Consider the following 105,658-nt stretch of genomic DNA (forward strand, 5'->3'; position numbering starts at 1 on the left):
TACAAGGACTGGGGTCCAAAGGATGGCCCGGTCGTCGTGCTCAGCCACGGCTGGCCGCTGTCGTCGGACAGCTGGGAAGCGCAGGCCTTCCACCTCGCCGCCAATGGCTTCCGCGTCATCACCCATGACCGCCGCGGCCATGGGCGCTCGTCGCAGCCCTGGGACGGCAACGACATGGATCACTACGCCGACGACCTTGCCGATCTGATCAACGCGCTCGATCTGAAGGGCATCTTTCTTGCCGGCTTTTCCACCGGCGGCGGCGAGATCAGCCGCTATATCGGTCGGCACGGCACGGGCCGTGTCGCCAAGGCCGGTTTGATCTCGGCGGTGCCGCCGCTGATGGTCAAGACCGACAAGAACCCCGGCGGCCTGCCGAAGGCGGTGTTCGACGGGCTGCAGGCGGCAAGTCTGAAGGATCGCTCGAAGCTCTACCGCGATATCGCCTCGGGTCCGTTTTTCGGTTTCAACCGCCCGGGTGCGGTCGCCTCTCAGGGCATGATCGACAGCTTCTGGTTGCAGGGCATGATGGGCGGGCACAAGAACACCTATGACTCGATCGTCGCCTTCTCGCAGACAGACTTTAGCGAGGACCTGAAGAAGTTCGACGTGCCGACGCTGATCATCCATGGCGACGACGACCAGATCGTGCCGATCGATGCGGCCGCCAGAGCTTCGAAGACGCTGGTGCCGCATGCCGAGCTCAAGGTCTATGCCGGCGCGCCGCACGGCATCACCGACACACACAAGGACCAACTCAACGCCGACCTGCTCGCGTTTGCCAAGGCCTGATGTGTCTGAAGTCACGGGAAGAGGCGCCTGCAACGACGCCTCATTCTCGCTTTTCGTGATAGGTGTTTCGCTTGTCGAGATGGCTGTCGCGTCGCGCCGTTTCGTGCACTATCTCCCGACGATTCTGTTCCGGAGGCAGACATGAGCTCGAAACCCCGCATTCTCGTCACCCGTCGCTGGCCGGCGGCCGTGGAACAGGTGCTTGCAGAGCGGTTCGACGTCACCTTGAACGAAGGCGACGTGCCGATGACGGCCGAAGGGCTGGCCGATGCGCTGCGTACCTTTGATGCCGTTCTCCCAACCGTTTCCGATCGGCTTCCGGCCGAACTCTTCGCCGGCGGCGGCCTCCGGGCGAAGATCCTTGGAAATTATGGCGTCGGCTACAACCACATCGACGTCGCGGCCGCCAAGGCCGCCAATATCGTCGTGACCAACACACCGGGTGTTCTGACCGACTGCACCGCCGACATTGCCATGACGCTGCTGCTTGCAGTCGCGCGCCGGGCGGGCGAGGGGGAGCGCCAGGTTCGGGCCGGCGAATGGACCGGATGGCGCCCGACCCACATGATCGGCAGCAAGGTCACCGGCAAGACGCTTGGCATCATCGGCTTTGGCCGCATCGGCAAGGCGATGGCCAAACGCTGTCATTTCGGCTTCGACATGGATGCCGTCTTCTACAACCGCTCGCGCATCGACCCGGCGGAAGCGAGCCGCTACGGCGCCCGGCAATTGGACACGGTCGAGGATGTGCTGAGAGCTTCGGACTTCGTGTCGTTGCATTGCCCCGGTGGTGGCGAAAATCGGCATCTGGTCAATGCGGAACGCTTGGCGCTGATGAAACCGGGTGCGTACCTCATCAATACGGCGCGCGGCGATGTCATTGATGAAGCGGCCTTGGTTGCCGCTCTCGAAAACGGCGTCATTCGCGGTGCCGGCCTTGATGTCTTCGAGGCGGAGCCGAATGTGCCGGAGTGTCTGCGCAGGCTCGAAAATGTCGTGCTGCTCCCGCATCTCGGCAGTGCCACGGAGGAAACGCGGGTTGCCATGGGTATGAAGGTGGTCGCCAACGTCACCGCTTTCTTCGAGGGCCGCGAGCCTCCGGATCGCGTGGCGTAAGCGGCTGCCTATTTTCTGCGCGGCGCCTGCATGGAAATGCAGCATTCTGGCGATTTTCTTTGCAAAACAATAACTTGACTTGTCGTGCCGCGATGCGGACGATAGCGCGGAGGCAGGGCGATCGGCCCTATGGGTGTAGCACCAGGAATCGAAGGACACCGCTCGGCGGTCGAAACATGAACAAGGCAGCAAGCATCGCCCCGCAACGGGCCTGGGGTAAGGGCCGGCTGGTCGCCAAGACGGCGCTCGGCCAAAGCCGCATTGCCGAACTCTATCAGGAAGGCTGCGCAAAGATCCGGTTGCCGAAGACCTTCGACTCCTCCATGGAAGCGGTGCTGATCAATTCCTCCGGCGGCCTCACCGGCGGCGACCGCATGGTCTGGGAGGTTGCGGCAAGGGCCGGAACCGATGTGACGGTGACGACGCAGGCCTGCGAGAAGATCTATAAGGCGAGTGCCGATACGGTCGAGGTGGCCACGCGTATCGAGGTTGCCGCCGGCGCGCGCGTCGACTGGCTGCCGCAGGAGACGATCCTCTTCGACCGCGCCTCGTTGTCGCGTTCGCTGGAGGTGGAGCTTGCCGCGGACGCGACATTCCTGGCGGTGGAAGCGGTTCTGCTTGGTCGCAAGGCGATGGGCGAGGTGGTGCAAACCGGGCTCTTCCGCGATCGCTGGCGCATCCGCGCCGAAGGCAAGCTGCTGCATGCGGACAATCTGGCGCTTGCCGGAGAGATCGCCAGTCTCGGCCAGCGCCGGGCGGTGCTCGATGGCGCAGCCGCCTTTGCCACGCTCCTCTATGTCGGCCCCGATTGCGAGCCCTTGTTGCCGCGTCTTCGATCGCTCATTGACGGCGAGGCTGGCGTCGGCATCAGCCATTTTCAGGTTGATGGCCGCGACAAGCTGGTTGCCCGCTTCGTGGCGCCGGATGGGTTCGCGCTCAGAAAAATCCTCATCCCCGTTATTTCGCACTTGCGCAAGCAGAAGACAGTGCCGAAAGTCTGGGTTCTCTAGGTCATTTCATATTTTTATTGAAACAGTGAAATGATCTAACACGTTGAAACTTTGTAATTCCTGGCGGAAAATCGCTTCGCAGATTTCCTGGGAATTGCTTCACGAACAACCGGTGGCGACGCATGAATCTTACTCCGCGCGAAAAGGACAAATTGCTGATTTCCATGGCGGCCATGGTCGCGCGCCGGCGCCTGGAGCGCGGCGTGAAACTCAACCATCCCGAGGCGATCGCGCTGATCACCGATTTCGTCGTGGAAGGCGCTCGCGACGGGCGCTCGGTCGCCGAGCTGATGGAGGCGGGCGCCCAGGTGCTGACGCGCGATCAGGTGATGGAGGGCATCCCCGAGATGATCCACGACATCCAGGTCGAAGCGACATTCCCCGACGGTACCAAGCTCGTCACCGTTCACGAACCGATCCGCTAAACGAAGGAAACGCGGCCCTTTCCGGCCGTATCCCTCCAACCCTGATCTCAGGAGGCAAGCATGCTGGCTTTGCGCCCCAATTGCGAGTGCTGCGACAAGGATCTGCCGCCGGATAGCCGCGAGGCGATGATCTGTACTTTCGAATGCACCTTCTGCGTCGATTGTGTCGACGGAAAGCTCGGTGGCACCTGCCCGAATTGCGGCGGCGAATTCACCAGCCGGCCGGTGCGCCCGGCGGCCCTGCTTGAAAAATATCCGGCCTCCACCGAGCGGGTGCTGAAACCGCAGGGCTGCGCCGGTTCGAAGGCGGCTTGAGGAGAGAACCATGATCCCAGGAGAAATCATCGCGGCTGCCGGAGAGATCGAGCTCAATGCCGGCCTCGACACGACAACCATCGAGGTTGCCAATACCGGTGACCGCCCGATCCAGGTCGGCAGCCACTACCATTTCGCCGAAACCAATGCCGGGCTGAAGTTTGACCGGAAGGCCGCCTACGGCCAACGGCTCGACATTCCTGCTGGCACCGCCGTGCGGTTCGAACCGGGGCAGACGCGTCAGGTGACGCTGATCCCTCTTTCCGGCAAGCGCGAAGTCTATGGCTTCCGCCAGCAGGTGATGGGCAAGCTATGAAGCGCCTCGCTGTACTTGCCATCGCTCTCGTTCTGCCGTTTGCGCCGGCTTTGGCGCAGGAGGACAAGGTCGACTGCCAGAATGCGGTGACGCAGATGGACATGAACATCTGCGCCAACAAGGATTACGAGGCGGCCGACACGGAACTGAACAAGGTCTACAAGCTGGCACTGGCAGCGACAAAGCAGCAGGACAAGGAACTCGCCGAGATCGATGCGAACTACGTTGGCGCGGAAGAGGCCCTGAAGAAGGCGCAGCGCGCCTGGATCGGTTACCGTGACGGCCAATGCGAGCTTTCGGGCTTCGAAGCCCGCGGTGGCTCGATGGAGCCGATGCTCGTCTCCGGTTGCCTCACCGAATTGACCAGGGCCCGGACGAAGGAACTCCAGGCCATTGTCGAGCCTGACGGAAACTAGACCTTGAGCGGCGGCCGCATCATCATGATCGTGGGCAATGGCGAAGTGCCTGACGGAGCTGGCACGGTGATCGATGCCGCCGATATCGTCGTGCGTTTCAACGATTGCCGTTCCGTCGGCCCCGGTGGCCACAAGACCGATATCGTCGCCGTCTGCAACACCGGGCGCCCCGGTCTCTCCATGCTCGGCGGTGGCCGCTGGAAGACGAGTGCGGCGGTGCGCCAGGCCCGCGAAATCTGGTGCGTCCGATCCGGCGCGAAGTTCGCCGCGATGCGGGCCGGGCTTGCCGAAACAAATCCGGATCTCGACGATTTCTGTGACGACTACACCATCGGTTTCGAAAGTTTCAGCCGCTCGACCAACCGCGGTTTTCGCGTCGTTCCGGTGGCAGTGCATGACCAGCTGGATCACGATCTCGGCGGCTTCTCACCCGATCCCTACGTCGTCCCATCCAGCGGCCTGATCGTCATTGCCGATATCCTGTCCAATATCGCGATGGCCGGTGACGACGTCGTTGTTGCCGGCTTCGGCCATGTCGGGTGGCAATGGCATCCCTTTGCCGCCGAGCGCCGCTATGTCGACGCGCTGGCGGCGAGCGGTCGCCTTCGCCGCCTCCACCCACTTTCTTCTTCGTCCCAAGGAGCCTGAACCATGCCCTACAAGATGTCGCGCGCGGCCTATGCCAACATGTTCGGCCCGACGGTCGGTGACAAGGTGCGGCTTGCGGACACCGAGCTCTTCATCGAGGTGGAGAAGGACTTCACCACCTATGGCGAGGAGGTGAAGTTCGGGGGTGGCAAGGTCATTCGCGACGGCATGGGGCAGAGCCAGACAACGCGCGCCGAGGGCGCCGTCGATACGGTCATCACCAATGCGCTGATCGTCGACCACTGGGGCATCGTAAAGGCGGATATCGGCCTCAAGGACGGGCGGATTGCGGGGATCGGTAAGGCCGGCAATCCGGATACGCAGCCGGGTGTCACCATCGTCGTCGGCCCAGGAACGGAAGTGATTGCGGGCGAAGGCAAGATCGTCACCGCCGGCGGCATGGACAGCCACATCCACTTCATATGCCCGCAGCAGATCGAGGAAGCGCTGGTCAGCGGGCTCACCTGCATGCTCGGCGGCGGCGCCGGGCCGGGACATGGCACGCTTGCCACCACCTGCACCTCCGGCCCGTGGCATCTCGCCCGCATGATCGAAGCGGCCGACGGCTTCCCGATGAACATCGCTTTTGCCGGCAAGGGCAATGCGTCGCGCCCGGGCGCGCTGGTCGAGATGGTGCTGGCCGGTGCCACCTCGCTGAAGCTGCACGAGGATTGGGGCTCGACGCCGGCGGCGATCGATTGCTGCCTGGGCGTGGCCGACGAATACGACGTGCAGGTGATGATCCACACCGACACATTGAACGAGAGCGGTTTCGTCGAGGACACGATCGCGGCGATCAAGGGCCGCACGATCCATGCCTTCCACACCGAAGGCGCCGGGGGCGGCCACGCGCCTGACATCATCAAGATCTGCGGCCAGCCGAACGTCATTCCGTCCTCGACCAATCCGACGCGGCCCTACACCAAGAATACGCTCGCCGAACACCTGGACATGCTGATGGTCTGCCATCACCTGTCGCCGTCGATCCCCGAAGATATCGCCTTTGCCGAAAGCCGCATCCGCAAGGAAACGATTGCCGCCGAAGACATCCTGCACGACATCGGCGCCTTCTCGATCATCTCCTCCGACAGCCAGGCCATGGGCCGCGTCGGCGAGGTGGCGATCCGCACCTGGCAGACCGCCGACAAGATGAAGCGCCAGCGTGGGCCCTTGCCGCAGGAAACCGGCGACAACGACAATTTCCGGGTGAAGCGCTATATCGCCAAATACACGATCAACCCGGCGATTGCCCACGGGCTCAGCCACGAGATCGGTTCGCTGGAGGTCGGCAAGCGCGCCGATCTCGTCATCTGGAACCCGGCCTTCTTCGGCGTGAAGCCGGACTTCGTGTTGCTCGGCGGCTCGATCGCCATGGCGCCGATGGGTGATCCGAACGCGTCCATCCCGACGCCGCAGCCGGTACATTACCGGCCGATGTTTGCCGCCTACGGCAAGAACCGCACGAGTTCATCGGTCACCTTCGTGTCGCAGGCATCGCTCGATGCGGGTCTTGCCGCCAGGCTCGGCGTCGCCAAGCAGCTGGTGGCCGTCAGGAACACCCGCGGCGGTATCGGCAAGGCGTCGATGATCCACAACAGCCTGACGCCGCATATCGAGGTTGATCCGGAGACCTACGAGGTACGCGCCGACGGCGAGTTGCTGACCTGCGAGCCGGCGACGATCGTGCCGATGGCGCAGCGCTATTTCCTGTTTTGAGCAAGCAGAGACGGAGGATGAAGCGCGGCCTGAAATGGGCCTTCTTCGGCCTGCTGGCTGCGGTCCTGGCGGTCGTTCTCGGAACGCTGCTGCCGCGGCCGCTCTTGCCGGTTTCCGCCGCTGCGGCGGGAGCAGGGACGACGCGCATCCTGGTGCTCTTGGGCCCCATCCACACGGATATCGCCGTGCCCTTGACGGAGGAAACGAGGGCGCGATTCGGCTTCATCGAAGCGGCCGGCGTGTCGCTCAATCATCCGCAGGCACAATGGCTGATCTTCGGCTGGGGCGGGCGCTCCTTCTATCTGGAAACGCCGGCCTGGTCGGAGCTGAAGGCCATGCCGGTCTTCAAGGCGCTGACGCTCGACCGCTCGGTCATGCATGTGGATATCGCCGGCCGGATCGTCGAGCCGCAAGCCTCCGTTGCCAGCTTCGAACTGGACGCGGCCGGATATGAACGACTGCTTGGCTTCATTGCCGAGAGTTTCATACGCGACGCCGGGACTGTCGTTCCGGTCGACGGCTTCTCCTACAATGGCAATGACCGCTTCTTCGAAGCCTCGGGCAGGTTCAACGCGCTCTTCGGCTGCAACACATGGACAGCGCGGGCGCTGCGTGAGGCGGGCTTGAGAACCGGCCTATGGAACCCGGTTCCGCCGAGCCTCGGACTATCCTTGCGCATCCACAATTGAGGTGTCACGCAGCCATGCGATCATCGCATGGCTGCCATGCCCGCATGTGAATCGAGGCCTTTCGTGCTGCGCCGCAGCGCAATATCCGATAGGAAAGCGGCTGATCGTTCTCGGTTGTCAGAAATCCTCCCAAGACCTGCCGACCGAGAGCCGAACGAGAGCGGGATGCGGAAACGTGTTTGCGGTTTTCCGCCGGCATCCCGCTCTAACTTGATGGATGTGATCACGTTCATGGTTTTGGGTCGAGCCGGTCCAAATTCATCGTGATCCAAAGGAGATGACGATGCTTGGCAGAAAAGTACCCGCTGTAACGTTCCGCACCCGCGTTCGCGACGAGGCCGTTGGCGGCCCGAATCCGTTCCGCTGGGAGGACGTGTCCTCCGACAATTACTTCGCCAGCAAGCGCGTCGTGCTGTTCTCGCTGCCGGGCGCATTCACGCCGACCTGCTCGACCTACCAGTTGCCTGATTTCGAAAAGCTGACGGCCGACTTCCGCGCCGAAGGCATTGACGAAATCTACTGCATCTCGGTCAACGACGCCTTCGTCATGAATGCCTGGGGCAAGTCGCAGGGCCTCGAAAACGTCAAGCTGATCCCGGACGGTTCGGGCGAGTTCACCCGCAAGATGGGCATGCTCGTTGCCAAGGACAATCTCGGCTTCGGCATGCGCTCCTGGCGCTACGCCGCCGTCGTCAACAACGGCGTCGTGGAGCAGTGGTTCGAGGAAGAAGGCTACTCCGACAATTGCGACAGCGACCCCTACGGCGTTTCCTCGCCGCAGAACATTCTGGAGACGCTGAAGTCTCAGAAGCTTGCTGCCTGATGCGGCCAGAACGCTTCTTTTTCTGAATTGAAACAGCCCGAAGATCGGATCCGGTCTTCAGGCTTTTTGTTGTTCGGGAGCTGCATGCCAGATGGTTGAAAACCGGCTCTGCGACTGGCGCAGAAGCGAATTCTTGATACACTGGCGGGCACAAAAGATATCGAGGGTTCAATGGTTTACATTATCGCCTACCTGACCGCGCACAAGGGCAAGGGAGATGACGTCGTGTCGCTGGCAGCACCGCTGATCGAGGCCACGCGCCGCGAGGCCGGCTGCATCAGCTACGACCTCTACCGCAAGCCTGCCGATCCGGACGCGCTGGTGTTCGTCGAGACCTGGAAGGACAAGGCGGCTGTCGATGCGCATTTCGAAGAGCCGCATCTGAAAGCCTTCCAGGCAGCCATGGCCGATCTGCTCATCGAGGCGCGCATCGAGCTTGTGTCGCCGGAAAAGGTCGAGGTGCTCTGAAGATGCCGTACCGCTCCACCCAGGTGCTTTCGCCGGGCCCAGCCGGCACGACTCCGCTTCACAGCGTGACGCTTGCGCACGACGCCCGTCATCTTCGCCGCAAGTTGCTGCACCTCGAAAACGACGATGTGGTGATGCTCGACCTCAAGGAAGCGGTGATGCTCGCCGATGGCGACCTTCTGGTGCTCGAAGGCGGCGGCTATATCCGGATCGTTGCCGCACCAGAAATGCTCTTCGAAATCTGTCCGCGTGATCCGCTGCATCTCATCGAACTCGCCTGGCATCTCGGCAATCGCCATCTGCCTGCGCAGATCGAGCCGAACCGCATTCTGATTACCCGCGATCCGGTCATCCGCCAGATGCTCGAAGGCTTGGGCGCGCAGGTGAGCGAGGTTTCGGAACCCTTCCAGCCGCTGCGCGGCGCCTACCACGCCGGCGGTCACAACCATGGCCACAGCCATCACCATCATGGCTGAGCGGCTCGATACGCAAGCTCTGCTTCGCCTGGTGACTTGGATGTCTCCGGCCTTCCCGGTCGGTGCCTTCTCCTATTCCAGCGGGCTTGAACAGGCGGTTCATGATCGCCTCATCACCGATGCGGAGGAGCTTCGCTCCTGGTTGGAGACAGTCCTTTGCCACGGCTCCGGCTGGAACGATGCGCTGCTTTTTGCCGAGAGCTATCGTGCCGTGAATGACAGCGGCCGGTTGGCTGCGGTCGCAGACCTTGCCGAAGCTCTGGCGGGAAGCCGCGAGCGGCATACGGAAACCATGCTGCAGGGCCAGGCGTTTCTGGCGGCCGCACAGTCGTGGCCGCACCCGGTTCTTGATGTGCTCCCGGAAACCGTCGCCTATCCGGTGGCGGTCGGTGCCGTTGCCGGCGCCCATGAGACCGGTCTTGAGCCGGCACTTGCCGCCTTCCTCAACGCCGCCGTTTCGAACGCCGTTTCGGTGGCGATCCGCTGCGGCGTCATCGGCCAGCGGGATGGCGTCGGCGTGATCGCGGCGCTCGAACCGATCATCGCGGCGACGGCAGGCAAAGCGGCCAACGCCTCGCTCGACGATCTGGGCTCGGCCACGATCATGGCGGATATTTCGGCTTTGAAACACGAAACCCTGCATTCTCGGCTCTTCCGATCCTAGGAAGAGAGCCCTTGAAAGGACATCCAGATGGCATCGAAGAACGGTCCCCTTCGCATCGGCATCGGCGGGCCGGTGGGCTCGGGCAAAACGGCGCTGACCGACAAGCTCTGCAAGGCGATGCGGGAGAAGTATTCCGTCGCCGTCGTCACCAACGACATCTATACCAAGGAAGATGCCGAAGCATTGGTGCGCATGCAGGCCCTGCCGTCCGATCGCATCGTCGGGGTGGAGACCGGCGGCTGCCCGCATACGGCGATCCGCGAGGACGCCACGATCAATCTGCAGGCAATCGCCGACCTTAACCGGCGTATCCCTGATCTCGACGTCGTCTTCATCGAATCCGGCGGCGACAATCTCGCGGCGACCTTTTCGCCCGACCTTGCCGATCTGACGATCTATGTCATTTCCGTCTGCCAGGGCGAGGAGATCCCGCGCAAGGGCGGGCCGGGCATCACCAAGTCCGATCTGCTTGTCATCAACAAGAAGGATCTTGCTCCCTATGTCGGGGCTGATCTCGACGTGATGCAGCGGGATGCGACGCGGATGCGGGCGGAAAAGCCCTTCGTGTTCACGGACATGAAACGCGGCGACGGCATCAACCGGATCGTCGATTTCCTGACGCTGCACGGCGGGCTGTGACGCTGCAGGCTTCTGACAGCCGAATCCTGGTCGGCGCGTCAGAAGCGTTCGAGCGCCTGCCGGTCGTGGATTTCGATCACGCGGCCCTTGACCGTGACGCCCGAGCGGCGAAGTGCCGAGAAAGCGCGCGAGAGTGCTTCCGGCGCCAGGCCAAGCTTGCCGGCCAGCACATTCTTCTGGAAGGGCAGGCGGAAGGAAAAGTTCGTGATGCCGTCCGGGCAGTTCCCGAGAATATAGCTCGCGACCCGCTGCGGGGCCGTCAGCAGCCGGTCTTCCGCCAGGCAATCTTCCGCCATTTGCGCGTGCCGGCACAGGAGCTGCATCAACGCGTCGGCGACTTCAGGCGTTTGCTCGGCGAGTTTGCGCAGCTTGCGGCTGTCGATGCGGGCGAGCATCGTCGTTTCGATCGTCTGGGCGTTGGCTGTGGCGCGGTTGCCGAGGAACATGGCGCTTTCACCGAAAAGCTCACCTCGCGGAAAAACGGCGATATCCGCCTCGCGTCCGTCCTTGCCCAGCCGGTAGAGACGCACCAGGCCGGAAAGAACGAAAAAGACGTGATCGAGCGGCTCGCCCTGGCCAAAGAGGATGTCGTGCTCCTCGTGGGTTGAAACGACCACATCCTCCAGAATTGCGTTCGTTGCCGCCATCGGCAGCTTCCCGAAGAAGCAAGAACCGAGCAGCACCGCCCTATCGTTCGAGTTCAATCGCAACGTCTTCATCACACCCGTCCTGAGTAAGATCTAAGTGCAAGGTAATAAAGCTTGGCGGAAGGTGGTTTGACCTCGATCAAATAAGAATGACAAAAAGCCCGCGCTTGCAGGGCGCGGGCTCGTTCCTGGATTGTGACGGTTCCGGGCGAAGCCCGCTTCGGACCCGGCCTATTCGGCGGCGAGCGCCGGATGGTTGATGACCTTGCCGCCGGGTCGCCCCTTGGTCTGGTCCGATTCCAGCGCCTTCAGCCGGTCTTCCAGCCCTTCGATCGTCTTGCTCTGCTCATGCACCAGACCCGTCAGGGCTTCGCGGTCGAGCGGAAGGTTCTCTTCGTCCTTCTGGCCGACGAACCGCCCGAAGAGGCGGGCGAGCAGTCGCGAGAGGTCGTCCATGATCAGGAAGAACGACGGCACGATCACCAGGCTCAGCACCGTCGAAACGATGATGCCACCGATCACGGCGGTCGCCATCGGCGCGCGGAACGAGCCGCCTTCGCCGACGCCAAGCGCGGAGGGCAGCATGCCCGCCGACATGGCGATCGAGGTCATGATGATCGGACGGGCGCGTTTGCGGCCGGCCTCGATCATGGCCATCTGGCGGTCCATGCCGTGGTGCATCATCTCGATGCCGAAATCGACGAGCAGGATCGCGTTCTTGGTGACGATGCCCATCAGCATCAGAATGCCGATCAGCACCGGCATGGACAGCGCGTTCTGCGTCAGGATCAGCGCCGCAGCAACGCCGCCGATCGCGAGTGGCAGCGAGAACAGGATGGTGAACGGCTGGATCACGTCCTTGAACAGCAGGATCAGCACCACCAGCACCAGCATCAGCCCAAGCAGCATGGCGTTGCCGAAGCTCTGCTGCATCTCCGCCTGAACCTCAGCGTCACCGCTTTCGAGGAACTCGACGGACTTCGGCAAACCGGCCTGGCCGGCGATCTGCTTGAAGCGGTCCGAGGCGGTATTCAGTGCGACGCCGACCGGCAGGTCCGCCCCAAGCGTCACGACGCGGTTGCGGTCGTATCGTTTGATCGAGCTCGGACCTTCCGAATAGTTGATGTCGGCAACACTCGAGAGCGGCACCGTCGTGCCTGAAGCGGTGGTGATCTTCAGGTTGCGGATCGCGGCGATATCGGTGCGGAAATCGCGGTTGATCTGAACGCGGATCGGGATCAGGCGGCCGTCGAGCGCGATCTTGGTCAAAGCCGCATCGATATCGCCGATGGTGGCCACACGGATCACCTCGGAAATCTGCGCCGTGGTGATGCCGAGGCGCGACATCTGCTCGTCACGCGGACGGATCTGCAGTTCCGGGCGCGGAAGCGCCCCGTCTGGGCTGACATTGGCCAGCAGCGGGTCGCTCCGCAGCTTGCCTTCCAACGTCGCCACCGCCTGGTCGAGATCGGCCTCGTTGTTGGAGAGCAGGTTGAAGGAGAGATCGCGCTCACCGCGGTCGTTGAGCTTGATGACCCGGACGTCCGGTATGTCACGGACTCGGGCGAAGATTTCCTTCTCGATCTGCGACTGCGGGATGATGCGACCAGCGGGGGCCATCTTCGGTAGGTAGGGGCCGATCAGTGGAGTGCGGCCGATGACGTCGTTGACGATCTTGTTTACGAGCGAATGGTCGAGCTTTTTCAAAAGCACCGTCACGGTCGCGCGGCGCAATTCCAGGTCGCCCTTCGGCGAAGCGCCGCCAAGGACGAATATGTTATCGACCCCTTCGATATTCTTGACCCGGTTGTAGATCTCCGTGGTCGTGCGGTCGGTGTCCTCGAGCATGGCGTCCGGCGGCAGCTCGATCGACAGGCTGACGCGCGAGGCGTCTTCCGGCGGCAGGAAACTGCCGGGCACATAGAGGATCAGCGCGAAGACCGACCCAACGGAGAAGGCGATCGCGGCAAGCAGCGTCAGGTAGCGCGTGTACCAGTAGTGTGTCGTGGCGCGCACGAGACGCGTGTAGTTGCGCATCATGAAGCCGTCTTCGTCGTGGTGACCGCTGCCTGCGTCCGAGGGACGCATCAGGTAGGCCGCCATGACCGGCGTGATCAGGCGGGCGACGAGCAGCGAGAAGAACACCGCAACGGCAACCGTCAGACCGAACTGGATGAAGTACTGGCCCGGAATGCCCGGCATGAAGGACACAGGCACGAAGACCGCGATGATCGTGAAGGTCGTCGCGATAACCGCCAGACCGATCTCATCCGCCGCCTCGATCGCGGCGCGATAGGGCGATTTGCCCATGTGGATGTGCCGCTCGATGTTCTCGATCTCGACGATCGCGTCGTCGACGAGGATACCGGTTGCGAGCGTCATCGCGAGGAAGCTGACGAGGTTCAGCGAGAAGCCGAGCAGGTCCATGATCCAGAAGGTCGGGATCGCCGAGAGCGGCAGCGCCACGGCCGAGATCAGCGTGGCGCGCCAATTGCGCAGGAAGAGCATGACGACGATGACGGCGAGCAGTGCGCCCTCCATCAGCGTGTGCAGCGCTGCCTCGTAGTTGCCGTAGGTGAAGTAGACGGAATCGTCGACCATCTCGATGGTGACATCGGGATTGGCAGCACGGATCTTTTCGAGCGATTTGGCGACGGTCTCCGCGACGCTCACTTCGCTGGCGCCCTTGGCGCGGAAGACCGCAAAGGTCACGCCGGGATTGCCATTGAAGCGCGAGAAGGAGCGTGGCTCCTCATAGGTGTCAGTGACCGTGCCGAGGTCGGAAAGGCGAACGAAGCGACCGCTCGGCACCGAGATCATCGTGTTGGCGAGCTGGTCGACGTTGCGGGTGTCGCCGAGGGTGCGGATGGCCTGCTCGCTGCCGCCGACCTGGCCGCGGCCGGAGCCGAGGTCCATGTTCATGCGGCGGAGCTGGCCGTTGACGTCGGCGGCGGTAATGCCGAGCGAATTCAGCTTGTCTTCGTTGAGCTCGACGCGAACCTCGCGGTCGGCGCCACCATAGCGGTCGACACGGCCGATGCCCTTCTTGCCCTGGATCTCGCGCTTGATGACGTCATCCACGAACCAGGAGAGCTCTTCCAGCGACATGCCGGGGGCGGAGACGGAGAAGGTCTGGATCGCCTGGCCCTCGACGTCGACCTTGGAGACGATCGGCTCCTCGATCGAGGTGGGGAGATCGCTGCGGATGCGGTCGATCGCGTCCTTGACGTCCTGCACCGCCTGGGTCGTCGGCACTTCCATGCGGAAGATGACGGCGGTCGTCGACGTGCCGTCATTGATCGTCGACTGGATATGGTCGACGCCGGTGACGCTCGCGACCGCGTCCTCGATTTCCTTGGTGACCTGCGTTTCAAGCTCGGCCGGCGATGCGCCGCTCTGCGTCACGTTGATCGAGACGATCGGCACATCGATGTTGGGGAAACGGGTGATCGGCAGCGATACGAAGGACTGATAGCCGAGCACCATCAGAACGACGAAGGCAAGGATCGGTGCGATCGGATTGCGTATGGACCAGGCTGAGAAGTTCATGGTCACGGTTCCTGTCAGTTGGTCGCTGGTTCAGCGGACTTGACGGGGTTGATGCGGTCGCCGTCGCGGACATAGGCTCCGGCCCTCGCCACCACTTCCTCGCCAGCCTTCAAGCCTTCGAGGACTTCGATGAACTTGCCGTCGGAAATCCCTGTCTTGACTGGCAGGATGCGGATGACGCCGTTTTCGACCTTGCGGACGATCGTGCGGCCGTTCTCATTGGTAACGGCCGTTTGCGGCAGGACCACTGTCTGCTTCTGTTGGGCGGTGATCAGCGCGCTTGCATACATGCCGGCGCGCGCCTTCTCGGTATCGACCAGGCTGATGAAGACGGTTCCGAGGCGGCTGACGGGATCGACGGTCGGGGCGATGAGGCGGATGGTGCCCTCGACCTTGGTGTTGCCGCCGGCGAGCGTCACGATTGCCGGCTGGCCTACAGCGAGCTTGATGATGTCGGCTTCGGCGACGTCGGCCTTCATCTCGATCGCGCCATCGCGGATCATGGCGAAGAGCGGTTCGCTATTGCCGGTGGCGATCGCGCCGACCTTGGCGTTCTTGGCGGAGATCACGCCGGCGACGGGCGCCTTGACCTCGGTACGGGCGAGGCGAAGGTCGATGTCGTCGATCTGCGCTTCGGCCACCTTGATGTCGGCATTGGCGACGGCGGCGGCCTGCTCCGCGGAAAGGACGCGTGCCTGCGTCGCAATCGCGAGCGCCCGCACCCGGTCGGCCTCAGCCGTCGAAACCGTGCCGTTCTTCGAAAGTCCCGCTGCGCGATCGCTGACGCGTTTGGCCTCGTCTGCGTTCGCCCTGGTTTCGCTGAGCTGTGCGTTCAGTTGAGCAAGCCCGGCCTCCGCCTTGGCAAGCGACGCTTCGAGTTCGCTCTTTTGCAGGCGAAGCGCGTCGTCGTTCAGGACCACGAGCACGCTGCCGGCTTCGACCTTGTCGCCGACATCGACATTGAGCGTCCGGATGGAAAGGCCGTCGACCATGGGGGCGACATAGACCTGCTCGACCGCCTGGATGGTGCCGGTCGCAACGACGCGGTCGCTGATCGACTGGTCGACCGCTGTGGTGACGACGATGGAGGGGAGGTTTTGCGTCGGCTTCGGTTGCGTCGCTTCCTCCGCCCAGGCGGACGAAAGCGAACCAAAGGTCATCGCAGCGCACACGCTGAGAACGGGCAGTACTTTTAGAGCCATCGGCTTCACAGTCCCGGCAATGGAAACAACATAGAGCGGATCACCGCTCGATGCAGGATCCACGGGCAATCAGGCGATTTTATCACGCCGACATCTCGCCCCGGCGGATTGCGCGGGGACAGGAGACTGCGCTTTCCTCATTTCGCGCTCCGCGTGCACGGTATCAGACCGTAGACGCGGGCGGAACTGGGACCGGTTACCGCAGGCAAAACATCGGGAAAAGGGTGCCCCCCACCATGCCTGCCTCCAACAAACATCGGGGCCTATGTAATCTCGGCCTTCGACGCTTACAAGTGCGCATGAAGCGATGGTGCCTCAATATTCGACCTGTTCTGCGGTTATGGTTGCGATCTTGACACGATCTTGACAATGGCAAGCAAGGGTAGCGCCGTTGCTTCCAGGGTTACCACCCCCACGCCCGGTACCCGGCAGCAATTTGGCGGATGCGAACGGCCGCCGAGAAAACGGAAGAGGGCCGCACGATCGTGCGACCCTCTTCTGACGATTTGGCGATGTCTACTTCAGTGCGGCATCGGTGATCTCGTGCGTCCAGGCGCCTTCCGGCTCCTTGGAGATCACGGGATCGGAGCCGCCCGCGAGCAGCGATTGCACCGTGCGCTTGTAGTCGGCCTCATCCAGCGCGCCGTTCGAGCCGGCCGTGAGCTTGGCCACTTCGCCCATCATGCGCTTCTGGTGTTTTTCCGTCTGGGCGCCGGTGGAGTCGTTTTCGAGCACGATGCCTGCGGCTTCATCCGGGTTCTCTTCCGCGAATTTCCAGCCTTTCATCGAGGCGCGCACGAACTTGACCATCTTTTCCTTGAAGGCGGCGTCCTTGAGCTTGTCTTCAAGCACGTAGAGGCCGTCTTCGAGCGTCGCCACGCCCTGGTCCTCGTATTTGAAGGTAACGAGGTCGTCCGGCTTGATGCCGGCGTCGATGACCTGCCAGTATTCGTTATAGGTCATGGTCGAGATGCAGGCGGCCTGCTTCTGGATCAGCGGGTCGACGTTGAAGCCCTGTTTCAGGACCGTGACGCCATTCGGGCCGCCATCCGTCGGGATCTTCAGATGCGCCATCCAGGAGAGGAACGGATACTCGTTGCCGAAGAACCAGACGCCGAGGGTCTGGCCCTTGAACTTGTCGGGGCTGGTGACGCCGGTTTCCTTGAGGCAGGTCAGCATCATGCCCGATTTCTTGAAGGGCTGGGCGATGTTGACGAGCGCGACACCCTTTTCGCGGGTGGCAAGGGCAGAGGGCATCCAGTCGACGATCACATCGGCGCCGCCGCCGGCGATCACCTGTGCCGGTGCGATATCAGGACCGCCGGGCTTGATGTCGACGTCGAGACCTTCCTCCTCGTAATAGCCCTTGTCCTTGGCGACGTAGTAGCCGGCAAATTGCGCCTGGGTCACCCATTTCAGCTGCAGTGTCACCTTCTCGGCGGCCTCAGCCTGGAACGCTGCCAGCGAAAAGACGCCTGCGGCGAGAAGCGATGCAAGTCTTTTGTTCATGTCAGTTCCCTCTTGTTTTTGTTTCATTTTCTTTCAACTGCGCAATTCCGGACGGAAAACCGTTTCACACTTTTTCTGGAATTGCTCAGGCAGTATGCGTCAGGCGCGCCCTCCGCGGATGGAAGGATGCCAGAAGGTGACAGCGCGCTCGATGAGCGCGACCACCCCGTAGAAGGCGGAGCCTGCGACCGCCGCGACGGCGATCTCGGCCCAGACCATGTCGACATTCATGCGTCCCACTTCCGTGGAAATCCGGAACCCCATGCCGACGATGGGGGTTCCGAAGAACTCGGCGACGATGGCGCCGATCAGCGCCAGTGTCGAATTGATCTTCAGCGCGGTGAAGATGAACGGCCAGGCGGCCGGCAGGCGCAGCTTGACGAGCGTCTGCCACCAGGACGCCGCATAGGTGCGCATCAGGTCGCGCTCCATGTGGCTGGCGGCGGCAAGGCCGGCGACCGTGTTCACCAGCATCGGGAAGAAGGTCATGATGACGACGACCGCGACCTTCGACTGCCAGTCGAAGCCGAACCACATGACCATGATCGGCGCGACGCCGATGACGGGGAGGGCCGAGACGAAGTTGCCGAGCGGCAAGAGGCCCTTCTGCAGGAACGGCGAGCGGTCAATCAGGATCGCGACGGCAAAGCCGAGGCCGCAGCCGAGCGCGTAGCCAATCAGCACCGCCTTCAGGAAGGTCTGGCGGAAGTCGGCGCCAAGCGTCGGCAGCGAATTGATCAGCTTCTGCCAGATCATGGAGGGTGCCGGCAGCAGCACCGAGGGGACCGAGAAGCCACGCACAATGCCTTCCCAGAGGACCAGGATGGTGATGCCGAAGATCAGCGGCACGGCAAAGCGCGCAGCGGCCTTGGCAGCTTCATTTTGGAAGTTCTGGCGCACCAGCCACTCGTTGAAGGCCCAGGCGGCGAGCCAGAAGATGATCGCTGCTGCAAGGACTGGCAGGTTCATGGCTTGGCTCCCATGCGCTTCAGGACGGCGGTGTGGGCAAAGCCGACGATCATGACGAGGACAGCGGCGAGTGCTGCCGCCATGAAGAGGGCCGCCCAGATCTGCACCGTCTGGCCGTAATAGGAACCGGCGAGCAGGCGGGCGCCGAGGCCGGCGACAGCACCGGTCGGCAGCTCGCCAACGATCGCGCCGACCAGCGAGATGGCAACGGCAACCTTCAGCGAGGTGAAGAGATAGGGCATGGACGACGGCCAGCGCAGCTTCCAGAAGGTCTGTGCCGATGAGGCGTAATAAGTGTGCATCAGATCGAGCTGGATCGTTTCCGGACTACGTAGCCCCTTCACCATGCCGACGACGACGGGGAAGAAGGAAAGGTAAGTGGAAATCAGCGCCTTCGGCAGCAGGCCCGAGATGCCGATGGCGTTCAAGACGACGATGATCATCGGCGCGATGGCGAGGATCGGGATCGTCTGGCTGGCGATCACCCACGGCATCAGCGAACGATCCATGGCGCGGTTGTGCACGATGCCGACCGCGAGCAGGATGCCGAGTGCTGCACCGATGCCGAAGCCGAGCAGGGTCGCCGAAAGCGTGATCCAGGCGTGGTAGACGAGGCTGCGTTTCGACGTGATTGCCTTGTTGAATGTCGTGTCCCAGATCTCGGCGATCACCTGGTGCGGCGCCGGCAGCACCGGGCGTTCCTGCGCCATGGTGTTGCGCATGATCTCGGAGAAGGTGATTTCGGTGCCGGCACGCGCGGCCGTGTCGCGCTCGAAGGGCGCGTTCAGGAAGACGACTGCGACGTACCAGAGCGCGATCAGCAGCACGACGACGGTGCCGACCGGCAGCAACTTGTCCCTGAGGAAGCTTGGTTCCTGCATTGTCACGCCTTTCCGCTTGCGGGCAACAACATCAGACCCATGGCGACGATGCCGAGAAGGACACCGGCGGCCTGTGTGAGGCTCAACCGTTCACCAAAGACCGCAAAGGCGATGATGTTGACGAGCACGAGCTGTACGATCGCCGAAAGCGAAATTGCGAGGCCGAGGCCACCTTCGCGCATCAGCTTCACCATGATGATGTTGCCGATGACGTAGAGCCCAAGCGCGAGGACGAGCATACCGAGGTGATTATTCGAAACATAGGCGCGCGAGGCGGTCGCGCCGCCGAGAAAGATCGTCGTTGCCAAGAGCATCCAGAGGCCAAAGGCGAGGTTCATGCCTGCATCTCCTTGGCCTGCCAGCGATAGTGGATATCCGGCAGCTTCTCTTCGTTGTCGCCGTCCGTGCGCCGCACGACTTCGAAGCCCTGGTGCTGGTAGAAGCGCTGGGCGTCACGATTGTGTTCGAAGGTCCAGAGATTGAGTTCTTCCGGAGACAAGTCCTTGGCGGCCTGCACGAGCTGCGAGCCGATGCCGGTGCCGCGGTGAGGCGCGTCGATGTAGAGCGCCGTGACGTAGCGGTCGTCGGAAAGCGCAAGGAAGCCGGCGACGTCGTTCTTCCGCTCCGCCACGATCAACCTGCGTTCGGCAAACACCGTGTCGGCGTAGTAGCGCTCGACGTCGGCATGATCGTGCACGCGCGGCATCCACGGTGTTGCGTCGATCCAGCGGTTGAGGATGCCGGCGCAGGCGGCCATGTCGGTCCGTTCGGCCGGGCGGATCACGGCACTATTCGTCATAGCTGTGTCCCGCGCGCAGGCCCTCGCGAACGCGATGGGCAATCTCCAAGAATTCCGGCGTCTCGCGAATGCCGAGCGGGCGTTCGCGCGGCAGCGTCGATTCGATGACGTCGGTGACGCGGCCGGGACGCGGGCTCATCACCACGATCTTGGTTGAGAGGTAGACGGCCTCGGGGATCGAGTGGGTAACGAAACAGATCGTCTTGTTGGTGCGGGCCCAGAGCTTCAACAGCTGTTCGTTGAGGTGATCGCGGACGATCTCGTCGAGCGCGCCGAAGGGTTCGTCCATCAAAAGCAGATCGGCATCGAAGGCGAGTGCACGGGCGATCGAGGCGCGCTGCTGCATGCCGCCAGACAGCTGCCAGGGATATTTCTTGCCGAAGCCCGTGAGGTTGACGAGGTCGAGCGTGCGCTCGATGCGCGCCTTCTTCTCTTCCCTCGAATAGCCCATGATCTCCAGCGGCAGGGCGATGTTGTTCTCGATCGTGCGCCAGGGATAAAGCGCTGCCGCCTGGAACACGTAGCCATAGGCGCGCTGCTTGCGCGCTTCCTCGGGCGTCATACCGTTGACGCTGATCTTGCCGGAGCTCGCCTTTTCGAGATCGGCGATCACTCTGAGAAACGTCGTCTTGCCGCAGCCGGACGGGCCGATGAAGGAAACGAAGTCACCCTTGGCGACGTCCAGATTGACGCCGGTCAGCGCATGCACCGGTCCATCGGCGGTTTCGAAAGTCAGGCAGAGGTCCCGGGCCGAAACCACGGATGCGGTATTGGACGTCATCGGCGAATACTCATTCTGGCTGGTCTGTGTCAGACTGCTATCCGGACCGGCAACATGCAATCGCGGATTTGGGTGCGGAGCCGTTTGTTGCTGGTTTTTCAGGGAATTCTGGAGAACAGTCATGTCTCGATCATCCAATCCGGGCTGTCGCGTGGTTCGTCCTGAAGGCGTGCAGGCCGGCCAGCAGGGGCTCAACTATTTCGAGGGCATTGCGGCGGAGACCGTAGGTGCGACTGGCCTCAGCATGCATATCGTCACGATCCCGCCCGGCGCGCGCGCCAAGGCGCATCTGCACGAGAGCCACGAGACGGCGATCTATGTGCTTTCGGGCGAGGCCTGGACCTGGTTTGGCGAGAAGCTGGAGGAACACGTCGTCGCCCGGGCCGGTGACATGGTCTATATCCCCGCCGGCATGCCACACCTGCCGGAGAACCGTTCGAATGAGCCCTGTTCGGCCGTCATTGCGCGCACGGACCCGAAGCAATTGGAAAGCGTCATGCTTCTGCCCGAGCTCGACGCGCTCGTGCCTGCCTGACGCCACCCGCGCCGAAGTGCCCCGCCGATCTGGCAGGGCATGTCCGGTGGGACAGAGCGGCGCGAAGACGTGCAAGCCGCGAAACATGAGGCCTCAGACGCCGGTCGCCGGAATGCCGGTGCGCTGGACGGCGCGCGGTGCCGTGACTTCCTTCCAGGTAGAAAGAGCGGAGCTGACGGCCGGGAACGGATCGCGGCGGACGAATTCGCCGTGGCCTTCGCGGGTCCTGATCGTGCTTTCCTCGATCGCGACGACGCCGCGGGTCAGCGTGTAGCGTGGCAGGCCCTTCACCTCCTTGCCCTCGAAGACGTTGTAGTCGATCGCCGACTGCTGGTTCTTGACCGAGATGGTCTTGGTGCGCTTCGGGTCCCAGACGACCAGGTCGGCATCGGCGCCGACGAGGATCGCGCCCTTCTTCGGGTAGATGTTGAGGATCTTGGCGATGTTGGTCGAGGTGACCGCCACGAACTCGTTCATGGTGATGCGGCCGGTGTTGACGCCATGGGTCCAGAGCATCGGCATGCGGTCTTCGAGACCGCCGGTGCCGTTGGGGATCTTGGTGAAGTCGCCGAGGCCGGAGCGTTTCTGTTCGCTTGTAAAGGCGCAATGGTCGGTCGCGACCACCTGCAGCGAGCCCGAGGCGAGACCGGCCCAGAGTGAGTCCTGATGCAGCTTGTTGCGGAAGGGTGGCGACATCACGCGGCGGGCCGCATGGTCCCAGTCCTTGTTGAAATATTCGGTTTCATCCAGCGTCAGATGCTGGATCAGCGGCTCGCCGAAGACGCGCATGCCCTTGGCGCGGGCCCGGCGGATCGCCTCATGCGCCTGCTCGCAGGAGGTGTGCACGATATAGACCGGGCAGCCGGCCATGTCGGCGATCATGATCGCGCGGTTGGTTGCTTCGCCCTCGACTTCGGCCGGCCGCGAATAGGCGTGTGCCTCCGGACCGTTGTTGCCTTCGGCAAGCAGCTTCGCCTGGAGCTGGGCGACGACATCGCCGTTTTCCGCGTGCACGAGCGGCAGCGCGCCGAGGGCTGCGCAGCGCTGGAAGGACGAGAACATCTCGTCGTCGTCGACCATCAGCGCGCCCTTATAGGCCATGAAGTGCTTGAAGGTGTTGATGCCCTTGTCCTTAACGATGGTCTCCATCTCGTTGAAGACCTGCTCGCTCCACCAGGTGATCGCCATGTGGAAGGAATAGTCGCAGTTGGCGCGGGTAGACTTGTTGTCCCACATGGTGAGCGCTTCGAGCAGCGACTGGTTGGGGGAGGGCAGCGCGAAATCGACCACCATGGTCGTGCCGCCGGCAAGTGCCGCACGCGTGCCGCTTTCGAAATCGTCCGAGGAATAGGTGCCCATGAAGGGCATTTCGAGATGGGTGTGCGGGTCGATGCCGCCCGGCATGATGAAACAGCCGCTCGCATCCAGCGTCTCGTCACCGGAAAGATTGGGGCCGATCTCGACGATCCTGCCGCCCTCGATCTTGACGTCCGCCTTGTAGGTCAGGTCGGCCGTGACGATGGTTCCACCCTTGATGACAGTGCTCATGGTACTTGATCCTCGCGATTGCGCTTCCGGCGCCTACAGCGCCGCGCGTGTTTTAATACGCGCTAAGATCGCTGTAGCATTTTAGATTTGCTGCATAATTTCCCCTTAAATCGATCCCGATTTAAGGAATTATGCAGTAGGCGGCCGCCACGAAAAAGGGCGGAACTTTCGTCCCGCCCGCAAACTCATTCGACGATTTCAGCCGTTTCGACGACGGCGTGGAAGAGGACGTCGGCGCCGGCGCTGGCCCACTCCTTGGAGATATCCTCCGCCTCGTTGTGGCTGAGGCCACCGACGCAAGGGCACATGATCATCGTCGTCGGCGCCACCTTGGCGGCCCAGCAGGCGTCGTGGCCGGCGCCCGAGATGATGTTCATGTGGCTGTAGCCGAGCCGTTCGGCGGCATCGCGCACGGCGGTAACCAGTTTCGGGTCGAAGGTCACCGGTTCGAAGTGGCCTATCGCCTCGATGGAACAGCCGACGCCGAGCGGCTCGGTGATCTTTGGCGCTTCGGCCTCGATCCTGGCGCGCATGCGATCGAGCTTCTCCTTGTCGGGCGAGCGGATATCAACGGTGAAGACCACCTTGCCCGGCAGAACGTTGCGGGAATTGGGGGAGAAGACCACCTGGCCGACGCCACCGACGGCACCCGGCTGGTTCACCATGGCAACACTCTGGACCATTTCCATGATGCGGGCCATGGCGAGGCCGGCATTGACGCGCATGTTCATCGGCGTCGAGCCGGTATGGGCTTCGCGTCCCGTCAGCGTGAACTCCAGCCACCAGAGGCCCTGACAGTGGGTGACGACGCCGATGTCCTTCCCCTCGGCTTCGAGGATCGGGCCCTGCTCGATATGGTATTCGAAATAGGCATGCATCCTGCGGGCGCCGACCTCTTCGTCGCCGACCCAGCCGATGCGTTTCAATTCATCGCCGAAGGTCTTTCCTTCCGGATCCTTGCGGCCATAGGCGAAGTCCTGGCTGTGCACGCCGGCAAAGACGCCGGAGGCGAGCATGGCCGGCGCGAAGCGTGCGCCTTCCTCGTTCGTCCAGTTGGTAACGACGACCGGGTGCTTGGTCTTGATGCCGAGGTCGTTCATCGAGCGAATGACTTCGAGGCCGGAGAGCACGCCCAACACACCGTCGAACTTGCCGCCGGTCGGCTGGGTGTCGAGATGCGAACCGACATAGACGGGCAGAGCGTCCGGGTCGGTGCCGGCGCGTGTGAAGAACATGTTGCCCATACTATCGACGCCCATGGTGAGGCCGGCCGTCTCGCACCAGGACTCGAACAACCGGCGCCCTTCGGCGTCCGCGTCGGTCAATGTCTGGCGGTTATTGCCGCCAGCAACGCCAGGGCCGATCTTGGCCATTTCCATAAGTGAATCCCACAGGCGGTCGGCATTGACACGCATGTTCTCGCCAGGTGCAGCCACGGCGGTCTCCTCATCTTTTCAGGGCCTTGCCTCAATCGGCGCGCCCTTATGTTCCCTTGGTCAAATCCAGGCTTGGTTTTTTCTGGTGCCCTTCGATCAGCCGTTGCCTTTGGCGGTGAACTGGCTGATAATTTGACCGGTTGGTAAACATTACAACTTCCATTGCGGCACTCAAGCCGGAAAAGCAAAAAAACGAAGTTGTTGCCCAAGAAGATGGCGAGGCCGGAAATTGGGCAGATCGGTTCTTGCGCGGCGAGGCGCGCGGGGATCGCCAGGGGGACAGATGGTACTACCGAGAGCGGCCAGGACCCAGAGGCGGACACGCATCCAGGAAGAGAAAGAAGAGCGCATTCTGGAAGCGGCGCTTGAAGTCTTCTCCGCCAATGGTTTCCGCGGCGCGACCGTCGACCAGATCGCCGAAGTGGCGGGCATGTCGAAGCCCAATTTGCTTTATTATTTCCGCACGAAGGAAGCGATGCACCGGGCGCTGATCGACCGGGTGCTCGATACCTGGCTCGATCCCCTGCGCGAGTTCAATGCCGAGGGAAATCCGGTCGCCGAGATCCGCAGCTACATCCGGCGCAAGCTCGAAATGGCCCGCGACTATCCGCGCGAAAGCCGGCTCTTCGCCAACGAGGTGCTGCAGGGTGCTCCGCATATCGAGGACGAGCTCAAGGGGCCGTTGAAGGCGCTGGTCGACGAGAAGGCGGAGGTGATCCGCGCCTGGGCGAAAGCCGGCAAGATCGCCAAATGCGACCCCTACCACCTGATCTTTGCGATCTGGTCAACGACCCAGCATTATGCCGACTTCGACGTGCAGGTACGCGCCGTGCTTGGCCAGGGCAATGCCGGCGAGGGACGGTTCGAAGACGCAGCGCGCTTTTTGGAGCGGCTCTTTGTCGACGGGCTGCAGGTCAGCGAGCAGCCGGCGGCCTGAGCCGCCCGCACATCTTCAATCGGGCAGCAGCGCCATCAGGAGCAGGCCGCAGGCCGTGGTCAGCGCGCCGGCAAGAACCGGCAGGCTGGTCCAGCCGTGGCCGAGCAGCCCTTCGAGCAGAATGATGAAGCTCGGCGTCAAATAGCCATAGCCGAGCACCTTGGATGCCGGCAGCCGCATCGAAGCATATTGCAGCAGCAGGAAGGTGATGGCGGTGGTGACGACGGCGAGATAGAGGACGGCGACCCAGACGATCGCGGGAAGCGCTGTAAAGTCCGTGGTGATGAGACCGATGCCACCGGGCACCAGCAGCCAGGGCACGGTGAAGACCGCGACCCAGAAGCCGAAGGCGAAGGGGTTTTCCTGTCGGCCGAACTTGCGGATCAGCGGCACATAGATCGCGTGGCAGACGACGCCGACGAAGAAGATTAGCTCGCCCTGGCCGATATCGAAGGCAAGGATCGCCTGGATATTGGCGCGGAAGATCACCCAGACGGCGCCGAGGGCTGCGATGATGAGGCCCGCGAGCACGCCCGGGCGCGTGCGCTGGCCGAGCAGCAGATAGGCGAAACCGGCGCTGAGCAACGGCATCAGGGTGAAGACCGCGCCGGTGGAAACCGGGTTGGTGAATTCCAGCGCCTTGAACATCGTCAGCATGTAGACGGCGATCAGGCCGCCGAGGATCACGAAGCGCCACGATTGCTTGGGGAAGTGAAAAGGCACGCGCGCATAGCCGAAGGTCATCAGCCCCAGCACGATGACAGTCAGCAGATAGCGCCAGAGCGTCAGCGGTCCGGCGCCCATGTGCTGGGTTGCAAGACCACCGAAAGAGAAGGAACCGGCGATCAAAATGGCAAAGCTCATCATCGCCAGATGTGCCTTCAGCTTCTCGATGCCTTTGGCGTGAACCTGATGGGGCGTTTTCGGGGATACGTCCTGCTTCATTCACGATTCCGGGGAGTATGAGGGCGGGGAATACCAACCTAAGCGTTTGACGGCGTTGGTTGCAAGGCCGCGGAGATTCGCGCGGCATCCTCGACGATCCAGGTTTCGAGTGTCGCCTGCCGGCCGCGCAGGCCGATGTCCAGCCGCTCGTGTCCTTCGATCACGAGACCCGCCCGATTGACGAGTTCGGCGGAGACGGCGAGCTGCACGTCGTGCTCTTTGGCGAGGCCCTCCAAGCGGCTGGCGGTGTTGATCGTGTCGCCGACCGCCGTCAGCGACGTCGCCTGGCCATAGCCGATCTCACCGATTATGGCGGGGCCGGAGTGCAGCCCCATCGCGATGCGCAGCGGTTCGTCGAGTTCGCCGCGGAAGGTCTGGTTGAGCGTCTCGATGCCCTTGGAGATCCGCACGGCGGCGGCGAGCGACTGCCGGCAGGCCTCGGTGTAGGAGCTCTTGAGGCCGAAGATCGCGAGTGCGCCATCGCCGATGAACTTGTCGATGACGCCGCCGGAATCCTCGACCGCTTCGCCCACCATCTCGAAGTAGCGGTTGAGCAGGAACACTGTGTCGAAGGGCAGCTTGTGTTCGGCAATGCTGGTAAAGCCGCGCATATCGCAGAAGAGCACGGCGATGCGTCGCTCCCGGCCTTCGCCGCCCTCGCGTCCGATCTGTTTCTTGATACCGAGGCTGTCGCTGTCGAGGATCGGCACGACGGTCACGTTGTGCACAGGGCGGAACTGGCAGGCGAGACGGACATTGTCGGGCGCGCCGATACGGGTCAGCGTCGCAAGCTCGGCGTCCTCAGGGGCAGGCTGGTCTTCCAATCCCTGGATGACGCGGACGCGGCAGGTCGAGCAACGCCCGCGGCCGCCGCAGACCGAGACATGCGGGATACCGGCGGCGCGGCTTGCTTCCAGAACGCTGAAGCCGAGATTGACGGTCGCGGTCCGGCCATCTGGATAACGGACGCGAATGCGGCCACCCTTCGGCATGGCCCGCAGCAGGAAGGTGCCACCGATCAGCCCACCGAAACCGAGATAGAGACCGAGGCGGATGTCCTCGAGAAGCGTGAGATCGACCGCCGGCTTGGTGTAGGCCCTGTCGCCGTAGCCACCGTGTTCTTCATAGTTGCTCTCGATCGAGCGGGCGCCGCTGACGAAGCCGAGCAGCGCGAAGATCGGCACGAGGATTGCGACTGTGTAAAGCAGGATTTCATAGCGCGGGAACCAGGGGCGACCGCGCATCCAGAACCAGGCGCCGAGGCAACCATGGCCCCAGACGAGCAAGAGGGCGACCGATTGCCTGATGGCGTTGACCGAGTTCGACCAGAGAATCCGGAGCATGTCCGGGTAATCCGTATCGACGCCTGTGAAGAGCGGTTCGACGCGCGCGGCGGTAACATGGCCGATCAGCAGAAACGGCAGGCTGAGACCGAAGATGATCTTCAGCGCTTCGCGCGCCGGCATTCTGAGCGTCTGCCGGCGGTAGATGCTTTCGAGCGCCATGGCGAAATGCAGCAGCAGGGCGCCGTAGAGGAGCACCGTGCCGGGGACGCTGTGCCAGATGAGATTGAACGCCTTGCGGGCGGTTTCCATCGCTTCGATGGAAATGAGACCGAGCGAATGGTTGAAGAAATGGGCCAGCACGAACGAACCGAGTATCGCCCCGGATACGAGGTGCATTCGCTTGCGTCGGTTGGCCGAAATGATCGTCAAGCAAAAGTCCGGCTCTGCCGAAGCTTTGTCCGGCCGCAGTTTCAAAACCGTCGGAAGATGCGTCGCCGATCCCGGATCGAACGTCACGCACCCCCGGTGTGAGTTCTCCCTTATTATCCAGATCGCGCGGGCCGACAACTTACCATTTTTACACAATCTGTTTCGTTTTCGTGTCCTGTTCGTTATCGGCGGGGAGCGCTATTGAGCGGGGTTCGGTGCCGTCGTTCGAACGGGTTCGCCACATGCATGTCGAACTCCCCATGCTTTTGGCTTGTGATGGCGGCGCCGGAAACAGCGGCCACCGCTTGCTTCATTCCATCATGGCCGGCAGGCGTGCGGCAAGCGTATCGATGAGCAGCCGCAGCTTTGGCGGCATGTATTGGGTTTTCGGCCAGACGACATAGGCGCCATAGGAGAGCGCCGGCGCATCGGCGAGAATCCGGACCAGCGAGCCGGCGGCGATTCGGTTTCCCACGAGCCAGCACGGCAGCCAGGCGATACCGAAGCCGTCGGCTGCCGCGTCGGCGATTGAGGTCAGGTCATCGAGCCGCAGCCGCGCCGGCGGCGTGATCGCCTGGGGCTGGCCGGCCTTGACGGGAAAAGACCAGGCGAGCGGCTGTCCGCTGCGCCGGTAGAGGATCGCCTGATGCGACATCAGGTCATCGATCGTTCCAGGCGTGCCGTTTGCTTCAAGATAGGCCGGTGAAGCGCATACGATCATGCGCTGGTCGGCGATCTTGCGCGTCATCAGTTCGGGATCGCTCCTCAGCGGGCCGGAGCGGATGGCGAGATCGAAGCCGTCCTCGATGAGGTCGACGTTGCGGTCGCTGAAGTTGAGATCGAATTCCAGGTGCGGATGCAGCCGGAGCAGTTCCGACAGCAGCGGCATGATGCATTGGCGGCCGAAATGCACAGGCATCGACAGGCGCAGGCGGCCCCGGATCTCCTGTTTGCCCGATTCCAGCAGCGCCTCTCCGGCCCTGATTTCGCCGAGCGCCCTCAGGCAGTTTTCGTAGAAGAGCTGGCCTTCGTCGGTCAGGCTCTGGGTGCGGGTGGTGCGATGGAAGAGGCGAACGCCCAGCCTCTGTTCCAGCTTGGCGACCGTTTTTCCGACTGCCGAGCGCGACAGGTTGAGCCTTTCGGCCGCCGCAGAAAAGCCGCCGGCGTCGGCCGCTTCCACGAACACCGAAACTCCGTTCAGGTAGTTCATGTTTGTATCCTTAGTGGAACCAATATGGCGAAATCATATCGCAACTGGAGAGATAAATTCAACGCTATGGTTTCTTCATCAGCAAACCGATGAAAGGAAAGACCATGGCAAGACTGATGAAGGAATGGACGATCGATACATTCGGCGCCTCGAACCTGAAGGTCACCGAGCGGCGCGTTCCTGAGCCGGGTGCGGGCGAGGTGCTCGTTCGCACCACCGCCTTGTCGCTCAACTTTCGCGACAAGCTGGTGCTGGAAAACGGCATGGGCATGCCGCTCGCCTTCCCCTTTGTGCCGGGTTCCGACATGGCCGGCGTGGTGGAAGCGGTCGGCCGCGACGTCACGCGGTTTAAGCCGGGCGATCGTGTGATTTCCGTCTTCGATCCGACCTGGATTGACGGTCAGAAGCCGGGGACCGCCCGTCATCCGACGTCGTTTGCGCTTGGGGGCCTCAACCCGGGTGTTGCCTCCGAATATGTCGCCTTCCCAGAGGACTGGTTCGTGAAGGCACCTGAGAGCCTCGACGATGGCGAGGCGAGCACCTTGCCCTGCGCCGGGCTGACGGCCTGGTTCGCTCTGGTCGAGAGGGGACATCCGAAAGCCGGCGACCGCGTCGTCGTGCAGGGCACCGGCGGTGTTTCCCTGTTCGGGCTGCAGATCGCCAAGGCGCACGGGGCCGAAGTGATCGTGACATCAGCCAGTCAGGAAAAGCTCGAACGTGCGCGCGCGCTTGGAGCCGATCATGGCGTAAACCGGCTGTCGGAAGACTGGGCGGAGCGTGTTCTCGAGATTACCGGCGATGATGGCGCTGACCATATCCTCGAGCTCGCCGGTGGCGCCAATCTCGGCAAGTCGTTGCAAGCGGTGGCCGTGCAGGGGCGGATCTCTATCATCGGCGTGCTCGAAGGCGGCGAGATCTCGGCGCCGGCGCCGTTTGTCCTGTTGAAGTCGCCGGTCATCCAGGGCATCGGCGTCGGCCATCGCCGGGCGCTGGAAGATCTGGTCGGCGCCATCGATCGCACCGGGATCAGGCCGGTCATCGATGCCCGCTACCGCTTCGCAGAGTTGCCCGAGGCGCTGGCGCATCTCGATCGCGGGCCGTTCGGCAAGGTGGTCGTCGAGTTCCAGGGTTGAAAGACAAAGCCGCCGGATGGATGTCCGGCGGCTTTGCTTGATGCAATCGCGGGCGAACCCGCTTGGGCGCCCTTACTCCGCGGCCTGGCGGGCCATCGGGTTGTTCGGGTGGGTCGTCCAGTTGGCGTAGTTCGGGTCGACCGGCTTGCCGGTGCGCTGGTCGATCGTGCCGGCCGGCAGTTCTTCCATGGTGATGCAGTTCTCGACCGGACAGACGCTGACGCAGAGGTTGCAGCCGACGCACTCGTCTTCCATTACCTCGAAGTGGCGCACGCCATTGACGAACTGGGTGATCGCCTGGTGCGAGGTGTCCTCGCAGACGATGTGACAGCGGCCGCACTTGATGCAGGAATCCTGATCGATCTTGGCCTTGGCGATATAGTTGAGGTTCAGATACTGCCAGTCGGTGACATTCGGCACGGCGCGGCCGGTGATGTCGTCGAGGTCGCGGTGACCCTTGGCATCCATCCAGTCGGAAAGGCCGGAGATCATTTCCTGGACAATCTTGAAGCCGTAGGTCATCGCCGCGGTGCAGACCTGCACGTTGCCGGCGCCAAGCACCAGGAATTCGGCCGCGTCGCGCCAGGTGGTTATGCCACCGATGCCGGAGATCGGCAGGCCATAGGTTTCGGGATCGCGGGCGATTTCGGCGACCATGTTGAGTGCGATCGGCTTGACCGCCGGGCCGCAATAGCCGCCATGAGTGCCCTTGCCGCCGACCGTCGGGTTCGGGGCGAAGTTGTCGAGATCGACTGACACGATCGAGTTGATCGTGTTGATCAGCGACACGGCGTCGGTGCCGCCGGCCTTGGCGGCGCGGGCAGGCTTGCGGATGTCGGTGATATTCGGCGTCAGCTTGGTGATGACAGGCATGCGCGTGTACTGCTTGCACCAGCGCACGACCATCTCGATATATTCCGGCACCTGGCCGACCGCAGCACCCATGCCGCGCTCGGACATGCCGTGCGGACAGCCGAAGTTGAGCTCAATGCCGTCGGCGCCGGTTTCTTCCACCAGCGGCAGGATCGCCTTCCACGCCTCTTCCTCGCAGGGCACCATGATCGAGGCGATCAGGGCCCGGTCCGGCCAGTTCATCTTGACCTGCTTCATTTCGCGCAGGTTCACATAAAGGTCGCGGTCGGTGATGAGCTCGATATTGTTGAAGCCCAGCAGCCGGCGGTCGGCACCCCAGATCGCGCCGTAGCGCGGTCCGTTGACGTTGACGACCGGCGGTCCTTCTTCGCCGAGCGTTTTCCAGACGACGCCGCCCCAGCCCGCCTTGAAGGCGCGCTCGACGTTATAGGCCTTGTCCGTCGGCGGGGCGGATGCCAGCCAGAACGGGTTCGGGGATTTGATGCCGACGAAGTTATTGCGAAGATCAGCCATTGGTTTCTCCTCCCGATCCTTTAGGCAACTGCGCTCGCATGCGGCGCTGCCGCGGCGAGGGCCTGGTTGATCGATTCAGCCGCATCGCGGCCCATGGCGACGGCCGAGACGGTGAGGTCTTCGCCGCCGAGCACGCAGTCGCCACCGGCCCAGACGTTGTCGATCGAGGTTCGCCCTTCGGCATCGGTGACGATACGGCCGCCTTCAAGCTGCAGGGCGCCAAGGCCGCTTCCGAGGAAGCTCTGGCCGATTGCCTTGAAGATCTGATCGGCGGCAATGATACCCGTTTCGCCGGTCGCCGTCAGCTTTCCGTCTTCAAGCGTGGTGTATTCCAGCTCGATGCCTGCGACCTTGCCGTCCTTTTCGGCAATGCGCTTCGGCTGCAGCCAATGGCGGATGGTGACGCCCTTGGAGGTGGCGAGATCCTGCTCGAACTCGGAGGCGTTCATGTGCTCCTTGCCGCGGCGATAACAGATCGTTACCTCTTCGGCGCCGAGCAGCTTTGCCTGGACGGCGGCGTCGATCGCGGTCATGCCGCCGCCGAGGACGACGACACGGCGCCCGACGGGGATGTCGGCCTTCGTCTTCGACTGACGCAGCGCTGCGATGAAGTCGACGGCATCTTCGACGCCCTCGGCGTTCTCGCCTTCCATGCGCAGGGCATTGACGCCGACGAGGCCGAGACCGAGGAAGACGGCGTCATACTGCTCGGAAAGCTCGGCAAGGCTGAACTCCCGCCCGAGTGCCTGGCCGTTGCGAACCTCGATGCCGCCGATCGACAGCACGTAGTCGACTTCCTTTTGGGCGAAGTCGTCGACCGACTTGTAGGCGGCAATGCCGTATTCATTGAGGCCGCCCGACTTCGGACGGGCGTCGTAGATCACGACGTCGTGGCCCTTGACGGCGAGCCGATGGGCCGCCGCCAGTCCCGCCGGTCCGGCGCCGACGACGGCGACCTTACGGCCGGAGCTTTCTGCGCGGGTGTAGAACTGCTTGTTTTCCATCATCGCCACGTCGGTCGCATAGCGCTGCAGGCGGCCGATCTCGACCGGGCGCTCCTCGGCGGTGTTGCGAACGCAGGCCTGTTCGCAGAGCGTTTCGGTGGGACAGACGCGGGCGCACATGCCGCCCAGGATGTTCTGGTCGAAGATCGTCTTGGCCGATCCGATCGGGTTTCCAGTCGATATCTGCCGAATGAACAGCGGGATATCGATGGAGGTGGGACAGGCTGTCATGCACGGCGCGTCATGACAGAAATAACAGCGGTCGGAAGCGACGAGGGCCTCGTGCTTGTCGAGCGGCGGATGGAGGTCGGAGAAATTGCTCTCGTACTCCCCGAGCGGCAGGCGGCCGCCGAGGATCCCAGATTGTGTCGTTCCCATTATTGGCTCCCAATGTTTTCTCAGGATGATGGAACGGTAACACGCTTTATTTTTTTATCAAACGGTAAAAGTTTGCGGTCGAAATCACCGGAAAGCCTTGTGATCCCGGGCTTTTCTGCCGGCGCGCCAAGCCATTGTTCTTGGCCGATGTTTGACAGGACAGGACAAATAGTGGCAGCAAATTAGAGCGGGATGAGGAATGGTGTTTGCGGTTTTTCGGCCGCTCCCCGCTCTAACTTAAGAGAATCGATCACGATGTCTTTGGGGAGTTCGACCCAAAATCATCGTCATTCGGGGGAACGGAGAACAGGCATGGCGCGCAGGGGCGAGGCGAACAACAGGCTTGATGATGCCGCCCGGGCGGGCTGGCTATACTATGTCGCCGGCCGCACCCAGGACGAGATCGCGACCGTCATGGGGATTTCGCGCCAATCGGCGCAGCGGCTCGTTTCTCTCGCCATGTCCGAGCGGCTGATCAAGGTTCGGCTCGACCATCCGATCGCCGCATGTCTGGAGGCGGCGGCGGGCCTGCGCGACAGATACGGGCTGAAGCATGTGGAGGTCGTGCCGAGCGATCCGGGGTCGACCTCGACGACCGTCGGCATTGCCGAGGCGGGTGCTGCCGAAATCGAGCGCTGGCTGAAGTTGCCGGAGCCGCAGGTGTTGGCGATCGGTACCGGACGCACGCTGAAGGCGGCGGTCGACCAGCTGCCGCCGATGGAATGTCCGCAGCACCGCATCGTTTCGCTAACCGGCAATATCGGCCTCGACGGCTCGGCCGCCTATTACAATGTCATCTTCAGCATGGCCGATGCGGTCAAGGCGCGGCATTTTCCGATGCCGCTGCCCGTGCTCGCCGCCTCGCCGGAGGAGAGGGAAGTGCTGCACAGCCAGAGCCTGGTTCAGGTGGCCCTGAAGCTCGGCGCAGAAGCCAATGTCGCCTTCGTCGGCGTCGGCGAACTCGGCCCGGACGCGCCGCTTTGCCAGGACGGGTTCCTGGCGCAGGACGAGATGGCCGGTCTTACCAGAGCTGGCGCGGCCGGCGAAATCTGCGGCTGGATGTTCGACCATGAGGGCGTATTGCTCTCCGGCAGCTTCAACGAACGCGTCGCTTCGGTGCCGCTTCCCTCGCGGGACAAGGCGTCGGTGATCGGCCTTGCCAAGGGGCGGCGCAAGTACGAAGCGCTGTGGGCGGCCGTGAAGGGTGGAATCATCAACGGTCTTATCACCGATGAGGCGACGGCGCGCTATCTGCTCAACGCCTGATCGCAAAGAGCGCGTCCGTTAAAAGGCCGGCCCAGCGCCGGCCTTTCGCACTTGCGTAAAGAAAAAATCGGCAATCAAAACAATCTTCTAATGTTTCTGTGTGCGGCGCAGCAACGATTGCGCATTGACAATTTGTCATGAGAAGTGAGTAATTGCCCATGAGCGAGGCAAATGCTCAATTCTTCTGGGAGGAAGTCGATGAACTTGAGAACTTTCCTGCTGGGCACGTGCTCGGCAGTCGCGCTGTCGGGTCTGGCCCAAGCAGAAACCCTGACGATCGCGACCGTGAACAACGGCGACATGATCCGGATGCAGAAGCTGACGGAGGATTTCACGTCCAAGAATCCGGACATTCAACTCGAGTGGGTGACGCTCGAGGAAAACGTGCTGCGCCAGCGCGTGACGACCGACATCGCCACCAAGGGCGGCCAGTACGACATCATGACGATCGGCACCTATGAAGTGCCGATCTGGGCGAAGCAGGGCTGGCTGCTGCCGCTCGACAATCTCGGCGCCGACTACGACGTCGACGACCTCCTGCCGGCGATCCGCTCCGGCCTGACCATCGACGGCAAGCTCTATGCTGCGCCGTTCTACGGCGAAAGCTCGATGGTGATGTACCGCAAGGACCTGTTCGAGAAGGCGGGGCTCACCATGCCCGACGCGCCGACCTGGGACTTCATCGCCGACGCGGCGCGCAAGATCACCGACAAGAACAACGAACTCTACGGCATCTGCCTGCGCGGCAAGGCCGGCTGGGGCGAGAACATGGCCTTCCTGACGGCGACCGCGAACGCCTTCGGCGCCCGCTGGTTCGACGAGAACTGGAAGCCGCAGTTCGATCAGCCGGAATGGAAGAACGCACTCGACTTCTACGTCAAGCTGATGAACGACGCCGGACCGCCCGGCGCTTCCTCGAACGGCTTCAACGAAAACCTGTCGCTGTTCCAGACCGGCAAGTGCGGCATGTGGATCGATGCGACGGTTGCGGCCTCCTTCGTCACCAACCCGAAGGAATCGACCGTTGCCGACAAGGTCGGCTTCGCGCTCGCTCCGGACACCGGCCTCGGCAAGCGCGGCAACTGGCTCTGGGCCTGGAACCTCGCGATCCCCGCCGGCTCGCAGAAGGTCGCTTCGGCCGAGAAGTTCATCGCCTGGGCAACCGGCAAGGACTATCTGAAGCTCGTGGCTGACAAGGAAGGCTGGGCGAACGTACCTCCGGGCACGCGAACCTCGCTCTACGCCAACCCCGAGTACCAGAAGGCGGCGCCGTTCGCGAAGATGACGCTCGACTCGATCAACGCGGCCGATCCGAAGAACCCGGCCGTCAAGCCGGTGCCCTATGTCGGCGTGCAGTTCGTGGCGATCCCTGAATTCCAGGGTCTCGGCACGGCGGTCGGCCAGCAGTTCTCGGCGGCCCTTGCCGGTCAGATGAGCGTCGACGATGCGCTTGCCAGCGCCCAGAAGCTGACCGAACGCGAAATGACCAAGGCCGGTTACATCAAATAGCGCTCCCAAGGGCCCGGGGTGCCGGCCGCAAATGGCTGGCGCCCCGGTAATTCCCGGAGGCGGCCACTGGGCTCGTGCGGACAAACGCGCCGGCCCGGCCCGATCTCGAAACAGCATTGAATTCCTTCATTGGGGGGACGCCATGGCGACCTTGCACACCCGCTCCGCCGCGCGGCTGATGATCGCGCCTTCGGTGCTTCTGCTTCTGGCCTGGATGATCGTTCCGCTGGCCATGACCATCTACTTCTCGTTCCTGCGCTACAATCTGTTGATGCCGGGGATGGAGGAGTTCGCCGGCTTTTCGAACTACAGCTACTTCCTCACCGATCCCGCCTTCTTCCAGGCGATCTTCAACACGCTCGCGATCGTGCTCGGTGTGCTGTTCATCACCGTCGTCGGCGGCATCGCACTGGCGCTGTTGCTCGACCAGCCGATGTTCGGGCAGGGGATCGTGCGCATCCTGGTGATCGCGCCGTTCCTGATCATGCCGACGGTCGCCGCACTCGTCTGGAAGAACATGTTCATGAATCCGGTCAACGGGCTCTTCGCCTGGGTGGCCAAGCTCTTCGGGCTGCAGCCCTTCGACTTTCTCGCCAATGCACCGCTGATGTCGGTGATCCTGATCGTCGCCTGGCAATGGCTGCCCTTTGCGACGCTGATCCTTCTGACGGCCCTGCAGTCGCTCGATGAAGAGCAGAAGGAAGCCGCACAGATGGACGGCGCCGGCGCCTGGAGCCGCTTCATCTATCTGGTGCTGCCGCATCTCTCGCGCGCCATCACCGTGGTGATCCTGATCCAGACGATCTTCCTGCTCTCGGTCTTCGCCGAGATCCTGGTGACGACCAATGGCGGGCCGGGTACGCAGAGCACGAACCTCACCTTCCTCGTCTATGCGCAGGCCCTGCTGCAGTTCGACGTGGGCGGCGCATCCGCCGGCGGCATCATCGCCGTCATCCTCGCCAACATCGTCGCATTCTTCCTGATGCGCATGATCGGCAAGACGCTGGAGGCTTGAGAACCATGGCACGCAATGTCTCCACCCAAAGAAAGATCGTCGTTACCGTCGTCGCCTGGACGATCGGCATCCTGATCTTCTTCCCGATCCTCTGGACGTTCCTGACGAGCTTCAAGACCGAGGCCGAGGCGATCGCCTCGCCGCCGTCCCTGTTCTTCTTCGACTGGACGACGGAGAACTATCACGAGGTGCAGAGCCGATCGAATTACTTCCTGCACTTCATGAACTCGGTCGTCGTCTCCTTCGGCTCGACGCTGATCGGCCTGATAATCGCCATTCCGTCCGCCTGGGCGATGGCGTTCTCGCCGACCAAGCGCACCAAGGACGTCCTGATGTGGATGCTCTCCACCAAGATGATGCCGTCGGTCGGCGTGCTGGTGCCGATGTATCTGATGTTCCGCAACACCGGCCTGCTCGACACCCGTACCGGCCTCGTCATTGTGCTGACGCTGATCAACCTGCCGATCATCATCTGGATGCTCTACACCTACTTTAAGGAGATCCCCGGCGAAATCCTGGAGGCCGCCCGCATGGACGGCGCCTCGCTCTCCAAGGAGATCATCTATGTGCTGACGCCGATGGCGATCCCCGGCATCGCCTCGACGCTTCTGCTCAACATCATCCTCGCCTGGAACGAGGCGTTCTGGACGCTGAACCTCAGTGCCGCGAAAGCCGCGCCGCTGACTGCCTTCATCGCCTCCTATTCGAGCCCCGAAGGCCTGTTCTACGCCAAGCTCTCGGCCGCCTCGACCATGGCGATCGCCCCCATCCTCATACTCGGCTGGTTCTCGCAGAAACAGCTCGTACGCGGCCTCACCTTCGGCGCGGTCAAATAAGGGATACGACAATGGGAAGCATTACACTCAGCAAGGTTTCGAAGGTCTTCGGCGCCCATGCCGTCATCCCCTCGATCGACCTCGACATCAACAATGGCGAGTTCGTCGTCTTCGTCGGCCCGTCCGGTTGCGGAAAGTCGACGCTGCTCAGGCTGATCGCCGGCCTGGAAGATGTCAGCGACGGCGACATCGTCATCGATGGCAAGAACGCCACCGAACTGCCGCCGGCACAGCGCGGCCTGTCGATGGTGTTCCAGTCCTACGCGCTCTATCCGCACATGAGCGTGCGCTCGAACATCGCCTTTCCGCTGAAGATGGCGGGCGAGGACAAGGCCGTCATCGACAAGAAGGTGTCGGATGCGGCGCGCGTGCTGAACCTTACCGATTATCTCGACCGCAAGCCGCGGCAGCTTTCCGGCGGTCAGCGCCAGCGCGTCGCGATCGGCCGGGCGATCGTGCGCCAGCCGAAGGCCTTCCTGTTCGACGAGCCGCTGTCGAACCTCGATGCAGCGCTTCGCGTCAACATGCGGCTGGAGATCAGCCAGCTGCACCAGGACCTGAAGACGACGATGATTTACGTCACCCACGATCAGGTGGAGGCCATGACCATGGCCGACAAGATCGTGGTGCTCAATCGTGGGCGCATCGAGCAGGTCGGCTCGCCGCTCGACCTCTACCACAAGCCGGACAATCTGTTCGTCGCGGGCTTCATCGGTTCGCCGCGCATGAATATCGTCACTGGTCCTGCGGCTTCTGCCTATCAGGCGCATACGATGGGCATCCGCCCCGAGCATCTGGCGCTCTCCAAAGATAGTGGCAGCTGGCAGGGCACGGTCGGCGTCGCCGAACACCTCGGCTCCGACACCTTCCTGCACGTCAATGTCGACGACGGCATCGGCACGGTGACGGCGCGCGTCAGCGGCGACTTTGCCGTCACCCACGGCGATCGCGTGTTCCTGACGCCGGACCCACAGCGCGTCCACAGGTTCGACGACAAGGGGTTGGCAGTGCGATGAGAAGGCTCGAAGGTAAAAGCGCGCTGATCACCGGGTCTGCGCGGGGGATCGGCCGTGCCTTCGCGGAGGCTTATATCCGCGAAGGCGCCACGGTCGCGATCGCCGACATCAATATCGAACGGGCACGGCAGACGGCCTCCGAGATCGGTGCCGGCGCCTACGCAGTCGAGATGGACGTGACGCAGCAGGCATCGATCGATGCTGCGATCGCAGCGGTCGTCAGGCAAGCGGGCGGCCTCGATATCCTCGTCAACAATGCAGCACTCTTCGACCTTGCGCCGATCGTCGAAATCACCCGCGAAAGCTATGACCGGCTGTTTTCGATCAATGTTGCCGGCACGCTGTTCGCGCTGCAGGCGGCCGCAAAGCAGATGATCGCCCAGGGCAGGGGCGGCAAGATCATCAACATGGCGAGCCAGGCGGGCCGCCGCGGCGAAGCGTTGGTCGCGATCTATTGCGCCACCAAGGCGGCGGTCATCAGCCTTACCCAGTCGGCCGGCCTCAACCTCATCAAGCACGGCATCAACGTCAACGCGATCGCGCCCGGTGTGGTCGACGGCGAGCACTGGGACGGCGTCGACGCGCTGTTTGCCAAATACGAAAACCGCCCGCTCGGCGAAAAGAAGAAGCTGGTTGGCGCGGAGGTGCCCTATGGGCGCATGGGAACGGCCGAGGACCTGACCGGAATGGCGATCTTCCTCGCCTCAGCCGAGAGCGACTACGTCGTCTCGCAGACCTACAACGTCGACGGCGGCAACTGGATGAGCTGAGCCTGCGCAGCCGGTGAAGCCTCGAAAGGATACGGGATCATGACGACCAAACTCTCACTTGCCGCCCTCGACACGATCAAGGCCAAGGCCGGCGTGCCGAACTACGACCGGTCGCAATTGACGGCGGGGATCGTGCATTTTGGCGTCGGCAACTTCCATAGGGCGCACCAGGCCGTCTATCTCGACGATCTCTTCAATGCCGGCCACGACCGGGATTGGGCCATCATCGGTGCCGGCGTACTTGCCTCCGATGCAACGATGCGGGCGAAACTCGCGGCGCAGGATTTCCTGACGACGGTCGTCGAGCAGGACAACAACCGCACCGGCGCCCATATCACCGGCGCGATGATCGACTACCTGGAACCAGGCGACATCCCGGCGATCATCGCGAGGCTGACCGATCCGGCGATCCGCATCGTGTCGCTGACGATCACCGAAGGCGGTTATTTCATCGATCCGGCGTCGGGTGTATTCAACCCGACCCATCCGGCAATCGTCGCCGACGCGCAGAACCCGGCTGCTCCGAAGACCGTGTTCGGACTGATCGTCGCCGGCCTGAAAGCGCGCCGCGACAAGAACGTTCCGCCCTTCACCGTGATGTCCTGCGACAACATTCCCGGCAATGGCGAGGTCACGCATGCCGCTGTTTCCGGCCTTGCTCGGCTCGTCGATGCTGATTTCGCTGACTGGATCGATGCCAATGTCGCTTTCCCGAACGGCATGGTGGACCGGATCACGCCGGCAACCGGCACACGTGAAATCGGCATTGTCGCCGACGATTACGGCATAGAGGACGCCTGGCCGGTGTTCTGCGAGGAATTCAAGCAATGGGTGCTTGAAGACCATTTCCCGCTCGGCCGTCCGGCGCTGGAGAAGGTCGGCGTCCAGTTCGTGCCCGACGTCGCGCCGTACGAACACATGAAGATCCGCATCCTCAACGGCGGCCATGCGGCGATCGCCTATCCGGCGGCTCTGCTCGACATTCATTTCGTGCATGAGGCGATGGAAGAGCCGCTGATCCGTGCCTTTCTTGCCAAGCTTGAACATGACGAGATCATTCCGGTCATTCCGCCCGTGCCGAACACCGATCTCGGCGATTACTACAAGCTGATCGAGACGCGCTTTGCCAATCCGAAGATCGGTGACACGATCCCGCGTCTGGCGCAGGACGGTTCCAACCGCCAGCCGAAATTCATCCTGCCGTCGACGGCCGATCGCCTAGCGCGCGGCGAAGATGTCGTCGGTCTGTCGCTGGTTTCGGCACTGTGGTGCCGCTATTTCGCCGGCACGTCCGACAGCGGCAAGGCGATCGTCTTCAACGACCAGAGCGCCGACCGGCTGAACAAGGCGGCGCTTGCCGCCAAGAACGATCCGGTGGCCTTCCTGGAGCTCGGCGATATCTTCGGCGATGTCGCGCGCTCCGATCTCTTCCGCCGCCGTTTCAGCCATGCATTGAAAACCCTCTGGGAAAGGGGTACGCGCGCTACGCTCCAGCTTTATCTGGACGACAAGCTCACCGCATAATTCCCTGGATCACATCGAACCAGGGACGAGATTATGCGCCAATTCAAAGCGTTACAGCGACCTTGGCGCCTTATATCGCGCGTAGCTGTAAGGGGTAGGGTGCGATGGCGGACACAGCGTCCAGGCTGGTGATTTTCGATTGCGACGGCGTGCTTGTCGATAGCGAGCCGATCTCGCTGGAAGTGCTGGTGGACGTGCTCTCGGCCGCCGGCGTTCCGATGACCGCCGAGGAGGCGACGGAACGATTTCTCGGGCGCAGCCTGAAAAGCATGTCGGCGATCCTCCACGACGAATATGGCCTCGCCACCGACGATGCCTTCCTCGAGGGCATGCGCCTTCGTCTTTATCAGCGCTTCCGCACCGAATTGCAGCCGATTGCAGGAATTCGCGAAGCGGTCGAAGGGCTCGAGGGCGCGTGCTGCGTCGCCTCGTCCAGCCAGCCGGAACGCATCCGCCTGTCGCTGACCGTCACCGGGCTCATTGACCTCTTCGAGCCCAATATCTTCTCCGCCACCATGGTGAAACACGGCAAGCCGGCGCCTGATCTCTTCCTGCATGCGAGCCGCGTAATGGGTTTCGCGCCCAGGGATTGCATCGTCGTCGAGGACAGTCCGGCGGGTATCGAAGCGGCGAAGGCGGCGGGCATGCGGGTCTTCGCCTTTGCGGGCGGCAGCCATGCCCGATCCGACAGGCACCGCCAAAGTCTCGCGAATCTCGGTCCCGACGTGCTGTTTGACGACATGGGCGAATTGTTACAGTTTGTCCGCCGATAGCAGGGACAAGAGGGGCGGGACTTTCATTGATGCGTGAATTCGTCGTTGCGGTCGATGTCGGCACCGGCAGTGCGCGCGCCGGTATCTTTGACCGGAAGGGCACGCTGCTTGCGCGTGCCGACCTGCCGATTGCCATGAACCGGCCGGAAGAAAACCACGCCGAACATGATTCTGAGGATATCTGGCGCGCCGTCTGCGGCGCGGTCAAGGCGGCCAAGGACAAGGCCGGGATCGCCGCTGAAAGCGTTGCCGCGATCGGCTTCGACGCCACCTGCTCGTTGGTGGTGCGCGACAGCGAAGGCGAGCCGCTATCCGTCAACCGCAAGGGCGAGGCGCGCTGGGACACGATCGTCTGGCTCGACCATCGGGCGCTCGCCGAGGCAGATTTCTGTACGGCGACCGGCCATCCGGTGCTCGACTTCTCCGGCCGCGTCATGTCGCCGGAAATGGAAATGCCGAAGCTGATGTGGCTGAAGCGCAACCTGCCGCAACAATGGCAGAAGGCGGGTTTCTTCTTCGACCTGGCCGACTATCTTTCCTGGCGAGCGACGGGAAGCGCTGCTCGCTCGCGCTGCACGCTGACAGCGAAGTGGAATTATCTGGCGCATGAGAAGCGTGGCTGGCAGCCGGACTATCTCGAAAAGATCGGGCTTGAAGATCTCATCGAACGCGGCGGGCTGCCGGAAGAAACACTGCCGATCGGAAGCTCGGTCGGTCATTTGAGCGCTGCGGCGGCCGCAGAGCTTGGGCTCGACGAAGCCTGCCAGGTGGCGCCGGGCCTGATCGACGCCTATGCTGGTGCGCTCGGCGTCGTCGGCGGGTTCATCGGGAAGCCGGAGACGCTTGAAAAACAACTCGCGTTGATCGCCGGTACATCGAGCTGCATTGTTGCCTTTTCCAAGGATATGAAGCCGGGCTTCGGCATGTGGGGCCCCTATTACGAAGCGGTTCTTCCGGGCGCCTGGCTGATCGAGGGCGGGCAATCGGCGACAGGTGCGCTGCTCGACCATATCGTGCGGCTGCATGGCGGCGGCCTTGAACCAACAGCAGAGACCCACGGCCGGATCATCGCCCGGGTGCAGGAACTGCGCGCCGAGCAGGGCGCCGCTTTTGCCGATCGCCTGCATGTGCTTCCCGATTTCCACGGCAACCGCTCGCCGCTCGCCGACCCGCATGGGCTCGGGGTTATCAGCGGCCTGCCCCTCGATTCCTCCTTCGATGCGCTCTGCCGTCTCTATTGGCGCAGCTGCGTCGCGATCGCGCTCGGCATCCGTCACATCCTGGAGATGATGCGGGAGGTCGGCTACCAGCTCGACACCCTGCACGTCACCGGCGGCCACGTGCGCAACACGCTTCTGATGGAGCTCTACTGCGATGTGACCGGCTGCCGTGTGGTTGCGCCGCAGGCACCGGACGCGGTGCTGCTCGGTACGGCGATGGCGGCTGCGGTTGCCGGCGGCATGCACCGGGATCTCGCCGCCGCAGGGGCGGAAATGGCGTCTGAGGGGCACGAGCGCCTGCCGAATACAAGCGTTCGCGGCACCTATGACCGCGATTACCGCCGCTTCCTGGCGCTCTACCGCCATCGTGACGAACTCGACAAGATGCAGTGACGCGGTAGGCCGAGGCGGCAAGGGCGGGCGTTTGGAACCTTTTGCCGCCTCGCGCATTCTGTTTGCGACCGGACGGTGGCGCGCATAGCCCCCAATGCCGCGCCGGAGGCAGACCGCCGGCCTACAACTCACACTCCCCGAGTGAGTTGCACATACCAGCCAGTGCCTTCCCTCGGCACTGGCTGTCGTGTTTCCGGGGTAAGCCAAAGAGATGCTGCGGGAAATGTGAAACGGCGGGGTGAGGCCGGCTGACATGAAGTCGCGCCGGCGAGTGTGCCTCCGCGCGAATATCGGGAAGTGGCGCAAATATCAGGAACGGCTGATTTCGGGAAAACCGGCCATTCGCCGCTTCGACGAAACGGTAAAATGGACTACGGCGTCGCGGCCCTTTGTGACGCGCGACGCTGTAGCCCTTTGAATGACCTGCATGTTCTTGCCTTTGACCGGCTGCGATCAAAGGGAACATGCAGGTTGCACTCAGGCCGCCGCCTTGGTCGATTCGTTGAAGAACAACGCCTGACTGATCAGTGCCTTGACCATATCCGGGTTGAACGGCTTGGTGACCAGGAAGGTCGGTTCCGGCCGCTCGCCGGTCAGGAGCCGTTCCGGGAAAGCGGTGATGAAGATCACCGGAATGGCGCTCGTCTTCAGGATGTCGTTGACCGCGTCGATGCCTGAGCTGCCGTCGGCGAGCTGGATATCGGCAAGCACCATGCTTGGCCGCGTCCTCTTGTAGAGGGCGATCGCTTCGTCGCGCGTCCGGGCGATGCCGGTGACCCGATGGCCGAGGCTTTCGACCATCTGTTCGATATCGATGGCGATCAGCGGTTCGTCCTCGATGATCATGATATCGGTCGCGACCTGGCGCGAGATTTCCTGCGAGGCGCGGTCGAGCAGGCTGCCGACCTTATCGGTGGACACGTCGAGAACCTCGGCGGCCTCCTCGGGACGGAAACCCTCGACCGAGACCAGCAGGAAGGCCTGGCGGGCAAGGGGCGAAACGGTTGCAAGATTGATCGATGCACGCTGTTCCCAGGCAAAAGGCGAGATCGGTTCCGGCACAAGCACGGACGAGGAACCGAAAAGTGAGGTGAAGAGCCGGAACAGGCCAACGCGATCATTGCTCGCTTCCGGGAAAATCGACGTGTCGGCGATCAGCGCTTCGAGAACGGCAGCGACATAGGCGTCGCCTGATGTCTGCGAGCCGGTCAGCGCGCGCGAATAGCGGCGCAGATACGGCAGAAGCGGTGCTATCCGCGTGGACAATGTCATAGGGGAACTCCCTCGGGTATCTTTCTACGGTGACGTTGCGAGAACGCCGGACGTAAAAAAAGGTTCCGCGAGGGAACATTTCAATTTTCTGCTGCGTTATGGCGGCTATGGACACTCGAAGGCGACAGTTTGACAATGAAATATAAAACAGGGGCAGGGCGGACTACCGGCACGACCTTATGGACAGAAGACCCAAATGCGCAGATCGCAGCAAAGCTGAAAGCGCTTTATCAGTCCGTGCAGGAAGAGGCGATACCCGCGCGTTTTCTCGATCTTCTGGAAAAGCTCGACGCAGCCGAGCAGCAATCGGCGCTGCAGGGCAGGGAGTAAGTGCCAGAATGTCGTCCGAAAAAAATGATTTCAAGCGAGAGATGCTTGCCGCCTTGCCGAGCCTGCGTGCCTTCGCCATGTCGTTGATCGGTCGCCACGACCGTGCCGACGATCTGGTGCAGGACACGATCATGAAGGCCTGGGCGAAGCAGGACCATTTCGAGATGGGCACCAATATGAAGGCCTGGCTCTTCACGATCCTGCGCAACGAGCTCTACAGCCAGATGCGCAAGCGCGGGCGCGAGGTGCAGGACACCGACGGTCACTTCACCGAGTCGCTGGCCCATCATCCCGAGCAATACGGCTCGCTCGACCTGCAGGATTTCCGGCGCGCGCTCGAGATGCTGCCGCCGGACCAGCGCGAAGCGATCATCCTGGTCGGAGCTTCCGGCTTCTCCTACGAGGAGGCGGCGACGATCTGCGGCTGTGCCCTTGGCACGATCAAGAGCCGGGTCAACCGCGCGCGTCAGCGGCTGCAGGATATCCTGCAGGTGAAGGGTGAAAACGACTACGGGCCGGATGAAACCTCGGCTCCGATCACGTCGCGGGCCTTCATCTCCTGAGGGAAGAATTTCGGGCAGGACACCGTTGCAAAAGTGGCGGTGTCCTGCTTTCACTGGCGGCTTGAGCCCAAGGGGGACACGCCGTGACGGCTGGCATCGACTGACGAATGCGCAGTGATGACGATTTTGGGGCGAGACGCTCCAGAATCGAGCGGGATGCGGGTGGATCGCCAGGGCTTCCTCATCTCGTTCAGATTGAGAATTGAGACCGTATGCACGTGAGGACAGAGAAAACGGACCCGCCCGTGACGAAGCTGCTCGACGCGCCCGAGCGTCTTGGCGTTCTGCATGCGACCGTCCCCGACATGGCCATCCCGGATCGGGATTTCGACGGGATCGTCGAAATTGCTGCCGGGCTTTTCGACGCTCAGATCGCACTGGTGACACTGATCGACCGCGAATGGCAGTGGTTCAAGGCGGCTGTCGGCACCGATGAGACCGGTGCCCCATCCGAAGACGCGTTTTGCCCGCATGTGACCGCTGCGGCCGACTCCAGCCTCGTCGTGCTCGACGCTTCGACCGATCCGCGGTTCGCGCGTCACCGACAGGTCAAGGGGCCGCCATTTCTGCGCTTCTATGCCGGTGCGCCGATCGTGCTCGACGGGCAGGCAGTGGGCACGGTTTGTGTGTTCGACGACAAGCCGCGCGCTGAGGTGTCGCAACCGCTCATCCACCAATTATGCCGGCTTGCCGCGCTCGCAGCCTCGCTCTTCAAGGTCAAGGACGAAGCCCGTCGGCGCGCTCTAAAGGAGGCGGCGTTGTCGCGCGAGGAGCAGCGGCACGCGATGGCGCTCGAAGCGGCCAACATCGGCAGCTGGCTTTGGGATATCCGCTCAGGTGCGATCGCCGGCAACAGCGCATTGAAACGTATGTTCGGACTTTCGGCCGAGCGTTCGGTTGGCGTCCGGGACATCTTCGGCGCGATCCACGTCGACGACCGCGGCGCGACTTTCGCCAAGCTTCGCCAGGCGATGAAGGCTGACGATGAATATGACGGCATGTTCCGCATTGGCGATACCGGTCGCTGGCTGCTTGGCCGCGGCCGCGTGCACGACCGTGACGGCAAGGGCAATCCGCTTACGTTCATCGGCGTGACGATCGATGTCACCGACCAGCAGGCTTCGGCGCAGCGCACTCGGCTCCTGCTCAAGGAGCTCAATCATCGGGTCAAGAACACACTGGCCATGCTGCAATCGCTTGCGCGCCAGACGCTTCGCCAGACGAGCGACCCGGCCGAATTCATGACCGCGTTTGCCGGCCGCTTGCAGGCGATCTCCGAGGCGCATGGTCTGCTCTCTGATCACGAGTGGGGCACCATCCGGCTTGCCGACCTGATCGCCAAGCAACTGCTGCCGCATGTGAGCGCCTATGCGGACCAGATCGAACTGCACAAGGACGAAGTGTCGCTTGGTCCCGACCAGGCCGTCGGCCTCGGGCTGGTCCTGCACGAGCTTGCAACCAACGCCGTGAAATACGGATCGCTGTCGGTGCCGAAAGGCAAGGTGGTATTGACGGCGCGAAACGTCGTCGAAGACGGCGACACCGTTCTTCATCTCACCTGGACCGAGGTTGGTGGGCCGCCGGTGCGCGAGCCAAAGCGGCGCGGCTTCGGCTCCATCCTCATCGAGCGCAGCCTCGACAAGGTGCTGGGTAGTTCGGTGAAGGTGGAGTATCTCCCCGCCGGGGTCACGGCGCTGATCCGGTTGCCGCTCTAACGGGATCGCACCCGCCATTGAGACGACTGGCTTGCTGCGTGCATCAGTCGTCGTGTTTGCGTCCGCGTCGCTTGCCGGTGCCGAGAAGCGCGCCGATCGCAACAGCCGTCGCGACGGCGAGAAGCGGCTGTTTGCGCAGGATGCCGGCGGCCGCGAGCAGGGTCAGATTGGTCTGCATTTGCGTGCGACGGCGGCGTTCTTCCTGGCGCCGCCGGTCACGGTTCTGCAGAGACATGATGATGCCAACCAGCACCAGCGCGGTGACGACCAGAGCCCCGGCGATTGCCGCCGCGGCCGCGACCGGGGAATAGCGCGCGCTGAGATAAAGAAAGGCTGCGGCTAGCGCGAAGACATAGGCGGTGACGAGCAACAGCCCTATGACGCTCCATAGGGCTGCGTTGCGCTTCACACGAGAGGCGGCGGCGCTGATATCGGCGGCCAAGAGGCTGGCCAGGGCGGCCGTCAATGGTCCCATGCGTTACTCCCCGTCGTGATAGGGCCTCTTAGGCTAGGTCGGGATACGGGCGGAAAACCTATATGCTTTTTCTCATCGCGTTCGAAACCGCGAGCCGTTGCCCGCGGGTCCGGTTCGACCGACCGCAAGTCAGCGCCGAAGCAGCGCCGCCACCGCGAGCCCAATCAGGGCGGCGGCGCCGAGCGTGGCGATGGGATGCTCGCGAACGGCGTGGCGGACCTGTTTTTCTGTGCCGGCATAACGGTCGCGAAGTTCGGCCAGCAGGTCTTCGCCGCTTGCCAGCAATTCGCTGATGCCGGCTTCGGCCTGTTCACGGGCGTCCTGTGCCTTGCCACGTGCCTGCTTTGAGGCGGCCGCTCCACGATCGGCCAGCAATGCGACGAGCGTTGCCACATCACTGCGCAACTCGCCCAGTTGTTCTTCGATGGAGATATCGGCGAGCTTGCCGTTGCTTTTTGTCGATCGCGAGCTCGAGCCGGAGAAGAGGCTAGGCGCCATGATGGATACTCCCTTTCACGCATGCGCCGGCCGCGACGGTCGGCGCTGTCTGACGGTACCGGCGAGCACAACTAGAGGCCCTTGCCGGCGCTTCGGGAGAACAACGCACAAGTGCGGAAATTGTTTCGATAAATCTTGGTGCTGAGGCTTGAGAAATCCGGAAGCCCCAACAGGCATCTACCGGGTCCTCGGGCGTGGCGTCAGAGCGATGCTGTCTGCGGCAGGACGAACGGCACGTGCGGCGCCGGTGCGACACCCACCTGCATGCGGCAGCCGAAGACGGCTTCCATCGTCTCGTCGGTCAGAACCTCGCGCGGCGTGCCGCAGGCGCGGACCTTGCCGGCTTTCATCATCACCATTCGGTCGGCGAACATGGCCGTCAGGTTGAGGTCGTGCATCACTGCGACGACCCCGCCGCCGCGTTCGCAGAACTTGCGGGCGAGCTGCATGATCCCGAGCTGGTGGCGGATATCGAGGCTCGACACCGGTTCGTCGAGCAGCAGGTAGCGCGGCTCGCCGTCGATGACCGGATCGGTGATCTGGCAGAGGACGCGGGCAAGCTGCACGCGCTGCTGCTCGCCGCCCGACAGTTCCTGGTAGAAGCGTCCGGCAAAGCCGCCCAGGTCCACCGCTTCCAACGCCTCGGCCGTGACCCGGTCGTGCACGGCGGGATCCACATTGGCACCGGCGGCAAGACCCAATCTCACGACCTCGCGCACGGTGAAGGGGAAGGAGATGACCGTAGACTGGGGCAGCACGCCGCGCATCAGCGCGAGCTCCCATGGCTTCAGCCCCCGCAGGTCGCGGCCATTGATGCGGATCGTTCCGCTCGACGGCGAAAGCTCCCCGGAGATCGCCTTCAGCGTCGTGGTCTTGCCGGAGCCGTTCGGGCCGACGATGGCGGTCAGTGCGCCGGGCAGCGCCTCGAGCGAGACGCCGTGGATGACTGGTCGCCCGCCAAGGCGAACGGAGAGATTGGAAACGTTGATCATGGTTTCGCTCAGAGTCCCATGTTCGAACGGCCGCGCAGCAGGATCCAGAGGAAGAACGGCGCGCCGATAAAGGCGGTAACGATGCCGATCGGCAGTTCCGCCGGAGAGACGATGGTGCGGGCGATCATGTCGGCGAGGATCAACAGCGTGCCGCCGAGCAGCGCCGAGGTGGGCAGCAGGTAGCGATGATCGGGACCGATGACGAGCCGCAGCAGGTGCGGAACCACGATGCCGACGAAGCCGATGCCGCCGCTGACCGCAACGGATGCGCCGGTCGCCGCGGCGACACTGACGATCGCAATGTTCTTCAGCCGCTGGACAGGAATGCCCATATGGAAGGCGGCCGCTTCGCCGAGCGTGATGGCATTCAGCCCGCGCGCCAGGAAAGGGGTAACCGCGAGCGAAGCGAGGATGATCGGCGCTGCAGCCAGGATCTTAGTCCAGTTGGCGCCGGCGAGCGAACCGAGGCCCCAGAAGGTCAGGTCGCGCAATTGCTTGTCGTCGGCTCTGAAGACGAGAACGCCGGTGACCGCACCGGTCAGCGCGCCGAGCGCAATGCCGGCGAGCAGCAGCGTGGCAATCGACGTCTGGCCGCCGCGGGTGGCGATACGGTAGAGCAGCAGCGTCGTGACGAGGCCGCCGACGAAGGCTGCTACCGGCAACGCATAGAAGCCGAACAGCGCGAAGAGCGGCCCGAAGGCGGCGGTTCCGAGCACAATCAGCAGCACGGCGCCGAGGCTCGCGCCTGAGGACACGCCGACGAGGCCGGGATCGGCCAGCGGATTGCGGAAAAGGCCCTGCATGACGACGCCGGAAACCGCGAGCGAAGCGCCGACGAGCATGCCGAGCACGGCGCGCGGCAGGCGGATATCGAGAATGATGATGCGGTCGCGGATGCTCAGGGCCTGATCGGCCTCACCCATCAGCCAGCGCCAGACGTTGGCGAGCGATGCATCGGCGGCACCGGTCATGATCGAGCCGACGAAGGTCGCGACCGCAAGCGCGATGAGGGCGACGATGACGAGACGTGCCAGCCGGGACCGGTTGCCCGAGCGCCACTCGTTGCGGATATCGGCGGCAAAAGCGGTCAGGCGCATGCCGCGGGCCAATGCCTCACTGCGAGGCATTGGCCTTCTTCCCGTAGATTGCGGCATTCAGTTCGCGGACGGCGCTTGCGGTGCGCGGGCCGAAGCCGAGCAGGTGCAGGCCGTCCATGCGGATCAGCGCCTTGTTCTTGGCGGCAGGGGTAAGGCTGAGCGCCGGCAGGGCGAAGAGTTCGTCCGCCTCGGCGGAATGTTCGCCGCCGCGGTCCATCATCAGGACGACATCTGGCTTGGCCTCGATTATCGCCTCGTCGGTCAGGGCCTTGTAGCCGGGGAAGGTGCCGACCGCGTTGATTGCGCCCGAGAGCTCGATGATGCCGTTGGCCGCGGTTCCCTGTCCCGATGCCATGACCTTGCCGCCCTGCGTGCTCAGGATGAAGAGCACACGCTTGCGTTCGGCTTCCGGACGGGCGGCATTCTCGGAGACTGCCGCATCGAGATCGGCTTCGACGCTCTTTGCCAGGGTTTCGGCCTTTTCCTCGACACCGAGGAAGGTGCCGACCGCACGGATCTTGGCGGGGATGCCGGGCTTGTCAAAGGCCTCGGGCACGCTGGTAAAGGCGATGTTCGCTTCCTTTAGCACCGCCAACGCCTCCGGCGGACCGCTGCCTTCGACGGCGATGATTGCGCTCGGGTTGGCAGCGATGATGCCTTCCGGTGCGAGCTGGCGCATGTAGCCGACATCCGGCAGCGCCTTTGCCGCTTCCGGATAGGTGCTGGTGGAATCGCGACCGACGAGGCGACCTTCCTCGCCGAGCGCATGGATGATCTCGGTTATCGCTCCGCCGACCGATACGACGCGCGAGACGTCGGCCTTCTGCATGTCCTCGGCCATCGCCGGCCGGATGAAGGAGGGGGCACCGGGTGCCACCGCTGGCAACAGGAAGGGAGCCGAAAGGGCGAAGGCGGCAAGCGCCAGTTCCCAGCGGCGAAGGCGTCGGAAGTCGAGACCCTTGATCATCTGAGTTTCCTATCCTGTCCTCAGGCGGCGACAGTCGTGTCGAGACGCGGCAGGTCTTCGACGATGGAGCGCCATTCCGGCCGTTCCGCGAGACCCTCTTTCCGCTTGCCGAAGAACTGGATGATCATCTCGCCCTTGGCGTCGAGCGCCTCGATCGAAGTGACATGGCCGTCGGCCGTCGGCTTGCGCACGGCCCAGAGTTCGGCGATGTGGTCGGTGCGCAGGTGCAGATGGAAGGTCGGGTCCATGACGTTCAGCCACGGGCCCATCGGCGCGGTCTTGGCAATCGGACCGGAATGGATCTGGATCATGCCGCGGTTGCCGACGAAGCACATGATCGGCAGTTCGACTTCGGCGCTCTCGCGCATCATGGCTTCGATGCTGGAGGGGTCGAGCTGCCAGGCGAAATCCTCGCCGATGTTGCTGAGCGCCTGGCGACGGCCGATCTTCAGCTTGCGCAGCATGCCGTGGAACTGGTGCGTGTCCGTCATTTTCGTCCAGCGGTCGCGCAGTTCGACGACATCGACCACGGTTTCCGGCTTGTCGTCGGCTGCCGGCACACTCGCGTCGGCGGTGAAGTCCTGCGTCTGGTCGTCAAGGCGGAAGTCCGCGACGATCTTGTCATAGGCCGCAACATTCGATTCCGGGCGCAGATGCACCTTGTGCACGGCGTTGCCCCACTTGTCGAAGAACTGCAGGCTCTTTCGGGCTTCACCCTGGTCGTCTGTCTTCGTCACGGCGAAAGCGTGTGCCCAGGCGCTCGGGAAGACCCGGAGGTCGATCTGCTCGCCGAGCACGATGCTCGCCATCTCGCCCGTGGTGATCTTCTCGTAAACGCCGATCTTCTCGTGGACCGCGCTTTCGTTGCGGGTCAGCGCCATGACTTCGCCGAGTTCCTCGACGCGAGAGAGGAAGCGGTTGGCATCGGCATCGATGCGCACGGCGGTCAGCCCACATTCGGCAGCAACGAGAGCGGCTTCGGAAACACCGAGCTGGGCTGCGATATCACGCTCGCGCATCTTCGGGTTCTCGGCGCGGTAGGCGCGGATTTCGGAAGCAGTGGGGCGGAGGCTCTCGGTCATTTTCATCTGCCTATTTGTTCAGGATCAGTTTGCCTTGGCGGGTGATCTTCATGCGGTAGATCGCGCCGTCGTGGGAAATGAGGATCTCGTTTTCGCTGCCGAAAAGTTCGCGACTTTCGATAATCCGCTGCGCGCGCCCGGCCTGGATCGGCGGCTCGGATGGGCGTGCAAGGTCACTGTCGTTGGTCACTGCGTTTGGCCGTTTCGAGAGGGCAGGCCGCGCTGTTTTTCCAGCATTTCCTGCCGTGCAATTCGTTTACTATCTTGACTTCATTACTCATATTTATTTATGGACGCAATACCGGACTTATGCACTCAAGTTAGTTGTTGCCGGCTTGTGGACAAGGGCGTGCGGGTCTCGTTCGGTGGTTCGCTGCAACCTTTGGGGTGATGTCGATATGAAGTTTTCCAGCCTTCCAATTGTTTCCGTTGCGCTTGCGGCCTTCATTGCTGCGGGCAGTGTCAACGCTCAGGAGGCTGTGCCCGCCCTCGGGCTGACGATCGAGTTGAACGACGTCGCGCCGTCGCAGAAGGGCTGCAAGCTCACCTTTGTCGCCGGCAACGCGCTTGCGCAGTCGCTGAGCAAGGTTTCCTTCGAGTTCGTGATCTTCGACCAGAAGGGCCTCGTCGAGCGCATGGCCGTGCTCGACTTCCGCGATCTGCCCGCCGGCAAGACCAAGGTTCGCCAGTTTGATCTCCCCGGCACCAACTGCGATGCGGTGAAGAGCCTGTTGATCAATGATGCGCCGGCCTGCGTCGGCAACGGCGTGCAGCCCGGCGCCTGCATGAGCGGGATCAAGACCGGCTCGAAGTCGGCGGTGGAACTCAAGGGCTAAGTGAGGCCGCTCCTTCGGAGCGTGAAGTTTGCGCTGCCCGGTGCGGCGAAGGTAAGGCTGTAATGAAGCGTATCGTCATCTGGGCTGGGGCCGCCATCATCTCGCTTGCAACGCATGGCGTCGTGCTTGCTACCTTGTTTGGCCCAAGGCCGCCGGAAAAAGAGCATGCCCTCATGCTCGGCGGAGAGGCGACCGAGGTCGCGATCCTTGGCGATGCCTTTGAAGAGACACTACAATCCGGCGATCCCGCGGAGATCGTCGAGCCGACCGAGGACGTTCCGGATGAGGTCAAGCCGGAGGAGATATCGCCCCTTGAAGATCTCACGTCGACAACTCAGGAAATCGTTGCCGAACAGCCGCATGATCTGACCGCGACCGAGGCTGACGTGATTTTGCCGGCTGAAGAGATGCCGACCCTTCAGGTCGCCGAGGCCGTCGTGACGGCGAGTGTTGCGCCGGTCGAAACCGTGGTGCCTGAAGAAAAGCCCGAGATCGAAGAGCCCAAGAAGGAGAAGGTTGAAAAGCCGGAACCGAAGAAGGAGCCGGTCAAGAAGAAGAAAGTGACCCGCAAGAAGACGGGTGACAAGGGCGAGCAGGCGCAGAACCAGGTCAAGGGCAAGCAGGACGGCCAGGAAAGCGGCAGTGCCGCAGCCGCGACCGGCAATAGCCGCGCATCCGAGGTCGGCAATGCCAATATGGAAAATTATGACGGCAAGGTCCGCAGGAAGATCATGCGGAGATTCAAGGTGCCGTCTTCGGCAAGGCGCGAAGGCGTTTCCGGCACGGCGACCGTCCGCTTCACATTGACCGCCAACGGTGAGCTGACCCGGGTAAACGTCGCCGGCAGCTCAGGTTCTCCCGCCATCGACGACGCAGCCGTCGATGCCGTGCGCAATGCGGCGCCGTTCCCGGCCTTTCCTGCCGGGGGGCCGAGCTCCAAATCCTTCATCGTTCCGATGGTTGCCAGCGTCCGCTGAGGCGGGCGCCGTTCCGTATGCTCATTTGTGCGGGCCGGGATTTGGCGAAAGAAATATGATGATAAAACTCATGTTTATACTTTACTCGGATTATCAAGTTTAATAGGTTGCCCTCGTCACGCAGCCGAAGGGCGTGTGTCGAGATGATGTCCCGATGCGACCGGCTGCCCCTTGAAGGCCCTTGTCGCACGATCACGCGGAGAGGATTGCATGCGCGGCAAGCGTCACCAGAATGCGGCGAAAAATGGCAAGGGTCGTTCGGGTTCAGAACCGACCGAAGCCCGCCAGGAGGCCGGCAAGGCAACGCTCGAAGGGCGCAGTTTTCTCTATGTCGGCGGCCGCGATTGTCAGGTGGCGCACTTACGCGAAATCGCCAGCTCGTTTGGCGCTGAGCTGCTTCACCATGATGGCGGCCTGCGCGAAGCCGTTTCCCGCATCGACCGGGTGCTGCCGTCGGTCGACTGCGTCTTCTGCCCGATCGACTGCATCAGCCATGACGCGTGTCTTCGCGTGAAGACCGGCTGCAAGAAGTGGGGCAAGGCCTTCGTGCCGCTGCGCAACGGCTCGAAATCGAGCCTGGAGCGGGCACTTCAGGACCTCACCGCCAGCCGCGACGAGCGGTAACCCTCCCAAGACAAGACGAGAGTTTGCACAATGAACGAAGAACGTCCTGACCTGTGCATGATGATCGGTCTGCACAAGCTGGCGGCGCAGCATGGCGATGGCCTGGTGCCTGAACTCTACGAGATCCTGACGCGCCGCGCGCGCATGCTGGACGACGCCAACGTCGCCGAGTTTCCAACCTGGCAGACGCGCCCGCCGGTTCGCGACCCTCTCGGTCTTGCAGAGCCGAAGGAAGGAACTATTCTCGCCTTTCCGCGGGCTGCAAACGATGCCGCCCGCAAGAAGGAAAGCGCATAAGAGCAATTCCAGGAAAAGTGCGAAGCGGTTTTCCGTCCGGAGTTGCGCCTTTCAGTAAGAGAGCAATTCCAGGAAAAGTGCGAAGCGGTTTTCCGTCCGGAATTATGCAGTAGTTCAAGGTCGCTGTAGGAGACCAAGATGTACGTTGCCATGAACCGTTTCCGTATCGCCATCGGCCTTGAAGAGGCCTTCGAAGCCGTGTGGAAGGGGCGCGATTCCAGCCTTTCGGAAATGCCCGGCTTCGTTTCCTTCCACCTGCTGCGCGGCGACAGCGTGCCGGAGGAGGGCTATACGCTCTTCGTTTCGAATTCGGTCTGGAAGGACAGGGATTCGTTTTCAGCCTGGACGAAGTCTGAGAATTTTCGCGCGGCGCACAGGAATGCCGGCGAGAATAAGGCGATGTATCTCGGTCCGCCGAAGTTCGAAGGTTTTTCGGCCGTCGAAGGCGCCTGATCAGGCGGCCTCGCGCACGATCGGCCGCGTAAATTTTTGATTTTATATGCCATTCACCTCCCAAATGGGTCCATTCGGGAGGTGAATTTTTTTCTCAGGCTGTCTTTCGCGGCAGGAAGGCGCCGAGGGAAACGGCAAGCCAGCCCGCCATGATCGTCGTGCCGCCGAGCGGAGCGGACATCGGGAACAGGCCGTGACCCGAGATGTGGCGCATGGCGAGATCCGCCGAGAACAGCGCCGTTCCAACTGCAATCAGCAAGGCCGCAGCGGCCGCCGTGCGAAAGCTCGGCCAGGCTGCGTAGAGCGCGATCAAGGCCGGGGCATGCGCCAGGCACATCGCGGAAATGCCGGCGAGCAATCTTGGATCGTCGCCGTGCGAAGCGGCGGCCGCGCTGACAACGCCGGTCAGGCCCATCAAACCGGCAACAAAAAGCGTCGTTGCGCGAAATCCGCTGTGCGACATCACGGCTATTCCTTGTTCTGCATATGAAGGGCGAGGCGGGTGATCGGGTCGAGAATGATCTGCCTCAGCTTCGGATGGGCGATCGCTTCTTCAAGCGCTCGGGTAAAGCAGAGCAGCCATTCGTCACGCTCCTCGGGGCCGATCTCAGCGACGAAATGGCGGCGGCGCAGCATCGGATGGCCGCGCTTCTCGACATAAATAGGCGGTCCGCCAAGCCAGCCGGTCAGGTACTCGTAGAATTTCTCTTCACTGCCCGAAACGTCGGGCGGATGCACGGCGCGGCATCGTGCCGCTTCCGGCAGCGTGTCCATCAACTCGTAGAAGCGGCGGGTCAGCGCGCGAACTGTCGGGTCGCCGCCGATCGCTTCGTAGAGGGTCGTGGTTTCCGTTTCCGCCATGCTCGCGTCCTTCATTCCCTGCGGTCCTAGCGTGCGGCGACGGGGCGGACAACGATTTTCAGAGTACCGGTTTGCGGCGTTTCATCGCGGTCGATCAAGGTCCCTCTTGACAAACCGTCCAGACGGTATCTTTATGGGGCATGGCCGAAGCTCATCGCCGCAAGAAACAACCGGAACAGGTGCGCCAGCAATTGCTGGAGGTTGCTGCACGCCTTTCGCATGAGCAGGGGGTGGCAGGCATCACCCTCGATGCCGTGTCGCAGGCGGCAGGCGTCAGCAAGGGTGGGCTGCTGCACCACTTCCCGAACAAGCTCGCTCTGCTCGATGGGCTGTTCGACGACCTGGTGACGCGGTTCGATCGTGAGATCGAGGCGGCGATGGCGCACGATCCGGTGGCGAAGGGGCGGTTTACCCGTGCCTATATCGACGTCTGCTTCGCGCTTGATCCGACGACCGACGTGCCGGGCTGGCGCATGCTGACAATCGCGCTCATTGCCGAGCCGCATCTGAAGAGCCGCTGGCGCGACTGGGTCAGCCGGCGTTCGGCGGAGTTCGCAGAAACGGACGCCTCGACCGGCTGCGTGCTTGCCCGCTTTGCCTGCGACGGCGTCTGGCTGGCGGATCTGATGCAGAGCCACGATCTCGATGCCGAGGCGCGGGCCGGTCTGGCTGAAAATCTCAAGGCGCTTTCGGCGCAGTAACCCGGATGGAGTCCCCGATGAACCCCGCCATGCTCTATACCGTCCTGGTTGCGGCGATCGTCTTCGAAGTGCTCGGCACCTCGGCGATGCAGGCAGCGCAGCATTTCACCCGCCTGGGGCCGACGGTCCTGATGGTGGTCTGCTACGCGATCGCCTTTTTCTTCCTGTCCTATACGCTGCGCTTCATCCCTGTTGGCATCGCCTATGCGGTCTGGAGCGGGCTCGGCATCGTCTTGATTTCGCTCGTCGGTTACTTCGCCTTTGGGCAGAAACTCGACCTGGCGGCGATCCTGGGGCTGGGCCTCATCATATCCGGCGTGGTTGTGCTCAACCTGTTCTCCAAGTCCACCTTCCATTGAGGCGGTCGGCGGCCAGTCCTCAGGCGCCCTCTGGCGGGGGTGCGGTCGATTCCCGCAGGATCAGTTCCACCGGCCAGAGTTCGTGAACCTCTTCGGTCGGCCTGCCTGAGAGAAGCTGCAGCACGAGATCGGCCGAGCGTGCGCCGGCCGCGCGCATCGAAGAGCGCGTCGCCGAGAGCGACGGCACCATGTTTTCCGCCGTCAGGTAGGGGAACACGTCATCATGGGCGATGACCGAGACTTCGCGACCGATTTCCAGGCCTATGGACCGCGCCGCCCGATAGATGCCGAGGGCCGTCATCATCGAGCCTGCGACGAAGGCCGTCGGCCGCGGCGTTTGTTCCAGGAAGGAGCGTGCGAAGCGGAAGCCGAGTTCGTCGGTGAAGTTGCCGTGGGCAACGAGGCGCGGATCGAACGGGAGCCCGCGCGCCTGGAGCGCGTCGCGGTAGCCCTTGTCGCGGTGAAGCGAGAAGGTGCGTCCTTGCCTGCCGTTGATCATGGCGATGCGGCGATGGCCGAGATCGATGAGATGCGAGGTCGCGCGGCGGATGGCGCCCTCATTGTCGATATCGAGCCACGCATGCGGCACGTCGATATCGGATCGACCGTGGACGAGAAAGGGCATGCCGAGCTTGTGCAGGAGTGCGATGCGTTCGTCGTTCGGCTCGGGAGAATGCACGATCACGGCGTCGACGCGGCCGCTGACGGCGAGCCGGCTGTAAAGCTGGATTTCGCCCGTAGGGTTCTTGTCATCCATCGGGCTGACGAGGATGTCGATGTCCTCGGTGCCGAGCCGCTCGGCCAGGCCGCCCATGAATTCGGAGAAATGGAATTCGCCGGAGCGCCCCATGACGACGCCGATCGCACCGGCGCGACCGGTAGCGAGCCTCACGGCATTGATGTTCGGACGATAGCCAAGGCGAGTTGCCTCTTCGGCCACGCGCTTGCGCGTCTTTTCGCTGACCTCGGGATAGCCGCTCAGCGCTCGGCTGACGGTGGTCGGCGAAAGGCCCAGTTGTTGTGCGAACTCCCTCAGTTTCATTCGGTATGCGTTTCCTCAGCCTAGCCCGGTCCCAGAAGTATACACCTTCGTTGCCGGTAACAATCGGTTTGTCGCGTGCATGCAGCGCCTCGAACCACGATGGAATTTTACCAAACCGTTTTAAATTAATGCAGTTCCCCTTTGATTTTATGGGTTGTTGTTAGGTGCGGGTGAAATTTCTCCTCATCCGTTATAATATTGAAATTAAATAATTATTTTAAATGATTCACGGCCGAACGACTTTTTCTGATGTATGGATTGACAGTTTTTCCGTCTTCTGCCAACTTTTTTCAATCCAAACCGCTTTCGAATTTGCTGAGGAGCTTTCGTGCGGTGGAGGGGGAACAGGAGGAGTCGACCCAATGACAACCATGCTCAATGCCCTGAGTTTTTGTGCCGCAATCGTTGCAGCCGGAACGGCCAGCGCCGCCGAGCTCTCGCTCGCCGCCAACACGACCGGCAAGAACGTCAATTTCATCCGCGAGCAGCTCGCCATCTTCGAGAAGCAGACGGGGCACAAGGTGAGCCTGGTCACCATGCCGCCGTCGAGCAGCGAGCAGTTCAGCCAGTACCGTCTATGGCTCGCCGCCGGAAACAAGGATGTGGACGTCTACCAGACCGACGTCGTCTGGGCGCCGCAGCTTGCCGACCAGTTCGTCGACTTGACGGAGGCGGCGAAGGATGTCGCCGGACAGCACTTCCCGTCGATCATCGCCTCGCAGACGGTCAACGGCCGTCTCGTGGCCCTGCCTGCTTTCACCGATGCGCCGGCGCTCTTCTATCGCAAAGACCTCTTGGAAAAGTACGGCAAGGCGCCGCCGAAGACCTGGGATGAACTGGCGACGACCGCCAAGGAAATCCAGGAGAAGGAACGCGCCGGCGGCCAGGCTGACCTCTGGGGCTACGTCTTCCAGGGCAACGCCTATGAAGGGCTGACCTGCAATGCGCTCGAATGGATCAAATCGTCCGGCGGCGGCCAGATCGTCGAGCCTGATGGCACGATCTCGATCAACAACGAGAAGGCGGCCGCAGCGATCGACCGCATCAAGGGGTGGGTCGGCACGATTTCGCCGCAGGGCGTGCTCGCCTATCAGGAAGAGGAATCACGCGGCGTCTGGCAGACGGGCAATGCCGTCTTCATGCGCAATTGGCCCTATGCCTATGCGCTCGGCAATGGCGACGACAGCGCGGTGAAAGGCAAGTTTGCCGTGACGCCGCTGCCGACGGCGACCGATGGCGATCAGCCGTCCTCGACGCTCGGCGGCTGGAACGTCGCCGTCTCCAAATATTCCGACGACCAGGAAGCAGCGATCGCGCTTGCCAAATTCCTCTCCTCGGCAGAGGTGCAGAAGCGCAGGGCGATCGAGCTCTCCAATCTGCCGACGATTGCCGCACTCTACGACGACGCGGAGGTCGCCAAGGCCCAGCCGTTCATGCCGGCATGGAAGCCGATCTTCGAGAGCGCCGTGCCGCGCCCGTCGGCGGTCACCAAGGTCAAGTACAACGAGGTTTCGGCCAAGTTCTGGAATGCGGTCCATAACTCGCTCTCCGGCAACGGCACGGCTGCGGAAAACCTGGAACTGCTCGAAGTCGAGCTCACCGAGATGAAGGGCGATAGCTGGTAATCCTCCCGGGGGCGAGGGGAGCGCCTCCGGGCCTTCCCTCGCTCCACCGAGCAATCGCCGACGACGCCCAGCGCTCTGAACAAGTGCTTTGAAAGCAAGCAATTCTGGATGGGAAAACGCTTCACACTTTCCTGGAATTGCCTGGTGGCGTCGTTCCTCTCGGGCCAACCGCTCGGCCGCGCGCCGAATGGCAAGAGTGAGCCAAGACAATGACCGATCTTTCACTCGCAGATCCCCCTTCCGTCCTCGGACAACAGGCAGGGATCCGTTCCGACCTCAACGCCAGCCGCATTCGCTCCGCCTGGATCTTTCTCGCGCCGACCTTGCTGGTGCTCGCGCTCGTCGCCGGGTGGCCGCTCATACGCACCGTCTATTTCAGCTTCACCAACGCGTCGCTGACCAACCTCGAGGGTGCCGAGTTCGTCGGCTTCAAGAATTATCTGAGCTGGATCACGCTGAAGAGCGGGCGAACGGTCTATAACGGGCTGCTTGCCGATCCGGCCTGGTGGAATGCCGTCTGGAACACGCTGAAGTTTTCCGCCGTCTCCGTCACCATCGAGACGGTGCTCGGCCTGATCGTTGCTCTGGTGCTGAACGCCCATTTCCCGGGCCGCGGGCTGGTGCGCGCCGCGATCCTCATTCCCTGGGCAATCCCGACCATCGTTTCCGCCAAGATGTGGGCCTGGATGCTCAACGACCAGTTCGGCATTCTCAACGATCTTTTGCTCGGCCTCGGCCTGATCAGCCAGAAGATCGCCTGGACGGCCAATCCGGAGACCGCGATGGTCGCGGTGCTGATCGTCGACGTCTGGAAGACGACGCCGTTTATGGCGCTGCTCATCCTTGCCGGCCTGCAGATGGTGCCAACGGATATTTACGAGGCGGCCAAGATCGACGGCGTGCATCCGCTGAAGGTCTTCTGGCGGCTGACGCTGCCGTTGATCCGGCCAGCGCTGATGGTCGCCGTGATCTTCCGCATGCTTGATGCGCTGCGCATCTTCGATCTCATTTACGTGCTGACGCCCAACAACGCCCAGACCAAGACGATGTCGGTGTTGGCGCGCGAGAACCTGTTCGACTTCGACAAGTTCGCCTATGGCGCCACCGCCTCGACGATGCTGTTTCTGATCATTGCGGCGATCACCGTCGCCTACATGTGGTTCGGCCGCGTCAACCTCGAAGGAGGAGAGCGCTGATGGTTGCCACCTTTGCCAAGCGCACGGCGTTCTACGCCCTCGTCGCCGCCATCATCATCATGGCCGTCTTCCCGTTCTACTACGCGGTGCTGACAAGCTTCAAATCCGGAACGGCGCTGTTCCGGGTCGACTACTGGCCGACCGAGATCTCCTTCGACAACTACGCCGGCATCGTCACGAGCAGCGGCTTCCTGCGCAACCTCGCCAACTCGCTGATGGTCGCGACCATCGTAGTCTGCGTGTCGCTGCTGCTTGCGGTTACCGCCGCCTATGCGCTGGCGCGGGTGCGGTTTCGCGGGCGCGGACTTCTGCTCCTGACGATCCTGTCGGTGTCGATGTTTCCGCAGATTGCGGTGCTTGCCGGCCTGTTCGAGTTGATCCGCGCCGTCGGCATCTTCAACACCCCCCTGGCGCTAATCTTTTCCTACATGATCTTCACGCTGCCCTTCACCGTCTGGGTGCTGACCACCTTCATGCGCGATCTGCCGGTCGAGATCGAGGAGGCGGCGATCGTCGATGGTGCGACGCCCTGGGTGATCATCACGCGCGTGTTCATGCCGCTGATGTGGCCGGCACTGGTGACGACGGGGCTGCTCGCCTTCATCGCCGCTTGGAACGAGTTCCTGTTCGCGCTGACCTTCACGTCATCAGACAGCCAGCGCACCGTGCCGGTCGCGATCGCGCTGTTGTCCGGCAGCAGTGAGTACGAAGTCCCTTGGGGCAACATCATGGCCGCATCGATCATCGTCACCGTGCCACTGGTTATCCTCGTGCTGATCTTTCAGCGGCGGATCATATCCGGGCTCACGGCCGGCGGCGTCAAAGGATAAAGGGAAAAAACATGGCAGAGCTTCAATTGCGCAACATCCGCAAGTCCTTCGGTGCCTTCGAGGTGATCAAGGGCGTCAGCATGGATATCCGGGCCGGCGAGTTCATGGTCTTCGTCGGACCTTCCGGCTGCGGCAAGTCCACGCTGCTGCGCCTGATCGCCGGGCTTGAAGACATCTCTTCGGGCACGCTTTCCTTCGACGGACAGGTGGTCAATCAGTTGACGCCGTCCAAGCGCGGCATCGCGATGGTGTTTCAGTCCTATGCGCTTTACCCGCATATGACCGTCTTCGAGAACATGTCCTTCGGCATGCAACTCGCCGGCAAGGATAAGGAGCAGTGCAGGAAACGCGTCGAGGCGGCAGCGGAGATGCTGCAACTGACCCCCTATCTCCAGCGGCTGCCGCGGCAGCTCTCGGGTGGCCAGCGCCAGCGCGTCGCCATCGGTCGTGCGATCGTACGCGATCCCAAGGTCTTTCTCTTCGACGAGCCGCTCTCCAATCTCGATGCAGCGCTTAGGGTTGCGACCCGGATCGAGATCGCGAAACTGCATCGCAGCATGCACAACACGACGATGATCTATGTCACCCACGACCAGGTCGAGGCGATGACACTGGCTGATCGCATTTGCGTGCTACGAGATGGCCGGGTCGAACAGATTGGCACGCCGCTCGAACTCTACGAGAGCCCGAACTCGGTCTTCGTCGCCGGCTTCATCGGTTCGCCGAAGATGAACTTTCTCTCTGGTGCTCTTGCTGCTCCCTATGACGCCCACACGATCGGCATCAGGGCCGAGCATCTGGAGATCAGGTCGGGCGACGGCAGGTGGTCAGGGACGGTGGTGCACTCCGAGATGCTGGGATCCGACAGTTATATCTATCTCGACATCGGTGCCGCGGAACCGGTCATCGTCCGGGAAGGCGGCACCTCGCACCACCAGCCGGGAGACACAGTGCAGATCTCGCCGGCCGGCGACAACATTCACCGCTTCGATGCGGCGGGGCTGGCTTTGGGTCGTGCGCCCATGAGAGGGGCTGCCTGAAAGCTCAGGCGAACCTGGAGCTTCGGGGTCGCCAATTCCTGGCGACCCCATCAATCGCAGGACGACATGCCCGTGAGGGCAAACGCTAAGGAGAATGAACGTGCCTATCAGAACAGTTGTTTGGGGCGAGAATATCCACGAGCAGACCAACGAGGTGGTCCGCAGCATCTATCCGAACGGGATGCACAACACGATCGCGGCGGCGCTGAACACGGAAAGCGCGATCGAGGCGACGACGGCGACGCTGCAGGAGCCGGAGCATGGTTTGAGTGTCGAGCGCCTTGCCAATACCGATGTGCTTCTGTGGTGGGGTCACAAGGACCACGGCGCCGTCAGCGACGAAATCGTCGAGCGGGTCGCCAAGCGCGTCTGGGAAGGCATGGGTCTGATCGTGCTGCATTCCGGCCACTTCTCCAAGATCTTCAAGCGCCTGATGGGAACGCCCTGCGCACTGAAGTGGCGCGAGGCAGGCGAACGCGAGCGCGTCTGGGCGATCAACCCGCGCCATCCGATCGCCGAGGGGCTTGACGAGAACTTCGTACTTGAGAACGAGGAGATGTATGGCGAGCAGTTCTCGGTGCCCGAGCCGCTCGAAACCGTGTTCATCTCCTGGTTTGCCGGCGGCGAAGTGTTCCGTTCGGGGCTCACCTGGCGCCGTGGCGCCGGCAACATCTTCTATTTCCGCCCCGGTCATGAGACCTACCCGACCTATCACGACGCCAATGTCCAGAAGGTGCTGCGCAATTCGGTGAAGTGGGCCTACAACGCCGATAACCGCTACACGGCGATCCACGATGCGCCGAACGTGCCGGTCGAAAAGGCGCTGGAGCCGATCGTCGAGCGTGGCCCCCGGCTGCACCAGGCCGGCGAAGCAGGATACAGGTGAGCATCATGCGTCTTCTTGTAGTTGGAACCGGCGGCATGGCGAACAGCCATGCCCAGGCCTTTGCCAAAATCGAAGGCGTCGAGATGGTCGGCGCGGTCGATGTCGACCCCAAGCGTGCGCGTGCCTTTGCCGACAAGCACGGCATTGCCGAGACCTTCACCTCGCTCGACGAGGCGATCGCTTGGGGCAAGTTCGATGCGGCGACGAACGTGACGCCCGACAAGGCGCACCACCCGACGACGCTAGCATTGCTTGCCGCCGGCAAGCACGTGCTTTGCGAAAAGCCGCTTGCGGAAAACTACGCCAAGGCGGCGGAGATGGCGGACGCGGCCGAGCGTTCCGGCCTGGTGACGATGGTGAACCTCACCTATCGCAATGTCGCGCCGCTGCAGAAGGCACGGGCGATGGTGCTCGCAGGTGATGTCGGCCAGTTGCGGCATCTGGAGGCGTCCTATCTGCAGAGCTGGCTCGTCTCCAAGGCCTGGGGCGACTGGGCAACGGAATCGCAATGGCTGTGGCGACTTTCGACCAAGCACGGCTCGAACGGCGTGCTCGGCGATGTCGGCATCCACATTCTCGACTTCGCCGGCTACGGCGCCGGCACCGACGCGTCGCGGGTTTTCGCCCGTCTGAAGACCTTCGACAAGGCACCTGATAACCGCATCGGCGAGTATGATCTCGATGCCAATGACAGCTTCGTCATGACGGCGGAGTTCGGCAACGGCGCCATGGGCGTCGTCCATGCCAGCCGATGGGCGACCGGGCACTTGAACGAGCTCAGGCTCAGGCTGCACGGCGACAAGGGTGCGCTCGAAGTGGTGCACACGCCCGATGGCTCGACGCTCCGGGCCTGCCTCGGCACTGACGTTGAAACCGCGACTTGGCGCGATGTCGACGCGGGTACGGTTCTGACCAACTATGAGCGCTTCGTTGCGGCAGTCCGCGAGGGCAAGACCGAAGAGCCCGGGTTTCGTCACGCGGCGAACCTGCAGAAGGTGCTCGACCTCGCGATGGTGACGGAAGCCGAGCGGCGCGAGCTGCCCGTCTAACGAGAGTGACGGTCGGGGGAGCTGCTTTTGGCAGCTCCCCCGCTTTGCGGCGGTACCCAAGGGGTCACCGCTGAGCCGACGGTGTTTTCCATCGATTGACCCAGACGGCGCAACTGTGCGTCGTAGTTCTTGCGGGTGTTGGGATCGAAGATCATGATCGGCGTCGAGACCGCGAGACTTGCGGCACTGCCGACGGTCTGCGTTGCGCCGAGCGTGACGGCGCCCAGACGTTCGCCGAGCCCGACATCGGAATCGGTCACGGTCTGGCCGGCGATCAGCCGGTTGCCAAGCAGGCGCACGACTTCCGGGCTTTCGGCGAACTTGCCGTGGTTGAGCTTGTCGCCGCCCTTCAGCGCTGTCAGATCGATGACGCTGATACCTGCCTGTTCGAGTTGTGTGCGATAGGGCTCGGCGGTCGGATCGATCTGCCCAAGGCGGTCGACATTGCCGGAAATGCGCCTGGAGAGGGTCAGCGCCCGGTCGTCGCGCGACACGAACAGCGTGAATTTCGGGCGCTTGTCGCCCATGGCGCGGATCTGCTGGCCGAAGACGTCGACGTCGAGATCGGGCGATGCCAGGATGACGTCGGTGATCTTGGGCGCGATGCGTCCGTCGCGGATCGCCATCTGGCGCAGAGCTTCGACCGTCACCCATGAGCCCATCGAATGGGCCATGACGGTGATTTCGCCGACCTGAGGATTGCTCGACGCACGCCGAAGCAGTTCCTCCAGCGCGTCACGCGAATAGTTGGTGCTTTCCTTGTCGTAATTGTAGTCGAAGATGCTGGCCCGCGAGGGCCAGGTGAAGATGACGGGGGCGACGTCCGTGCCGCTATCGTGGACGATCTGGGCAAAGCGGTAGACCGCGTCCTCGTAGCGGTTGTTGAAACCGTGAACGAAGATCAGCACGCGCCGGCTCTTCGGCAGGTTACCCTTCAGCCAGCTTTGGACGTCGTTGCCCTCACGCAATGGCGTAACGCTGACCGTGGAGAAGTCGCGCTCCGGATTGGCCGGAAGCTTCTTCGGCCATTGCACCTGGCCGACTTGCCGGTTTTTCTCCGGCGGAATTGAAACGACGATTTCCGTCAGGGAAAGCTGGTCCGACCGTTCGCCGCTGAAAAGCACGCCCGGTTCCGCCGTGGGCGCGCGCGTTGTCGCGACCATCAGGTCGACCTGGGAGGCGCCACCCGTCGTGCCCGAAGGAACGAGCACGCCGACCGGCCGACCGGCACAGGCCGCAAGGGTTACGGCGAGGAGGAGCGTGGCGGCGATGCGGCTCCAATGCCCTTGCGAACCTGCGAGTGAAAACGGACGCAGCAACCAAACCCCCAGTACCGCATCATGCGGTGCGACATCCCTGCGAGCGGGACCGAGCCAATTCCTTGCATTAGAAACGCCAGATTTTCATCCCTTGATCGGCATTGCACACCTGTCGCCGCTGTGTTTGACGGCGAGATTGCGACAATCATGCAACATTTCGCTACAGGCAGCCCTGGGTAAAACCCCCTGATATTCATTGAAAAGGCTTTGGCCTTTCACTAGCATCGCCACAACCTTTCCCCGGACGCGGCCGTAGGTGCTCCGTTCGATCTCCCTGAAATGATGAAGGAATTCAGGAATGCAGGCGGTTTTCGATGGCCATAACGACGTGCTTCTGCGCCTGTGGCAGAACGCCCGAAAGGGGGCTGATCCGGTCCGCGAATTCGTCGACGGTATCGGCGAGGGCCACATCGACGCGCCGCGCGCCAAAGCGGGCGGCCTCATCGGCGGCATTTCGGCGATCTACGTGCCCTCGGGCGATCTGGTCCTGCAGCCGCCGGATGAAAACGGCCATTACGAAACGCCGCTCTCCGCGCCCCTCGAACACTTGCCGTCGCTGGCGATCGCCATCGAGCTCGCCGACATCGCCGTTCGCCTCGACCGGGCAGGGGCCTGGAAGCTTTGCCGCTCGACCGCCGAAATCCGCGGAGCGGTCGAGAAAGGTGTCTTCGCCTCGGTGCTCCACATGGAAGGCTGCGAGGCGATTGGTGCGGATCTGTCGGCGCTCGAAACCTTCTATGCCGCCGGCCTGCGCTCGCTTGGGCCGGTCTGGAGCCGCCACAACGTCTTCGGCCATGGCGTGCCGTTCTCCTATCCGAAGTCGCCGGACACAGCGCCGGGGCTGACGGATGCGGGTTTCGAACTCGTGCGTGCCTGCAACCGGCTGGGCATCCTGATCGACCTCGCCCACATCACAGAGCAGGGCTTCTGGGACGTCGCGAAAACCACGGACCAGCCGCTGGTTGCCAGCCATTCGAACGCGCATGCGCTGACGCCGGTTGCGCGCAACCTGACGGACAAGCAGCTGGACGCCATCCGCGAAAGCAAGGGGCTCGTCGGGCTCAACTATGCGACAACGATGCTGCGCGCCGACGGCCAGGAAAATGCCGCGACGCCGCTTTCCGACATGGTTCGCCATGTCGACTACATGGTCGAGCGCATGGGCATCGAATGCGTGGCGCTCGGATCGGATTTCGATGGCGCAACGATCCCCGTGGGGATCGCTGACGCAGCCGGTAACCATGCGCTCGTTACTGCGTTGAGAGGCGCCGGATATGGTGACGCCGAACTGGCAAAGATATGCCGGGAGAACTGGTGGAGAGTTCTGGGGCAGGCTTGGCACGAGGCCGCCTGAACCCATGAAGAAGGGCCCAAAAGGGCGCAAACGAGGGAACTGCAAAAAATGATGCACAAGCTCAATGGACGTCTTCGTCTTCTGACCGCTTCTGCGGCGCTTGCCATGGTGATGGCCGCGACCGCACCGGCCTTTGCCGAAACGCCGAAGGACACGCTGGTCGAAGCCTTTGCGATCGACGACGTCATCTCCATGGATCCGGGCGAAGCCTTCGAGCTGACCGCGGCCGAAATCACCGGCAACACCTACAGCATGCTGGTGCGCCTCGACATCAACGACACAACCAAGGTCGTCGGCGACCTCGCCGACAGCTGGACCGTGTCCGATGACGGCCTGACCTATACGTTCAAGCTGAAGTCCGGCCTTAAGTTCGCCTCCGGCAACCCGGTAACCGCCGAGGACGTCGCCTGGTCGTTCGAGCGCGCCGTCAAGCTCGACAAGAGCCCCGCCTTTATCCTCACCCAGTTTGGCCTCAACGGCGACAACGTGACGGAAAAGGCCAAGGCTACCGACGAGACGACCTTCGTCTTTACCGTCGACCAGCCCTATGCTCCGAGCTTTGTTCTGAATTGCCTGACGGCGACCGTGGGCGCAGTCCTCGACAAGAAACTCGTTCTCGAACACGTCAAAGCGGTCACGCCGAGCGACGACTTCAAGTACGACAACGACTTCGGCAACGAATGGCTGAAGACCGGCTACGCCGGCTCCGGTCCGTTCAAGCTGCGCGAGTGGCGCGCCAACGAGGTTATCGTGCTCGAGCGCAACGACAACTACTATGGCGAACAGGCCAAGCTCGCCCGCGTCATCTATCGCCACATGAAGGAAAGCTCGGGCCAGCGCCTGGCGCTCGAAGCGGGCGATATCGACGTCGCACGCAACCTCGAGCCGGGCGATTACGACGCCGTTTCGAAGAACGCCGACCTCGCCACGACGAATGCGCCGAAGGGCACGGTCTACTACATCAGCCTCAACCAGAAGAACGCCAACCTCGCCAAGCCTGAAGTGCGTGAAGCCTTCAAGTATCTGGTCGACTATGATGCGATCGGCTCGACGCTCATCAAGGGCATCGGCGAGATCCACCAGAGCTTCCTGCCGAAGGGCGTTCTGGGTGCCCTCGACGAGAACCCCTACAAGCTCGACGTCGCCAAGGCGAAGGAACTGCTGACGAAGGCCGGCCTTGCCGACGGCTTCACCGTCACCATGGACGTTCGCAACGGCCAGCCGGTCACCGGCATTGCCGAATCCTTCCAGCAGACGCTAGGCCAGGCCGGGGTGAAGCTCGAAATCATCCCGGGCGACGGGAAGCAGACGCTGACGAAGTATCGTGCTCGTAACCACGACATGTATATCGGTCAGTGGGGCATGGACTATTTCGATCCGAACTCCAACGCTGAAACCTTCACCAGCAACCCTGACAATTCCGACGAAGGCAAGAACAAGACGCTTGCCTGGCGCAATGCCTGGGACGTTCCGGAGCTGACGAAGAAGACCAAGGACGCTCTGCTCGAGCGCGACAGCGCCAAGCGTGCCGAGACCTACAAGGAACTGCAGAAGACCGTTCTGGGCGAAAGCCCGTTCGTCATCATCTTCCAGCAGACCGAAGTCGCCGGCTACCGCGGCAACGTCAAGGGCCTGAAGCTTGGTCCGAGCTTCGACACCAACTTCGTCGCCGGAATTTCGAAAGAATAAGCCGTCTCGAAGGAATAAACCGAAAGGATCGTTCCCTTGAGCATGAGCGCAACAGGGACAGTGGACGGGCGCAAACGCGCCCGTCCCGGCAAGATCGTGTCAGCCGTGCTGCGCTTTCTTGTCGTTGTCGTCACCACCTATCTCGGCCTTCTGGCCGTCACCTTCTTCATCGGCCGGGTGATCCCGATCGACCCGGTTCTGGCCGTTCTCGGCGACCGGGCGCCGACGCATGTCGTCGAAAGGACGCGCGAGGCGATGGGGCTGAACCTGCCCCTCTACCAACAATTCTTCATCTATGTCCGCCAGGCGCTGACCGGCGATTTCGGCGTTTCGGTGCTGACCACGAACCCCGTCATGACCGACATCCGCCGCGTCTTCCCGGCGACCATGGAGCTTGCGACGCTCGGCACCCTCATCGGCGCCATCTTCGGCGTGCCGCTCGGCGTTCTCGCCGCCGTCAAGCGGGGCAGCATCGCCGACCAGATCGTCCGCGTCATCGGCCTCGTCGGCTACTCGGTGCCGATCTTCTGGCTGGCGCTCCTGTCGCTGCTGGTCTTTTACGCGCGGCTGAAATGGGTCGCCTATCCCGGCCGCATCGACATCGTCTTCGAATATACGTTCACGCCGATCACCGGCTTCTACCTGTTCGACGCGCTCTGGCAGCGGCAGTGGGACGTGCTGTGGGACGTTTTCCGCCACATCATCCTGCCGGCGTCGCTGCTCGGTTACTTCTCGCTCGCCTATATCAGCCGCATGACGCGCAGCTTCATGCTCAATGAGCTGCAGCAGGAATATATCGTCGCCGCGCGCGCCAAGGGCCTTTCTGAGACCCGTATCATCTGGGGTCATGCGCTCAGAAACGCGGCGGTGCCGCTCGTGACCGTGATTGCGCTTTCCTATGCCGGCCTGCTCGAAGGCTCGGTGCTGACAGAAACCGTGTTCGCCTGGCCGGGCCTCGGCCTCTACATCACCAACTCGCTGCAGAATGCCGACATGAACGCCGTGCTTGGTGGCACCATCGTCATCGGTTCGGTCTTCATCGGCATCAATCTCCTGTCCGATCTTCTCTACCGGACGCTCGACCCGAGGACGCGCCAGCGATGAGCACCGTTACCGAAACACGTCCCCCGACACGCCCGATGACGCGGCGCGAATGGCTGCTGTCCGATCGCCCGCAGTCGCGCACCCAGGCCCGTCTCGGCCGCGCCTACATGACCTGGCAGCGCTTTGCCGCCAACAGGCTTGCCGTTCTAGGCCTCATCATCCTGCTGGCGCTGGTCTTCGTTGCGGCCTTCGCCGATGTCCTGGCGCCGCACTCGCCCTATATCGGCGATCTTGCCAACGCCCGGCTGCAGCCACCAGGAAGCCCCGGCTACCTGCTCGGCACCGACGATCTCGGTCGCGACATCCTTTCGCGGCTGATCCATGGTTCGCGGCTGACGCTTGCCGTCGTGCTGCTGGTCGCTGTTATCGCAGCGCCGATCGGCCTGATCGTCGGCGCGGTCGCCGGCTATGCCGGTGGCTGGGTCGATGCGGTGCTGATGCGCATCACCGATATCTTCCTTGCCTTCCCGAAGCTGGTGCTGGCGCTCGCCTTCGTCGCGGCGCTCGGACCGGGGATCGAAAACGCTGTCATCGCGATCGCGATCACCTCCTGGCCGCCCTATGCACGCATTGCCCGCGCCGAGACGCTGACGGTTCGCAACTCGGACTATATCTCGGCGGTGCAGCTCATGGGCGCGTCGCCGATCCGCATCGTCTTCCGGCACGTGATGCCGATGTGCATGTCGTCGCTGATCGTGCGCGTCACGCTCGACATGGCCGGCATCATTCTGACGGCCGCTGGCCTCGGCTTCCTCGGCCTCGGCGCCCAGCCGCCCTTGCCGGAATGGGGTGCGATGATCGCCTCGGGCCGCCGCTTCATCCTTGATCAGTGGTGGGTTGCAACGATGCCCGGCATTGCGATCCTGATCGTCAGCCTCGGCTTCAATCTGCTCGGCGACGGCCTGCGCGACGCGCTCGATCCCCGGGAGAGCGGCCAATGAGTACGCTGCTGACGGTAGAAGACCTCAAGGTCTCGTTCCCGACCCGTACCGGCCTCATCGAGGCGGTACGTGGCGTCTCCTTCACGCTCGGCCGCGAACGCCTCGGCATCGTCGGCGAAAGCGGCTCCGGCAAGTCGCAGACGGGCCGGGCGATCATGGGGTTGACGCCGGGCCATGCGCAGGTGACGGCCAAGCAACTGTCCTTCGACGGTATCGATTTGCTCTCGGCATCGCCAAAGGTCCGTCGGGACCTCCGGGGCAAGCGCATCGCGATGATCCTGCAGGACCCGAAATATTCGCTGAACCCGGTCATGAGCATCGGCCGGCAGATCGTCGAGACGCTCAGGCAGCATGAGAGTGTCAGCCGCGGCGAAGCCCGGGAGCGGGCGCTCGACATGCTCGCGGCCGTGCAGATCCGCGATCCGAAGCGTGTCTACGATCTCTACCCGCACGAGGTTTCGGGCGGTATGGGCCAGCGCGCGATGATCGCGATGATGCTGGTTGCCGGACCGGAACTGCTGATCGCCGACGAACCGACCTCGGCGCTTGACGTCACCGTGCAGCTCGAAGTGCTTGGTATCCTCGACAAGCTGGTTGCCGAGCGCGGCATGGGCCTGATTTTCGTCTCGCACGATCTCAGGCTCGTCTCGTCCTTCTGCGACCGGGTGATTGTCATGTATGCCGGCAGGATCGTGGAGGAACTGGCTGCGTCCGAACTCGCCAACGCCAAGCATCCCTATACGCAAGGTTTGCTGAACTGCATGCCGGCGATCGGATCCGATCGCCATCCCCTGCCGGTTCTCGACCGCAAGCCGGAGTGGGCTCAATGACATCAGCCGTTTCCGTTTCGAATCTCTCCGTCACCTATGACGAATTCAAGGCGCTGAACGACGTTAGCGTCGAGATTGCGCCGGGCGAATCCTTTGGTCTCGTCGGCGAGTCCGGATCGGGCAAGTCGACCTTGCTCCGGGCAATCGCCGGTCTTGCGCCTGTTACGGGCGGTACCATCCGCGTCCATGATCGGGTGCTCAAGGGTGCCAAGCGCGACAAGGCCTTCTATCGCGCCGTGCAGATGGTGTTCCAGGATCCCTACGGCTCGCTGCACCCGCGCCAGACGATCGACCGGCAACTGCTTGAGCCTTTGGCTATCCACGGCGTGGCGGACGGCGAACGCCGCATCCTCAAGGCGCTCGACGAAGTCGGTCTCGGGTCGGGGTTCCGCTTCCGCTATCCGCATCAGCTTTCTGGTGGGCAGCGCCAGCGTATCGCCATTGCCCGGGCGCTGATCCTCGAGCCCTCGACCCTGCTTCTCGACGAACCGACGTCGGCGCTCGACGCTTCGGTGCAGGCAGAGGTCCTGAACCTACTGGAGCAGGTCAGGCGCGACCGCAAGCTCACCTTCATCATGGTCAGCCATGACCTCGGCGTCGTCACCCATATGTGCGACCGGCTGGCGGTCATGCAGGGCGGGCGCGTCGTCGAGTACCTGTCTTCCGGCGATCTCGTCGCCGGGCGGATCGGCGAGGACTATACGCGCAGCCTGATGGTGGCGAGCAAGGGGTTCCAGCGCAAGGACGCTGCCGCGACCGCGTGACGGTACCAGCGCAAGCGGGACGAGCATCCCGCTTGCGTAACCCTTGTTGGGGGGAACCGCGCCCTACAGCGCCGCGCGTCTTATCAGACGCGCAAAGGTCGCTGTAGCACTTTGAAGTGCTGCATGTTTTTGTCCTTTAATCGGGTACGATTGAAGGAAACATGCAGTAGAGCCGGCGCGTTTACGCGCTTTGCCGCCAGATCGAGGTCGAGTCGGTGATCACCTTCCGGATGCGGCGCTGTTCGCGCCATTCCCGTCCGATGTCCTTGATGACCGGGCGGGCCTCAGGCGAGAAGATGTAGTTCCCGCACCGGGCGACGTAGGTTTCCATTGCCGGATTTACGCCGGAATAGAACTGCTTCTCGGGGTCACGAGAAAAATCCATCAGCCCGGCGCAATGGCGCGCAAAGCCGCCGCGAAGGATGGAGGGAGACGTTGTGAATTTCGGGAAGGTGCGAAACAGCGGGATCTTGATCCCGAGGAAACGCGCATACTCGTTTCGCCGGTGGAAGTGACCCTTGCGGCGGATATCCCAGTTCTGGTCCGCCGTATGGAATGACACCTGGGTGATCGCCGGATCGGCAAAGGGTGCCAGCAATTCCTCTCCCATGTCCCTCAGGGCAATCCAGTCGTCCTCCAGATGGAAAACCCAGTCGGCGCTGGTCGCCGACCAGAGTCTCGCGACGGCTGCGCAGAAGCCCGGGTTCTCCGGTTGGAAGACGATGCCGTCGGGGAAGTGGCTGCGGAAGATCTCGACGCAAGCGCTGTGATCCTCGGGCGATCCGAAGATCGGATCAAGGTTGAGATAGGCGCCGCGCAGCTCGAGCCTGAGAAAGATCTTATCCCGGAAGCTGGCCAGCGTCTGGGCAAGCAGATCCGGTCGCCGGGTGGCGACAAGGCATAGGTCAATAGTGGACATTGCACCTCCTTAGGGTGCTAATTTGCAACTGTTGGAACCCACGCCATCGCCGAATTTCAATCTGAACACGTCAAATTTGGGGCAGACCAACCCCAGGCGATATACATTATGGATTTTCGCTGCTTGGTGTGGGGTCCGGGCGGAAGCATGTCCACATTTTCTCCGCCCGGCGCCGGGAATCAGAAGATTTTCAGCTCCGGAATTGCAACGACGAACTGTCCGTCCCAGTCGCGGATTGCGGCATTGTCCGCAACGATTTCCGTGGTCAGGTTCCACGGCAGGATGACGAGATAATCGGGCTTCGCAACCTGCAGGTGGGCCGGTGCGTGCACCGGGATATGGGTGCCCGGCAACAGCTTGCCCTGCTTCAGATCGTTGCGGTCGACCGCGAAGGCAATGTCGCCCGGCTTTACGCCGCAGACATTGAGGAAAGTGTTTCCCTTGGCGGCGGCGCCATAGGCGGCCACCGTCTTGCCTTCGGCCTTGGCACGCGCCAGGAACTCTTGAAATCCTTTGCAGACGGCGGCGATCCGGTCGTCGAAGGCAGCGTAGGTTTCCATCCGCATCAGGCCGGCTGCGGCTTCCTTCTCGCGGACAGCTGCTAGCCTTTCGGTCGCTTCGCGCGCACCGGAGGCCAGTTGAGCAAAGACCCGCAGCGAACCGCCGTGGGTCGCGAGTTCCTCGACGTCGAAGACCTTCAGGCCGGCGTTTGCGAAGATCCGTTCGACGGCGGCCAGCGACAGGTAGGAATAGTGTTCGTGGTAGATCGTGTCGAACTGCACGCCTTCCATGAGACGCAACAGATGCGGAAACTCGAACGTCGCCACGCCATCGGGTTTCAGCAGGATGGCGAAGCCGCCGACGAAATCCGCGATATCGGGCACATGGGCCAGCACGTTGTTGGCGGCGGTCAGGTCGGCGCGGATGCCGCGATTGACGAGCGCCGTCGCGGTTTCGCGGCCGAAGAAGGCCACCTCGGTCGGAACGTTGCGGTCTTCGGCGATCCGTGCCGCATTGGCGGCGGGCTCGACGCCGAGCACGGGCACGCCCTTGGCGACGAAATATTGCAGCAGGTAGCCGTCATTCGAGGCGATCTCAACCACCTGTGACGCGTTGCCGAGTCCGAAGCGCTCGGTCATGGTCTCGGCGTAACGGCGGGCGTGCTCCAGCCAACTGGTCGAGAACGACGAGAGATAGGCGTAACCGTCGGTGAAGATCTCGTCGGCCGGCACGGTCTCCGTTGTCTGCACCAGCAGGCATTCGGAGCAGACCATGGCCTTCAGAGGAAACGAGCGTTCGCGCGCGATTGCTTCCTCTGTCGGCTCCAGGAACGAATTCGACCAGGGCGTCGATCCCAGGTCGGCGACGACGGTCGTGAGCGGCGTCGAACAGAAACGGCAGTTGTGGGGCATCGAAGTCGTTAGCCTCTCATGAAAGCGTCGATTTGGCCGAGCGTCAGGTCGCGGGCGGAGCCGCCGCGACGCCAGCCGTCATACCAGTGCGCGGTCCAGGCGATCGCCTGATCCTGCGAGAGCCGCGCGGTCCAGGACAAGGCCTTCAGCGCAAGGGCCGGATCGAGGCCGAGCGTCTGCATTTCGCGGGGCCGATCCTCAGACGAACTGTCGCGCCATCCTGTCTGCAGACCCATGGCGATCTGGATTGCGCCGGCGACATCGCGCACGGGGATCTGCCGTTCTGCGGGGGAGGGGCCGAAATTCAGTGCTGCAACATCGGTTTGGCCCTCGTGCAGCGCTTCGGCATAGACGAAGTAACCGTTGAGGCAATCGAGCACGTGCTGCCAGGGCCGGGTCGCCATGGGGCTGCGGATATCGAGCATCTCGCCCGATAGTGCAGCTCGGACGATATCGGGGACCAATCGGTCGACGGAGAAGTCGCCACCGCCCAGCACATTGCCGCCGCGGGCGGTCGCGACCCGGATGCCGCGCTCGCGCAGGAACGAATCCCGCCAGGTCGAAACGACCAGTTCGCAGGCAGCCTTCGAGCCGGAGTAGGGGTCATGGCCGCCGAGTGCGGCCTCTTCCGGAAAATGCCGGCCGCTTTCGTCGTTGCGGTAGACCTTGTCGGTGGTCACGACGACGATCGTTCTGAGCGCGGGCGCCGTGCGGGCCGCCTCCAGCAGGCGCACCGTGCCCATGACGTTGACATCGAAGGTCTCGGCCGGTGTCCGGTAGCTTTCGCGCACCAGCGGCTGGGCCGCCATATGCAGGATGATTTCCGGGTCGAACTGGCGGATGGCCGTCGCAAGCGTATCGCCGTCGCGGATATCGCTCAGATGTTCGCCTGCGGTTTCGCTTGGCCCGAGCAGGGCGTGCAGAGACGGCTCAGCGGCAGGCGGCAAGGCATAGCCGGCAACGCGGGCGCCCATCTGCGCCAGCCAGAGCCGCGCCCAGCTTCCCTTGAAGCCGGTGTGGCCCGTCAGAAGCACGCGTTTGCCGGCCCAGAAGGCGGGGTTGGCAAGCCGGCTCATGACCAGACTTTCCAGGGCGCCGAACCGTGTTGCCAGAGTTCTTCGAGCTGGTTCTTGTCGCGCAGCGTGTCCATCGGTCGCCAGAAACCGTCATGCGGGAAGGCCATCAACTGGCCGTCACTGGCCAGGCCTTCGAGCGGCGTGGTTTCGAACGAGGTGTGGTCGCCCTCGATGCGATCGAGCACGGACCGGTTGAGGACGAAGAAGCCGCCATTGATGCGGTTGTTGTCGCCGGCGGGCTTCTCGATGAAGCTCTGAACCCGCCCGTCGCTGACGGCAAGCGCGCCGTAACGCCCCGGCGGAATGACGCTGGTCACGGTCGCTTCGCGGCCGTGGCTGCGATGGAAATCGGTAAGCGCCTTGATGTTCACGTCGGCAACGCCATCGCCGTAAGTGAGGCAGAAGGTATCGCCCAGGTGATCGGCGACGCGCTTCAGGCGCCCGCCGGTCATTGAGTCCGTGCCGGTGTCGACGAGCGTCACGCGCCACGGCTCGGCCTTGTTGGAATGGAAGAGTGTCTCGCCGGTCGCCATGTCATAGGTGACGTCGGAAGAGTGCAGGATGTAGTTGGAGAAGTATTCCTTGATCATGTAGCCGCGGTAGCCGAGGCAGATCACGAAATCCGAAAAGCCGTAGTGGCTATAGATCTTCATGATGTGCCAGAGGATCGGCCGCCCGCCGATTTCGATCATCGGCTTGGGTCTCAGATGGCTCTCTTCCGAGATGCGCGTGCCGTAACCACCGGCGAGTATGACGACTTTCATGCAGCTACCTCACAGTGACGCGCGTACAGCGCGCGACGCATTCCTCCCGTTGAGATAACCCATGCTACCTTGCGCGTGGATCGCTCGTGCGATGTTGACAATCCAGGCGATCGAATTATCACAGCCGGAAACGCGACTTTCGGGGCGGACGCGCACGGTTCATTGCACGATTTGCCGGCTCAATCAATTGCCGGGAAGGATACGGAAATGGCGCGGGTGGGTATCGGGCTGCCAACGTATAACGGCGCGGATTTCATCGCTGACTGCCTCGCCTGCCTTCGGGACCAAACGTTCGAGGATTTTGAGGTCTTCATCTCGGACAACGGATCGACCGACGGCACCTCCGACATCTGCGCGGATTTCGTGAAGACCGACACGCGGTTTCGGCATGTATTCTACCGTGAGACGGTTTCGGCAACTGAGAACTTCCACAGAGCGCACGCTATGAGCAGCGCTCCTTATTTCTGCTGGCGTGCCGACGATGACCTTGCCGATCCGATCCACATTGCCGGTCTCGTCGCGGCGTTGGACAGGGAGCCGCATGCCTCGCTTGCCGTTTCGCCGGTGTTGAGGATAGTAGAGCTGCCGGAGCGGATCGAGCGACTTTACGGCCTGCCGTCTCAGCTATCGGGGGAGCGAGCGCTGCGCATTCGCGACATCCTTCTCGGCTGCCACCCGAGCTGGTTCTACGGCCTATGGCGCCGAGAGGCCACAGGCGTGGCCCTGCGGCGTCTTCCCGACTACGGGTTCGCGTGGGCTGCGGACCATCTCGCGCTGCTGCCTGCGATTTTCGACAATGCGGTCGCCCTGTCACAGGAAGGGCGTTTCATTCAGCGCATCAAGCGTCAGGCCGACTACCACCTGCCGCCGCTAGACCTGCTGGAAGCGCGCAGGCGCTACAAACGAATTGCACTTGAGATGATTGCAGAACGACAATGGTCGGCCGCCGAGCTGAAGGCGATGAAGCGCGCGCTTGAGCTGCACATGGACCTCCGGGTCGCCCCCTGGTTCAAGACGCACAAACGGGCGCTCAGGCAGAAATTCCGGTCTGCCTTATCGCTTCGCTGAGTTCGGCCATCAATGTGCTGCGCAGTCGCGCAGGACCTGCACGACCCGGCCGATCTCGTCAGACGTCATGTCGTGATAGCTCGGCAAATTGATCGCCCGGCCGGGAAGGTCATAGGCAACGGTGTTTGCCGACACACCTTCGAAGGGCGGCAGCGAGCTCAGCGGCCAGAAGAAGACGCGGGCGTCGATGTTTTCGGCGGCGAAAGCACCCTGAAGCTTCTCGCGCGTGACGTCGGTTTCCGGCGCGAAGACGACCGTCGGCATCCAGAAGCCGTTCTTCGTGTCTTCCGGTTCCGGATTCATGGAGATGGAGTTCACGCCCGCGAGCTGTTCCCTGTAGGCGTAGAAGATCTCGCGCTTGCGCTCGACCAGTTCGTTGACGCGTTCGATCTGCGCCAGGCCAACGGCCGCCTGAAGGTTCGACATCTTGTACTTGAACCCGACTTCGTCCGGCCAGAACTGTTTCTTTTGTCCGCGTGCCCGGCCGTGATTGGAAAGGGTCAGCACCTTTTCATAGAGCTTGCTGTCGCTGGTGACGAACATGCCGCCTTCGCCCGTCGTCATGGTCTTGGTGCCGTGGAAGGAAAATGCGCCGAAGGCGCCGAGCGAACCGGCCTTGCGCCCGCGCCATTCCGATCCGAGTGCTTCGGCTGCGTCTTCGACGATGGGGATGTTGTGCCGCGCACCGATTTCGAGCAGGCGGTCCATGTCGCAGAGATTGCCGTAGATATGCACGGCCATGATCGCCTTGGTCTTCGGCGTGATGGCCGCTTCGGCCTTGTCAGGGTCGATGCACCAGCTGTCGGCGAGCACATCGACGAAGACCGGTTTTGCTCCGAGGTGGACGATCGGGGCGGCGGATGCGGTCCAGTTCGTGTCAGCCAGGATGACTTCATCACCCGGCCCGACGCCGAGGGCGGCAAGGCCCATGTGCAGCGCGCCGGTGCAGCTCGATGTCGAGATCGCATGGGTGACATCGAGATGTGCCGCAAAGGCGGACTCGAAGCGATTGATGTAATCGTAGCAGCGCTCGCCCCAGCCGTTCGCCGCTGCATCGGTGGCATAGGCGACTTCGCGTTCGGTGATTGAGGGCTTGGTGTAGAGAATGCGAGGTTTCGTCATGTGGGTCGCCTGTGCTCAAGCCGATCGGTCGTTGGTTGCGTCTGCGGCAACGATCTTGTCAATCCGGCCGCCGATCTGCGCGCCGAGATAAAGGTTTTCGTAAAAGCGCTCCGGGAAGCCCGCCTGCCGCATGTGGTGGGCCGTCCTGTCGATGTCGTAGGCGACACGGTGGAGTTCGATGCCTGTCGGCGAGAGCGTCGCAAAGGCGGCGCGCGGGTCGCCGTCGCGCGGCTGCCCGACCGAGCCGGGATTGCAGAAGACCTTGCCGCCGATCTCCAGGCGCACCTGCACATGGGTGTGTCCGGCAAAAAGCCGTTCGCAGCCGTCGGGAAACTGCGCCTCCGAAACCTTGTAGAGATATTCGTCGATCGGATCCTGCCAGCTGCCGTGAACGAAATAGGTCGATCCATCGACGACGTAGGTTTGCGATCCGGCGAGCCAGGCGCGTTGATCGGCCGAAATGATGCCTCTCTGGTACTCGATGATGTCATTGACCATCTTCGATCGCGGGCAGCCTTCTCCGCTGACGATGTAATAATCGTGATTGCCCAGGATGTTTGCGATGCCGCGTGCTTTCAGCACGTCTACGCACTCGCCCGGCTGAGCGTAGTATCCGACGACGTCACCCAGCGACAGGATCGAGCTGCAGCCGAGTTCGTCGATGCGTGCGAGCACCGCCTCGAGTGCGGGAAGGTTGCCATGAATATCGGAAATGATGGCGATCATAGAACCACCAGGTCCTCGGAGTAGCGCCAGGCCCGGCCCGTCTTGATCTCCGGTGCTTCGGGTTTTCTCCCGTAAACGTAGTAGTCGAGCGCCATCGCCGCCTCGTTGTAGCCGAAGGCGGCACGCAGTGAGGTACTGCTCGAGAAGCGAGGATTGATTTCGAGCAGGTAGGGGATCGTGCCTTCCAGCCGGAACTGATAGTTCGTCGGTCCGAGCGGCTTGAAGTGTTGCGATAGCCTGCGCACGGCCTCGGTCAGGAGAGGCTCGTCGACGACTTCGGCATATTGGGTGTTGCCGGCGACGGACAGCTTGCGCTTGAAGACGATCGGCGGCAGCGTCGTGCCATCACCAAATCCGAACGCGCCGACCGTGTATTCCTGGTCGTTGCTGCCCACAAATTTCTGGATGAGGAAATCGTCCGCGCTCTTCAGGGTCCAATAATCGAAATCGGCCGCGTCCCGCAGGAGTGCTATTCCCCGGGAGCCGTTGCCGCGACGGGGCTTCAGCAGCAGCGGCAAGGGGCCGAGCTCGCGGGTGCAAGCTTCCAGGCTGCGGCTAAGCGTGCTCGGAATGGCCGGAAGGTCCGCTTGCAGCAGTGCCTCGCCCATGTCCCATTTGTCCTGCGCCAGCGCGATCAGCGGCGAGCTGTTCAAGACGACGCGCGTCTCGGTCGCCTCGAAGCGTGCACGGTTGTCATTGAAGAACAGGACATCGAGTTCCAGGCCGGGTAGCACCAGTGCGACGTTTTCTCGCCGAAGCAGTTCCAGCCAGAACTCCAGATATACGGGAGAGGTCTCATCGCATGATGGCTTGGCGACGAAGTCGTCGCAGAAGTGTCGACCGATGCCATTGGCATCACGATCGATGCCGATGATACGGATCGGTGCTTCCAATCGGCGGAGCGACGCGACGATACCCTGGCCGATGATTGCGCCTACCGCAGTCACCACGACCGTAATCGGCTGTTTCGATTGCTTTGTGTCGTCGTGCATTACTTGACGTCCATCGGGCCGAATGCTTCGGCGGTTCCGGCTGATTTGATCATGGCAATCCCGTCTCGCATCGTGATCAGAGGCGGCATGCCCAACTCGGCCAGTGTTTCCGCACCATCAGGAAAATTCACCTTCCGAAAGGGAGCCTTCTCCGCCGCGATCACGACATTGCCCCCGAGCCCGAAGGTTTCATAGGCGATTTCAGCGATCCTGTCGCAGGTCATCGCCTCCGTGTGAACCGCATTGCAAACACCGGATATGCCCGTTTCGGCCGCGCGGATCATCATATCTGCCGCGTCCTGCACGTGCAGGAAGTTGCGCACACCATGGGAAGCAGGCATGCGAAGGTCGAGCCCACGGGACGCGTAGGCGATGATACGCCCCATCCACGGCTGGTGGGCGCAGCAGCGGCCCTCCACGTCATAAAGCTGCGAGAAGCGAAGGCTGCAGAAGCGAAAGCCCAGTTTCTGCGAGCTCCATTCCAGCATTTGCTCTGCCAGTTGCTTGGTGAGTCCGTAGGATGTCAGGGGTGCCGCATCCAGCGTCGCGTCCGAGGAAAGCGATCCGGCGTATATGACCGCCCTGGTCTGCAGCCGTTTGGCGAGCTCGGCGACGTGAAGCGCGCTTGCGGCATTTGCCGCAAAGTTTTGCTGTATCCCCGATGGACCGTCGTCGGCGAAGCTCGCTGCACAATGGAACAGCACGTCCGCGGTCAGGCCATCCGGTGCCTTTGCCGAGCCGCCTTCGATGTCGAAGACGATGTCATCTGTCTTCGCCCGGCCGACACTGATGGTCTCGACGCCCATGTTCCGCAGGCGCGCGACAAGCTGGCCCCCCAACATCGAGCGCGTGCCGATGATGGCGGCGGTCTTCATGCCAATTCTGCTTCCATCAACAGGCCGACGCAAAGATCGGGGAACTCAATGCCGACCTTGAGCATGGCATGCAGATTGGCCTCGAAATCGGGCAGCGTCTGCAACACGGGCAATGGCAAAGGCTTCAGATAGATGCCTTCCTCGTGCACCACGCGGAAGCCATGATTTTCGAGTTCGGCGCGGAAAGTGTCCCGGCAATATTGGCGCTTGTGGCCGAGCGCCAGATCGTTGGCGTTCAGGCTGTAGATGTCGTCGATCTTGCCGAGTTCCACGCCCAGTCGTCTGTTCAACGACTTGGCATTCGGCACCGCGGCGAACAGACGGCCATTGGGTTTCAGGAAGCGCCGGAACCGGTCGAGGACGAGGCCCGGATCGTCGACATGCTCGAGAACAAAACCCATGATGATGACGTCGAAGCGCTCATCCGTTTCGAAGTCTTCGAAATAGGAGAAGACGATCTCGCCGGAAAAGTCCGGGCTGTTCTTCTTGAAAAGATCAATGACGAACTGCGAGCCTTCCACGATTACGTGGCGGTCGCAGACCTTGTTGAAAAGGTGAGGGGTGTAGCCGTGGCCAATTCCAAGATCGAGCAGCGATTGGCATTTGCCAAAGCGTTCGACCATGCGCTGCGGATACCAGTTGAGAATGAGATTGTTCTCGATCGATGTGACTGCGTTTGGAAGATATTCCGACGCCACGTTATCCAGGTTCTCGGATTTCACTTGGTAAACTCCCTCCAATCGACAGTTTCGGAATGCACGACACTTGCGCCCTTGGTACCGCAATTGGCGACGAGGTCCAATGCCGTCACATAAGGGGTGAACTCTCCGTGCATCTGCGGGTAGGGTGTACGTTCGTAGTTCATGTACTGAACCGATATTCCGTTGCGATTGAAGAGATCGTGATCGAGATAGTTCCGTGCGCCGTGGCCGGTGATGTAAACCGTCCCTTCGAGATGCGCAGTGATGTCGTATACTCTCTCGCTGCTCGCACCGCCAATGGTCAGCGTGTCCGACGAGACGAACTTCGGTCTGTCCAGATTGAAGTAGGCAGCAAGCGCGAGCATGGAATTGCGTGCAACATCCGCAATCGTCGATGCGTCCTTTGCGAACACATCGTCGACCAGTTCCAGCATATCCTTGGCGAAGGGGGCCTTCATATAGGCCTGCCGGAGGATATCGCGGTGGCGGGCCCGCCAGTCGTCTCGATTGTCGATCAGCACTTCATCGATCCGCTGCCCCATGCGAAGGTCTTTCAAGGGCACGGTCAGCCAGCGGACGCCGTTCTGGGTCTTGATCTGTACGCGGTTTGTGAAGCTGCCGCGCGAGAACTGCACATCGTCGTAGTGGACGAACACGTCCGCCAGTTTGATCTGCTCCAGCATCCCAACCCAAGGAAAGTACATGGATTGTGAGATGACAATATTCCGAGTCATCCGGTACTTGCCTAGTGTTCGTGTTTTCGCGATCGAGAGTTGGCGAGCGGCACGAAGGCCTGGTCGAGCCGCTCTTTTCGTGCCCCTACTTTTCGATGCAGCGCAGATAGCCGCGCGGCGAGCTTGAAAGGACGAGCTTGCCGTTCAAGGCCTCATCGGTCTCGAAGCGGGTCGATTCTTCCATGTACGCCTTGAGCGCCGCATAGGGCTCGTCACCGGCGCGCCAGATTTTCGAGCGTTTGGTGGGTGTTTGCGATGAATCGGCCCATCCAAGGACCGTATCTGCAACAACCATGTACTGACCTTCGGTGACCAGCGGGCCATAGGTGCGCAGTTCATCCAGCACGTGGTCGCGGCTGTGGTCGCTGTCGAGCACGACCATGACCGAGGCGCCCTCAGGAATTTCCGCCTTCACCTTTGCCAGCGTCTCGGCGGTCGTCGACGGACCTTCGATCAGCGTAATACGCGATGACATCGGATGCTTTTCGATCGAATCCCGATTGTGCGCACGGATGTCGATATCGACGCCGATGACCTTGCCCTTGCCGATCAGTTGCAGCATCGCGGCCATGAAGATCACCGAACCGCCGCGGGCGACGCCCGTTTCGATGATGACGTCCGGCTTGGTGTTCCAGATCACTTCCTGGGTCGCCATGACATCGGCCGGCATCTGGATGATCGGCACGCCCATGAACGACCAGAGATAGGCATAGTCGTATTTGTCGAGCGTCACCAATGTCTCGAGCGACTGGCGAAAGGCGTCCTCGTCCTTGCCGAGCGCGAGCGACATTTCCTTCTTGTGAGCCTCGAATGCGAGACGATCGTCTGCTGCTGCCATAACTGCTACCCTTTATTCGGATACGCCGCAGGTCACGATTCGCGATCTTGCAGCCTCGTCGATTCGTAACGCTTTCCTGTGAACGCTTTCATGTCGATAATTGCAAATACGGTCAAGGCCGGTTTCTTAAGGGGGGAATGCGGGGGCGCCTCGCTCACTCGTGGAAGTTTCAATGTCGCGTTTTGACCGTATTCCTACACCCCTGTCGGGTCTCATTGTTGTCGAACGCCAGCGCTTTGGCGACGATCGCGGCTTCTTTTCACGTTTCTTCTGCCGCGAGGAACTCGCCGATTTTGGCGCCGGCGGCTCTATTGCCCAGATCAATCATACGCTTACGCGGGTGGCAGGCACGGTTCGCGGCATGCATTTCCAGCGCGCGCCGCATGACGAGACGAAATTTGTCTCCTGTCTCGCGGGCAAAATCTTCGATGTCGCCGTCGATATGCGGCCGGACTCTCCGACCTATCTTCAGTGGCATGGCGAGGTGCTGAGCGCCGAGAACGGCCGGTCGATGATGATCCCCGGTGGTTTCGCGCATGGATTCCAGACGCTTTCCGCTGATTGTGAGCTGATTTATTTGCACGACAAACCCTATGCGCCCGATGCCGAGGGCGGGCTCAATGCCCTGGATCCGCGGCTCGCGATCGCCTGGCCGCTGCCGGTCGCCCAGATGTCGGCGCGTGACCAGGCCTTTGCTATGCTGAAGGACGAGCGCTGATCGTCGGTCCCGTCCGTCGTTGACTTCGTGGTGGATGGGAGGACAATAACCTTTCCGCGCCACCACGGAAGAAGGGGTGTCGACGATGACGATCGCCAGAAAACTACAAGACTATATCGATGGTGCGGGTGTCGCCTATGACACCGTCGCCCATCACCGCACAGCCACCACCAGCCAGACGGCGAGAGCGGCACATGTGCCCGGCAGCAGGCTTGCCAAGTCCGTGGTCGTCCACCACGAGATGGGGTACGTGCTTGCCGTTGTGCCGAGCACGCACCGGGTTGAGCTCTCCACCTTGCAGGACGTGATGGACCGGCGCCTCGGTCTCGCTTCGGAAGAGGAAGTCTGCAACCTCTTCGCCGATTGCGATATCGGCGCGGTGCCGCCGATAGGCTCGGCCTATGACGTGCCGGTGTTGCTCGACGAAAGTCTGGGCGACGTAAACGACGTCTACTTCGAGGGCGGCGACCACAGGACGCTGGTGCACATGAGCGGATCGAACTTCCGCAACCTGATGAAGGGTGCGCAGATCGCCCGCTTCAGCCACCCGGCCTGACGGCCGCTCAGAGAATTTGCCAAGCCGGCGGTTCGCCGGGGCAGCGTTCGCGCGCCGTTCTCCTGGGTCGGAGATGACCGCCAACCAGCGGTCGAGCATTGCCGAGTTCGAATGCAGCCTGTCGGGCTTGTCAAAGCGGGAGCTTGGCGTCACCATCATGTTCGACGGACACCTTATCTATACCGGGTTGGGGGGATCGATGGTGCGCATACGCTCTACGAATATGTCCAAGTCTCTGACACCGCTGCTGGTTGCGGCCAGCGCTCAGGCTTTCGGATCCGTTGCCCTCGCGGAGGGCAATCTGTTCGATCAGTTTCCGTTCGCTGTCGCCTGCGAATACAAGGGCACGCAGCATGCCTTTTACCTGTCGAAGCTAACGGCCGATGGCACGGCGACCTACTTGGCCTCGGACAACTTCGCCGGGACGATTACCCTGGGCGGAGGGGCGAAGGCCGTAGGCACAGAACAGGGCGGAAGCTGCCTCGGCAAGACGGTCGAAGAGCTGAGAGAATCGGGCCAGGCGCGGGACATCAGGGCCAACTAAAGCGCGTCGCGATCTTTCAGATTCGCTCCTTGCGCTTTAAGTTTCTGATATTTCGCGTGTCGTTATCGCAAAACCGCTGTGCACTTTTGCGCGACAGGCTTTAGGACCGCGCTCGTCAACGAGCCTGTTGCAGGTGACGTGATCGACAACCGCTGCCTTGGTTCCAAGATGCCGCGAGGGTATGTTCGCCCAAATGTCGTCATCCGATGTTGTAAAATTCGACAATAACCAATGTGCCATTGTTGCGACTACTGAGAAGAGCCAATCGATTATGGCGCTTCACAAGCGTCACTTGCCGGTGCTGCTCGCGGGGGCGGCCGATCCGGTGATAGATCCTATCCTCTAGACCTGCAGAGCAGGAAAAATCGCCTGATAGTTCTGCAACTGTCGGCGAAACGCTTCTTGCAAAACAGTCATTGAAAGAATCGGTGCCTGATAATTTTCCGTTGTGGCAAATGAAAAATCTGATTTACTGCGGCTCGCTGCTTGGCTTTTCGGGGGATATTGCCGATGGAATGCACCCGCAGGGATATTATGCTTGGTGGTTTGGCGCTGCTTAGCGCCGGCGCAGCCCAGAAACCGGCCTTCGCTGCCGCGACGTCCTATTTTTCCGACCCCGCGGTCGACAATGGCGTGACCTACCGAAGCACGAATTTCGCCAAGATCGACAGGAAATGGCAGCGTCAGGTCGTCAAGTATTTCAGCACCGAGCCGATCGGCACGGTCGTCGTGGATACCAGGCACCATTTTCTCTACCTAATCATGGAGAACAAGACAGCCATCCGCTATGGCGTCGGCGTCGGACGCGAGGGCTTCAAATGGTATGGCCGCGCTACGATCGATCGCAAATCGCTCTGGCCGCGCTGGACGCCGCCGCCGGAAATGCGCGAGCGTCACCCCGAACTGCCTGAGTTCGTCGAGGGAGGCTCGCCGAAGAACCCGCTTGGCCCGCGCGCCATGTACCTGCTTCGTGATGGCGTCGATACCGGCTATCGCTTCCACGGTACGCTGGAGCCGGGCAGCATCGGCAAGGATGCCTCCAGCGGCTGCATCCGCATGTTCAACGAGGACGCGATCGATCTTTATCAGCGCTGCCCCATCGGCACCGCCGTGCAAGTCCTGCCGCACATTGCCGACAAGGCCCCCGAGGTCAGCCAAGCAACCCCGGTCGCAACCCAGGTCGAATGAGGAATACCACCCCGATGCCCGCTATGCTCGGATATACGAGGCTGCTTTCTGCTGCGGCCATTCTGCTGACGCTGACCGCCTGCAACACCACCGAGATCGCCGCGGTCGAAGAACCGGCCGCGGTGCCGATGACCGGAAAAACCGACGATCCGGCGCCCGGCTTCGAGACTGTCTCGGCCGGCAGCGAAGAGGATTTCATCCTCAATGTCGGCCGCCGGACCTATTTCACCCAGGACTCGGCCACGCTCGATACCGTCGCCAAGGCAACCTTGGACAAGCAGGCGATCTGGCTCAACAGCAACCCGCGCTGGCTCGTCAAGCTGCAGGGCTTTTCCGACGACAGCGGATCCGCATCAAAGATGGCGACGTTGTCGCAGCAGCGCGCCGATGCGGCGATGGCCTATCTTGCCTCGAAGGGCGTGGACCCCAACCGCATGTGGGCCAAGGGGTATGGAAACGACCGCGAGGTGCGCGACTGCACGGAGCGCTCCTGCAAGGTGCAGAACCGCCGCGTCGTCTCCAATCTGCGCACGGAACGCGACGCGCTCTGATCGCGTGGTGCCTCGCGACTATTCGGAACCTTTATTTGGCAATAGACCTTCGCTTCTTTACGTGCGGGGATGTCGCGCTGAAACGCAGGCTTACCCGGCGAGCAGCGGGTCTCACAAAGGGCAACGCTTGGTGATACCGGCCCGCGTAAAAGCCAAGGACCGAAAACGTGGCGGTGAAGCTGAGAGACGGCAACTAGATGGCGCACCCGACAGGATTCGAACCTGTGACCTTTGGAATCGGAATCCAACACTCTATCCAGCTGAGCTACGGGTGCATCCGTTGGCGGCAGGGCCGCCGAAGCAGGCTGTGAGCGGTTCATAGCTTAGCTTTGGCGCCGCATCAATGGTGAAAAGGCGGAGTTCGCAGGGGAATTTGCGGTTGTTGCTGAAAATGCAACTGCTTGCCCTGTCTCTGCCGGTCGACAAACGTGCTCGGCGGCGGGCCGGTTAGGCCCGCCGCCGAGTGAGGGGTCACGCCACCTGCATGGCGCCGGGGCCGGGGATCGCTTTCGGCGGTACCTTGCCCATGATGATCATGCCGAGCACCTCGTCCTTGGTCACGTCTTCGGTGCGGGCCTGGCCGACGACCTGGCCGTTCTTCATCACCGAGACGCGGTCGGCGAGGTCGAAGACGTCGTGGATGTCGTGGCTGATCAGGAAGATGCCGATTCCTTCGCGCTTCAGTTGCTTGATGAGGTCACCGACCTGGGCGGTTTCCTGTGGCCCGAGCGCTGCCGTCGGCTCGTCCATGATCAGGATGCGGGCATCGAAGAGGATCGCGCGCGCGATCGCCACCGATTGCCGCTGGCCGCCGGAAAGCGCCTTCACCGGTTCCTTGAAGCGTTGGAAGTTGGGATTGAGACGCCCCATGACTTCGCGGGCCTTGGCCTCCATCGCCACGTCGTCGAGCGTGCCCCAGGGGGTGCGCAGCTCACGGCCGAGATAGAGATTGGCGGCGGCGTCGACATTGTCGGCGACGGCGAGCGTCTGGTAGATCGTCTCGATACCGTATTTCTTGGCGTCGCGCGGGTTGTTGATGTCCGCAGCCTCGCCATTGATCAGGATCTCGCCGGCATCGCGCTTGTAGGCGCCCGAGAGGATCTTGATCAGGGTCGACTTGCCGGCGCCGTTGTGGCCGAGCAGCGCCACGACCTCGCCGGGGTAGAGATCGACGGAGGCGTTGTCCACCGCGTGGATGCCGCCGAAGGAGATGGAAATGTTCTTCATTTCCACGAGCGGAGTGCGTTGGTCTTTCATGGATCGTACTCCTTACTTGGCGCGGGCGCGGTAGATGGTGTCGAGCCAGACGGCGACGACGAGAACCACGCCGACGACGATGCGCTGGAACGGACTGTCGATCCCCAGGAGCACCATGCCGGACTGTAGTGATTGCATGACGAGCGCGCCGATCATCGCGCCGGCAATCGTGCCGACGCCGCCGGCAAGCGAGGTGCCGCCGATGACCGCGGCGGCGATCGTGTAGAGCTCGTCGAGCTCGCCCTGCGCATTGGTCGCCGCATTGAGGCGGGCGGTTGAGATCGCCGCGGCAATGGCGCACAGAATGCCCATCAGTGTGAAGATCTTGACGGTGACCCAGCGCGTCTTGATGCCGGCAAGTTCGGCTGCTTCCGGGTTGCCGCCGAGCGCGAAGACGTAGCGGCCGAAGCGCAGCCGCGTGGCGATGAAGGTCATGACGATGCCGACGGCGATGGCGACGAGAACCGGAATGGCGATGCCATGCGAGATCTGCAGTCCGCCTTCCGGCCAGGCGATGCCGTTGGCGTCGGCATATTTGCGGGCGATGTTGGTCGGCCAGTAGTAGCTGTTGGCGACGGTGATTGCGCCCAGCACCAGGATACAACCGAGGATCGCCAGGAAGTACTCCGCCCAGACCGGGCGCAGCGGGAAGCGGAAGCGCTTGCGCTGCTTTCGCGAATTGAGGATGGCAGCGACGATGGCAATGCAGGCGAGGATGCCGACGATCCAGCTTGCCGTTGCGCCGATCGAGCCTTCGGTGCCGCCGCCCATCAGGCGGAAGGTGGTATTCATCGGCGCAACCGTCTGGCCGCTGGTCACGAACCAGGTGGCGCCGCGCCAGACGAGCAGGCCTCCGAGCGTGACGATGAAGGCGGGCACGTTGAGGAAGGCGACGATCGAGCCCTGGAGGGCGCCGATGGCGGCACCGACGGCGATGCCGCTCAAAAGCGTGATGATCCAGATGGCCGGATGTTCCAGGCCGAGATACTGCGGCAGGAATTTTACCTGCATGACGCCCATGACCATACCGCAGAAGCCCAGCACGGAGCCGACGGAAAGGTCGATGTTGCGGGTGACGATGATCAGCACCATGCCGGTCGCCATCACGGCGACGGAAGACGTCTGGACCGTCAGGTTCCACAGGTTGCGCGGCGTCAGGAACAGGCCGCCGGTCATGATCTGAAAGCCGATCCAGATGATGACGAGCGCGCCGACCATGCCGAGCAGCCGGGTGTCGATTTCGGTGGCGCGGAAGAAGCGCTTCACCGGGTTTTCGTCCGCTGTGCGGGCGCGGTTTGCTTGTGCGCCCTGCGTATTGCCTTGTGTGATGTCGGCCATGGACGTGCCTTCCCCCACTTTTTGTGTTGATGTCGTCGCGTCAGGTGGCACCAAGAGCCGGGATCGACGCGACAAGTCTGGTGCGACGGCAGAGATCGAGCGTTTTCGTTGAGCTGCGCTGGTTGTGCATCTGGCATTGTCCGCCCGGCACACACCTTGCGCAAGCGCCGCAACGGGTTGCGTTGCGGCGCTTGTCTGACGTCAGCGCTCAGTTCTGCTGATGCGGTTTATTTGCAAGCCGCGACGTCGCCCTTGACGCCCTGGCAGGCTTCTTCCTTGGAGATCCAGCCTGCGTCGATCACGATGTTCAGGTTGTCCTTGGTGATCGGCAGCGGTGCGAGGAAGACCGACTGCATGGCCACGCCCTTCGGCCCGCCGTTGAAGGTGGTGACGCCGGCGACTTCTTCCATCTTCTTGCCGCCGGCAAGTTCGACGGCGACTTCTGCTGCGCGCTTGCCGAGTTCACGGCTATCCTTCCAGACCGAGACGGTCTGCGTGCCCAAGGCAACGCGGTTCAGCGCCGCCTTGTCGGCGTCCTGGCCGGAGACCGGGACCGAGCCAGCGAGGCCTTGTGCATCGAGAGCCGCGATCGCGCCGCCGGCGGTGCCGTCGTTGGAGGCGACGACCGCATCGACCTTGTTGTCGTTGGCGGTCAGGAACTGCTCCATGTTCTTCTGGGCGTTCTCCGGCTTCCAGCCGTCCGTGTAGGCTTCGCCGACATTCTTGATCTTGCCGGCATCGACGGCTTCCTTCAGCACTTCCATCTGTCCGGAGAAGAGGAAGTCGGCGTTCGGGTCAGCCGAAGAACCCTTGATGAAGACGTAGTTGCCTTCCGGCTTCACCTTGAACACTTCGCGGGCCTGCATGCGGCCGACTTCCTTGTTGTCGAAGGTGATGTAGAAGGCGGCCGGGTTTTCGATCAGGCGGTCGTAGCCGACGACCGGGATGCCTTCGGCAGCGGCCTTTTCGATTGCCGGGCCGATGGCGTCGCTGTCCTGGGCAAGCACGATCAATGCATTGGCGCCCTGGGCGATCAGCGACTCGATGTCGGTCAGCTGCTTGGCGGCCGACGACTGTGCGTCAGCGGAGATGTACTTGTCGCCGGAGGCTTCGAGTGCTGCCTTGATGGCGGCTTCGTCGGTTTTCCAACGCTCTTCCTGGAAGTTGGACCAGGAAACGCCGACGACCAGGTCTTTTGCCTGGGCAACGGAATGCAGGGAAACGATGACGGCAACACCTGCCATCAGCTTTAAAACGGATTTCATTTCATCCTCCCGAGTGAGGGCCGGCCGAGCGTGCGAACCTCCCGCACCATCCTCCGCCAGCCTTGGAACGCTGTCGTAGATCGTGCCGCTACACCGTGCGGAATTATTTTCTCGACAGTCGAGAAAATGAATGTCATGGATTTTTGAGGCTGTCAACACGGCGTGAATGCGGTGGTTGCGGCATCAACAAGGTGCTTCGCGAGCGGTCGCGTCCGTTGTTTCTCGGCCGTCGAAAAAATCGGTGCCAGAAGGCTTTCGACAAAAAGCGTCCGGCGCCTTGTCTTGCCGCTCAACAGATGCTTTGGGAGGGGCATGTGTTCGAAGGATCCGCCACTGACAGGGACGTCTCATGCTGACCAAGTCCAGCACTGAGCTCGTGCGTCAGCAAAACAGCGCGCTGGTCCTTGCGGCGCTCAGGCGCGCCGGCAATCTCTCCCATACGGAAATTTCTGCTAATACGGGGCTTGCCTCGGCGACCGTTTCCGCGATCACGGCGGAGCTGGAAAAGGCGGGGGTGCTCGCCAAGGCCGAGCACCAGGTGCAGGGTGGGCGCGGGCGGCCGCGTGTCCTCTTCACGCCGCGGCGCGACTACGGCCATCTCGTGGTCGTCAGGATCTCCTCCGACATCGTGCAATATTCGCTGATCGATTACGGCGGCACGCTTCTCGACCGCTTCGACGAATCGCGAAACCACGACGAGCGCGGCACGATCCCTTTCGCTCGCGCATTCGTGGACGCGCTCGAACGTCTGCTGCAGCGCTCAAGGCTGGAGCGGGATCGCGTGCTCGCCGTTTCGATCAGCAGCAAGGGGCTGGTCGACAGCGACACGGCGCGGCTTTTGTGGTCGCCGGTCTTCGGTCGGGAAGAGCTGGATTTCGCTGCACTGCTTGCGCCGCAATGGCGCGCGAAAGTCATGCTCAGCAATGAGACTCTGCTGGTCGCGCAGGCGCTTGCAGCACAAGCCGAACGCAAACCGGAAGGCGGGTTCAGGGCGCTTGCGGCGATCTCTCTCGGCCACAGCATCGGCCTTGGCGTTGCCCGCAAGAGCCAGAGCGGCGAGATGGATGTCAGCGCGCCGAATTTCGGCCATATGCTGCACGCGCCGTCGGCGGGCCTCTGCCGTTGCGGCGCCTATGGCTGCATCGAGGCGGCAGCCGGTTTCTATGGGATTCTGCGTGCCGCCTTCGAGGTGCCGGCGGATACCATCCCCGCCAAGTTCGTTCCCGTCGCCGAGCTCGACAAGATTGCGGCCAGCGCGCGGCAGGGACATCGCATGGCCGGCTACGCGTTCCGCCAGGCGGGCATTGCGCTCGGCAACGGCATCTCGCGCATGCTGAGCCTTTACGAGCGCATGCCTGTCCACGTCACCGGGCCCGGCATCCGCTACTTCGATCTCATGCTGCCGGGGATCGAAGAAGGACTTGCCCAGTCCATGCAGGTCCGCCTTCAGGGCGCTCCCGAAATATCGGTCGCGCCCGACGAGCAACGCCTCGTCTTCGAGGGACATCTGGAGCGGGCGCTGGGCGCGATCGACGGCGATATTACCGCCACCGGCGTTTCCTGATGCGCGGTTGAAGTGCAACGCCTGACGCAACCTTTTTTGGGGTTGTATCGAAGGTGAGCACCTCCAGTAATACAATTTACAGTTATTTAGCGACTCCTTGTCAATGTGGCCGTGACGCGGGAGACACTCATGTTTTCAGTGATTGCATGCATACGCGATGACCATGACTGGCGCCTTATCGTGGCCGCCGCGATCGTCTGCCTGGCGGGTAGCGTCGCAACGATGTTGCTGTTGCTGCGCGCCCGGCGAAGCGAAGGTAGCCAGCGCAGCCTCTGGATCGCGGCCAGCGGTTTTGCCTGCGGTGTCGGTGTCTGGTCGACGCATTTCATCGCCATGCTGGCCTATGATGGTGGTGTGCCGGTTGCTTACGGCCTCTGGGGCACCGCTCTGTCGGTGGTCGTCGCCATAGCCGCGTCGTGGGTCGCCTTTGCAATCGGCCTCGGTGGTCGTTCGCGTCTCTCGATGTCCTGCGGCGGCTTCGTGCTTGGCGCCGGCGTCGCGGCGATGCATTTCACCGGCATGCAGGCGATCGAGATTCACGGGCACATAACCTACGATCCGCAAGCGACTGTTTCGGCGCTCGTCGTGGGAACGCTGCTGGCGGGTGCCGCGCTTCATGCTTTTCATGCCCTGCGCAGCATCCGGCGGCTGGTCGTCTCGTCCTTGCTGCTGGTACTGGCAATCTGCGCCATGCACTTCACGTCGATGAGCGGCGTGGCGCTCATGCCGGAGGCCAATGTGGCCGTCGCCGGAACCATTCATCCCGCCTGGCTTGCTGGCGGGGTCATCGCAGCCTCCACGACATTGATCGTGCTTGCCTTCGGCGCCCTCTTCGTCGATCGGCAGCTGACCGATCTCAGAGGGCTCGCCAACGCCTCGCTCGAAGGCATGGCGATCGTTTTCGATGGCGTCATCGTCGAAGCCAATGAGCGTTTCTCCGGCCTCACCGGTCGGACGTTTTCCGATCTGTCCGGGCGTCGCCCGTCGGAGATCTTCGTCTTCGGCGAAGAGGGGCTCGAGGGACACAGGCGTGGCGATGGTCCCGGCGAGATCGATCTTCTCAACGCCGATGGACGCACCATTCCCGTGGAATTCATGTGCCGGACGATCGAGTATCGTGGCCGCGAATGCGAAGTGATCTTCGTGCGCGACCTGAGGGCACGGAAGGAAGCCGAGCGCACGATCGAGCATCTGGCCCATCATGATGCGCTCACCGATTTGCCGAACCGCGCCTTCTTCGACCGCAGGCTGGCCCAGACGCTGGCGGCGGCCTCTGCGCGGGGCGAAGAGTTGGCAATCCTCTGCCTCGACCTCGACCGCTTCAAGGCAGTCAACGATATCTTCGGCCACGGCGAAGGCGACCGCATCCTGTGCAAGGTTGCCGATATCCTGCGCCAGGCTGCCGGAGAGCACGACACGGTCGCCCGGCTCGGCGGTGACGAGTTCGCAATCATCCACGTGGGCGGCAAGCGGCCGGCGGCGGCGCGCCAATTGACGGACCGCATCCTGGCGCTGTTTGCCGCGGAAATGGATACCAATCGCGATCCGACCGCCGTCGGCGTCAGCATTGGTGCTGCGCTCTATCCGGTCGACGGGCAGACGGCAGATCAGTTGCGCAACAATGCCGACACGGCACTCTACCGCGCCAAGCAGAGCGGCAAGGGCATCGCCTGCTTCTTCGACCGGGGAATGGATGAGGCGGTTCGCACCCGCCGGCAGATCGAGAACGACCTGCGCCATGCGGTGCTTCGTCGCCAGTTCTTTCTAGAATACCAGCCGCTGGTCGAAGTCCAGAGCGACAGGATCATCGGCTACGAGGCATTGCTGCGCTGGAACCATCCGCAGCGCGGGCTGATCGGCCCTGACGTGTTCATCCCGATCGCGGAGGAAAGCGGCTCGATCATCCAGATCGGCGAGTGGGTGCTGGAACAGGCCTGCACGGAGGCGGCAAAATGGAACGAGCCGCTGCCGATTTCCGTCAATATCTCGCCGGTCCAGTTCCTTCTGCCCAATCTCTTCGACCAGGTCGCGAGCATATTGCGTCGGACCGGCCTTGATCCCTGGCGGCTGGAGCTCGAAATCACCGAGGCGGCGCTGATGCACAATCGCGAGGATGTGCTGGCGGTGCTGGTTCGCCTGCGCGTCCTCGGCGTCCGGATCGTCATGGACGACTTCGGCACCGGACATTCTTCGCTGAGCAACCTGCAGACCTTCCCCTTCGACAAGCTGAAGATTGATTGCAGCTTCACCGCCGCCCTCGAAAGGGACCCTTCCGCACAGGCGATCGTCCGCGCCATCATCGCGCTCGGCCATAGCCTCAGGCTCGCGGTCGTGACCGAAGGCGTCGAAACCGAACGGCAGAGGCAGATCCTGGCGGAGGAGGGCTGCCTGCAGATCCAAGGTTACCTCTCCGGCCGACCGGGCGCTGCGCCCAGCACCGGCCAGGGAGCACCGCGATGGGAGAAGATGCCGGTGTGCGCCGAGGGCTGAGGCACCTGCGCGGGTGCCGGTTTGCCAGTGTGGTGACATGAAAAAAGCCGGGCGTGTGGCGCCCGGCCTTTCCATTTGATGTATTACCGGCCGTAGCCTTAGGCGACGCTGATCTGACGCTTCTCGACAACCGACTTCACGGCGGCGTCGGCGAGCGCCAGTGCGGCGAGGCCATCCTTGCCCGACGGGGTGATCTCGGCACCCTTTTCGATCGCGGCGATGAAGCTCTCGATCTCGTTGGCATAGGCTTCAGTGTAGCGGGTCATGAAGAAGTCGTGCAGCGGCGGGCGGGTGTAGCCTTCGCCATTGGCGATCTCGATCGAGACCGGACGCTGGTTTTCAGCCGAGACGACGCCCTTCGAGCCGTGCACCTCGATGCGCTGGTCGTAGCCATAGGTGGCGCGGCGGGAGTTGGAGATGATCGCCTGCTTGCCGGAAGCCGTCTGCAGGATGACCGAGACGCTGTCATAGTCGCCGGCTTCGCCGATCGCCTTGTCGACGAGAACGGCGGCGGTTGCCGTCACGGAGACCGGCTCCTCGCCGAGCAGGAAGCGGGCCATGTCGAAGTCATGGATCGTCATGTCGCGGAAGATACCGCCCGAACGCTTGATGTAATCGACCGGCGGGGCGCCCGGATCGCGCGAGGTGATGGTCACCATTTCCACGTCGCCGATCTTGCCGGCGTCGATCGCCTTTTTGACGGCCATGAAATGCGGGTCGAAGCGGCGGTTGAAGCCGACCATCAGCTTGGCCTTGGTCTCGTTGACAACCTTGAGGCAGGCCTTGACGCGCTCGGCATCCAGATCGACAGGCTTTTCGCAGAAGATCGCCTTGCCGGCGCGCGCGAAACGCTCGATCAGGTCGGCGTGGGTGTCGGTCGGGGTGCAGATGACGACGGCGTCGATGTCGTCAGCCTTTTCGATCGCCTCGATGGTGCGCACATCGCCGCCATATTGCTTGGCGATGGTTTCGGCGGCGGTAGGGAAGGCGTCGGCAACGGCGACGAGCACGGCATCCGGATTGCCGCTGACGGCTTTCGCGTGAACCTTGCCGATGCGTCCGGCGCCCAGAAGACCAAATCTGACTGTCATCTCAGTTTCTCTCGAATTCCGGCTCGCGACCGGGAAGGGGCGTGATGATCGGCGCTCATCGCGCAAAGGCGCCGCGGAACACTGATTCCGCGAATCGATCGGAGAATTGCCACGAAAAATCGCGTGTTGGAACGCTGCGCCGGCGCCTCTCCCTTGGTACCTCCGCACCCAGTCGGCCCGTCCATTCATTTGGAATGAAGTAGCCGAGGTGGATTATTTCGGAATTTTTATTCCATTTTAGTTGCGTCCGTCAAGGGGCGTGAGGACCGCTGGACTTGCTGTCTTCAATGAATATCCCGTAAATGGGGAGCACATGATAAGGCCACCAGAGGACAGAATGCTCAAGTTCATCGACCCGGACCACCCCTTTTACCGCCCGCTATGGGTCCGCCTGCTGATCGTGGCCTTCTGCGCCGTCTGGACGGTGGTCGAGTTCCTGGGCGAACAGGCGATGTGGGGCATGATCTTCCTGGCCATGACGGCCTATGCCTCGGCAGCGCTGCTGGTCTTCTATAAGCCGAGCGAGAAGAGCGTGGATAAAGCCGCGGACGAAGAGCAGGGCAAGAGCGACGGGGACGGCGCCGCGGGCTGACGATCACGCCGCCGGGTTGATTGCGCGTATCTGCTGCGAGGCTTCGTCGATCAGCATGTTGGCGAGTTTCATGCGCACGGTCGCATTGGCGCGGAAGGCGGCCGGCAGGCGGTCCGGATGGTTCAGGGCGGCGAAGGCACGCCGCTTTGCCGCGAGCGTCATTTGTGTTTCGCCGTCGGCAAGCGCCAGCTCCGCAGCAACCTCGGCAAGGCTGGTGCGATCGAGATAGTCGGGCATGACGGGCGGGGCAGGCGGCTCGACGAAAGCCGCATCGAGATAGGCGCGTTCGACCGCGCCAAAAGACGCCAGGCCAGCGCTTTCGACAGCGAACGCGCCGGCGAAGATCGGCGCGCGCGGCGTCGCCAGTCTGGCCTCGACCTCTTCATCGAACTCGCTTTCCTCTTCCGTTTTCAGCCGTTCGAGCACCGACTGAAACACCGACATTCCGAACATGACGCCTCCACTTGGAAGGAAACCATGACAGCCGGAGGTTATCCCGGGCTGATCACTTGATCATGCCCGGGCTGATGACATGATCATGCCGGGCTGATCACGCACGGCCCTGCTTCAGGATGAGATCGTAGAGCAGCTTGGCACTCGGCGGCAGTGCGCGTCCCTCGGCGGTGATCAGCCCATAGGGCTTGATGCGGATCGGGATCTCGGTCTTGAGGATGCGGATCTCACCGGCCGGTGTGCCGTTGCCAGCAATCAGGTTGGCGACGTCGAGGGCCACCGGCGCGATCGCATTGGTGTGGCGCACGATCGACAACGTCAGGATGATCGAAGAGGTGTTGATGACGGTCGCCGGCAATCTCACGCCGGCCGCCACGAAACTATCCTCGACGGCGCGCCTGAGCAGCGTGCCCGGCGGCTGGAACACCCAGTCATAGGAGGGCAGGTCCTCGGCGACGACCACGGGCTTGTCGAGCAGCGGATGGCCGTCGCGCACGATCAGGCAGACTTCTTCAAACCCGATCTCCACCATGTTGAAGAGCCGCGGCGGCTGGTCGTCGGGGATGCGCCCAATGATGAAATCGTGGCGCGCGGCAAGCAACTCCCTTGCCAGAACGTTGCTGTTTTCGATCTGGACGTTGATCTCGATGCCGGGATAGGCGGTGATCACCTGGCGAATGGCGGGGACGGCGAGATTGAGCGCCGGGCCGGTGACGGAACCCAGAGAGACCGAGCCGCCGCTGCCCGTCTTGAGCTCGTTGATCTCGCGCGAGGCTTCTCGAAGCTCCAGAAAGATCGTGCGCGCCCGCCGTGCCAGCGCTTCGCCGTAAGGCGTCAGTTCGACGCCACGGGCAATGCGTTCGCAGACCGGCGCCTTCAGCATCGTCTCGATTTCCGACAGCATACGCGAGGCTGCCGGCTGCGAAATCCCGAGGGCTTCCGCGGCGGCGCTGATGCGCCTGTGGTCGTCAATTGCAAGTATCAGCCGGAGGTGGCTGATCTTCAAGCCGGAGCGAAAGAGTGCTGAATCGAAGAGTTCGCCGGCCGTCCCGGTGGCGCTTGCCTTCTGGTCACGCATTTCCAACCCCTGTGGTTTTTTTGGTTTTCAAATATTTTCAAAAATCACACTGTTCGCACGTGCTATAACAATTTTGGTATGCGTTCAAAGTAATATTGTATTTGACAGTTATATGTTTTGATTCCAGTTTTTGCTCATGTGCCAGCGCATGTAGGAGCATGCGAGGCGGGGAGGCCTCTCCTTCACCTTGATCCGCGGCCGGAGACGAGATCCCGGTCCGCGGATTGCTGCGCATAGACGGAAAGGCTCTGCCTGCCGGCTTCAACTTTTTTGGGAGAGAACTGATGAAATTGATGACTTCGCTTCTCGCAGCCGCTGCGATTTCGATCGCGTCCTTCGCTGCGCCCGTATTTGCGCAGGACAAGGGCACGGTCGGCATTTCCATGCCGACGAAGACGTCGACCCGCTGGATTTCCGACGGCGAGACGATGGAGAAGCTGTTCAAGGAAGCCGGCTACACCCCGGACCTGCAGTTCGCTGACGACGACATCCCGAACCAGCTCGCCCAGATCGAGAACATGGTGACCAAGGGTGCCAAGGTTCTGGTCATCGGCGCCATCGACGGCACGACGCTCTCCGACATCCTGCAGAAGGCCCATGACGCCGGCGTCAAGGTTATCGCCTATGACCGTCTGATCCGTGACTCTGGCAATGTCGACTACTACGCCACCTTCGACAACTTCCAGGTTGGCGTGCAGCAGGCGACGTCGCTGGTGCAGGGCCTCAAGCTCGATGGCGCAACCGAGCCCAAGAACATCGAGCTCTTCGGTGGTTCGCCTGACGACAACAACGCCTTCTTCTTCTACGACGGCGCGATGTCGGTTCTGCAGCCGCTGATCGACAGCGGCAAGATCGTCGTCAAGTCCGGCCAGAAGGGCATGGACCAGGTCGGCACGCTGCGTTGGGACGGTGCTGTCGCCCAGGCCCGCATGGAAAACCTGCTGTCGTCGAACTACACCGACGCCAAGGTCGATGGCGTGCTTTCGCCCTATGACGGCCTCTCGATCGGTATCATCTCGGCGCTGAAGGGCGTCGGCTACGGCTCAGGCGACATGCCGATGCCGGTTGTCACCGGCCAGGACGCCGAGCTGCCGTCGGTCAAGTCGATCCTTGCCGGCGAACAGTATTCGTCGATCTTCAAGGACACGCGCGAACTCGCCAAGGTAACGGTCGGCATGGTCAACGCGATCATGGAAGGCAAGGAGCCTGAGGTGAACGACACCAAGACCTATGAAAATGGCGTCAAGGTCGTTCCGTCCTACCTGCTGAAGCCGGTTGCCGTCGACAAGTCCAACGTCAAGGACGTGCTCGTCAGCTCGGGCTACTACACCGAAGACCAGATCAACAACTGATCTTTTTCAACGGGAAGGGCCCGTGCAAGCGCGCGGGCCCTTTTATCCAGAAGACGGAGCCGGTACTCTCTCGCAGACTGCCGCTGGAATGACTGAACATGGACAATATCATTCTTGAAATGCGGGGCATCACCAAGACGTTCCCGGGCGTCAAGGCGCTGGACAATGTCAGCTTCAAGGTCCGCGAAGGCGAGATCCACGCGCTCGTCGGCGAAAACGGCGCTGGCAAGTCGACGCTGATGAAGGTGTTGAGCGGCGTCTATCCCGCCGGCACCTATGAAGGCGAGATCCACTACGGTGGCGAAGCGCGTCGCTTCTCGACGATCTCCGACAGCGAAGACCTTGGCATCATCATCATCCACCAGGAACTGGCGCTGGTGCCGCTGCTGTCGATCGCCGAGAACATCTTCCTCGGCAACGAGATCGCCAGCAACGGCGTGATCCACTGGCCGCAGACCTTTGCCCGCACCCAGGAGCTCCTGAAGAAGGTGGGCCTCAGCGAGAGCCCGGCAACGCTCATCACCGACATCGGCGTCGGCAAGCAGCAACTGGTCGAGATCGCCAAGGCGCTTTCGAAGAAGGTGCGGCTCTTGATCCTCGACGAGCCGACCGCCTCGCTCAACGAAACCGATTCCGATGCGCTTTTGAAGCTCCTGATGGAGTTTCGCACGCAGGGCATGACCTCGATCATCATCTCGCACAAGCTGAACGAGATCCGCAAAGTCGCCGACCAAATCACCATCCTGCGCGATGGCGGAACCGTCGAAACGCTCGACTGTCAGACCGAAGATGTCGGCGAGGACCGGATTATCAAAGGCATGGTCGGCCGCGCTATGGAAGACCGCTACCCGCCGCGCGAGCCCAAGATCGGCGAGACGCTGCTGGAGGTGAAAAACTGGAATGTCTTTCACCAGCACCACCGCGACCGGCAGTTCCTGCACGACATCAATTTCACCGTGCGCGCCGGCGAAGTGGTCGGCATTGCCGGGCTGATGGGGGCAGGGCGCACCGAGACGGCGATGAGCATCTTCGGCAAGTCCTGGGGCCACAAGATCACCGGCGACGTGACGATGCGCGGCAAGCCCGTCGATGTCAGCACGATTCCGCGGGCGATCGATGCGGGTCTCGCTTACGTCACCGAAGACCGCAAGCAGCTCGGCCTCGTGCTGATCAACAACATCAAGGAGAACACGACACTCTCCAACCTGAAGGCGGTTGCCGCGAACGGCGTCATCGACGACCGCAAGGAAGCGAAGGTCGCCTCCGACTATCGCTCGAAGCTGCGCATCCGTTCGCACTCGATCTATCAGGAAACGGTCAACCTCTCGGGCGGCAACCAGCAGAAGGTCGTGCTGTCCAAATGGCTGTTCACCAATCCGGAAGTTCTCATTCTCGACGAGCCGACACGCGGCATCGATATCGGCGCGAAGTATGAGATCTACACCATCATCAACCAGCTTGCCGCCGAGGGTAAAGGCATCCTGATGATCTCATCGGAAATGCCGGAGCTGCTTGGAACCTGCGATCGCATCTACGTCATGAACGAGGGCCGCATCGTCGCCGAGCTCTCGAAGGCGGAAGCGAGCCAGGAATCCATCATGCGTGCCATCATGCGTTCAGGGGAGAAACACTAATGGTCGCCGATACGAGCACCCAAAACAACAAGCCCTCGATCGGGGACTATCTCAAGAACAACATCCGCGAATACGGCCTGCTCGTCGCGCTCGTGGTGATCATGCTGTTCTTCCAGTTCGTGACCAACGGCGTGCTGTTCAAGCCGGTCAACATCACCAACCTGGTGCTGCAGAACTCGTTCATCGTCATCATGGCGCTCGGCATGCTCCTGATCATCGTCGCCGGCCATATCGACCTATCGGTCGGCTCGATCGTCGCCTTCATCGGCGCGATCTCGGCGATCATGCTGGTCAAGTGGGGGCTGCCGGCCTTTGTCGTCATTCCCGCCTGTCTCGTCGTCGGCGGCATCATGGGTGCGGCGCAGGGTTATTGGGTCGCCTATCAGAAGATCCCGTCGTTCATCGTCACGCTTGCCGGCATGCTGGTTTTCCGCGGGCTTACCTACGTGGTGCTTGGCGGTCGTCCGATCGGACCGTTCCCGAAGGAATTCCAGCTGCTGTCGACCGGTTTCGTCCCCGACTTTCTCTATTTCCTCAATCCGGCGCCGGAAATGATTCAGAACCTGGTCGCGCTCGTGGCTGTCGTGGCGCTCGTCGCCTATGCCATCTATGCCGGCATTCGCGACCGCCGGATCAACGAGCAGCACGGCACCGAGAACGAACCCTTCATCTTCTTCGCGATCCAGATGGCGGTTATTGCCGTCGTGGCGTTGTTCATCGGCTTCCAGCTCGCGACCTATCGCGGCCTGCCGAACGTGCTGATCGCCATGGCCGTTCTCATCGCGCTCTATACCTTCATCACCACGCGCTCGACCATCGGCCGCCGCATCTACGCCATGGGCGGCAACGTCAAGGCGACCAAGCTTTCGGGCATCAACACCGAGCGGCTGACCTTCTACACCTTCGTCAACATGGGCGTGCTTGCGGCACTCGCCGGCATGATCATCACCGCCCGCCTCAACTCGGCAACGCCGAAGGCCGGCGTCGGCTTCGAACTCGACGTGATTGCGGCCTGCTTCATCGGCGGCGCCTCGGCGTCCGGCGGCGTCGGCAAGATCATCGGCGCGGTGATCGGCGCCTTCATCATGGGCGTGATGAACAACGGCATGTCGATCATGGGCATTGGCATCGATTACCAGCAGCTGATCAAGGGCCTCGTGCTCCTCGCAGCCGTGTTCTTCGATGTCTACAACAAGAACAAGGGTTGAGCCGAAAGCCATAAGACCCGACGCGAACCAGTAACATTCACCGGCAGCCGCGGCTGCCAGGATCGGCGGATTGGCCCGCCGGAATTGGGTGGCGAAAGCCAGCCGCGGGGACGCTTTTGCCTTGAGAAGGCGAAGACCGCGACCCGAACGACGACAGGAAGGACAGGATCGTGCTGATTTCGCAGATCAGGAACGAAGACGGATCGATAACGGTTGCGGTGCGTTTGCCCGGTGAAACCGCGCGTGCGGTCAATGGTGCTGCAAGCGTCTACGCTCTGGCGATGGAAGCGGCCAATGCCGGGCGCAGCCTGAAGGAGACGATCGAGACCAAGGGGCTTGGCGCCGCCGTCGACCTCGACAAGGCCTATGCGGAGGGACGTTTCCTGCCGCCGATCACCCATCCGGATCCGGCGCATCTGCACCTGACCGGCACGGGCCTCACCCATCTTGGTTCGGCCGCAACCCGCGACGCCATGCACAAGAAGACGAGCGAGGCGGCCGAGGAAACCCTGACGGACTCGATGAAGATGTTCCGCATGGGGCTCGAAGGCGGCAAGCCGAAGGCCGGCGAGACCGGCGCGCAGCCGGAGTGGTTCTACAAGGGCAACGGCACCTCAGCCGTGGCGCCAGGTTCGGCACTCGTTTCGCCAGCCTTTGCTGGGGATGGCGGCGAGGAGCCGGAAATGGCCGGCATCTACGTGATCTCCGACACGGGCGTTCCGTTCCGTATTGGTTTCGCCGTCGCCAACGAGTTTTCCGACCACAAGACCGAGCGGGTCAACTATCTCTGGCTGGCGCACTCGAAGCTGCGCCAGGCGAGCTTCGGCCCGGAAATCCGCATCGGGGTCGCCCCCGAGGACATCCGCGGCATGTCTCGCATCCTGCGCGGCGGCAAAGTGCTTTGGGAAAAGCCGTTTCTTTCGGGCGAAGCCAACATGTCGCACAGCTTTGCCAATCTTGAGCACCATCATTTCAAGTACGGCCTGTTCCGCCAGCCGGGCGATATTCATGTTCACATGTTCGGTACGGCGACGCTGTCCTTCGGCGACGGCATCCGCACCGAAGAAGGCGACGTGTTCGAGATCGAGGCTGATGGTTTCGGCCTTCCGCTCCGCAACACGCTAGCGATCGCTGCGGAAGAACAGGTCGCCATTCGCCAGCTCTGACACATCTCCTAAGCGCACCGTTCGCGAGGGACGGTCATGCGCGTTTATGAAGGAGGCTCGAAACCTATGACATTGCACCAGAACCTGATTGCCGGCGAGTGGGTCGGCGGTGACGGGGTTGCCAACATCAACCCGTCCGACACCAATGACGTTGTGGGCGAATATGCCCGTGCGTCTGCCGACGATGCCCGCGCCGCGATCGCCGCTGCCAAGGCTGCGTTCCCGACCTGGTCGCGCTCCGGCATCCTCGAGCGCCACGCGATCCTGAGGAAGACCGCCGACGAGATCCTTGCCCGCAAGGACGAGCTCGGAAGGCTGTTGTCGCGCGAGGAAGGCAAGACGCTTGTCGAAGGCATCGGCGAGACCGTGCGTGCCGGCCAGATCTTCGACTTCTTCGCCGGCGAATGCCTGCGACTGGCGGGCGAAGTGCTGCCGTCGGCCCGACCCAATATCGGCGTCGAGATCACCCGCGAGCCGGTCGGCGTCGTCGGCATCATCACGCCCTGGAACTTCCCGATCGCCATTCCCGCCTGGAAGATCGCGCCGGCTCTTTGCTATGGCAACACCGTCGTCTTCAAGCCGGCCGAACTGGTGCCCGGCAGCTCCTGGGCCATCGTCGACATCCTCCACCGTGCCGGCCTGCCGAAGGGTGTCCTGAACCTCGTGATGGGCAAGGGCTCGGTCGTCGGCCAGGCGATGCTCGACAGCCCGGATGTGCACGCCATCACCTTCACCGGCTCGACCGGCACCGGCAAACGGGTGGCGCTCGCCTCGGTCGAGCACAATCGCAAGTACCAGCTGGAGATGGGCGGCAAGAACCCCTTCGTCGTGCTCGACGATGCCGATCTCACCGTTGCGGTCGAAGCGGCGGTCAACTCCGCCTTCTTCTCCACCGGCCAGCGCTGCACGGCGTCGTCGCGCATCATCGTCACCGAGGGCATTCACGACCGCTTCGTGGCCGCCATGGGCGAACGGATCAAGGGGCTGACGATCGACGACGCGCTGAAGGCCGGCACCCATATCGGCCCGGTGGTCGATGAGGGCCAGCTCAACCAGGACACCGACTATATCGCCATCGGCAAACAGGAGGGCGCGAAGCTCGCCTTTGGCGGCGAGCTGATGAAGCGCGACACGCCCGGCTTCTACCTGCAGCCAGCGCTGTTCACCGAGGCGACCAATCAGATGCGCATTTCGCGGGAAGAGATCTTCGGGCCGGTGG

The 105,658-nt window shown here is 62.4% G+C and carries 109 protein-coding genes and 1 tRNA gene; 64 read left to right on the forward strand and 46 right to left on the reverse strand.

The features are described 5' to 3' along the window. The 15 genes from BLU35_RS24530 to ureG all read left to right on the forward strand — a co-directional run. The coding region (locus tag BLU35_RS24530) for an alpha/beta fold hydrolase (protein ID WP_093234659.1) at positions 1 to 792 on the forward strand (792 nt) is incomplete at its 5' end. A gap of 141 nt (positions 793 to 933) precedes the next feature. Next, positions 934 to 1,908 carry a 2-hydroxyacid dehydrogenase gene (locus BLU35_RS24535; RefSeq protein WP_093234873.1) on the forward strand — a complete coding sequence of 325 codons (975 nt, stop codon included), beginning with the start codon at positions 934 to 936 and terminating at the stop codon, positions 1,906 to 1,908. Between the two features lie 176 nt (positions 1,909 to 2,084). Continuing rightward, entirely contained in the window at positions 2,085 to 2,918 is an 834-nt protein-coding gene (locus BLU35_RS24540) for an urease accessory protein UreD (RefSeq protein ID WP_093234874.1), read from the forward strand. Positions 2,919 to 3,040: 122 nt separating this feature from the next. Then, positions 3,041 to 3,343, forward strand: a complete 303-nt coding sequence (locus tag BLU35_RS24545) for an urease subunit gamma (RefSeq protein ID WP_057249031.1) — start codon at positions 3,041 to 3,043, stop codon at positions 3,341 to 3,343. Between the two features lie 60 nt (positions 3,344 to 3,403). Then, positions 3,404 to 3,658, forward strand: coding sequence for a DUF1272 domain-containing protein (locus tag BLU35_RS24550; protein ID WP_057249032.1), 255 nt, complete (start codon positions 3,404 to 3,406; stop codon positions 3,656 to 3,658). A 10-nt stretch (positions 3,659 to 3,668) separates the two neighbouring features. Then, complete coding sequence (locus BLU35_RS24555) at positions 3,669 to 3,974, forward strand: urease subunit beta (RefSeq protein ID WP_057249033.1); 306 nt, start codon at positions 3,669 to 3,671, stop codon at positions 3,972 to 3,974. After that, entirely contained in the window at positions 3,971 to 4,390 is a 420-nt protein-coding gene (locus tag BLU35_RS24560) for a lysozyme inhibitor LprI family protein (protein WP_058320760.1), read from the forward strand. The genes BLU35_RS24555 and BLU35_RS24560 overlap by 4 nt, the downstream gene beginning before the upstream one ends. Before the next feature lie 3 nt (positions 4,391 to 4,393). After that, positions 4,394 to 5,038, forward strand: a complete 645-nt coding sequence (locus BLU35_RS24565; RefSeq protein ID WP_093234875.1) for a Urease operon accessory protein — start codon at positions 4,394 to 4,396, stop codon at positions 5,036 to 5,038. A gap of 3 nt (positions 5,039 to 5,041) precedes the next feature. Continuing rightward, entirely contained in the window at positions 5,042 to 6,754 is a 1,713-nt protein-coding gene (gene ureC / locus BLU35_RS24570) for an urease subunit alpha (RefSeq protein WP_057249035.1), read from the forward strand. Between the two features lie 17 nt (positions 6,755 to 6,771). Next, a complete protein-coding gene (locus tag BLU35_RS24575; RefSeq protein ID WP_093234876.1) occupies positions 6,772 to 7,443 on the forward strand; it encodes a TIGR02117 family protein in 672 nt (223 codons plus the stop codon). A 283-nt stretch (positions 7,444 to 7,726) separates the two neighbouring features. Beyond that, the gene (locus BLU35_RS24585) at positions 7,727 to 8,266 is read left to right on the forward strand and encodes a peroxiredoxin (RefSeq protein ID WP_093234877.1); all 540 of its coding nucleotides are present in this window, start codon (positions 7,727 to 7,729) and stop codon (positions 8,264 to 8,266) included. A gap of 171 nt (positions 8,267 to 8,437) precedes the next feature. Further along, positions 8,438 to 8,734, forward strand: coding sequence for a putative quinol monooxygenase (locus BLU35_RS24590; RefSeq protein ID WP_082615759.1), 297 nt, complete (start codon positions 8,438 to 8,440; stop codon positions 8,732 to 8,734). A 2-nt stretch (positions 8,735 to 8,736) separates the two neighbouring features. Continuing rightward, positions 8,737 to 9,210, forward strand: coding sequence for an urease accessory protein UreE (gene ureE, locus BLU35_RS24595; RefSeq protein ID WP_058320763.1), 474 nt, complete (start codon positions 8,737 to 8,739; stop codon positions 9,208 to 9,210). Further along, positions 9,203 to 9,874, forward strand: coding sequence for an urease accessory protein UreF (locus BLU35_RS24600; protein WP_093234925.1), 672 nt, complete (start codon positions 9,203 to 9,205; stop codon positions 9,872 to 9,874). The genes ureE and BLU35_RS24600 overlap by 8 nt, the downstream gene beginning before the upstream one ends. 27 nt (positions 9,875 to 9,901) lie before the next feature. Further along, positions 9,902 to 10,513: an urease accessory protein UreG gene (gene ureG / locus BLU35_RS24605; protein ID WP_057249040.1), complete on the forward strand. Its 612-nt coding sequence runs from the start codon at positions 9,902 to 9,904 to the stop codon at positions 10,511 to 10,513. 38 nt (positions 10,514 to 10,551) lie between these two features. On the opposite strand, the gene BLU35_RS24610 is transcribed toward ureG, so the two are convergent. From BLU35_RS24610 to BLU35_RS24650, 9 genes are all read right to left on the reverse strand, one after another. Beyond that, positions 10,552 to 11,232, reverse strand: coding sequence for a Crp/Fnr family transcriptional regulator (locus tag BLU35_RS24610; protein WP_058320764.1), 681 nt, complete (start codon positions 11,230 to 11,232; stop codon positions 10,552 to 10,554). A 159-nt stretch (positions 11,233 to 11,391) separates the two neighbouring features. After that, the gene (locus BLU35_RS24615) at positions 11,392 to 14,709 is read right to left on the reverse strand and encodes an efflux RND transporter permease subunit (protein WP_093234878.1); all 3,318 of its coding nucleotides are present in this window, start codon (positions 14,707 to 14,709) and stop codon (positions 11,392 to 11,394) included. A gap of 14 nt (positions 14,710 to 14,723) precedes the next feature. After that, positions 14,724 to 15,911 (reverse strand): efflux RND transporter periplasmic adaptor subunit, encoded by a 1,188-nt coding sequence (locus tag BLU35_RS24620; RefSeq protein WP_093234926.1) that lies wholly within the window; start codon positions 15,909 to 15,911, stop codon positions 14,724 to 14,726. Between the two features lie 516 nt (positions 15,912 to 16,427). Beyond that, positions 16,428 to 17,420, reverse strand: coding sequence for an ABC transporter substrate-binding protein (locus BLU35_RS24625; protein WP_057249043.1), 993 nt, complete (start codon positions 17,418 to 17,420; stop codon positions 16,428 to 16,430). A gap of 99 nt (positions 17,421 to 17,519) precedes the next feature. Next, a complete protein-coding gene (locus BLU35_RS24630; RefSeq protein WP_093234879.1) occupies positions 17,520 to 18,389 on the reverse strand; it encodes an ABC transporter permease in 870 nt (289 codons plus the stop codon). After that, the gene (locus tag BLU35_RS24635; RefSeq protein WP_057249045.1) at positions 18,386 to 19,270 is read right to left on the reverse strand and encodes an ABC transporter permease; all 885 of its coding nucleotides are present in this window, start codon (positions 19,268 to 19,270) and stop codon (positions 18,386 to 18,388) included. Before BLU35_RS24635 ends, BLU35_RS24630 begins: the two co-directional genes overlap by 4 nt. Positions 19,271 to 19,272: 2 nt before the next feature. Continuing rightward, complete coding sequence (locus tag BLU35_RS24640) at positions 19,273 to 19,608, reverse strand: hypothetical protein (RefSeq protein ID WP_058326455.1); 336 nt, start codon at positions 19,606 to 19,608, stop codon at positions 19,273 to 19,275. Next, a complete protein-coding gene (locus tag BLU35_RS24645) occupies positions 19,605 to 20,069 on the reverse strand; it encodes a GNAT family N-acetyltransferase (RefSeq protein ID WP_093234880.1) in 465 nt (154 codons plus the stop codon). Before BLU35_RS24645 ends, BLU35_RS24640 begins: the two co-directional genes overlap by 4 nt. After that, positions 20,059 to 20,850, reverse strand: coding sequence for an ABC transporter ATP-binding protein (locus tag BLU35_RS24650; RefSeq protein WP_057249048.1), 792 nt, complete (start codon positions 20,848 to 20,850; stop codon positions 20,059 to 20,061). Before BLU35_RS24650 ends, BLU35_RS24645 begins: the two co-directional genes overlap by 11 nt. 121 nt (positions 20,851 to 20,971) lie before the next feature. Between BLU35_RS24650 and BLU35_RS24655 the strand changes: the two genes are divergently transcribed. After that, positions 20,972 to 21,385 carry a cupin domain-containing protein gene (locus BLU35_RS24655; protein WP_058326453.1) on the forward strand — a complete coding sequence of 138 codons (414 nt, stop codon included), beginning with the start codon at positions 20,972 to 20,974 and terminating at the stop codon, positions 21,383 to 21,385. A gap of 93 nt (positions 21,386 to 21,478) precedes the next feature. On the opposite strand, the gene hydA is transcribed toward BLU35_RS24655, so the two are convergent. Further along, positions 21,479 to 22,933 (reverse strand): dihydropyrimidinase, encoded by a 1,455-nt coding sequence (gene hydA / locus BLU35_RS24660; RefSeq protein WP_093234881.1) that lies wholly within the window; start codon positions 22,931 to 22,933, stop codon positions 21,479 to 21,481. Positions 22,934 to 23,118: 185 nt separating this feature from the next. After that, positions 23,119 to 24,369 (reverse strand): Zn-dependent hydrolase, encoded by a 1,251-nt coding sequence (locus BLU35_RS24665; RefSeq protein WP_093234882.1) that lies wholly within the window; start codon positions 24,367 to 24,369, stop codon positions 23,119 to 23,121. Between the two features lie 283 nt (positions 24,370 to 24,652). Here BLU35_RS24665 and rutR point away from each other — a divergent pair, with 283 nt between their 5' ends. Further along, positions 24,653 to 25,306, forward strand: a complete 654-nt coding sequence (gene rutR, locus BLU35_RS24670) for an HTH-type transcriptional regulator RutR (RefSeq protein WP_057249052.1) — start codon at positions 24,653 to 24,655, stop codon at positions 25,304 to 25,306. A 15-nt stretch (positions 25,307 to 25,321) separates the two neighbouring features. Here the strand turns inward: rutR and BLU35_RS24675 are convergent, their stop codons facing one another. Continuing rightward, positions 25,322 to 26,251 carry a DMT family transporter gene (locus tag BLU35_RS24675; RefSeq protein ID WP_093234883.1) on the reverse strand — a complete coding sequence of 310 codons (930 nt, stop codon included), beginning with the start codon at positions 26,249 to 26,251 and terminating at the stop codon, positions 25,322 to 25,324. Positions 26,252 to 26,289: 38 nt separating this feature from the next. After that, a complete protein-coding gene (locus BLU35_RS24680) occupies positions 26,290 to 27,966 on the reverse strand; it encodes an adenylate/guanylate cyclase domain-containing protein (protein ID WP_058320830.1) in 1,677 nt (558 codons plus the stop codon). On the opposite strand from BLU35_RS24680, the gene BLU35_RS35180 reads away from it, so the two are divergent. Then, a complete protein-coding gene (locus tag BLU35_RS35180; protein ID WP_143032984.1) occupies positions 27,956 to 28,171 on the forward strand; it encodes a hypothetical protein in 216 nt (71 codons plus the stop codon). The two genes, BLU35_RS24680 and BLU35_RS35180, sit on opposite strands and share 11 nt — an antisense overlap. Positions 28,172 to 28,276: 105 nt before the next feature. Here the strand turns inward: BLU35_RS35180 and BLU35_RS24685 are convergent, their stop codons facing one another. Continuing rightward, entirely contained in the window at positions 28,277 to 29,176 is a 900-nt protein-coding gene (locus tag BLU35_RS24685; protein WP_093234884.1) for a LysR family transcriptional regulator, read from the reverse strand. A 104-nt stretch (positions 29,177 to 29,280) separates the two neighbouring features. Between BLU35_RS24685 and BLU35_RS24690 the strand changes: the two genes are divergently transcribed. Then, positions 29,281 to 30,309 carry a zinc-dependent alcohol dehydrogenase family protein gene (locus BLU35_RS24690; RefSeq protein ID WP_093234885.1) on the forward strand — a complete coding sequence of 343 codons (1,029 nt, stop codon included), beginning with the start codon at positions 29,281 to 29,283 and terminating at the stop codon, positions 30,307 to 30,309. 72 nt (positions 30,310 to 30,381) lie between these two features. Here the strand turns inward: BLU35_RS24690 and preA are convergent, their stop codons facing one another. Both preA and BLU35_RS24700 read right to left on the reverse strand, forming a co-directional pair. Further along, a complete protein-coding gene (gene preA, locus BLU35_RS24695) occupies positions 30,382 to 31,695 on the reverse strand; it encodes an NAD-dependent dihydropyrimidine dehydrogenase subunit PreA (RefSeq protein WP_058320777.1) in 1,314 nt (437 codons plus the stop codon). A 20-nt stretch (positions 31,696 to 31,715) separates the two neighbouring features. Continuing rightward, positions 31,716 to 33,077 (reverse strand): NAD(P)-dependent oxidoreductase, encoded by a 1,362-nt coding sequence (locus tag BLU35_RS24700; RefSeq protein WP_093234886.1) that lies wholly within the window; start codon positions 33,075 to 33,077, stop codon positions 31,716 to 31,718. Between the two features lie 312 nt (positions 33,078 to 33,389). Here BLU35_RS24700 and BLU35_RS24705 point away from each other — a divergent pair, with 312 nt between their 5' ends. The 9 genes from BLU35_RS24705 to BLU35_RS24745 all read left to right on the forward strand — a co-directional run bounded on the left by BLU35_RS24705 (position 33,390) and on the right by BLU35_RS24745 (position 43,399). Further along, a complete protein-coding gene (locus BLU35_RS24705) occupies positions 33,390 to 34,343 on the forward strand; it encodes a sugar-binding transcriptional regulator (RefSeq protein WP_093234887.1) in 954 nt (317 codons plus the stop codon). 198 nt (positions 34,344 to 34,541) lie between these two features. Beyond that, the gene (locus BLU35_RS24710) at positions 34,542 to 35,852 is read left to right on the forward strand and encodes an ABC transporter substrate-binding protein (protein WP_057249059.1); all 1,311 of its coding nucleotides are present in this window, start codon (positions 34,542 to 34,544) and stop codon (positions 35,850 to 35,852) included. A gap of 142 nt (positions 35,853 to 35,994) precedes the next feature. Beyond that, entirely contained in the window at positions 35,995 to 36,867 is an 873-nt protein-coding gene (locus tag BLU35_RS24715; protein WP_057249060.1) for a carbohydrate ABC transporter permease, read from the forward strand. Positions 36,868 to 36,872: 5 nt separating this feature from the next. Beyond that, positions 36,873 to 37,703, forward strand: a complete 831-nt coding sequence (locus BLU35_RS24720) for a carbohydrate ABC transporter permease (RefSeq protein ID WP_057249061.1) — start codon at positions 36,873 to 36,875, stop codon at positions 37,701 to 37,703. Between the two features lie 11 nt (positions 37,704 to 37,714). Then, positions 37,715 to 38,719 (forward strand): ABC transporter ATP-binding protein, encoded by a 1,005-nt coding sequence (locus BLU35_RS24725; protein WP_057249062.1) that lies wholly within the window; start codon positions 37,715 to 37,717, stop codon positions 38,717 to 38,719. Next, complete coding sequence (locus BLU35_RS24730) at positions 38,716 to 39,489, forward strand: L-iditol 2-dehydrogenase (protein ID WP_057249063.1); 774 nt, start codon at positions 38,716 to 38,718, stop codon at positions 39,487 to 39,489. The genes BLU35_RS24725 and BLU35_RS24730 overlap by 4 nt, the downstream gene beginning before the upstream one ends. A gap of 39 nt (positions 39,490 to 39,528) precedes the next feature. After that, positions 39,529 to 41,013, forward strand: coding sequence for a mannitol dehydrogenase family protein (locus tag BLU35_RS24735; RefSeq protein WP_093234888.1), 1,485 nt, complete (start codon positions 39,529 to 39,531; stop codon positions 41,011 to 41,013). A 104-nt stretch (positions 41,014 to 41,117) separates the two neighbouring features. Beyond that, positions 41,118 to 41,786: an HAD family hydrolase gene (locus tag BLU35_RS24740; protein ID WP_093234889.1), complete on the forward strand. Its 669-nt coding sequence runs from the start codon at positions 41,118 to 41,120 to the stop codon at positions 41,784 to 41,786. Between the two features lie 29 nt (positions 41,787 to 41,815). After that, positions 41,816 to 43,399: an FGGY-family carbohydrate kinase gene (locus BLU35_RS24745; RefSeq protein ID WP_093234890.1), complete on the forward strand. Its 1,584-nt coding sequence runs from the start codon at positions 41,816 to 41,818 to the stop codon at positions 43,397 to 43,399. Positions 43,400 to 43,876: 477 nt separating this feature from the next. On the opposite strand, the gene BLU35_RS24750 is transcribed toward BLU35_RS24745, so the two are convergent. Next, complete coding sequence (locus BLU35_RS24750; protein WP_057249067.1) at positions 43,877 to 44,671, reverse strand: response regulator; 795 nt, start codon at positions 44,669 to 44,671, stop codon at positions 43,877 to 43,879. Positions 44,672 to 44,806: 135 nt separating this feature from the next. Here BLU35_RS24750 and BLU35_RS24755 point away from each other — a divergent pair, with 135 nt between their 5' ends. The 3 genes from BLU35_RS24755 to BLU35_RS24765 all read left to right on the forward strand — a co-directional run bounded on the left by BLU35_RS24755 (position 44,807) and on the right by BLU35_RS24765 (position 47,279). Continuing rightward, positions 44,807 to 45,001, forward strand: coding sequence for a NepR family anti-sigma factor (locus BLU35_RS24755; RefSeq protein WP_058320782.1), 195 nt, complete (start codon positions 44,807 to 44,809; stop codon positions 44,999 to 45,001). Positions 45,002 to 45,009: 8 nt separating this feature from the next. Then, positions 45,010 to 45,564 carry an RNA polymerase sigma factor gene (locus BLU35_RS24760; protein WP_057249069.1) on the forward strand — a complete coding sequence of 185 codons (555 nt, stop codon included), beginning with the start codon at positions 45,010 to 45,012 and terminating at the stop codon, positions 45,562 to 45,564. 212 nt (positions 45,565 to 45,776) lie between these two features. Then, positions 45,777 to 47,279: a sensor histidine kinase gene (locus BLU35_RS24765; protein ID WP_093234891.1), complete on the forward strand. Its 1,503-nt coding sequence runs from the start codon at positions 45,777 to 45,779 to the stop codon at positions 47,277 to 47,279. A gap of 43 nt (positions 47,280 to 47,322) precedes the next feature. On the opposite strand, the gene BLU35_RS24770 is transcribed toward BLU35_RS24765, so the two are convergent. The 7 genes from BLU35_RS24770 to hemP form a co-directional block, all read right to left on the reverse strand. Further along, positions 47,323 to 47,754, reverse strand: coding sequence for a hypothetical protein (locus BLU35_RS24770; RefSeq protein ID WP_093234892.1), 432 nt, complete (start codon positions 47,752 to 47,754; stop codon positions 47,323 to 47,325). Between the two features lie 129 nt (positions 47,755 to 47,883). Continuing rightward, positions 47,884 to 48,252, reverse strand: coding sequence for an ElaB/YgaM/YqjD family protein (locus BLU35_RS24775; RefSeq protein WP_057249072.1), 369 nt, complete (start codon positions 48,250 to 48,252; stop codon positions 47,884 to 47,886). A 200-nt stretch (positions 48,253 to 48,452) separates the two neighbouring features. Further along, positions 48,453 to 49,244 (reverse strand): heme ABC transporter ATP-binding protein, encoded by a 792-nt coding sequence (locus BLU35_RS24780; RefSeq protein WP_093234893.1) that lies wholly within the window; start codon positions 49,242 to 49,244, stop codon positions 48,453 to 48,455. A gap of 8 nt (positions 49,245 to 49,252) precedes the next feature. Beyond that, positions 49,253 to 50,371 (reverse strand): FecCD family ABC transporter permease, encoded by a 1,119-nt coding sequence (locus tag BLU35_RS24785; RefSeq protein ID WP_057249074.1) that lies wholly within the window; start codon positions 50,369 to 50,371, stop codon positions 49,253 to 49,255. Next, on the reverse strand, positions 50,358 to 51,308 hold the full coding sequence (locus BLU35_RS24790) for a heme/hemin ABC transporter substrate-binding protein (RefSeq protein ID WP_093234894.1): 951 nt from the start codon (positions 51,306 to 51,308) through the stop codon (positions 50,358 to 50,360). Before BLU35_RS24790 ends, BLU35_RS24785 begins: the two co-directional genes overlap by 14 nt. Positions 51,309 to 51,328: 20 nt before the next feature. Beyond that, entirely contained in the window at positions 51,329 to 52,390 is a 1,062-nt protein-coding gene (locus BLU35_RS24795) for a hemin-degrading factor (protein ID WP_176907417.1), read from the reverse strand. A gap of 10 nt (positions 52,391 to 52,400) precedes the next feature. Continuing rightward, positions 52,401 to 52,580 carry a hemin uptake protein HemP gene (gene hemP / locus BLU35_RS24800; RefSeq protein WP_176907420.1) on the reverse strand — a complete coding sequence of 60 codons (180 nt, stop codon included), beginning with the start codon at positions 52,578 to 52,580 and terminating at the stop codon, positions 52,401 to 52,403. Between the two features lie 208 nt (positions 52,581 to 52,788). Here hemP and BLU35_RS24805 point away from each other — a divergent pair, with 208 nt between their 5' ends. From BLU35_RS24805 to hmuQ, 5 genes are all read left to right on the forward strand, one after another. Continuing rightward, entirely contained in the window at positions 52,789 to 53,226 is a 438-nt protein-coding gene (locus tag BLU35_RS24805) for a hypothetical protein (RefSeq protein ID WP_093234896.1), read from the forward strand. Positions 53,227 to 53,288: 62 nt separating this feature from the next. After that, positions 53,289 to 54,203, forward strand: coding sequence for a cell envelope integrity protein TolA (tolA, locus tag BLU35_RS24810; RefSeq protein WP_057249077.1), 915 nt, complete (start codon positions 53,289 to 53,291; stop codon positions 54,201 to 54,203). 210 nt (positions 54,204 to 54,413) lie between these two features. After that, positions 54,414 to 54,827 (forward strand): DUF2325 domain-containing protein, encoded by a 414-nt coding sequence (locus tag BLU35_RS24815; protein ID WP_057249078.1) that lies wholly within the window; start codon positions 54,414 to 54,416, stop codon positions 54,825 to 54,827. Between the two features lie 30 nt (positions 54,828 to 54,857). Next, complete coding sequence (locus BLU35_RS24820; RefSeq protein ID WP_093234897.1) at positions 54,858 to 55,124, forward strand: hypothetical protein; 267 nt, start codon at positions 54,858 to 54,860, stop codon at positions 55,122 to 55,124. Positions 55,125 to 55,262: 138 nt separating this feature from the next. Then, a complete protein-coding gene (hmuQ, locus tag BLU35_RS24825; RefSeq protein WP_058326438.1) occupies positions 55,263 to 55,577 on the forward strand; it encodes a heme-degrading protein HmuQ in 315 nt (104 codons plus the stop codon). A gap of 94 nt (positions 55,578 to 55,671) precedes the next feature. Here hmuQ and BLU35_RS24830 read toward each other — a convergent pair whose 3' ends face one another. Both BLU35_RS24830 and BLU35_RS24835 read right to left on the reverse strand, forming a co-directional pair. Beyond that, positions 55,672 to 56,040 carry a DUF423 domain-containing protein gene (locus BLU35_RS24830; RefSeq protein WP_058320792.1) on the reverse strand — a complete coding sequence of 123 codons (369 nt, stop codon included), beginning with the start codon at positions 56,038 to 56,040 and terminating at the stop codon, positions 55,672 to 55,674. A 5-nt stretch (positions 56,041 to 56,045) separates the two neighbouring features. Further along, complete coding sequence (locus BLU35_RS24835; protein ID WP_093234898.1) at positions 56,046 to 56,438, reverse strand: globin domain-containing protein; 393 nt, start codon at positions 56,436 to 56,438, stop codon at positions 56,046 to 56,048. Positions 56,439 to 56,578: 140 nt separating this feature from the next. Here BLU35_RS24835 and BLU35_RS24840 point away from each other — a divergent pair, with 140 nt between their 5' ends. Then, on the forward strand, positions 56,579 to 57,139 hold the full coding sequence (locus tag BLU35_RS24840) for a TetR/AcrR family transcriptional regulator (protein ID WP_093234899.1): 561 nt from the start codon (positions 56,579 to 56,581) through the stop codon (positions 57,137 to 57,139). A gap of 17 nt (positions 57,140 to 57,156) precedes the next feature. Further along, positions 57,157 to 57,498: a DMT family transporter gene (locus tag BLU35_RS24845; protein ID WP_057249131.1), complete on the forward strand. Its 342-nt coding sequence runs from the start codon at positions 57,157 to 57,159 to the stop codon at positions 57,496 to 57,498. 19 nt (positions 57,499 to 57,517) lie between these two features. Here the strand turns inward: BLU35_RS24845 and BLU35_RS24850 are convergent, their stop codons facing one another. Continuing rightward, positions 57,518 to 58,540, reverse strand: coding sequence for a substrate-binding domain-containing protein (locus tag BLU35_RS24850; RefSeq protein WP_058320794.1), 1,023 nt, complete (start codon positions 58,538 to 58,540; stop codon positions 57,518 to 57,520). 362 nt (positions 58,541 to 58,902) lie between these two features. On the opposite strand from BLU35_RS24850, the gene BLU35_RS24855 reads away from it, so the two are divergent. From BLU35_RS24855 to BLU35_RS24880, 6 genes are all read left to right on the forward strand, one after another. Continuing rightward, on the forward strand, positions 58,903 to 60,165 hold the full coding sequence (locus BLU35_RS24855) for an ABC transporter substrate-binding protein (RefSeq protein WP_057249085.1): 1,263 nt from the start codon (positions 58,903 to 58,905) through the stop codon (positions 60,163 to 60,165). Positions 60,166 to 60,374: 209 nt separating this feature from the next. Then, positions 60,375 to 61,361, forward strand: a complete 987-nt coding sequence (locus tag BLU35_RS24860) for a carbohydrate ABC transporter permease (RefSeq protein ID WP_093234900.1) — start codon at positions 60,375 to 60,377, stop codon at positions 61,359 to 61,361. Next, positions 61,361 to 62,191 (forward strand): carbohydrate ABC transporter permease, encoded by an 831-nt coding sequence (locus tag BLU35_RS24865; RefSeq protein ID WP_057249087.1) that lies wholly within the window; start codon positions 61,361 to 61,363, stop codon positions 62,189 to 62,191. The genes BLU35_RS24860 and BLU35_RS24865 overlap by 1 nt, the downstream gene beginning before the upstream one ends. Before the next feature lie 11 nt (positions 62,192 to 62,202). After that, on the forward strand, positions 62,203 to 63,231 hold the full coding sequence (locus BLU35_RS24870) for an ABC transporter ATP-binding protein (RefSeq protein ID WP_093234901.1): 1,029 nt from the start codon (positions 62,203 to 62,205) through the stop codon (positions 63,229 to 63,231). 94 nt (positions 63,232 to 63,325) lie between these two features. After that, the gene (locus BLU35_RS24875; protein ID WP_210334454.1) at positions 63,326 to 64,117 is read left to right on the forward strand and encodes a ThuA domain-containing protein; all 792 of its coding nucleotides are present in this window, start codon (positions 63,326 to 63,328) and stop codon (positions 64,115 to 64,117) included. 5 nt (positions 64,118 to 64,122) lie between these two features. After that, positions 64,123 to 65,166 (forward strand): Gfo/Idh/MocA family protein, encoded by a 1,044-nt coding sequence (locus BLU35_RS24880; RefSeq protein ID WP_057249133.1) that lies wholly within the window; start codon positions 64,123 to 64,125, stop codon positions 65,164 to 65,166. Here BLU35_RS24880 and BLU35_RS24885 read toward each other — a convergent pair. Continuing rightward, complete coding sequence (locus tag BLU35_RS24885; RefSeq protein ID WP_502688174.1) at positions 65,163 to 66,437, reverse strand: alpha/beta hydrolase; 1,275 nt, start codon at positions 66,435 to 66,437, stop codon at positions 65,163 to 65,165. The genes BLU35_RS24880 and BLU35_RS24885 overlap by 4 nt on opposite strands. A 346-nt stretch (positions 66,438 to 66,783) precedes the next feature. Between BLU35_RS24885 and BLU35_RS24890 the strand changes: the two genes are divergently transcribed. The 6 genes from BLU35_RS24890 to BLU35_RS24915 are packed head-to-tail and all read left to right on the forward strand — an operon-like array spanning position 66,784 to position 73,167. Next, a complete protein-coding gene (locus BLU35_RS24890) occupies positions 66,784 to 67,839 on the forward strand; it encodes a dipeptidase (RefSeq protein ID WP_057249089.1) in 1,056 nt (351 codons plus the stop codon). Between the two features lie 48 nt (positions 67,840 to 67,887). Beyond that, a complete protein-coding gene (locus tag BLU35_RS24895) occupies positions 67,888 to 69,528 on the forward strand; it encodes an ABC transporter substrate-binding protein (protein ID WP_093234903.1) in 1,641 nt (546 codons plus the stop codon). 42 nt (positions 69,529 to 69,570) lie between these two features. Further along, the gene (locus BLU35_RS24900; RefSeq protein WP_057249091.1) at positions 69,571 to 70,632 is read left to right on the forward strand and encodes an ABC transporter permease; all 1,062 of its coding nucleotides are present in this window, start codon (positions 69,571 to 69,573) and stop codon (positions 70,630 to 70,632) included. Further along, positions 70,629 to 71,573 carry a nickel transporter permease gene (gene nikC / locus BLU35_RS24905; protein ID WP_057249092.1) on the forward strand — a complete coding sequence of 315 codons (945 nt, stop codon included), beginning with the start codon at positions 70,629 to 70,631 and terminating at the stop codon, positions 71,571 to 71,573. The genes BLU35_RS24900 and nikC overlap by 4 nt, the downstream gene beginning before the upstream one ends. Next, entirely contained in the window at positions 71,570 to 72,403 is an 834-nt protein-coding gene (locus BLU35_RS24910) for an ABC transporter ATP-binding protein (RefSeq protein WP_057249093.1), read from the forward strand. The genes nikC and BLU35_RS24910 overlap by 4 nt, the downstream gene beginning before the upstream one ends. Further along, entirely contained in the window at positions 72,400 to 73,167 is a 768-nt protein-coding gene (locus tag BLU35_RS24915) for an ABC transporter ATP-binding protein (protein WP_057249094.1), read from the forward strand. The genes BLU35_RS24910 and BLU35_RS24915 overlap by 4 nt, the downstream gene beginning before the upstream one ends. A gap of 181 nt (positions 73,168 to 73,348) precedes the next feature. On the opposite strand, the gene BLU35_RS24920 is transcribed toward BLU35_RS24915, so the two are convergent. The 4 genes from BLU35_RS24920 to rfbF all read right to left on the reverse strand — a co-directional run bounded on the left by BLU35_RS24920 (position 73,349) and on the right by rfbF (position 77,338). Continuing rightward, entirely contained in the window at positions 73,349 to 74,086 is a 738-nt protein-coding gene (locus BLU35_RS24920; RefSeq protein WP_110879281.1) for a glycosyltransferase family 2 protein, read from the reverse strand. A gap of 179 nt (positions 74,087 to 74,265) precedes the next feature. After that, complete coding sequence (locus BLU35_RS24925) at positions 74,266 to 75,498, reverse strand: class I SAM-dependent methyltransferase (RefSeq protein WP_057249095.1); 1,233 nt, start codon at positions 75,496 to 75,498, stop codon at positions 74,266 to 74,268. Between the two features lie 8 nt (positions 75,499 to 75,506). Further along, positions 75,507 to 76,574 (reverse strand): CDP-glucose 4,6-dehydratase, encoded by a 1,068-nt coding sequence (gene rfbG / locus BLU35_RS24930; protein ID WP_057249096.1) that lies wholly within the window; start codon positions 76,572 to 76,574, stop codon positions 75,507 to 75,509. Beyond that, positions 76,571 to 77,338, reverse strand: coding sequence for a glucose-1-phosphate cytidylyltransferase (rfbF, locus tag BLU35_RS24935; protein WP_093234905.1), 768 nt, complete (start codon positions 77,336 to 77,338; stop codon positions 76,571 to 76,573). The genes rfbG and rfbF overlap by 4 nt, the downstream gene beginning before the upstream one ends. A 207-nt stretch (positions 77,339 to 77,545) precedes the next feature. Here rfbF and BLU35_RS24940 point away from each other — a divergent pair, with 207 nt between their 5' ends. Beyond that, positions 77,546 to 78,406 (forward strand): glycosyltransferase family 2 protein, encoded by an 861-nt coding sequence (locus tag BLU35_RS24940; protein WP_093234906.1) that lies wholly within the window; start codon positions 77,546 to 77,548, stop codon positions 78,404 to 78,406. A 9-nt stretch (positions 78,407 to 78,415) separates the two neighbouring features. On the opposite strand, the gene BLU35_RS24945 is transcribed toward BLU35_RS24940, so the two are convergent. The 7 genes from BLU35_RS24945 to BLU35_RS24975 all read right to left on the reverse strand — a co-directional run bounded on the left by BLU35_RS24945 (position 78,416) and on the right by BLU35_RS24975 (position 84,394). Continuing rightward, a complete protein-coding gene (locus BLU35_RS24945; protein WP_093234907.1) occupies positions 78,416 to 79,528 on the reverse strand; it encodes a DegT/DnrJ/EryC1/StrS family aminotransferase in 1,113 nt (370 codons plus the stop codon). A gap of 15 nt (positions 79,529 to 79,543) precedes the next feature. Continuing rightward, positions 79,544 to 80,254 carry a metallophosphoesterase family protein gene (locus tag BLU35_RS24950; RefSeq protein ID WP_093234908.1) on the reverse strand — a complete coding sequence of 237 codons (711 nt, stop codon included), beginning with the start codon at positions 80,252 to 80,254 and terminating at the stop codon, positions 79,544 to 79,546. Then, positions 80,251 to 81,246 (reverse strand): ATP-grasp domain-containing protein, encoded by a 996-nt coding sequence (locus BLU35_RS24955; protein WP_093234909.1) that lies wholly within the window; start codon positions 81,244 to 81,246, stop codon positions 80,251 to 80,253. Before BLU35_RS24955 ends, BLU35_RS24950 begins: the two co-directional genes overlap by 4 nt. Further along, the gene (locus BLU35_RS24960) at positions 81,246 to 82,121 is read right to left on the reverse strand and encodes an NAD-dependent epimerase/dehydratase family protein (RefSeq protein ID WP_093234910.1); all 876 of its coding nucleotides are present in this window, start codon (positions 82,119 to 82,121) and stop codon (positions 81,246 to 81,248) included. The genes BLU35_RS24955 and BLU35_RS24960 overlap by 1 nt, the downstream gene beginning before the upstream one ends. Beyond that, positions 82,118 to 82,843: a class I SAM-dependent methyltransferase gene (locus BLU35_RS24965; protein ID WP_199536444.1), complete on the reverse strand. Its 726-nt coding sequence runs from the start codon at positions 82,841 to 82,843 to the stop codon at positions 82,118 to 82,120. Before BLU35_RS24965 ends, BLU35_RS24960 begins: the two co-directional genes overlap by 4 nt. Then, the gene (locus BLU35_RS24970; RefSeq protein WP_093234911.1) at positions 82,840 to 83,556 is read right to left on the reverse strand and encodes a WbqC family protein; all 717 of its coding nucleotides are present in this window, start codon (positions 83,554 to 83,556) and stop codon (positions 82,840 to 82,842) included. The genes BLU35_RS24965 and BLU35_RS24970 overlap by 4 nt, the downstream gene beginning before the upstream one ends. An 85-nt stretch (positions 83,557 to 83,641) precedes the next feature. Then, positions 83,642 to 84,394, reverse strand: coding sequence for a cephalosporin hydroxylase family protein (locus BLU35_RS24975; protein WP_093234912.1), 753 nt, complete (start codon positions 84,392 to 84,394; stop codon positions 83,642 to 83,644). A 172-nt stretch (positions 84,395 to 84,566) separates the two neighbouring features. Here BLU35_RS24975 and rfbC point away from each other — a divergent pair, with 172 nt between their 5' ends. The 5 genes from rfbC (at position 84,567) to BLU35_RS25000 (ending at position 87,951) form a co-directional block, all read left to right on the forward strand. Next, the gene (gene rfbC / locus BLU35_RS24980; RefSeq protein ID WP_093234913.1) at positions 84,567 to 85,112 is read left to right on the forward strand and encodes a dTDP-4-dehydrorhamnose 3,5-epimerase; all 546 of its coding nucleotides are present in this window, start codon (positions 84,567 to 84,569) and stop codon (positions 85,110 to 85,112) included. An 85-nt stretch (positions 85,113 to 85,197) separates the two neighbouring features. Further along, the gene (locus tag BLU35_RS24985) at positions 85,198 to 85,668 is read left to right on the forward strand and encodes an aminoacyl-tRNA deacylase (RefSeq protein WP_057249136.1); all 471 of its coding nucleotides are present in this window, start codon (positions 85,198 to 85,200) and stop codon (positions 85,666 to 85,668) included. 73 nt (positions 85,669 to 85,741) lie between these two features. Beyond that, entirely contained in the window at positions 85,742 to 86,212 is a 471-nt protein-coding gene (locus BLU35_RS24990; RefSeq protein ID WP_353615045.1) for a hypothetical protein, read from the forward strand. A 510-nt stretch (positions 86,213 to 86,722) separates the two neighbouring features. Beyond that, entirely contained in the window at positions 86,723 to 87,400 is a 678-nt protein-coding gene (locus BLU35_RS24995; RefSeq protein ID WP_093234914.1) for a L,D-transpeptidase, read from the forward strand. Beyond that, a complete protein-coding gene (locus BLU35_RS25000) occupies positions 87,397 to 87,951 on the forward strand; it encodes an OmpA family protein (RefSeq protein ID WP_093234915.1) in 555 nt (184 codons plus the stop codon). Before BLU35_RS24995 ends, BLU35_RS25000 begins: the two co-directional genes overlap by 4 nt. A gap of 198 nt (positions 87,952 to 88,149) precedes the next feature. On the opposite strand, the gene BLU35_RS25005 is transcribed toward BLU35_RS25000, so the two are convergent. The 4 genes from BLU35_RS25005 to xylF all read right to left on the reverse strand — a co-directional run bounded on the left by BLU35_RS25005 (position 88,150) and on the right by xylF (position 91,811). Further along, positions 88,150 to 88,226: transfer RNA gene (locus BLU35_RS25005), tRNA-Arg, on the reverse strand. Positions 88,227 to 88,422: 196 nt separating this feature from the next. Next, positions 88,423 to 89,208 carry an ATP-binding cassette domain-containing protein gene (locus tag BLU35_RS25010; protein WP_034793927.1) on the reverse strand — a complete coding sequence of 262 codons (786 nt, stop codon included), beginning with the start codon at positions 89,206 to 89,208 and terminating at the stop codon, positions 88,423 to 88,425. Positions 89,209 to 89,220: 12 nt separating this feature from the next. After that, a complete protein-coding gene (locus tag BLU35_RS25015) occupies positions 89,221 to 90,546 on the reverse strand; it encodes a sugar ABC transporter permease (protein ID WP_057249109.1) in 1,326 nt (441 codons plus the stop codon). Positions 90,547 to 90,773: 227 nt separating this feature from the next. Beyond that, the gene (gene xylF / locus BLU35_RS25020; RefSeq protein ID WP_093234916.1) at positions 90,774 to 91,811 is read right to left on the reverse strand and encodes a D-xylose ABC transporter substrate-binding protein; all 1,038 of its coding nucleotides are present in this window, start codon (positions 91,809 to 91,811) and stop codon (positions 90,774 to 90,776) included. A 349-nt stretch (positions 91,812 to 92,160) separates the two neighbouring features. Between xylF and BLU35_RS25025 the strand changes: the two genes are divergently transcribed. Then, positions 92,161 to 93,375: an ROK family transcriptional regulator gene (locus tag BLU35_RS25025; RefSeq protein ID WP_093234917.1), complete on the forward strand. Its 1,215-nt coding sequence runs from the start codon at positions 92,161 to 92,163 to the stop codon at positions 93,373 to 93,375. A 129-nt stretch (positions 93,376 to 93,504) separates the two neighbouring features. Continuing rightward, on the forward strand, positions 93,505 to 95,865 hold the full coding sequence (locus tag BLU35_RS25030) for a bifunctional diguanylate cyclase/phosphodiesterase (protein WP_093234918.1): 2,361 nt from the start codon (positions 93,505 to 93,507) through the stop codon (positions 95,863 to 95,865). Between the two features lie 98 nt (positions 95,866 to 95,963). Here the strand turns inward: BLU35_RS25030 and iolG are convergent, their stop codons facing one another. Next, positions 95,964 to 96,956, reverse strand: coding sequence for an inositol 2-dehydrogenase (iolG, locus tag BLU35_RS25035; RefSeq protein ID WP_093234919.1), 993 nt, complete (start codon positions 96,954 to 96,956; stop codon positions 95,964 to 95,966). Positions 96,957 to 97,293: 337 nt separating this feature from the next. On the opposite strand from iolG, the gene BLU35_RS25040 reads away from it, so the two are divergent. Continuing rightward, positions 97,294 to 97,548: a hypothetical protein gene (locus BLU35_RS25040; RefSeq protein WP_057249114.1), complete on the forward strand. Its 255-nt coding sequence runs from the start codon at positions 97,294 to 97,296 to the stop codon at positions 97,546 to 97,548. 3 nt (positions 97,549 to 97,551) lie between these two features. Here the strand turns inward: BLU35_RS25040 and BLU35_RS25045 are convergent, their stop codons facing one another. Both BLU35_RS25045 and BLU35_RS25050 read right to left on the reverse strand, forming a co-directional pair. Continuing rightward, positions 97,552 to 98,001, reverse strand: coding sequence for a hypothetical protein (locus tag BLU35_RS25045; protein WP_093234920.1), 450 nt, complete (start codon positions 97,999 to 98,001; stop codon positions 97,552 to 97,554). 97 nt (positions 98,002 to 98,098) lie between these two features. Further along, positions 98,099 to 99,079, reverse strand: coding sequence for a LysR family transcriptional regulator (locus tag BLU35_RS25050; protein ID WP_058326420.1), 981 nt, complete (start codon positions 99,077 to 99,079; stop codon positions 98,099 to 98,101). A gap of 284 nt (positions 99,080 to 99,363) precedes the next feature. On the opposite strand from BLU35_RS25050, the gene chvE reads away from it, so the two are divergent. The 5 genes from chvE to BLU35_RS25075 all read left to right on the forward strand — a co-directional run. Then, positions 99,364 to 100,431, forward strand: a complete 1,068-nt coding sequence (chvE, locus tag BLU35_RS25055; protein WP_057249117.1) for a multiple monosaccharide ABC transporter substrate-binding protein — start codon at positions 99,364 to 99,366, stop codon at positions 100,429 to 100,431. A 98-nt stretch (positions 100,432 to 100,529) separates the two neighbouring features. Then, on the forward strand, positions 100,530 to 102,065 hold the full coding sequence (gene mmsA, locus BLU35_RS25060; protein ID WP_093234921.1) for a multiple monosaccharide ABC transporter ATP-binding protein: 1,536 nt from the start codon (positions 100,530 to 100,532) through the stop codon (positions 102,063 to 102,065). Then, a complete protein-coding gene (gene mmsB / locus BLU35_RS25065) occupies positions 102,065 to 103,273 on the forward strand; it encodes a multiple monosaccharide ABC transporter permease (RefSeq protein ID WP_093234922.1) in 1,209 nt (402 codons plus the stop codon). The genes mmsA and mmsB overlap by 1 nt, the downstream gene beginning before the upstream one ends. Positions 103,274 to 103,443: 170 nt before the next feature. Further along, a complete protein-coding gene (araD1, locus tag BLU35_RS25070; RefSeq protein WP_093234923.1) occupies positions 103,444 to 104,439 on the forward strand; it encodes an AraD1 family protein in 996 nt (331 codons plus the stop codon). Positions 104,440 to 104,505: 66 nt separating this feature from the next. After that, positions 104,506 to 105,658 (forward strand): aldehyde dehydrogenase family protein (locus BLU35_RS25075; protein WP_093234924.1); only part of this gene is annotated, 1,153 nt, incomplete at its 3' end.

Source organism: Sinorhizobium sp. NFACC03 (genome assembly GCF_900103435.1).
GTDB lineage: Bacteria > Pseudomonadota > Alphaproteobacteria > Rhizobiales > Rhizobiaceae > Ensifer.

Excerpts from the sequence above, each read along its gene's own strand:
- BLU35_RS24535 (WP_093234873.1), top strand. The coding sequence starts at position 934 with ATGAGCTCGAAACCCCGCATTCTCGTCACCCGTCGCTGGCCGGCGGCC.
- BLU35_RS24540 (WP_093234874.1), top strand. The coding sequence starts at position 2,085 with ATGAACAAGGCAGCAAGCATCGCCCCGCAACGGGCCTGGGGTAAGGGC.
- BLU35_RS24545 (WP_057249031.1), top strand. The coding sequence starts at position 3,041 with ATGAATCTTACTCCGCGCGAAAAGGACAAATTGCTGATTTCCATGGCG.
- BLU35_RS24550 (WP_057249032.1), top strand. The coding sequence starts at position 3,404 with ATGCTGGCTTTGCGCCCCAATTGCGAGTGCTGCGACAAGGATCTGCCG.
- BLU35_RS24555 (WP_057249033.1), top strand. The coding sequence starts at position 3,669 with ATGATCCCAGGAGAAATCATCGCGGCTGCCGGAGAGATCGAGCTCAAT.
- BLU35_RS24560 (WP_058320760.1), top strand. The coding sequence starts at position 3,971 with ATGAAGCGCCTCGCTGTACTTGCCATCGCTCTCGTTCTGCCGTTTGCG.
- ureC (WP_057249035.1), top strand. The coding sequence starts at position 5,042 with ATGCCCTACAAGATGTCGCGCGCGGCCTATGCCAACATGTTCGGCCCG.
- BLU35_RS24575 (WP_093234876.1), top strand. The coding sequence starts at position 6,772 with ATGAAGCGCGGCCTGAAATGGGCCTTCTTCGGCCTGCTGGCTGCGGTC.
- BLU35_RS24585 (WP_093234877.1), top strand. The coding sequence starts at position 7,727 with ATGCTTGGCAGAAAAGTACCCGCTGTAACGTTCCGCACCCGCGTTCGC.
- BLU35_RS24590 (WP_082615759.1), top strand. The coding sequence starts at position 8,438 with ATGGTTTACATTATCGCCTACCTGACCGCGCACAAGGGCAAGGGAGAT.
- ureE (WP_058320763.1), top strand. The coding sequence starts at position 8,737 with ATGCCGTACCGCTCCACCCAGGTGCTTTCGCCGGGCCCAGCCGGCACG.
- BLU35_RS24600 (WP_093234925.1), top strand. The coding sequence starts at position 9,203 with ATGGCTGAGCGGCTCGATACGCAAGCTCTGCTTCGCCTGGTGACTTGG.
- ureG (WP_057249040.1), top strand. The coding sequence starts at position 9,902 with ATGGCATCGAAGAACGGTCCCCTTCGCATCGGCATCGGCGGGCCGGTG.
- BLU35_RS24610 (WP_058320764.1), bottom strand. The coding sequence starts at position 11,232 with ATGAAGACGTTGCGATTGAACTCGAACGATAGGGCGGTGCTGCTCGGT.
- BLU35_RS24615 (WP_093234878.1), bottom strand. The coding sequence starts at position 14,709 with ATGAACTTCTCAGCCTGGTCCATACGCAATCCGATCGCACCGATCCTT.
- BLU35_RS24620 (WP_093234926.1), bottom strand. The coding sequence starts at position 15,911 with ATGGCTCTAAAAGTACTGCCCGTTCTCAGCGTGTGCGCTGCGATGACC.
- BLU35_RS24625 (WP_057249043.1), bottom strand. The coding sequence starts at position 17,420 with ATGAACAAAAGACTTGCATCGCTTCTCGCCGCAGGCGTCTTTTCGCTG.
- BLU35_RS24630 (WP_093234879.1), bottom strand. The coding sequence starts at position 18,389 with ATGAACCTGCCAGTCCTTGCAGCAGCGATCATCTTCTGGCTCGCCGCC.
- BLU35_RS24635 (WP_057249045.1), bottom strand. The coding sequence starts at position 19,270 with ATGCAGGAACCAAGCTTCCTCAGGGACAAGTTGCTGCCGGTCGGCACC.
- BLU35_RS24640 (WP_058326455.1), bottom strand. The coding sequence starts at position 19,608 with ATGAACCTCGCCTTTGGCCTCTGGATGCTCTTGGCAACGACGATCTTT.
- BLU35_RS24645 (WP_093234880.1), bottom strand. The coding sequence starts at position 20,069 with ATGACGAATAGTGCCGTGATCCGCCCGGCCGAACGGACCGACATGGCC.
- BLU35_RS24650 (WP_057249048.1), bottom strand. The coding sequence starts at position 20,850 with ATGACGTCCAATACCGCATCCGTGGTTTCGGCCCGGGACCTCTGCCTG.
- BLU35_RS24655 (WP_058326453.1), top strand. The coding sequence starts at position 20,972 with ATGTCTCGATCATCCAATCCGGGCTGTCGCGTGGTTCGTCCTGAAGGC.
- hydA (WP_093234881.1), bottom strand. The coding sequence starts at position 22,933 with ATGAGCACTGTCATCAAGGGTGGAACCATCGTCACGGCCGACCTGACC.
- rutR (WP_057249052.1), top strand. The coding sequence starts at position 24,653 with ATGGTACTACCGAGAGCGGCCAGGACCCAGAGGCGGACACGCATCCAG.
- BLU35_RS24675 (WP_093234883.1), bottom strand. The coding sequence starts at position 26,251 with ATGAAGCAGGACGTATCCCCGAAAACGCCCCATCAGGTTCACGCCAAA.
- BLU35_RS35180 (WP_143032984.1), top strand. The coding sequence starts at position 27,956 with ATGATCGTCAAGCAAAAGTCCGGCTCTGCCGAAGCTTTGTCCGGCCGC.
- BLU35_RS24685 (WP_093234884.1), bottom strand. The coding sequence starts at position 29,176 with ATGAACTACCTGAACGGAGTTTCGGTGTTCGTGGAAGCGGCCGACGCC.
- BLU35_RS24690 (WP_093234885.1), top strand. The coding sequence starts at position 29,281 with ATGGCAAGACTGATGAAGGAATGGACGATCGATACATTCGGCGCCTCG.
- preA (WP_058320777.1), bottom strand. The coding sequence starts at position 31,695 with ATGGCTGATCTTCGCAATAACTTCGTCGGCATCAAATCCCCGAACCCG.
- BLU35_RS24700 (WP_093234886.1), bottom strand. The coding sequence starts at position 33,077 with ATGGGAACGACACAATCTGGGATCCTCGGCGGCCGCCTGCCGCTCGGG.
- BLU35_RS24705 (WP_093234887.1), top strand. The coding sequence starts at position 33,390 with ATGGCGCGCAGGGGCGAGGCGAACAACAGGCTTGATGATGCCGCCCGG.
- BLU35_RS24710 (WP_057249059.1), top strand. The coding sequence starts at position 34,542 with ATGAACTTGAGAACTTTCCTGCTGGGCACGTGCTCGGCAGTCGCGCTG.
- BLU35_RS24715 (WP_057249060.1), top strand. The coding sequence starts at position 35,995 with ATGGCGACCTTGCACACCCGCTCCGCCGCGCGGCTGATGATCGCGCCT.
- BLU35_RS24720 (WP_057249061.1), top strand. The coding sequence starts at position 36,873 with ATGGCACGCAATGTCTCCACCCAAAGAAAGATCGTCGTTACCGTCGTC.
- BLU35_RS24725 (WP_057249062.1), top strand. The coding sequence starts at position 37,715 with ATGGGAAGCATTACACTCAGCAAGGTTTCGAAGGTCTTCGGCGCCCAT.
- BLU35_RS24730 (WP_057249063.1), top strand. The coding sequence starts at position 38,716 with ATGAGAAGGCTCGAAGGTAAAAGCGCGCTGATCACCGGGTCTGCGCGG.
- BLU35_RS24735 (WP_093234888.1), top strand. The coding sequence starts at position 39,529 with ATGACGACCAAACTCTCACTTGCCGCCCTCGACACGATCAAGGCCAAG.
- BLU35_RS24740 (WP_093234889.1), top strand. The coding sequence starts at position 41,118 with ATGGCGGACACAGCGTCCAGGCTGGTGATTTTCGATTGCGACGGCGTG.
- BLU35_RS24745 (WP_093234890.1), top strand. The coding sequence starts at position 41,816 with ATGCGTGAATTCGTCGTTGCGGTCGATGTCGGCACCGGCAGTGCGCGC.
- BLU35_RS24750 (WP_057249067.1), bottom strand. The coding sequence starts at position 44,671 with ATGACATTGTCCACGCGGATAGCACCGCTTCTGCCGTATCTGCGCCGC.
- BLU35_RS24755 (WP_058320782.1), top strand. The coding sequence starts at position 44,807 with ATGAAATATAAAACAGGGGCAGGGCGGACTACCGGCACGACCTTATGG.
- BLU35_RS24760 (WP_057249069.1), top strand. The coding sequence starts at position 45,010 with ATGTCGTCCGAAAAAAATGATTTCAAGCGAGAGATGCTTGCCGCCTTG.
- BLU35_RS24765 (WP_093234891.1), top strand. The coding sequence starts at position 45,777 with ATGCACGTGAGGACAGAGAAAACGGACCCGCCCGTGACGAAGCTGCTC.
- BLU35_RS24770 (WP_093234892.1), bottom strand. The coding sequence starts at position 47,754 with ATGGGACCATTGACGGCCGCCCTGGCCAGCCTCTTGGCCGCCGATATC.
- BLU35_RS24775 (WP_057249072.1), bottom strand. The coding sequence starts at position 48,252 with ATGGCGCCTAGCCTCTTCTCCGGCTCGAGCTCGCGATCGACAAAAAGC.
- BLU35_RS24780 (WP_093234893.1), bottom strand. The coding sequence starts at position 49,244 with ATGATCAACGTTTCCAATCTCTCCGTTCGCCTTGGCGGGCGACCAGTC.
- BLU35_RS24785 (WP_057249074.1), bottom strand. The coding sequence starts at position 50,371 with ATGCCTCGCAGTGAGGCATTGGCCCGCGGCATGCGCCTGACCGCTTTT.
- BLU35_RS24790 (WP_093234894.1), bottom strand. The coding sequence starts at position 51,308 with ATGATCAAGGGTCTCGACTTCCGACGCCTTCGCCGCTGGGAACTGGCG.
- BLU35_RS24795 (WP_176907417.1), bottom strand. The coding sequence starts at position 52,390 with ATGACCGAGAGCCTCCGCCCCACTGCTTCCGAAATCCGCGCCTACCGC.
- BLU35_RS24805 (WP_093234896.1), top strand. The coding sequence starts at position 52,789 with ATGAAGTTTTCCAGCCTTCCAATTGTTTCCGTTGCGCTTGCGGCCTTC.
- tolA (WP_057249077.1), top strand. The coding sequence starts at position 53,289 with ATGAAGCGTATCGTCATCTGGGCTGGGGCCGCCATCATCTCGCTTGCA.
- BLU35_RS24815 (WP_057249078.1), top strand. The coding sequence starts at position 54,414 with ATGCGCGGCAAGCGTCACCAGAATGCGGCGAAAAATGGCAAGGGTCGT.
- BLU35_RS24820 (WP_093234897.1), top strand. The coding sequence starts at position 54,858 with ATGAACGAAGAACGTCCTGACCTGTGCATGATGATCGGTCTGCACAAG.
- hmuQ (WP_058326438.1), top strand. The coding sequence starts at position 55,263 with ATGTACGTTGCCATGAACCGTTTCCGTATCGCCATCGGCCTTGAAGAG.
- BLU35_RS24830 (WP_058320792.1), bottom strand. The coding sequence starts at position 56,040 with ATGTCGCACAGCGGATTTCGCGCAACGACGCTTTTTGTTGCCGGTTTG.
- BLU35_RS24835 (WP_093234898.1), bottom strand. The coding sequence starts at position 56,438 with ATGGCGGAAACGGAAACCACGACCCTCTACGAAGCGATCGGCGGCGAC.
- BLU35_RS24840 (WP_093234899.1), top strand. The coding sequence starts at position 56,579 with ATGGCCGAAGCTCATCGCCGCAAGAAACAACCGGAACAGGTGCGCCAG.
- BLU35_RS24845 (WP_057249131.1), top strand. The coding sequence starts at position 57,157 with ATGAACCCCGCCATGCTCTATACCGTCCTGGTTGCGGCGATCGTCTTC.
- BLU35_RS24850 (WP_058320794.1), bottom strand. The coding sequence starts at position 58,540 with ATGAAACTGAGGGAGTTCGCACAACAACTGGGCCTTTCGCCGACCACC.
- BLU35_RS24855 (WP_057249085.1), top strand. The coding sequence starts at position 58,903 with ATGACAACCATGCTCAATGCCCTGAGTTTTTGTGCCGCAATCGTTGCA.
- BLU35_RS24860 (WP_093234900.1), top strand. The coding sequence starts at position 60,375 with ATGACCGATCTTTCACTCGCAGATCCCCCTTCCGTCCTCGGACAACAG.
- BLU35_RS24865 (WP_057249087.1), top strand. The coding sequence starts at position 61,361 with ATGGTTGCCACCTTTGCCAAGCGCACGGCGTTCTACGCCCTCGTCGCC.
- BLU35_RS24870 (WP_093234901.1), top strand. The coding sequence starts at position 62,203 with ATGGCAGAGCTTCAATTGCGCAACATCCGCAAGTCCTTCGGTGCCTTC.
- BLU35_RS24875 (WP_210334454.1), top strand. The coding sequence starts at position 63,326 with ATGAACGTGCCTATCAGAACAGTTGTTTGGGGCGAGAATATCCACGAG.
- BLU35_RS24880 (WP_057249133.1), top strand. The coding sequence starts at position 64,123 with ATGCGTCTTCTTGTAGTTGGAACCGGCGGCATGGCGAACAGCCATGCC.
- BLU35_RS24890 (WP_057249089.1), top strand. The coding sequence starts at position 66,784 with ATGCAGGCGGTTTTCGATGGCCATAACGACGTGCTTCTGCGCCTGTGG.
- BLU35_RS24895 (WP_093234903.1), top strand. The coding sequence starts at position 67,888 with ATGATGCACAAGCTCAATGGACGTCTTCGTCTTCTGACCGCTTCTGCG.
- BLU35_RS24900 (WP_057249091.1), top strand. The coding sequence starts at position 69,571 with ATGAGCGCAACAGGGACAGTGGACGGGCGCAAACGCGCCCGTCCCGGC.
- nikC (WP_057249092.1), top strand. The coding sequence starts at position 70,629 with ATGAGCACCGTTACCGAAACACGTCCCCCGACACGCCCGATGACGCGG.
- BLU35_RS24910 (WP_057249093.1), top strand. The coding sequence starts at position 71,570 with ATGAGTACGCTGCTGACGGTAGAAGACCTCAAGGTCTCGTTCCCGACC.
- BLU35_RS24915 (WP_057249094.1), top strand. The coding sequence starts at position 72,400 with ATGACATCAGCCGTTTCCGTTTCGAATCTCTCCGTCACCTATGACGAA.
- BLU35_RS24920 (WP_110879281.1), bottom strand. The coding sequence starts at position 74,086 with ATGTCCACTATTGACCTATGCCTTGTCGCCACCCGGCGACCGGATCTG.
- BLU35_RS24925 (WP_057249095.1), bottom strand. The coding sequence starts at position 75,498 with ATGCCCCACAACTGCCGTTTCTGTTCGACGCCGCTCACGACCGTCGTC.
- rfbG (WP_057249096.1), bottom strand. The coding sequence starts at position 76,574 with ATGAGCCGGCTTGCCAACCCCGCCTTCTGGGCCGGCAAACGCGTGCTT.
- rfbF (WP_093234905.1), bottom strand. The coding sequence starts at position 77,338 with ATGAAAGTCGTCATACTCGCCGGTGGTTACGGCACGCGCATCTCGGAA.
- BLU35_RS24940 (WP_093234906.1), top strand. The coding sequence starts at position 77,546 with ATGGCGCGGGTGGGTATCGGGCTGCCAACGTATAACGGCGCGGATTTC.
- BLU35_RS24945 (WP_093234907.1), bottom strand. The coding sequence starts at position 79,528 with ATGACGAAACCTCGCATTCTCTACACCAAGCCCTCAATCACCGAACGC.
- BLU35_RS24950 (WP_093234908.1), bottom strand. The coding sequence starts at position 80,254 with ATGATCGCCATCATTTCCGATATTCATGGCAACCTTCCCGCACTCGAG.
- BLU35_RS24955 (WP_093234909.1), bottom strand. The coding sequence starts at position 81,246 with ATGCACGACGACACAAAGCAATCGAAACAGCCGATTACGGTCGTGGTG.
- BLU35_RS24960 (WP_093234910.1), bottom strand. The coding sequence starts at position 82,121 with ATGAAGACCGCCGCCATCATCGGCACGCGCTCGATGTTGGGGGGCCAG.
- BLU35_RS24970 (WP_093234911.1), bottom strand. The coding sequence starts at position 83,556 with ATGACTCGGAATATTGTCATCTCACAATCCATGTACTTTCCTTGGGTT.
- BLU35_RS24975 (WP_093234912.1), bottom strand. The coding sequence starts at position 84,394 with ATGGCAGCAGCAGACGATCGTCTCGCATTCGAGGCTCACAAGAAGGAA.
- rfbC (WP_093234913.1), top strand. The coding sequence starts at position 84,567 with ATGTCGCGTTTTGACCGTATTCCTACACCCCTGTCGGGTCTCATTGTT.
- BLU35_RS24985 (WP_057249136.1), top strand. The coding sequence starts at position 85,198 with ATGACGATCGCCAGAAAACTACAAGACTATATCGATGGTGCGGGTGTC.
- BLU35_RS24990 (WP_353615045.1), top strand. The coding sequence starts at position 85,742 with ATGACCGCCAACCAGCGGTCGAGCATTGCCGAGTTCGAATGCAGCCTG.
- BLU35_RS24995 (WP_093234914.1), top strand. The coding sequence starts at position 86,723 with ATGGAATGCACCCGCAGGGATATTATGCTTGGTGGTTTGGCGCTGCTT.
- BLU35_RS25000 (WP_093234915.1), top strand. The coding sequence starts at position 87,397 with ATGAGGAATACCACCCCGATGCCCGCTATGCTCGGATATACGAGGCTG.
- BLU35_RS25010 (WP_034793927.1), bottom strand. The coding sequence starts at position 89,208 with ATGAAAGACCAACGCACTCCGCTCGTGGAAATGAAGAACATTTCCATC.
- BLU35_RS25015 (WP_057249109.1), bottom strand. The coding sequence starts at position 90,546 with ATGGCCGACATCACACAAGGCAATACGCAGGGCGCACAAGCAAACCGC.
- xylF (WP_093234916.1), bottom strand. The coding sequence starts at position 91,811 with ATGAAATCCGTTTTAAAGCTGATGGCAGGTGTTGCCGTCATCGTTTCC.
- BLU35_RS25025 (WP_093234917.1), top strand. The coding sequence starts at position 92,161 with ATGCTGACCAAGTCCAGCACTGAGCTCGTGCGTCAGCAAAACAGCGCG.
- BLU35_RS25030 (WP_093234918.1), top strand. The coding sequence starts at position 93,505 with ATGTTTTCAGTGATTGCATGCATACGCGATGACCATGACTGGCGCCTT.
- iolG (WP_093234919.1), bottom strand. The coding sequence starts at position 96,956 with ATGACAGTCAGATTTGGTCTTCTGGGCGCCGGACGCATCGGCAAGGTT.
- BLU35_RS25040 (WP_057249114.1), top strand. The coding sequence starts at position 97,294 with ATGCTCAAGTTCATCGACCCGGACCACCCCTTTTACCGCCCGCTATGG.
- BLU35_RS25045 (WP_093234920.1), bottom strand. The coding sequence starts at position 98,001 with ATGTTCGGAATGTCGGTGTTTCAGTCGGTGCTCGAACGGCTGAAAACG.
- BLU35_RS25050 (WP_058326420.1), bottom strand. The coding sequence starts at position 99,079 with ATGCGTGACCAGAAGGCAAGCGCCACCGGGACGGCCGGCGAACTCTTC.
- chvE (WP_057249117.1), top strand. The coding sequence starts at position 99,364 with ATGAAATTGATGACTTCGCTTCTCGCAGCCGCTGCGATTTCGATCGCG.
- mmsA (WP_093234921.1), top strand. The coding sequence starts at position 100,530 with ATGGACAATATCATTCTTGAAATGCGGGGCATCACCAAGACGTTCCCG.
- mmsB (WP_093234922.1), top strand. The coding sequence starts at position 102,065 with ATGGTCGCCGATACGAGCACCCAAAACAACAAGCCCTCGATCGGGGAC.